Annotated in this window: 97 protein-coding genes and 4 pseudogenes (2 of these 101 running past the window's edge); 61 read left to right on the forward strand and 40 right to left on the reverse strand. The window is 71.2% G+C overall.

Translation table 11 applies throughout. The features are described from left to right. The 3 genes from DIZ27_RS00565 to DIZ27_RS00575 form a co-directional block, all read right to left on the reverse strand. Window positions 1–8: the 5' end (the start) of an aspartate aminotransferase family protein gene (locus tag DIZ27_RS00565; protein ID WP_109376263.1), read on the reverse strand. 1,321 nt of this gene lie to the left of the window's left edge; the window shows 8 of its 1,329 coding nt (coding positions 1–8); it begins with the start codon at window positions 6–8; the stop codon falls past the left edge of the window. Between the two features lie 12 nt (window positions 9–20). After that, a complete protein-coding gene (locus DIZ27_RS00570) occupies window positions 21–1,157 on the reverse strand; it encodes an acyl-CoA dehydrogenase family protein (protein WP_109376264.1) in 1,137 nt (378 codons plus the stop codon). Between the two features lie 127 nt (window positions 1,158–1,284). Then, window positions 1,285–2,994 (reverse strand): aldehyde dehydrogenase, encoded by a 1,710-nt coding sequence (locus DIZ27_RS00575; RefSeq protein WP_109376265.1) that lies wholly within the window; start codon window positions 2,992–2,994, stop codon window positions 1,285–1,287. Window positions 2,995–3,204: 210 nt separating this feature from the next. Here DIZ27_RS00575 and DIZ27_RS00580 point away from each other — a divergent pair, with 210 nt between their 5' ends. Continuing rightward, window positions 3,205–4,212, forward strand: coding sequence for a bifunctional lysylphosphatidylglycerol flippase/synthetase MprF (locus DIZ27_RS00580; protein WP_109376266.1), 1,008 nt, complete (start codon window positions 3,205–3,207; stop codon window positions 4,210–4,212). A 12-nt stretch (window positions 4,213–4,224) separates the two neighbouring features. On the opposite strand, the gene DIZ27_RS00585 is transcribed toward DIZ27_RS00580, so the two are convergent. Continuing rightward, a complete protein-coding gene (locus DIZ27_RS00585; protein ID WP_258308167.1) occupies window positions 4,225–4,971 on the reverse strand; it encodes an AfsR/SARP family transcriptional regulator in 747 nt (248 codons plus the stop codon). A 376-nt stretch (window positions 4,972–5,347) separates the two neighbouring features. On the opposite strand from DIZ27_RS00585, the pseudogene DIZ27_RS00590 reads away from it, so the two are divergent. The 3 genes and pseudogenes from DIZ27_RS00590 to DIZ27_RS00600 form a co-directional block, all read left to right on the forward strand. After that, window positions 5,348–5,711 (forward strand): annotated as a pseudogene (locus tag DIZ27_RS00590) (ISAzo13 family transposase); the annotation flags it as partial. Window positions 5,712–5,878: 167 nt separating this feature from the next. Then, the gene (locus DIZ27_RS00595; RefSeq protein ID WP_181383320.1) at window positions 5,879–6,433 is read left to right on the forward strand and encodes a transposase; all 555 of its coding nucleotides are present in this window, start codon (window positions 5,879–5,881) and stop codon (window positions 6,431–6,433) included. Continuing rightward, on the forward strand, window positions 6,409–6,885 hold the full coding sequence (locus tag DIZ27_RS00600) for a transposase (protein WP_109376269.1): 477 nt from the start codon (window positions 6,409–6,411) through the stop codon (window positions 6,883–6,885). Before DIZ27_RS00595 ends, DIZ27_RS00600 begins: the two co-directional genes overlap by 25 nt. A gap of 545 nt (window positions 6,886–7,430) precedes the next feature. On the opposite strand, the gene DIZ27_RS00605 is transcribed toward DIZ27_RS00600, so the two are convergent. Beyond that, window positions 7,431–8,897, reverse strand: a complete 1,467-nt coding sequence (locus tag DIZ27_RS00605) for a non-reducing end alpha-L-arabinofuranosidase family hydrolase (protein ID WP_109376270.1) — start codon at window positions 8,895–8,897, stop codon at window positions 7,431–7,433. A gap of 726 nt (window positions 8,898–9,623) precedes the next feature. On the opposite strand from DIZ27_RS00605, the gene DIZ27_RS00610 reads away from it, so the two are divergent. Beyond that, entirely contained in the window at window positions 9,624–11,054 is a 1,431-nt protein-coding gene (locus DIZ27_RS00610; RefSeq protein WP_109376271.1) for an endo-1,4-beta-xylanase, read from the forward strand. 259 nt (window positions 11,055–11,313) lie between these two features. Then, window positions 11,314–12,112 (forward strand): annotated as a pseudogene (locus DIZ27_RS00620) (transposase family protein). A 162-nt stretch (window positions 12,113–12,274) separates the two neighbouring features. Here the strand turns inward: DIZ27_RS00620 and DIZ27_RS00630 are convergent. After that, window positions 12,275–14,008 (reverse strand): acetolactate synthase large subunit, encoded by a 1,734-nt coding sequence (locus DIZ27_RS00630; RefSeq protein ID WP_258308168.1) that lies wholly within the window; start codon window positions 14,006–14,008, stop codon window positions 12,275–12,277. A 284-nt stretch (window positions 14,009–14,292) separates the two neighbouring features. On the opposite strand from DIZ27_RS00630, the gene DIZ27_RS00635 reads away from it, so the two are divergent. Together DIZ27_RS00635 and DIZ27_RS45505 are read left to right on the forward strand one after the other, a co-directional pair. Continuing rightward, window positions 14,293–15,030 (forward strand): flavodoxin family protein, encoded by a 738-nt coding sequence (locus DIZ27_RS00635; RefSeq protein WP_181383321.1) that lies wholly within the window; start codon window positions 14,293–14,295, stop codon window positions 15,028–15,030. Window positions 15,031–15,788: 758 nt separating this feature from the next. Then, window positions 15,789–16,610: a class I SAM-dependent methyltransferase gene (locus tag DIZ27_RS45505; protein WP_181383322.1), complete on the forward strand. Its 822-nt coding sequence runs from the start codon at window positions 15,789–15,791 to the stop codon at window positions 16,608–16,610. Window positions 16,611–17,224: 614 nt separating this feature from the next. Here the strand turns inward: DIZ27_RS45505 and DIZ27_RS00650 are convergent. Continuing rightward, window positions 17,225–18,223, reverse strand: a complete 999-nt coding sequence (locus tag DIZ27_RS00650; protein WP_181383323.1) for an IS110 family transposase — start codon at window positions 18,221–18,223, stop codon at window positions 17,225–17,227. Window positions 18,224–18,372: 149 nt separating this feature from the next. On the opposite strand from DIZ27_RS00650, the gene DIZ27_RS00655 reads away from it, so the two are divergent. The 3 genes from DIZ27_RS00655 (at window position 18,373) to DIZ27_RS00665 (ending at window position 24,840) form a co-directional block, all read left to right on the forward strand. After that, window positions 18,373–19,908: a cytosine permease gene (locus DIZ27_RS00655; protein ID WP_109376274.1), complete on the forward strand. Its 1,536-nt coding sequence runs from the start codon at window positions 18,373–18,375 to the stop codon at window positions 19,906–19,908. 179 nt (window positions 19,909–20,087) lie between these two features. Continuing rightward, window positions 20,088–20,546 (forward strand): SRPBCC domain-containing protein, encoded by a 459-nt coding sequence (locus tag DIZ27_RS00660; RefSeq protein WP_109376275.1) that lies wholly within the window; start codon window positions 20,088–20,090, stop codon window positions 20,544–20,546. 355 nt (window positions 20,547–20,901) lie between these two features. Beyond that, window positions 20,902–24,840 carry a glycoside hydrolase family 2 TIM barrel-domain containing protein gene (locus DIZ27_RS00665; protein ID WP_109376276.1) on the forward strand — a complete coding sequence of 1,313 codons (3,939 nt, stop codon included), beginning with the start codon at window positions 20,902–20,904 and terminating at the stop codon, window positions 24,838–24,840. A 49-nt stretch (window positions 24,841–24,889) separates the two neighbouring features. On the opposite strand, the gene DIZ27_RS48650 is transcribed toward DIZ27_RS00665, so the two are convergent. Next, a complete protein-coding gene (locus DIZ27_RS48650; protein WP_375231918.1) occupies window positions 24,890–25,045 on the reverse strand; it encodes a hypothetical protein in 156 nt (51 codons plus the stop codon). A 213-nt stretch (window positions 25,046–25,258) separates the two neighbouring features. On the opposite strand from DIZ27_RS48650, the gene DIZ27_RS00675 reads away from it, so the two are divergent. Then, on the forward strand, window positions 25,259–26,767 hold the full coding sequence (locus DIZ27_RS00675) for an AlkA N-terminal domain-containing protein (protein WP_309074830.1): 1,509 nt from the start codon (window positions 25,259–25,261) through the stop codon (window positions 26,765–26,767). 21 nt (window positions 26,768–26,788) lie between these two features. Next, on the forward strand, window positions 26,789–27,271 hold the full coding sequence (locus tag DIZ27_RS00680; protein WP_109376277.1) for a methylated-DNA--[protein]-cysteine S-methyltransferase: 483 nt from the start codon (window positions 26,789–26,791) through the stop codon (window positions 27,269–27,271). A gap of 13 nt (window positions 27,272–27,284) precedes the next feature. On the opposite strand, the gene DIZ27_RS00685 is transcribed toward DIZ27_RS00680, so the two are convergent. The 3 genes from DIZ27_RS00685 to DIZ27_RS00695 all read right to left on the reverse strand — a co-directional run bounded on the left by DIZ27_RS00685 (window position 27,285) and on the right by DIZ27_RS00695 (window position 29,844). Then, a complete protein-coding gene (locus DIZ27_RS00685; protein WP_109376278.1) occupies window positions 27,285–28,010 on the reverse strand; it encodes a Sir2 family NAD-dependent protein deacetylase in 726 nt (241 codons plus the stop codon). A gap of 74 nt (window positions 28,011–28,084) precedes the next feature. Then, on the reverse strand, window positions 28,085–28,588 hold the full coding sequence (locus tag DIZ27_RS00690; protein WP_109376279.1) for an NUDIX hydrolase: 504 nt from the start codon (window positions 28,586–28,588) through the stop codon (window positions 28,085–28,087). Between the two features lie 182 nt (window positions 28,589–28,770). Then, entirely contained in the window at window positions 28,771–29,844 is a 1,074-nt protein-coding gene (locus DIZ27_RS00695) for an ADP-ribosylglycohydrolase family protein (protein ID WP_109376280.1), read from the reverse strand. Window positions 29,845–30,003: 159 nt separating this feature from the next. Here DIZ27_RS00695 and DIZ27_RS00700 point away from each other — a divergent pair, with 159 nt between their 5' ends. Further along, window positions 30,004–31,185: a glycerate kinase gene (locus DIZ27_RS00700; RefSeq protein WP_375231919.1), complete on the forward strand. Its 1,182-nt coding sequence runs from the start codon at window positions 30,004–30,006 to the stop codon at window positions 31,183–31,185. Between the two features lie 61 nt (window positions 31,186–31,246). Here the strand turns inward: DIZ27_RS00700 and pssA are convergent, their stop codons facing one another. The 9 genes from pssA to DIZ27_RS00745 all read right to left on the reverse strand — a co-directional run bounded on the left by pssA (window position 31,247) and on the right by DIZ27_RS00745 (window position 42,245). Further along, window positions 31,247–32,062: a CDP-diacylglycerol--serine O-phosphatidyltransferase gene (pssA, locus tag DIZ27_RS00705; protein WP_109376282.1), complete on the reverse strand. Its 816-nt coding sequence runs from the start codon at window positions 32,060–32,062 to the stop codon at window positions 31,247–31,249. A gap of 22 nt (window positions 32,063–32,084) precedes the next feature. Continuing rightward, a complete protein-coding gene (locus DIZ27_RS00710; RefSeq protein WP_109376283.1) occupies window positions 32,085–32,741 on the reverse strand; it encodes a phosphatidylserine decarboxylase in 657 nt (218 codons plus the stop codon). A 170-nt stretch (window positions 32,742–32,911) separates the two neighbouring features. Then, window positions 32,912–34,117 (reverse strand): acyl-CoA dehydrogenase family protein, encoded by a 1,206-nt coding sequence (locus DIZ27_RS00715; RefSeq protein ID WP_109376284.1) that lies wholly within the window; start codon window positions 34,115–34,117, stop codon window positions 32,912–32,914. Next, entirely contained in the window at window positions 34,118–34,630 is a 513-nt protein-coding gene (locus DIZ27_RS00720) for a MaoC family dehydratase (protein WP_109376285.1), read from the reverse strand. It abuts the gene before it with no gap. A gap of 5 nt (window positions 34,631–34,635) precedes the next feature. Then, entirely contained in the window at window positions 34,636–35,598 is a 963-nt protein-coding gene (locus tag DIZ27_RS00725) for a CoA ester lyase (RefSeq protein ID WP_109376286.1), read from the reverse strand. Beyond that, window positions 35,595–37,646 (reverse strand): protein meaA, encoded by a 2,052-nt coding sequence (locus tag DIZ27_RS00730; RefSeq protein WP_109376287.1) that lies wholly within the window; start codon window positions 37,644–37,646, stop codon window positions 35,595–35,597. The genes DIZ27_RS00725 and DIZ27_RS00730 overlap by 4 nt, the downstream gene beginning before the upstream one ends. A 10-nt stretch (window positions 37,647–37,656) precedes the next feature. Then, on the reverse strand, window positions 37,657–39,000 hold the full coding sequence (ccrA, locus tag DIZ27_RS00735; protein WP_109376288.1) for a crotonyl-CoA carboxylase/reductase: 1,344 nt from the start codon (window positions 38,998–39,000) through the stop codon (window positions 37,657–37,659). A gap of 451 nt (window positions 39,001–39,451) precedes the next feature. Then, a complete protein-coding gene (locus tag DIZ27_RS00740; protein ID WP_109376645.1) occupies window positions 39,452–40,264 on the reverse strand; it encodes a TetR family transcriptional regulator in 813 nt (270 codons plus the stop codon). A gap of 166 nt (window positions 40,265–40,430) precedes the next feature. Then, window positions 40,431–42,245, reverse strand: a complete 1,815-nt coding sequence (locus tag DIZ27_RS00745) for a 3-hydroxyacyl-CoA dehydrogenase family protein (RefSeq protein WP_109376289.1) — start codon at window positions 42,243–42,245, stop codon at window positions 40,431–40,433. Between the two features lie 372 nt (window positions 42,246–42,617). Between DIZ27_RS00745 and DIZ27_RS00750 the strand changes: the two genes are divergently transcribed. Next, window positions 42,618–43,226, forward strand: coding sequence for an adenylosuccinate lyase (locus DIZ27_RS00750; RefSeq protein WP_109376290.1), 609 nt, complete (start codon window positions 42,618–42,620; stop codon window positions 43,224–43,226). A 58-nt stretch (window positions 43,227–43,284) separates the two neighbouring features. Here the strand turns inward: DIZ27_RS00750 and DIZ27_RS00755 are convergent, their stop codons facing one another. After that, on the reverse strand, window positions 43,285–44,862 hold the full coding sequence (locus DIZ27_RS00755; protein ID WP_109376291.1) for an alpha/beta hydrolase: 1,578 nt from the start codon (window positions 44,860–44,862) through the stop codon (window positions 43,285–43,287). Window positions 44,863–44,997: 135 nt separating this feature from the next. Then, window positions 44,998–46,050, reverse strand: coding sequence for an Rv2578c family radical SAM protein (locus DIZ27_RS00760; protein ID WP_109376292.1), 1,053 nt, complete (start codon window positions 46,048–46,050; stop codon window positions 44,998–45,000). A 182-nt stretch (window positions 46,051–46,232) separates the two neighbouring features. On the opposite strand from DIZ27_RS00760, the gene DIZ27_RS00765 reads away from it, so the two are divergent. From DIZ27_RS00765 to DIZ27_RS00810, 10 genes are all read left to right on the forward strand, one after another. After that, window positions 46,233–46,676, forward strand: a complete 444-nt coding sequence (locus DIZ27_RS00765) for an SRPBCC family protein (protein WP_109376293.1) — start codon at window positions 46,233–46,235, stop codon at window positions 46,674–46,676. A 170-nt stretch (window positions 46,677–46,846) separates the two neighbouring features. After that, entirely contained in the window at window positions 46,847–49,354 is a 2,508-nt protein-coding gene (locus DIZ27_RS00770) for an MFS transporter (protein WP_258308169.1), read from the forward strand. Between the two features lie 129 nt (window positions 49,355–49,483). Continuing rightward, the gene (locus DIZ27_RS00775; protein ID WP_109376294.1) at window positions 49,484–52,012 is read left to right on the forward strand and encodes a SpoIIE family protein phosphatase; all 2,529 of its coding nucleotides are present in this window, start codon (window positions 49,484–49,486) and stop codon (window positions 52,010–52,012) included. A 136-nt stretch (window positions 52,013–52,148) separates the two neighbouring features. Further along, window positions 52,149–52,874, forward strand: a complete 726-nt coding sequence (locus DIZ27_RS00780; RefSeq protein ID WP_109376295.1) for a class I SAM-dependent methyltransferase — start codon at window positions 52,149–52,151, stop codon at window positions 52,872–52,874. A 112-nt stretch (window positions 52,875–52,986) separates the two neighbouring features. Next, window positions 52,987–53,820 carry a M55 family metallopeptidase gene (locus DIZ27_RS00785; protein ID WP_109376296.1) on the forward strand — a complete coding sequence of 278 codons (834 nt, stop codon included), beginning with the start codon at window positions 52,987–52,989 and terminating at the stop codon, window positions 53,818–53,820. Then, complete coding sequence (locus DIZ27_RS00790; protein WP_109376297.1) at window positions 53,813–55,117, forward strand: M20/M25/M40 family metallo-hydrolase; 1,305 nt, start codon at window positions 53,813–53,815, stop codon at window positions 55,115–55,117. Before DIZ27_RS00785 ends, DIZ27_RS00790 begins: the two co-directional genes overlap by 8 nt. A 4-nt stretch (window positions 55,118–55,121) precedes the next feature. Next, on the forward strand, window positions 55,122–57,086 hold the full coding sequence (locus tag DIZ27_RS00795; protein WP_109376298.1) for a prolyl oligopeptidase family serine peptidase: 1,965 nt from the start codon (window positions 55,122–55,124) through the stop codon (window positions 57,084–57,086). After that, window positions 57,083–58,018, forward strand: a complete 936-nt coding sequence (locus DIZ27_RS00800) for an LD-carboxypeptidase (protein WP_109376299.1) — start codon at window positions 57,083–57,085, stop codon at window positions 58,016–58,018. Before DIZ27_RS00795 ends, DIZ27_RS00800 begins: the two co-directional genes overlap by 4 nt. Window positions 58,019–58,098: 80 nt before the next feature. Then, window positions 58,099–58,650 (forward strand): GNAT family N-acetyltransferase, encoded by a 552-nt coding sequence (locus DIZ27_RS00805; RefSeq protein ID WP_109376300.1) that lies wholly within the window; start codon window positions 58,099–58,101, stop codon window positions 58,648–58,650. Between the two features lie 77 nt (window positions 58,651–58,727). Then, a complete protein-coding gene (locus DIZ27_RS00810; protein ID WP_109376301.1) occupies window positions 58,728–60,710 on the forward strand; it encodes a DUF5107 domain-containing protein in 1,983 nt (660 codons plus the stop codon). 9 nt (window positions 60,711–60,719) lie between these two features. Here the strand turns inward: DIZ27_RS00810 and DIZ27_RS00815 are convergent, their stop codons facing one another. Further along, a complete protein-coding gene (locus DIZ27_RS00815) occupies window positions 60,720–61,073 on the reverse strand; it encodes a VOC family protein (protein WP_109376302.1) in 354 nt (117 codons plus the stop codon). A 158-nt stretch (window positions 61,074–61,231) separates the two neighbouring features. Between DIZ27_RS00815 and DIZ27_RS00820 the strand changes: the two genes are divergently transcribed. From DIZ27_RS00820 to DIZ27_RS00880, 13 genes and pseudogenes are all read left to right on the forward strand, one after another. After that, on the forward strand, window positions 61,232–62,743 hold the full coding sequence (locus tag DIZ27_RS00820; protein WP_109376303.1) for an NAD(P)/FAD-dependent oxidoreductase: 1,512 nt from the start codon (window positions 61,232–61,234) through the stop codon (window positions 62,741–62,743). Further along, the gene (locus DIZ27_RS00825; protein WP_109376304.1) at window positions 62,740–64,587 is read left to right on the forward strand and encodes a transketolase; all 1,848 of its coding nucleotides are present in this window, start codon (window positions 62,740–62,742) and stop codon (window positions 64,585–64,587) included. Before DIZ27_RS00820 ends, DIZ27_RS00825 begins: the two co-directional genes overlap by 4 nt. A 29-nt stretch (window positions 64,588–64,616) precedes the next feature. Next, window positions 64,617–65,555, forward strand: coding sequence for a non-homologous end-joining DNA ligase (gene ligD / locus DIZ27_RS00830; RefSeq protein ID WP_109376647.1), 939 nt, complete (start codon window positions 64,617–64,619; stop codon window positions 65,553–65,555). A 104-nt stretch (window positions 65,556–65,659) separates the two neighbouring features. Then, window positions 65,660–66,031: a gas vesicle protein gene (locus DIZ27_RS00835; protein WP_109376305.1), complete on the forward strand. Its 372-nt coding sequence runs from the start codon at window positions 65,660–65,662 to the stop codon at window positions 66,029–66,031. A 49-nt stretch (window positions 66,032–66,080) separates the two neighbouring features. Beyond that, entirely contained in the window at window positions 66,081–66,515 is a 435-nt protein-coding gene (locus DIZ27_RS00840; RefSeq protein WP_109376306.1) for a gas vesicle structural protein GvpA, read from the forward strand. Next, entirely contained in the window at window positions 66,512–67,285 is a 774-nt protein-coding gene (locus DIZ27_RS00845; RefSeq protein ID WP_109376307.1) for a GvpL/GvpF family gas vesicle protein, read from the forward strand. Before DIZ27_RS00840 ends, DIZ27_RS00845 begins: the two co-directional genes overlap by 4 nt. Window positions 67,286–67,289: 4 nt before the next feature. After that, a complete protein-coding gene (locus DIZ27_RS00850; protein WP_109376308.1) occupies window positions 67,290–67,553 on the forward strand; it encodes a gas vesicle protein GvpG in 264 nt (87 codons plus the stop codon). Beyond that, window positions 67,550–68,122 carry a DNA primase gene (locus DIZ27_RS00855; RefSeq protein WP_109376309.1) on the forward strand — a complete coding sequence of 191 codons (573 nt, stop codon included), beginning with the start codon at window positions 67,550–67,552 and terminating at the stop codon, window positions 68,120–68,122. Before DIZ27_RS00850 ends, DIZ27_RS00855 begins: the two co-directional genes overlap by 4 nt. After that, window positions 68,119–69,243, forward strand: coding sequence for an SRPBCC family protein (locus DIZ27_RS00860; protein WP_109376310.1), 1,125 nt, complete (start codon window positions 68,119–68,121; stop codon window positions 69,241–69,243). The genes DIZ27_RS00855 and DIZ27_RS00860 overlap by 4 nt, the downstream gene beginning before the upstream one ends. Continuing rightward, window positions 69,240–69,566: pseudogene (locus DIZ27_RS46710) on the forward strand (gas vesicle protein); the annotation flags it as partial. The gene DIZ27_RS00860 and the pseudogene DIZ27_RS46710, both read left to right, overlap by 4 nt. 158 nt (window positions 69,567–69,724) lie before the next feature. Then, window positions 69,725–70,534, forward strand: coding sequence for a GvpL/GvpF family gas vesicle protein (locus tag DIZ27_RS00870; RefSeq protein ID WP_109376311.1), 810 nt, complete (start codon window positions 69,725–69,727; stop codon window positions 70,532–70,534). Then, window positions 70,531–70,719: a gas vesicle protein gene (locus DIZ27_RS00875; RefSeq protein WP_055570463.1), complete on the forward strand. Its 189-nt coding sequence runs from the start codon at window positions 70,531–70,533 to the stop codon at window positions 70,717–70,719. The genes DIZ27_RS00870 and DIZ27_RS00875 overlap by 4 nt, the downstream gene beginning before the upstream one ends. Next, complete coding sequence (locus tag DIZ27_RS00880; protein ID WP_258308172.1) at window positions 70,716–71,054, forward strand: gas vesicle protein K; 339 nt, start codon at window positions 70,716–70,718, stop codon at window positions 71,052–71,054. The genes DIZ27_RS00875 and DIZ27_RS00880 overlap by 4 nt, the downstream gene beginning before the upstream one ends. A gap of 51 nt (window positions 71,055–71,105) precedes the next feature. Here the strand turns inward: DIZ27_RS00880 and DIZ27_RS00885 are convergent, their stop codons facing one another. Both DIZ27_RS00885 and DIZ27_RS00890 read right to left on the reverse strand, forming a co-directional pair. Then, complete coding sequence (locus tag DIZ27_RS00885; RefSeq protein WP_109376312.1) at window positions 71,106–71,276, reverse strand: hydrophobic protein; 171 nt, start codon at window positions 71,274–71,276, stop codon at window positions 71,106–71,108. Between the two features lie 42 nt (window positions 71,277–71,318). Continuing rightward, on the reverse strand, window positions 71,319–72,140 hold the full coding sequence (locus DIZ27_RS00890; RefSeq protein WP_109376313.1) for a methyltransferase domain-containing protein: 822 nt from the start codon (window positions 72,138–72,140) through the stop codon (window positions 71,319–71,321). Window positions 72,141–72,335: 195 nt separating this feature from the next. On the opposite strand from DIZ27_RS00890, the gene DIZ27_RS00895 reads away from it, so the two are divergent. Both DIZ27_RS00895 and DIZ27_RS00900 read left to right on the forward strand, forming a co-directional pair. Beyond that, window positions 72,336–73,955 carry an ABC-F family ATP-binding cassette domain-containing protein gene (locus DIZ27_RS00895; RefSeq protein WP_109376314.1) on the forward strand — a complete coding sequence of 540 codons (1,620 nt, stop codon included), beginning with the start codon at window positions 72,336–72,338 and terminating at the stop codon, window positions 73,953–73,955. Between the two features lie 145 nt (window positions 73,956–74,100). Continuing rightward, the gene (locus DIZ27_RS00900; protein WP_109376649.1) at window positions 74,101–74,358 is read left to right on the forward strand and encodes a DUF6158 family protein; all 258 of its coding nucleotides are present in this window, start codon (window positions 74,101–74,103) and stop codon (window positions 74,356–74,358) included. A 65-nt stretch (window positions 74,359–74,423) separates the two neighbouring features. Here DIZ27_RS00900 and DIZ27_RS00905 read toward each other — a convergent pair whose 3' ends face one another. Both DIZ27_RS00905 and DIZ27_RS00910 read right to left on the reverse strand, forming a co-directional pair. Beyond that, entirely contained in the window at window positions 74,424–74,966 is a 543-nt protein-coding gene (locus DIZ27_RS00905) for a type 1 glutamine amidotransferase domain-containing protein (protein ID WP_109376315.1), read from the reverse strand. A gap of 82 nt (window positions 74,967–75,048) precedes the next feature. Next, the gene (locus DIZ27_RS00910) at window positions 75,049–75,441 is read right to left on the reverse strand and encodes a DUF2795 domain-containing protein (protein WP_109376316.1); all 393 of its coding nucleotides are present in this window, start codon (window positions 75,439–75,441) and stop codon (window positions 75,049–75,051) included. Window positions 75,442–75,613: 172 nt separating this feature from the next. Between DIZ27_RS00910 and DIZ27_RS45510 the strand changes: the two genes are divergently transcribed. The 3 genes from DIZ27_RS45510 (at window position 75,614) to DIZ27_RS00920 (ending at window position 78,093) form a co-directional block, all read left to right on the forward strand. Beyond that, a complete protein-coding gene (locus tag DIZ27_RS45510) occupies window positions 75,614–75,766 on the forward strand; it encodes a hypothetical protein (RefSeq protein WP_181383325.1) in 153 nt (50 codons plus the stop codon). Window positions 75,767–75,954: 188 nt separating this feature from the next. After that, window positions 75,955–76,740, forward strand: a complete 786-nt coding sequence (locus tag DIZ27_RS00915) for a hypothetical protein (RefSeq protein ID WP_109376317.1) — start codon at window positions 75,955–75,957, stop codon at window positions 76,738–76,740. Window positions 76,741–76,860: 120 nt separating this feature from the next. Further along, a complete protein-coding gene (locus DIZ27_RS00920) occupies window positions 76,861–78,093 on the forward strand; it encodes an aminotransferase class I/II-fold pyridoxal phosphate-dependent enzyme (protein WP_109376318.1) in 1,233 nt (410 codons plus the stop codon). Window positions 78,094–78,135: 42 nt separating this feature from the next. Here the strand turns inward: DIZ27_RS00920 and DIZ27_RS00925 are convergent, their stop codons facing one another. Both DIZ27_RS00925 and DIZ27_RS00930 read right to left on the reverse strand, forming a co-directional pair. Then, window positions 78,136–78,741: a DedA family protein gene (locus DIZ27_RS00925; RefSeq protein ID WP_258308201.1), complete on the reverse strand. Its 606-nt coding sequence runs from the start codon at window positions 78,739–78,741 to the stop codon at window positions 78,136–78,138. A gap of 92 nt (window positions 78,742–78,833) precedes the next feature. Continuing rightward, entirely contained in the window at window positions 78,834–79,607 is a 774-nt protein-coding gene (locus tag DIZ27_RS00930) for an MBL fold metallo-hydrolase (protein ID WP_109376319.1), read from the reverse strand. Between the two features lie 81 nt (window positions 79,608–79,688). Between DIZ27_RS00930 and DIZ27_RS00935 the strand changes: the two genes are divergently transcribed. The 4 genes from DIZ27_RS00935 (at window position 79,689) to dnaK (ending at window position 84,954) form a co-directional block, all read left to right on the forward strand. Next, the gene (locus DIZ27_RS00935) at window positions 79,689–80,090 is read left to right on the forward strand and encodes a hypothetical protein (protein WP_109376320.1); all 402 of its coding nucleotides are present in this window, start codon (window positions 79,689–79,691) and stop codon (window positions 80,088–80,090) included. Between the two features lie 197 nt (window positions 80,091–80,287). Further along, entirely contained in the window at window positions 80,288–82,306 is a 2,019-nt protein-coding gene (locus tag DIZ27_RS00940; protein WP_181383347.1) for a phage holin family protein, read from the forward strand. 154 nt (window positions 82,307–82,460) lie between these two features. Continuing rightward, window positions 82,461–82,889, forward strand: coding sequence for an OsmC family protein (locus tag DIZ27_RS00945; RefSeq protein WP_109376322.1), 429 nt, complete (start codon window positions 82,461–82,463; stop codon window positions 82,887–82,889). A 178-nt stretch (window positions 82,890–83,067) separates the two neighbouring features. Continuing rightward, window positions 83,068–84,954, forward strand: coding sequence for a molecular chaperone DnaK (dnaK, locus tag DIZ27_RS00950; protein WP_109376323.1), 1,887 nt, complete (start codon window positions 83,068–83,070; stop codon window positions 84,952–84,954). Here the strand turns inward: dnaK and DIZ27_RS00955 are convergent. Next, entirely contained in the window at window positions 84,948–85,811 is an 864-nt protein-coding gene (locus DIZ27_RS00955; RefSeq protein WP_109376324.1) for a helix-turn-helix transcriptional regulator, read from the reverse strand. The two genes, dnaK and DIZ27_RS00955, sit on opposite strands and share 7 nt — an antisense overlap. A 237-nt stretch (window positions 85,812–86,048) precedes the next feature. On the opposite strand from DIZ27_RS00955, the gene DIZ27_RS00960 reads away from it, so the two are divergent. The 4 genes and pseudogenes from DIZ27_RS00960 (at window position 86,049) to DIZ27_RS48660 (ending at window position 87,785) form a co-directional block, all read left to right on the forward strand. After that, the gene (locus DIZ27_RS00960; RefSeq protein ID WP_109376325.1) at window positions 86,049–86,354 is read left to right on the forward strand and encodes a 4a-hydroxytetrahydrobiopterin dehydratase; all 306 of its coding nucleotides are present in this window, start codon (window positions 86,049–86,051) and stop codon (window positions 86,352–86,354) included. 5 nt (window positions 86,355–86,359) lie between these two features. Continuing rightward, entirely contained in the window at window positions 86,360–87,118 is a 759-nt protein-coding gene (locus DIZ27_RS00965; protein WP_109376326.1) for a class I SAM-dependent methyltransferase, read from the forward strand. 85 nt (window positions 87,119–87,203) lie between these two features. Continuing rightward, window positions 87,204–87,570: pseudogene (locus DIZ27_RS48655) on the forward strand (rhamnogalacturonan lyase); the annotation flags it as partial. A gap of 41 nt (window positions 87,571–87,611) precedes the next feature. After that, the gene (locus DIZ27_RS48660; protein WP_375231923.1) at window positions 87,612–87,785 is read left to right on the forward strand and encodes a hypothetical protein; all 174 of its coding nucleotides are present in this window, start codon (window positions 87,612–87,614) and stop codon (window positions 87,783–87,785) included. Window positions 87,786–87,857: 72 nt separating this feature from the next. On the opposite strand, the gene DIZ27_RS00975 is transcribed toward DIZ27_RS48660, so the two are convergent. Together DIZ27_RS00975 and DIZ27_RS00980 are read right to left on the reverse strand one after the other, a co-directional pair. Continuing rightward, window positions 87,858–90,533, reverse strand: coding sequence for a cellulose binding domain-containing protein (locus DIZ27_RS00975; protein ID WP_109376327.1), 2,676 nt, complete (start codon window positions 90,531–90,533; stop codon window positions 87,858–87,860). Between the two features lie 146 nt (window positions 90,534–90,679). After that, on the reverse strand, window positions 90,680–93,598 hold the full coding sequence (locus tag DIZ27_RS00980; RefSeq protein WP_109376328.1) for a glycoside hydrolase family 48 protein: 2,919 nt from the start codon (window positions 93,596–93,598) through the stop codon (window positions 90,680–90,682). Between the two features lie 585 nt (window positions 93,599–94,183). Between DIZ27_RS00980 and DIZ27_RS00985 the strand changes: the two genes are divergently transcribed. Both DIZ27_RS00985 and DIZ27_RS00990 read left to right on the forward strand, forming a co-directional pair. Beyond that, on the forward strand, window positions 94,184–95,905 hold the full coding sequence (locus DIZ27_RS00985) for a glycoside hydrolase family 6 protein (RefSeq protein ID WP_109376329.1): 1,722 nt from the start codon (window positions 94,184–94,186) through the stop codon (window positions 95,903–95,905). A gap of 170 nt (window positions 95,906–96,075) precedes the next feature. Next, window positions 96,076–96,969, forward strand: a complete 894-nt coding sequence (locus tag DIZ27_RS00990; RefSeq protein WP_109376330.1) for a trans-aconitate 2-methyltransferase — start codon at window positions 96,076–96,078, stop codon at window positions 96,967–96,969. A gap of 92 nt (window positions 96,970–97,061) precedes the next feature. Here DIZ27_RS00990 and DIZ27_RS00995 read toward each other — a convergent pair whose 3' ends face one another. Next, window positions 97,062–97,889: an aldo/keto reductase gene (locus DIZ27_RS00995; protein WP_307825007.1), complete on the reverse strand. Its 828-nt coding sequence runs from the start codon at window positions 97,887–97,889 to the stop codon at window positions 97,062–97,064. Between the two features lie 84 nt (window positions 97,890–97,973). Beyond that, a complete protein-coding gene (locus DIZ27_RS01000) occupies window positions 97,974–98,888 on the reverse strand; it encodes a LysR family transcriptional regulator (RefSeq protein ID WP_109376651.1) in 915 nt (304 codons plus the stop codon). A 258-nt stretch (window positions 98,889–99,146) separates the two neighbouring features. On the opposite strand from DIZ27_RS01000, the gene DIZ27_RS01005 reads away from it, so the two are divergent. After that, entirely contained in the window at window positions 99,147–100,187 is a 1,041-nt protein-coding gene (locus DIZ27_RS01005; protein ID WP_109376332.1) for a bile acid:sodium symporter family protein, read from the forward strand. Here the strand turns inward: DIZ27_RS01005 and DIZ27_RS01010 are convergent. The 6 genes from DIZ27_RS01010 to DIZ27_RS01035 all read right to left on the reverse strand — a co-directional run bounded on the left by DIZ27_RS01010 (window position 100,123) and on the right by DIZ27_RS01035 (window position 108,030). Next, window positions 100,123–101,316 carry a DUF4185 domain-containing protein gene (locus DIZ27_RS01010; RefSeq protein WP_258308174.1) on the reverse strand — a complete coding sequence of 398 codons (1,194 nt, stop codon included), beginning with the start codon at window positions 101,314–101,316 and terminating at the stop codon, window positions 100,123–100,125. The two genes, DIZ27_RS01005 and DIZ27_RS01010, sit on opposite strands and share 65 nt — an antisense overlap. A gap of 232 nt (window positions 101,317–101,548) precedes the next feature. After that, the gene (gene fdhD / locus DIZ27_RS01015) at window positions 101,549–102,397 is read right to left on the reverse strand and encodes a formate dehydrogenase accessory sulfurtransferase FdhD (protein WP_109376333.1); all 849 of its coding nucleotides are present in this window, start codon (window positions 102,395–102,397) and stop codon (window positions 101,549–101,551) included. A 28-nt stretch (window positions 102,398–102,425) separates the two neighbouring features. Then, window positions 102,426–103,286 (reverse strand): 2Fe-2S iron-sulfur cluster-binding protein, encoded by an 861-nt coding sequence (locus DIZ27_RS01020; RefSeq protein ID WP_109376334.1) that lies wholly within the window; start codon window positions 103,284–103,286, stop codon window positions 102,426–102,428. Beyond that, entirely contained in the window at window positions 103,283–105,115 is a 1,833-nt protein-coding gene (locus tag DIZ27_RS01025) for an NAD(P)H-dependent oxidoreductase subunit E (protein ID WP_109376335.1), read from the reverse strand. Before DIZ27_RS01025 ends, DIZ27_RS01020 begins: the two co-directional genes overlap by 4 nt. Window positions 105,116–105,124: 9 nt before the next feature. Then, a complete protein-coding gene (locus DIZ27_RS01030) occupies window positions 105,125–107,062 on the reverse strand; it encodes a molybdopterin oxidoreductase family protein (RefSeq protein ID WP_109376336.1) in 1,938 nt (645 codons plus the stop codon). Then, on the reverse strand, window positions 107,059–108,030 hold the full coding sequence (locus tag DIZ27_RS01035) for a 2-dehydropantoate 2-reductase (protein WP_109376337.1): 972 nt from the start codon (window positions 108,028–108,030) through the stop codon (window positions 107,059–107,061). The genes DIZ27_RS01030 and DIZ27_RS01035 overlap by 4 nt, the downstream gene beginning before the upstream one ends. Before the next feature lie 240 nt (window positions 108,031–108,270). On the opposite strand from DIZ27_RS01035, the gene DIZ27_RS01040 reads away from it, so the two are divergent. The 7 genes from DIZ27_RS01040 to DIZ27_RS01065 form a co-directional block, all read left to right on the forward strand. Further along, window positions 108,271–109,632, forward strand: coding sequence for an OFA family MFS transporter (locus DIZ27_RS01040; protein ID WP_109376338.1), 1,362 nt, complete (start codon window positions 108,271–108,273; stop codon window positions 109,630–109,632). Continuing rightward, window positions 109,601–109,756 carry a hypothetical protein gene (locus DIZ27_RS45515; RefSeq protein ID WP_181383326.1) on the forward strand — a complete coding sequence of 52 codons (156 nt, stop codon included), beginning with the start codon at window positions 109,601–109,603 and terminating at the stop codon, window positions 109,754–109,756. The genes DIZ27_RS01040 and DIZ27_RS45515 overlap by 32 nt, the downstream gene beginning before the upstream one ends. A 164-nt stretch (window positions 109,757–109,920) precedes the next feature. Next, entirely contained in the window at window positions 109,921–110,868 is a 948-nt protein-coding gene (locus DIZ27_RS01045; RefSeq protein ID WP_109376339.1) for a beta-ketoacyl-ACP synthase III, read from the forward strand. 147 nt (window positions 110,869–111,015) lie between these two features. After that, a complete protein-coding gene (locus DIZ27_RS01050; protein ID WP_109376340.1) occupies window positions 111,016–111,693 on the forward strand; it encodes a GntR family transcriptional regulator in 678 nt (225 codons plus the stop codon). A gap of 279 nt (window positions 111,694–111,972) precedes the next feature. Beyond that, a complete protein-coding gene (locus DIZ27_RS01055; protein ID WP_109376341.1) occupies window positions 111,973–113,154 on the forward strand; it encodes an ROK family protein in 1,182 nt (393 codons plus the stop codon). A 182-nt stretch (window positions 113,155–113,336) separates the two neighbouring features. Then, window positions 113,337–114,854 carry a sugar ABC transporter ATP-binding protein gene (locus DIZ27_RS01060; RefSeq protein WP_109376342.1) on the forward strand — a complete coding sequence of 506 codons (1,518 nt, stop codon included), beginning with the start codon at window positions 113,337–113,339 and terminating at the stop codon, window positions 114,852–114,854. Continuing rightward, on the forward strand, window positions 114,851–115,343 hold the start of the coding sequence (locus DIZ27_RS01065; protein WP_109376343.1) for an ABC transporter permease. Its footprint extends 527 nt past the window's final position; 493 of the gene's 1,020 nt are visible here — the first part of the coding sequence; the start codon lies at window positions 114,851–114,853; the stop codon falls past the right edge of the window. The genes DIZ27_RS01060 and DIZ27_RS01065 overlap by 4 nt, the downstream gene beginning before the upstream one ends.

The raw sequence follows: 115,343 nt of genomic DNA on the forward strand, positions 1-115,343 counted from the left end.
GTTGTCATGACGCTCCCTCGTCAGGTCAGACGCAGCGGGTCGCCCGCGACGTGGTCGAGGAACGGCCGGGTGAAGCTCGCCCGCGACGGCGGGTGGAAGGAGAGACCGTGGGCGGCGCCGGCCAGGTAGGACACGTCGGAGTCGGACATGAAGGCCGTACCGCCGAGCAGTTCGACGGCCTGGCACAGCGAGTCGCCCAGCGCGTCCTGGACGGCGTAGCGGGCGACGAGCGTGTCGGCTAGGTCCTTGTTGCCGGTGTCGCCGTCCCTGATCATGCGCGCGGTGCCCGCCAGCAGCAGGGCGGCCGTCTCCAGCCGGATGAGCACCCGGGCACGGTCGGAGTCGCTGCCCCGGCCGCCGTCGACGACCCGTTCGACCAGTCCGCTGACGATACCGAGGTAGCAGGCGGAGATGAGCAGTTCGAACCAGATCAGCCCGACGGTCTGGAGGCTGTCCAGGTTCCCGGCGTCGCCCGGCTCGGTGCGCATGACGAGCTGCTCGTCGACGAAGACGTCCGTGAGCCTCACCTCGTCGCTCTCGGCGCCCGCGAGGGTGCGGCTTCCCCAGAACGGGTGGACGGTGATCCCCTCGGTGTTCCGGGGGATCAGGAGCACCGCCGTCCTCGGCTCACCGCCGTCGGTGGGCAGCACCACGCTCGCGGTGAGCAGGTCCATCGAGTGCGACAGGCTGCACGGCTTCTTGGCACCGTTGATCACATAGCCGCCGTCGGCCTTCGTCGCCGTCATCATCGGCGAGAGGATGCCCCGGCCCGGTCGGCCCTCGGCGAAGCCGGAGGCCACCAGCAGGCGCTGCTCGGCGATCCCCTCGAGCAGCGCCCACTCCATGCCGCTGCTCTGGATGGACTCGGCGAGGGTGAACAGGGTCGCGACCGAGAAGTGGTGCATCGTCGTGGCGATCGCCAGGGACGGCGCCTTGGAGGCCAGGGCCTGTACGACGGCGAGGGCCTGGACCGGGTCGGCACCGGCCCCGCCGTAGGTCTTGGGGATCACGAGGCCGGGGCCGCCGGTCTCGCGGAAGTGGTCGAGGGCCGGGTTCCTCGGTGCTTCCAGCGCTTCCAGTGGCATGCCGGAGAGCAGGTCGAGCAGACCGGGCAGGAATGAATCACATGTCGCGCGTGCGGCTTCCAACGAGCGCATGGAGCCTCCTCAGTTCCGTGCGTGGTGGCTTCTGGGGCGCGCGGACGTGCGCGCGAGGGGCCTTCCCGTACGGGGGGCCGGTGGTACCCGGGTGTGCCGTACGGGGGCGGCCCGGTACGGGGTGTCGTCAGCGTCCGGTGGCGGCCTTCAGGGCCTTCCAGGCGCCGAACACCGCTTCGGAGGGCCGGACGCCGGTGGCGACGCTCACACCCTGGACGTGGGAGGTACGCAGGATCGGGTAGTTGGCCTCGCCGAACACACCCCCGGTGAGTCCGGTCCCGCCGTGGGTCGGCAGGTAGGGCAGGAACCCGATGTGGGAGTCGTTCACCTTGAGCAGTCCGCCCTGGGTGATCCTGGTGACGATCCGGTCGACCACCTCGGGGTCCCGGGCCCACGCGGAGTTCCGCAGTCCGTAGGCGTTGCCGTTGACGAAGTCGATGAACCGGTCCAGCAGGACCTCGTCGGGGGCGGGCTCGGCCACGATCACCGGAAGCAGTGGGAAGAAGGTCTCCTCGCGGACGGCCTGGACCTCATGGGCCTTCGCCAGGCCCTGGACCCGCACGACGGTGGGCTCGAGGAAGATGCCGGCCGTGTCGCGGGTCCCGTCCTCCTGGATCGCGTGTCCGCCGCACACCAGCTCCGCGCCGTGGTCGACGGCGTCGCGCAGGCACGAGAAGAACTTCTCGTTGCGCAGCACCGGGGTGAGCAGGACGCCCTCCTGCGAAGACGGGCCGGGCCTGATCCGCGAGGCCTTCTCCGCCAGCAGGGCGACCAGGTCGTCGGCGATGTCCGGGTGGGCCACGACCTGGTTGGGGATCATGCAGAGCTGGCCGGAGCCGTAGAAGCTCTCCGTGATGGCCTCGGCAGCCAGGTCCAGGTCGGCGTCCTTCCACACCAGCACGATGTCGTTGCCGGCCAGTTCGAGGATCGGCTTCTTGCCCGCCGCGATGCAGCGCTCCTGGAAGCGCATCCCGTTCTCGCTGCTGCCGAAGTACATGATGTCGTCGACGAGCGGGCTCTCCAGCCAGGCATCCAGCATCGGCGCCGGGTCGCCGCACACCACGCCGAGGGTGCCGGGGGGAGCGTCCAGCTCCGCCAGGACCGGGGCCACGACCTCCTGGAGCACGTACATCGCTCCCAGCGGGGCGCTGCGGGGCGCCCGTACGACGAGGGCGTTGCCCGCCATGATCGAGGTCACGCCGAGCAGCGCGCTGGAGAGCGGCGCGTTCTGCGGGGGGTTGAGGCAGACCACACCGTCGGGACGACGGCGAACGGAGATCTGCCGCTCCCCTTGTCGGAACTCCTGGAGCATCTGGCTCCGGTAGAAGCCCAGCGACTCGGGTCCGAAGACCTCCAGGGCCCCGGACACCTGCCAGCGGGCCAGTGCCAGCGGGTGCCCCTCCCGTACGAGAACCTCGGTGATCCGGTCGGCCTGCTCGACGAGCCGGCGGTACACCAGGGTGCCGAACTGCTCGATCCGGGTCTCCGGGGGGAACGCGGCCCAGACCGGGGCGGCCGCTGCCGCCGCTTCCAAGGCCAGGTCCGTGGTCCGGCGGTCGGCCCGCGCGACCCGGGCGACGATGGTGGCCGGCAGATTGTCGGGGGGAATGGTTCCGCTCTCCAGCTTCCGCTTCAGGGCGAGCGTGGAAAACGCGTCGTCGAGCAGGGCGTCCGAGTCGACCACGTATACCCAGGACCCGCTCGGGACGTTCTTTCCCTCGATGAGGGAAAGGTAGGTGGGGACTTCCGAACGAGACGCTCCGGAATCTTCTTCTCCTGACACTGAAGGCGTTGTGATATCGCTGCTCACGAAGCCCCTCCGCTCTCCATTTCCCATCCACTGACGGGAAAGTTCGCATTTCCAAGTGCTGCTACGACCATTACACGCCTCCCTGAGAATCCCCGGAGACGGCGCTGAGACGGCGCTGAGACAGGCGTTTCAGAGAAATGGAAGAGGGATGGCGGAGAGTGCAGGGGAGCACGCCGCCGGGCACTCTGCCCCGTAACTCGGCACATCGGACGACGGGCATCAGGCAACGGGAGTGAGATGACGACGCGCAGCGGAGAGATATCCGACGAAGAAGTGCTCGAAGTCCTGGAAAGGCTCCGCAAGGACTGTGACAATCCCAGCGGCTTCCTCGCGCTCAACTCCGGTAACGCGTACTTCACCGATCCGGCGACGAACGGGGTCATCGCCTATCGCGAGGCGGGCTCGTACCTGCTCCAGTTCGGCGGTGTCCACGCCCCGCCGGACCAGCAGGAGACGCTGCTGCGGTCCTTCCTCGGCGACGCGTGCCGGCGGCGCCGCAAGGTGGTCGCCGTACAGGTCCTCACCCCGGACGTCGACCTCTATGTCCGGTGCGGTTTCACGGTCAACCAGGTCGGCTCGTCGTATTCGGTGCACCTGCCGGACTTCACCCTGCGCGGCACTCGCTTCATGAAGCTCCGCAACAAGATCTCACGGGCGCGGCGCAGCGGTCTGGAGGTGACGGAGGTCCCGTACGAGGAGTGCGCGGCGGAGGTCGCCGCCATCGACGGCGCCTGGTTGCGGAGCAAGGGCCGGCATGCCAAGGAGATCGAGTTCTTGGTCGGCGAACTGGGCGGGCCGGTGCAGCACGCGCGCCGGCTGATGCTGGGCCGGCTGGGGGGCAAGGCCATCGCCTACATCTCGTACTCGCCCGCGTACGGTTCGCGTTCCGGGTGGTTGCACGACCTCAGCCGCCGGCTCCCGGAGGCGCCCCCCGGCGTGATGGAGGCCATCAACCTCACCGCGCTGGAGACGTTCCGCAAGGAAGAGGCGGAGTGGCTGCACTTCGGCTTCACCCCGTTCACCGGGCTGTCCGCCGAGCACGATCCGGCCGGGGCCAGCGCGCTCACCCGTAAGGTCATCGGGCTGCTGGCCGACCACGGGGACAAGGTCTATCCCGCGGCCAGCCAGCTCGCCTACAAGGAGAAGTGGGGCCCACAGCTCGTGCATCCCGAGTACATGGCCTTCCACGGTCGGGCGAGGCTGGGAGCCATCTGGCAGATCCTGCGGGTCACGAAATCGGTGTGACCCTTCCGCCTCTCAGTACTGTTTCGTCAGGTGGGGAGCCTGACGCAGGATGTCCTGGAACGTGTCGCGCAGCCCGTTTCCGGGCTGCAGTCCCAGGTGCTGCGACAGGTATTCGCGGGTGCGGTGATAGGTGTTGAGCGCGTCGGCCTGGCGGCCCGCAAGGTAGAGCGCGGTGATGAGTTGTTCGCAGAAGCGCTCGTGCAGCGGGTACCTGGCGTGCAGCTGGTCCAGCCCGGGGATGACGGCCCGGGGGTGCTCCAGTCGGAGACGCAGGTCGAAAAGCCTTTCGTACGCCCCCAACCTGACCTCTTCCAGCTGGGTGTAGGCCACCTGGCAGATCATTCCGTTCCCGGCGTCGATCAATGCCGGGCCGCACCACAGGGAAACCGCCTCGTTCAGCAGATCGACGGCTTCCTGGGGACTGCTGGCGCTGGTCGCGTCGGCGCGGAAGACCAGCTGGAACAGCCGGGAGGCGTCGATGTTCTCCTCGGGCAGATCCAGGATGTATCCGGTCGGTGAAGTCTGGATGACATTCCGCAGTGTGGCCTTTCCCCCGTGCGCGACCAATACCCGCCGTAGCCGGGCAATGTGACCGTGCAGTGAATTTTTGGCGCTGTTCGGAGGCTCTTCGCCCCACAATTCGTCGATGAGCTCATCCCGTGAAACGGAGCGTCCCACCGACAGGGAGAGAGCCGCCAGGATCGAGCGTAACTTCTCCCCGGGTACCCGGATCCGAACCCCGTCGTCGATGACTTCCATCGGTCCGAGAAGGTTAATCTTCAATTTCCCCCGTTGCCTTCCTGATGCGACCGCAGAGTGGGCACACGGAACGCCTCCCCGCCGGGGTCGGCGCCTATGTACAGGTGCTGTCTCGCCCGCTGGGGTGGGACACGCCGGAAAACCACTGGCGGCCCGGATTCACGATCAGGTCGCCATGCTACCCAGCGGGCATCTTTCTACTCGTGGGTAGGGCGTCAGAAAGGGAAAAATTCGATCCTCTGACTGCGCATTTGGCTCATTCTCGACCCTCGGCGGTGTGGGCTATCGAGCCGCCGACGGGTGCAGGGAGCTGGCGAAAAATAACTCCTCGGTTTGGAAGTGCTGTTGGCTCGTAGGATGCGGGGCGACGGAGGGGATCGAGGCGGGGGTGGCGGAGGCGTTCGGGCTGTTGTTGCCGCATCTGGATGAGCGGCAGCGGCGGCTGGAGCTGGGGGCTGCGGCCCGGGCGCGGGGGACGGGGTGGAGTTCGCGCGGTGGCCGAGGCTGCGGGAGTGACGGCGTCCACGGTGTCGCGCGGGCTGCGTGAGCTGGAGCGGGGCAAGGAGCCTGATGGCCGGATCGGGCGCAGGCCGCAAGCGGCTGCGGGATGTCGATTCTGGCTGGTTCCGGCCCTGCTGGAGCTGGTCGAGTCGGACCAGCGGGGAGATCCGGAGTCGCCGCTCAGGTGGACGGTGAAGTCCACCCGGGCCCTGGCCGCGGAGTTGTGCCGGCAGGGGCACCGGCGCTGTCACGTTGTTGGGTGTGTGAGTGAACCGTTCCGGGTTCGGTAGAGATCTCAGAGGTTGGCTGTGACCTGACCTGACTCTATGAGGGCCGGGCCCCTTCTCTGCTCAGCCCGGCGATGCCTACCGTCCGGGTATGTACGGGCTCGGGAAGGAGGCCCTCGATGTCTGTCTACGTCGGTATCGACGTGCACCGCAAGCGGTCGCAGATCGCCGTGGTGGATCGCGATGGTGCGGTGCAGGTCAACCGGAATGTGCCCAACGGGGTCAAGACGGTGCTGTCGGTGATCGGGGATCTGCCGATCGGCGCCCCGGTCGCGTTCGAGGCCGCCTACGGCTGGGGCCGGCTGGTTCAGCTGCTGGAGGACTACGGCTTCGAGCCGCACCTGGTGCATCCGCTGCGCTGCAAGGCGATCGCCTCCGCACGGCTGAAGAACGACAAGGTCGACGCCGCGACCCTGGCCCAGCTGCTGCGGGCCGACCTGCTGCCGGAGGCCTGGATCGCCCCGCTGGACGTGCGGCAGCGGCGGGCCCTGCTGCGGCATTGCTGCCGGCTGGTGCGGCTGCGGACCCGGCTGCGCAACCGGGTCCACGCCGTCCTGGCGGACCACGGCCGCGACCGGCCGGACGGCTGCTTCACCGCCCCGGGCCGGCCTGGCTGGAGGGCCTGGATCTGCCGGACGCCTCCCGCCGCGTGGTCGAGGACCTGCTGGTCCTGATGGACGCCCTCAAGGAGCCGATCGACGCGCTCGACCGGCAGCTGCTCGCGCAGGCGCGGGGCGATCCGCGCATCCAGGCGCTCACCCGGCTGACGGGGGTCGGCGCGCTCACCGCCCTGGTCATCGTGGCCGAGGTCGGGGACGCCACCCGCTTCCCCTCCGCGCGCAAGCTCACCGCCTGGGCCGGGCTGACGCCCACCGTCCACGGGTCGGATCGGACCGTGCGGCACGGGCACATCTCCAAGCAGGGCTCGCCCTGGCTGCGGTGGATCTTGTGCGAGGCCGCGCAGAGCGCGAAGCGTTCCCCGGAATTCGCCCCCGCCTACCAGCGCCTCGCCCACCGCCGCGGCAAGAAGATCGCCACCACCGCCATCGCCCGCCGTCTGCTGGCTCGCGCCCACCACCTGCTGCGCGCCGTCCAGGAACAACTGGACCAGCAGGGGGCCCGATGACAGCAGCCGACAACCGCCACCGGCGGTCGCAGACCCCGGGTGAGCTCGCAACACCCCATGAGACGGCCTCACGGCCGCGCTCGATGACCTGACTGAGCAGCCCGGATCCCCGCACCACGGTCATGACGCCGGCCTGTGCGGCCAGACGTCGAATGGGTGGATGTGAGACCACTCCGCCGACCAGCCGGTACCGGGGATGCCAACGGCGGTATCCGCGGACATCCATGACGCTTCCTCGGCCTCCATGGCCGACCGCCGCTCGTCGGCCTCCAGCTCGTTCGTCCTCGCCCGGCTCGTTCCTCGCGGGGCTCCGGGCGCTCCAACTGGACCCCTCCCACGCGGCGGTCCCGCAGACAGATCACGAGGAAGAGCCACGAGGGAAACGCCCCGGCATCCAACCGAAAAGCCGCAGGCGGGGGTCGTTTACGCCCCTTGAGAGGCCCGGCCCTCATGGGTGGGCTGTTCAGATCACGGCGTGGCGGGCTCGGCCTTCCGCCGAGCCCGCCACGCCGGCTCCCCCTCGGAGCCGGACCCCCGTCGTGCCGTCAGCGCCGCAGGGTCAGCAGACCCGGGCGGTAGGGCAGGAGGCCGTAGTCGCCGCCGGAGTTGGGGCTGCGTCCCTGGTAGAGCAACTGCAGATTGCAGGGATCGACGGTCATGGTCTGATCGGGGCTGGTGCGGATCAGTTCGCCGTGACTGATGTCGTTGGTCCAGGTGGCGCCACTGTTGGCCTTGCCGGCGAAGGGGTTGCTCTCGGTCGCGGCCTGGGGTGTCCATGAGCCGTTCAGACTGGTGGCCGTGAACGAGCGGAAGTAGCGGCCCTGCGAGCCGATCGCCTCGACGATCATGAGGTAGCGGTTCTGGCCCTGCAGCTTGTAGACCTGCGGGGCTTCGAACAAGTTGTTCGTCGTGTCGCTCATGATCACTGTCGAGGTCGAGCCGAAGCTGCCCGGGAAGTTCCCGATCGGCATACTGGCCCGGTAGATCTTGCCGTTGTCGCCGGCGAAGAACAGGTGCATGTTCGTGCCGTCACCGATGAGTGTCTGGTCGATGGGCCCTGTTCCGGAGCCGGAGATGCTTCCGGAGAAGAGCACCTGCTCGGACGACCAGCCATTCGGGTTGGTGGGGTCGCTCGACGTCCGGTAGGAGAAGGCGGTCCCGCCCCACTGGTAGGCGAGCACCCAGATGTTCTTCGGCGCGAAGTAGAAGAGCGTGGGTGCGACGGTGGAATTGGACATCGTGTTCTGGCTGGCCGAGGCCATCTCCGACCAGTTGGTGAACAGGCCGAAGTTCATCGAACCCCACCTCGTCCCCGTGTCGTGCGTGGTCGCGTAGACGAGTTGTCTGCCGTTGTAGGGGGCGACGGTGAAGTCCTTGAGCGAGACCCACCCCTGCTTGGGCTGCGCCAGCGCGCCCGTCGATGTCCAGCGGTAGCTCGACGGAAGATCGCACGAGCCGGGGGTGTCGGCGCCGACCTTGACGAGCCGCCACTGCTGGTTGGTGCCGCCCCAGTCGTCGTACTGGACGATGTTCGCGTTGTCGGCGGTGGAGGCGCCTTGTACTTCGAGGGCCTTGTTGCTGTGGCGCGAGATGAGCCTCACGTAGCCGTCCGAGCTGTCGGCCAGCCGCCACTGCTGGTTGGTGCCGTTCAGGTCGGCCCACTGGACGATCGAGCCGCCGTTCGCGGTGGACCAGTTGTGGACGTCCAGCACCTTGCCCGAGTGACGGGACTTGATGCGGTAGTAGCCGTCCCCGGAATCGACGAACTGCCACTGCTGCTGGTTCTGGTCGTTCCTGGTCCACTGGGTGATGCGGGCGCCGTCGCCGGTCGCCATGTTGTAGACGTCCAGGGCTTTGCCGCTGTTGCGGTTGACCAGCACGTACGAGGCATTGGGGTCCACGGTCGCGGCCTCGGCGGGCTGGGCACCGAGGAAGGTGGCCACCAGCAGCAAGGGCGCAAGGAGGCCGAGTAAGCGTCTTGGACGGACCGGGGACGGGTGGCGAAACCACATCAGAGGGCCTCCTTGGGGGCGGGGTGAGGTGCCGCCGATGAACCGCGGAGCGGCAGCCGCGCCGGGGGCAGGGACGGATTCGAAAGTTTCGAAGTGATTCCGATTCTGTGACGCCACAAGCTAGGAAGGTGGGGCCCTCCGGTCAAGGTCTGTCACCGATCTGTCCGTAAACAGTTCCTCCCTTTGGGCGTGGCAAGCCCTTACGTCGACCGTAAATCCGCAGGTGGTGTGCGATACGGCTCACCGGTCCAGGGGTCCACCCGCCTCGACACAGCATCGAAAGTTTCGAAATGAAAGTGGAAACTTTTTCTGCCGCGAGGGTTGACTAGTCACTGTCAACCTCTCAATCATCCTGTCTGGTAAACCGACCGTAGGACGAGATTTCGAACCACGCTGGTACCGGGCAGACCGTGCCGCGCTGCAGAGCCGCACAGCTGCACGACAGATCCGCGCCCCAAAGCACCTGCGCCACCCCGTTTTTTCGTCCCGGTGAGGCTCGCACCGACGCATCCCGACCCTCCGTGCAGTAGGAGAGGTGTGCGACGCCGCGTGACGGCCTCCCGGCTGAGCCGCGAGGGAGTCCACCGTGCCTGTGTCGAAGACCGTTGCCGCCCGGCCTGCGTGACTCGGCGGCCGGCCGGGCCCGTCCGTGCCGGTTGAGATCCTCCCGGGTCCCATGACCGCGGTGTCCGGTGATCCCGTTATTCCTACCTTGGAGGCACAGCCATGGGCTTGTATGCCCTTCCCAGACCCGTTGTCCGGTGGAAGATCCGCGCTCTGCTGTTGGCGCTGGTCGCCGGCGTCCTCGGTGTGGTCGCCGCACTGGTCGCGCCGCCGCCCGCTCAGGCCGCCGAGAGCACGCTCGGCGCCGCGGCGGCGCAGAGCGGCCGCTACTTCGGCGTCGCCATCGCCGCGAACAGGCTGAGCGACTCGACATACGCGACGATCGCGGCTCGTGAGTTCAACTCGGTGACGGCCGAGAACGAGATGAAGATCGACGCCACCCAACCGCAGCGGGGCCAGTTCAACTTCACCGCCGCCGACCGCGTCTACAACTGGGCGGTGCAGAACGGCAAGCAGGTGCGCGGCCACACCCTGGCCTGGCACTCCCAGCAGCCCGGCTGGATGCAGAGCCTCAACGGCAGCGCGCTGCGCCAGGCGATGATCGACCACATCAACGGCGTGATGAGCCACTACAAGGGCAAGATCGCGCAGTGGGACGTCGTGAACGAGGCCTTCGCCGACGGAAGTTCGGGAGCCCGGCGCGACTCCAACCTGCAGCGTACTGGCAACGACTGGATCGAGGTCGCCTTCCGCACCGCGCGCGCCGCCGACCCGTCCGCCAAGCTCTGCTACAACGACTACAACGTCGAGGACTGGACCTGGGCCAAGACCCAGGCCATGTACGCCATGGTGCGGGACTTCAAGCAGCGCGGCGTGCCGATCGACTGCGTCGGCTTCCAGTCGCACTTCAACAGCGGCAGCCCCTACAACAGCAACTTCCGTACCACCCTGCAGAACTTCGCCGCCCTCGGCGTCGACGTGGCCATCACCGAACTCGATATCCAGGGTGCCTCGGCCTCGACCTACGCCAACGTGGTGAACGACTGCCTGACCGTCTCGCGCTGCCTCGGCATCACCGTCTGGGGTGTGCGCGACAGCGACTCCTGGCGATCGGAGCACACGCCGCTGCTGTTCAACAACGACGGCAGCAAGAAGCCCGCCTACACCGCCGTCCTCAACGCACTCAACGGCGGTTCCACCACACCGCCCGCGGACGGCGGAACGATCAAGGGCGTCGGTTCGGGCCGCTGCCTGGACGTGCCTGGCACCAGCACCGCCGACGGCACCCAGCTCCACCTGTGGGACTGCCACAACGGCACCAACCAGCAGTGGACGTACACCGACGCCGGCGAGCTCAGGGTCTACGGCAACAAGTGCCTGGACGCCGCCGGCACCGGCAACGGCGCCAAGGTCCAGATCTACAGCTGCTGGGGCGGCGACAACCAGAAGTGGCGCCTCAACTCCAACGGATCCATCGTCGGCGTCCAGTCCGGCCTCTGCCTCGACGCCGTCGGGGGCGGCACCGCCAACGGCACCCTGATCCAGCTCTACTCCTGCTCGAACGGAAACAACCAACGGTGGACCCGCGCCTGACAAGGCCTGCACGAAGACATCGCTGATGATCGCGAGGGCCGCCGCCGTGGTGGCGGCGACCCTCGCGATCGGCACGGCCCGGTGGGCGGCGTCATCACGGTCCGGTCCCCGCGGAAGCGCAGGAAGGTGACCTTCTCCTCGGAGTGATCTTCTTCGAGCTGGGCCCCGATCAGGTGACGCCCACCAAGCGCAACGAGCGAGGCCCCCGGGCAGTTGATCGAGATGTCTGACGTCTCAACCACGCTGCTCAGGGGCCTCGTTGGTCATCTATCCTGCCGCACTCGACCTGCCCCACGCGCTCGTGGAGTGGGTCACCATGCTCATCGTCACCCGTGAGGACGACCGGCGCTGTAAGCTCCGCCCGTCTCAGCGCGCGATGGTGGCACTGGTGTACCTGCGCGAGCACACCACCCTGGCGAAGATCGCTGCCGGGTTCGGAATCAGCGAGTCCACCGCCCACGCCTACACCAGCGCGGTCATCCACCTGCTCGCCCAGCGCGCGCCGGGTCTGCTGAAGGTCCTGCGCGAGGCCGACCCCGACTTCGTCCTGCTGGACGGCACCCTCGCCGAGTGCGACCGGGTCGGCGACTCACGCGCGGACTACTCCCACAAGCACCGTCGGCACGGAGTGAACGTGCAGGTGGTCACCGATCCGGACGGCCGACTGCTGTGGCTCTCACCCCCGCTGCCGGGCCGGGCTCACGACCTGACCTCCCCCAGCCTTCGGCCGGGGGTACCCCCCAGCCCGCACCCACCGCATCATCCGCATCTGCGAGCGCCAGGGCGTCCCCATCCTGGCCGATCTCGCCCACCAGGGCGGCGGCCCCTGGCTGACCACGGGCATCAAACGCAGGCCCCTGCCGGAACTCACCCCCACCGAGAAGACCGTCAACCGGGCCCTGGCCGCGGCACGGGCACCGGTCGAATGCGGCGTCGCCCGCCTGAAGTCCTGGCGGATCTTCCGCAGATCCCGATGCAGCCCCAACCCGTGCGGGACGCGGTCGTGCGGTGAGTGTTCGGCCGAACACCCACCGCGTACAGAGGAGTTGCGCGAATGATCGGCGTTCGCCGGATCCGTTCGATCCGTGCAGGTCAGAGCGGTGAAGAGGGCCAGAGTCGAGGCATGTCCACTCCACCTGGCACCTTCCTGTCCCTGCACACCGCCGTCGTCCTCCTGGCCGCCGTCGTCATCGGCATGGTCATCGGCTGCCTGACGGTCCTCACCGGGGCCCGGTCGCGGCGGCTGTCATCGCGGGTGTGTCCAGCGCCGGCGGCAGCGTTCCGGTCCTGCGCACCCTCATCGGATGACCACCGGCACCACCGCTCCAGCTGTGAGCCGCTCCGCGCGGGGCGGGCGCGCGGTGGGCGGGGGAGCGACGGGCCAGTGCCGGTCGCGAGTTCCTGGATGAGGTTGCGGGCCGGCGAGATGCCGACGGGTGCGTCGAGTTTGGGCGGGGAGACCGGCGTCCCTGGAGCGACGTGCGAAGCCCTTGGTGTTCGGCGGGCTCTTGCGGGACACGAGTTGTGCGCTGCTGCCAAGCCGATCGTGGCGCTACATGCTGCTCAACGGAGTTGTAGTCGAGGAAGGTGGATCTGTCGCATCTGATAAAGACGACTAGCGGGACGCGCTCGCGGACTGCGGTCTCCAGTTCCTGGGAGTTCATCAGGAAGGAGCCGTCGCCCATCATCGCCAGCACGCGTCGATCCGGTCTTGCCAGTTTGGCGGCGATGGCGCCCGGTAGCGCGAAGCCCGTGGTGGACAGGCCGTTGGAGACCAGGCAGGTGTCCGGTTCGTAGGTCGGGTAGAGGCGGGACATCCACATCTTTCCGGCGCCGGTGTCCGCGAGCACGATGTCCTGGCGGTCCAGGGCCGTGCGGACATCGTGCACCACACGCTGCGGCACCAGGGGGAAGGCGTCGTTGTCGCGTCCGTACCGGAGTTCCTCGTCGAGCAGTGTGCGGATCTTCGCGCTGCTTCCCGAGTCGAAGGTGAGTCCCTCGGGCAGTGCTGCCGCGAGTGCGTCCAGCGCCTGGGAGGGGTCGCCTTCGACGCCCACGGTGACGGGGTAGTGGGCGTCCACCTCGGCGGGGAACCGGTGCACGTGCAGGATGCGCTTGTCGCTGTTCGGATTGATTTTGGCGGGGTCGAACTCCTGGATCTCGTAGCCCACGCAGATCAGCACGTCGGCTGCGTCGAAGCCGAAGTTGCCGTAGTCGTGGCGCATGAAGCCGACGGCGCCGAGCGCGTTCGGATGGTCGTCGGGGAAGACGCCCTTGCCGTGGAAGGTGGTCGCCACCGGAACTTTCAGCTGTTCGGCGAAGCGTGCAAGAGCGGCTGACGCGCCGGCTCTGGCGGCGCCGTGGCCTGCCGGCACGATGGGGTGCCGGGCATCGGTGAGGACCTCCGTCGCCCGCGCGATCTGGGTGAGCGAGGGGGGGTCGGCACGCACCGTGTCGATCTGCAGGGGTGCCAACGGCTCCGCGGGGCGATCGGCTTCGATGTCCTCCGGCACGGCCAGGAACACGGCGCCGGGGCGTTCACTCTGTGCGATCTTGAACGCCTTGCGTGTCATCTCCGGCACCGCGTCCGGACACTCGATACGAGCCGACCACTGAGTGACGGGAGCGAACATTGACACCAGGTCGATGACCTGGTGCGACTCCTTGTGGATACGGCGAAGCGACCCCTGGGCGGCCAGAGCCACCATCGGCGCGCTGTTGGTCATGGCGTCCGCGGTACCGAGCAGCAGATTGATCGCACCGGGCCCCAACGTGGCCGAACACACCCCCGCCCGACCAGTGAGCCGCCCGTAGATCTCCGCCATGAACGAGGCAGCCTGCTCGTGGCGCACGAGGATGTACCGGATCCCGGAGCCGTTCAGCGCGTCGACGAACCGGATGTTCTCCTCACCGGGAACCCGAAGACGTACTCCACACCCTCGGCCCGCAGACAACGCACCAGCAGATGCGCGACGTCCTCCACCGCTGCCGAGTTCCGCGACCCGGTGGCACCTTCGATACCCATAGGACGAACGAAGGCACGCCTTGGCTCCGCCGACCAATCATCGGCAGCCAGTCGGGGCAGCCCGTGGCGGGCGTGCGAGCCACGTATGAGCTCGAGTACTGCCGGGTCCGTTCGGAGGTGCTGCGGTAGCGCCTACCGACGCTTGCCCGGACGCTGGATCCGGATGTGAACTCTCCGCCGCCCTTCGTGCGGCAGCAAGTCTGGGAGGCCTGTGTGACCGCTTCGTCGCCCGCCACCGACGCACCGCCGGCCCGGTACGACGACCTGCGTGCCCTGATGATCAACTGCACCCTCAAACGCTCGCCGGGGACGAGTAACACGCAAGGTCTGATCGACCGCAGCACCAACATCATGGACGCGCAGGGAGTCCATGTCGATGTCGTACGGGCCGTGGACCACGACATCGCGACCGGCGTGTGGCCCGACATGCGTGAGCACGGTTGGGAGACGGACGCCTGGCCCGATCTGTACCAGGAGGTCCTGGCGGCCGACATCCTCGTACTGGCCGGCCCTATCTGGCTCGGCGACAACAGCTCCGTGATGAAGCAGGTCATCGAACGCCTCTACGCCTGCTCCAGTCTGCTCAACGAAGCCGGGCAGTACGCCTATTACGGCCGTGTCGGTGGCTGCCTGATCACCGGCAACGAGGACGGCGTCAAGCACTGCGCCATGAACGTGCTCTACAGCCTGCAGCATCTGGGGTACACCATCCCTCCGCAGGCCGACGCCGGATGGATCGGCGAGGCGGGCCCTGGTCCCTCCTACCTCGATCCCGGCTCGGGCGGCCCGGAGAACGACTTCACCCATCGCAACACCACCTTCATGACCTGGAACCTGCTGCACCTGGCCCGGGCGCTGAAGGACCTGGGTGGCGTCCCCGCCTACGGCAACCAACGCACCGCCTGGGACGCGGGCTGCCGCCGCGACTACGAGAACCCCGAACACCGGTAGGAGAACAACGGCTGGGGCAGCGCGCCCGTCCGGGAGACAGCGTCTGCCGCTGAGCCCACCGCCTCGATCCGCGCCAGGGCGGGTTGAGCCGCGTCACTTCCCGCACGAGAGACTGGCTGCCGACCGGGCCCCGGCTTCGCGCGGTGATGACAGCCCAGCGCGACGACAGGACGTGGCCATGCCACGATTCGCCCGCTGGTACGGATCCGGCCACCTGCACCTTCTGGTTCTGACAGCCTCGTTCGCCCTCACCGGCTACGCCGTGGTGCGCCTGTTCGCCGTCCGGCCACTGGGAGGGGGAGATCTGGCTCGTCGGTGCGGCGATCCTGCACGACCTGATCCTGCTGCCCCTGTACTCGCTGGCCGACCTGTCGGCCCTCTCCGTACTGCGGCATCGCGCCACCGACGCGCCGACGGCGCCGTGGATCAACTACCTCTGCGTCCCCGCCTTCCTGCCAAGTCTGCTCCTGATGGTCTGGTTTCCCCCCATCCTTCGGTTTGCGGTGCCCTACCCCGGTGATACTGGACTGTCCGACGGCGGCTACCTCGGCCGATGGCCGGCGATCACGGGCGTGCTCTTCGCTGCCTCCGCGCTGGCCTTCGCCCTCAGGCTTCGCCGCGTCCGGCGGCCCGGCCGCGGCGACGAGAACCGGGCCGCCACAGGTCATGGCGCCGCACCGTGATCGTCGACGAAGACGAGCCGTACGGGCGCCGACGGGACTCCCCACGCGCTGGCCCTTGGTCCGCCCCGCGGGCCGGTGCATCTGCGGCTGGCGGACGGGCGCCGGATCCGGGTGCCAGTGCACCGCCGACACGCGCGGCCCACGGCGGCCGACAAGACCGTGCTGGAGCGCTGCGTCGGCCCCGTCCTCGACGTCGGCTGCGGACCGGGCCGGTTGTGCAGAGAACTCCTGAGCCAGGGAGTCTTCGCCCTCAGGGTCGACATCGCTCCTCTCGCGGTTGCCTTGACCAGTGCCCTGGGCGGGCTCGCGCTCTGTCGATCGGTCTTCGACCGGCTGCCGGCCGAGAGAGGCTGGCAGACCCTTCTGCTCATCGACGGCAACATCGGCATCGGAGGGGGCCCTCGCAGCCTGCTGCACCGCTGCCGCGACCTCATCGCTCCGACAGGGCGCCTCGTCATCGAGGTCGACCCCGACGACGTCGAAGAGCTGTGCACCGCCCGGTTCGAGAACCTCCAAGGCAGGAGCGGACCACCCTTTCCCTGGGCGCAACCGCGGCAAGCGGATGCCGTCGATGGCATTGGCTGGACCGTGTCGGTCGATTACACCGTCGCGCCGGACACTTCGGCGCTGCAACTGGCCCGGAAGCAGAGAGTGCAGCCCGCCCCCAAGGGCGGCCAGCTACTTGATCACGACGAGGAAGCCTTGGGTGCTCCCAGGGAAAACGAGTCGTCCTGTGCCCCCCTCATACACCTGATGTGTCGTCAGGCAAGTCAGCATCTGATCAGCATCAATCCCCGGCCTTTCCGAAATGGCTGCCCGAACAGGCGCCAGATCGGCGGCGTCACAACAGCCAGGTTCGCACGGAAGCGCAGGCAGAGAGCCTTCTTGCCAGAGTGAGTCGATGTTCCTCACAATCTTCGAGTCCGACGCGTGCCGGGGTACAGTGAAGAACGCCCTTGACCTGCAAAAAGCTGGCAGGGAGCCGTCTTCCAGGAGTCCAAAATGCTGCGTACTCTGTTCAAGTCCAAGATCTAGCATCTGGGCATTTATGCACCCATGAGGGCCGGGCCTGTCAAGGGGCGCAGACGGTCCCCGCCTGCGGCTTTCGGTGGGATGCCGGGGCGTTTTCCTCGTGGCTCTTCCTCGTGTCTGTCTGCGGGGCCGCCGCGTGGGAGGGGTCCAGTTGGAGCGCCCGGAGCCCCGCGAGGAACGAGCGGGGCGAGGACGAACGAGCTGGAGGCCGACGAGCGGCGGCCGACAATGGGGGCCGAGGAAGCGTCACGGATGTTCGCGGATACGGTCGTTGCGATCCCCGGAGTCCGTGCTGGTCGGCGGAGTGGTCTCACAAACACCCATTCGGCATCCGGCCGCACAGGCCGGCGCCATGACCATGGTGCGGGGATCCGGGCTGCTCAGTCAGGTCATCGAGCGCGGCCATCGGGCCGTCTCATGCAGCTTTGCGAGCTCACCCGGGGTCTGCGACCGCCCCTGGCGGTTGTCATCGGCTGCTGTCATCGCACCCCCTGTTGATCCTGCACGGCGCGCAGTAGGTGATAGGCACGCGTGAGCAGTCGGCGAGCCACCGCCGTTGTGGCGATCTTCTTGCCGCGGCGGTGGGCGAGGCTCTGGTAGGCGGCGGCGAATTCCGGCGACCGCTTCGCACTCTGCGCGGCCTCGCACAAGATCCACCGCAGCCAGGGCGMGCCCTGCTTGGAGATGTGGCCGTGCCGCACGGTTCGATCGGATCCGCGGACGGTGGGCGTCAGCCCGGCCCAGGCGGCGAGCTTGCGCGCGGAGGGGAAGCGGGTGATGTCCCCGACCTCGGCCACGATCATCAAGGCGGTGAGCGTGCCGACCCCCGGCAGCCGGGTGAGCGCCTTGMCCTGGGGGTCGCCCCGCGCCTGCGCGAGCAGCTGCCGGTCGAGGGCGTCGATCGGCTCTTTGAGGACGTCCATCAGGCCCAGCAGATCGTCGATCACGCGACGGGAAACGTCCGGCAGTTCCAGGCCGCCCAGCCAGGCCCGCCCCGGGGCGGTGAAGCAGCTGCCGGGCCGGTCGCAGCCGTGGTCCGCCAGAACGGCGTGGACGCGGTTGCGCAGCCGGGTCCGCAGCCGCACCAGCCGGCAGCGGTGCCGCAACAACGCGCGTTGCTGCCGTACGTCCAGCGGCGCGATCCATGCCTCCGGCAGCAGATCCGCCCGCAGCAGCTGAGCTAGGGTCGCGGCGTCCACCTTGTCGTTCTTCAACCGCGCCAAGGCGATCGCCTTGCACCGCAGCGGATGCACCAGGTGCGGCTCAAAGCCGTAGTCCTCCAGCAGCTCCACCAGCCACCCCCACCCGTAGGCGGCCTCGAAGGCCACCGGCGCACCGATCGGCAGATCYCCGATCACCGACAGCACCGTCTTGACCCCGTTCGGCACATTCCGGTTGACCTGCACCGCACCGTCGTCCTCGACCACGGCGATCTGCGAACGCTTGCGGTGCACGTCGATACCGACGTAGACAGACATTGAGGGCCTCCTTCCCGAGCCCGTACATACCCGGACAGTAGGTACCGCCGGGCTGAGCAGGGAAGGGGGCCCGGCCCTCATAGGGTCAGGTCAGTAAGGGGCTCAGACTGTGGAGCCGTCCCCCGGTACGAACGGCAGGTGAAGAGCCCATGGCGACCTCGGTCACCGAAATCGAGACTCATGGTGTCGAGCAGATTCCGGACGAGGAGCGCACGGCCCGTCCGCTCGACCTGTTCCGGCTCGCCTTCGGCGGCGCCAACACCTTCGCGACGTGTGTGCTGGGTTCCTTCCCCATCCTGTTCGGCCTCTCCTTCTGGCAGGGGCTCGCGGCGACCCTGCTCGGCCTGGTCGCGGGCGCCCTGCTGCTCGCGCCGATGGCGCTCTTCGGCCCCACGAACGGCACCAGCAACTCGGTCTCCTCCTCCGCCCACCTGGGAGTGCACGGAAGAGTCGTCGGCTCCTTCCTCGCGCTGCTCACCGCGGTCGCCTTCTTCTCGATCTCGGTGTGGTCCTCCGGGGACGCCCTGGTCGGCGGCGCGCACCGGTTGCTGGGGGTGCCCGAGTCGACGATGACGTACGCCCTGGCGTACGCGGTCTTCGCCGGCCTGGTGCTGGTGGTCTGCATCTACGGCTTCCGCTTCATGCTGCTGGTCAACAAGATCGCGGTGGTGGCGGCCTCGGCCCTGTTCGTGCTGGGCGCCTTCGCCTTCGCCGGCGACTTCGACCCCGGCTACGCGGGCGCCTTCGCCTCGACCGCGGACCCGCTGTTCTGGCCCTCCTTCATCGGCTCCGCGCTGATCGTGCTCTCCAACCCGGTCTCCTTCGGCGCGTTCCTCGGCGACTGGTCCCGCTACATCCCGGCCGCGACGCCCCGCCGCCGGGTGATGGGCGCCGCGTTCCTGGCCCAGATCGCCACCCTGCTGCCGTTCGTCTTCGGTCTGGCCACCGCGTCGGTCATCGCCACCCAGGCCGGGAAGTACTTCGACCCGGCCGCGCCCAACTACGTCGGCGGCCTGCTCGCGGTCTCGCCCGGCTGGTACTTCCTGCCGCTCTGCCTCATCGCGCTGATCGGCGGTCTGTCCACCGGCACGACCGCGCTGTACGGCACCGGACTGGACTTCTGCAGCGTCTTCACCCGCTTCAGCCGCGTCCAGGCGACGATCCTCATCGGCGCCCTGTCCATCGTGTTCATCTTCGTCGGCCGGTTCTGGCTGAACCTCACGCAGTCGATCTCCACCTTCGCCACCCTGATCATCACCTGCACCGCACCGTGGATGATCGTGATGGCCCTCGGCTACGTCACCCGCCGGGGCTGGTACGACCCGGAGGCGCTCCAGGTCTTCAACCAGCGCCGCATGGGCGGGCGCTACTGGTTCAGCCACGGCTGGAACTGGCGCGGCCTGGCCACCTGGCTGGTCTCCGCCGCCGTGGCCCTGCTCTTCACCAACCTGCCCGGCCAGTTCGTCGGACCGCTCGGCAACCTGGCCGACGGCATGGACATCTCGCTGCCGGTCGGCCTCGTCCTCGCGGCGGTGCTCTACCTCGTCCTCCTCGCCCTGTTCCCCGAGCCGCGCGGGGTGTACGGACCGGCGGGACCCCGCCTCGTGCGGGCCTCCGACGCCGAGGTCCTGCCGATCAGCGGCGGCCCGCAGGAGGCGCCGGCGGCGCCGGCACCGGTCGGCTGACACATCCGGCCCGGTCGCGTTCAGGTGGTGGCGCGCAGGGGTGATCCGGGCGCCCGGACTCCGGGCGCCCGGGGAGCGATGAGTTTCGGTGTGATGGCGTGTCTCCTTCCATGACAGTTCCGAACCCGGACGACTCCGGCAGGCCGGTCACGACCCGGGACGAGACGAGGAGACATGGGATGAGCGCCGAGCAGGGCACCACCACCGCCACCGAGGACTTCTCCTACACGCTGAACCGGACGCTGGACGCTCCCGCGGCGGCGGTGTGGCGGGCATGGACCACCCCCGAGCAGTACGCACAGTGGGCCGGGGCCGCCGCCGGGTCCGTCGAGATGGACGTACGGCCCGGCGGCCTGTGGAAGGCCACGATGGTCACCCCGGACGGAGGACAGTTCCCCCTGACCGGCTCCTACCTCGAGGTCGCCGAGAACCGCCGCCTGGTGATCGGCATGGATGTCCCCGGCAGGCCCGAGCCGGCCGCCATGACCCTGGAACTCGACGAACAGGAGGGACACCGCACAGGGATCGTGGTGCGTCAGACCTGTGTCAGCGTCGAGGAACGCGACATGGCCGAGCAGGGCAGCACCATGCTCCTCGAGAGCCTCACCGCCTTCCTGGCCGGTCGGCCGACGGACTGAGCCCCTGCAGGGGGTTCACGGGGCAGGCCCGCGTCTGCGCGGGCCTGCCCCGTCGGTGTTCCTGGACAGATCCCCGTGCCGCCCCGCCGTCCCGCGGGGCGTATGCGGCGTTCACCGGGCAATCCGGCCGAAGGTGCCCCATTGAACCACCAGGACCGCACAGACTCCGACGAGAGCATTGCTTCGGTTGTGTTCGAGTCCTAGGGTGTCCGTGGCTCAGCACTTGGCTCCGTCACCATTCGTAGTGATCCGTCCCGACAGCAACGCATCCTCAGTCACGGTGTGTTGACGGCCGGCCCTGGCATGCCCTCAGTCCGTGCAGCGGTGCCCTGTCGAACAGAGGAAGGCCACGGTCATGCCGCACCCGCACGTGTCTCCCACCGACCGGCCCGCCCACCCCGAGCGGCCGGTCGTCAGTCGCCGCCGGCTGCTGGAGGGAGGTGCCGCCCTCCTCGGCGCGTTGGCGCTGTCCGCGTCGCCCACCGCCGCGTACGGCGCCGGCCGGCGGGCCGCAGCGGACCCCGCCCCGGAGTGGAACGGCAACATCGCCGTCTTCCGGATCGGTACCGAGCCCCCGCACACCACCCTGATGCCGTACGCGGACCTGAAACAGGCCCTCGCCGCCGACCGCACCCGCTCGCCGTACCGTCTCAGCCTCGACGGCACCTGGAAGTTCGCCCACGCCGACCGCCCCGGCGACCGCGACACCGACTTCCACCGCACCGACCTCGACGACAGCTCCTGGGACACCATCCCCGTCCCCTCCTGCTGGCAGCTCCACGGCCACGACGCCCCCGTCTACGTCAACATCACCTACCCCTGGTGGGGCCCCAACGGCCTGGGCGAGGACGCACAGCCACCCGCGGCCCCGACCCGCTACAACCCCGTCGGCCAGTACCGGCGCACCTTCACCGTGCCCCGAGGATGGACGGGACGGCGTACCTTCCTGCACTTCGAGGGCGTCAAGTCCGCCCACTACGTGTGGATCAACGGCACGCTCGTGGGCTACCACGAGGACTCCTACACCCCCGCCGAGTACGACATCACCGAGCATCTGAAGCCCGGCACCAACCAGATCGCCGTGGAGGTCTACCGCTACTCCGACGGCGACTGGCTGGAGGACCAGGACATGATCCGGCTGAGCGGCATCTTCCGCTCGGTCCACCTGTACTCCACCCCGGCCGTCCACCTGCGCGACTTCAAGCTGGAGACCCCGCTCGGCGACGGCTACAGGACCGCCGCGCTGAAGGTCACCGCCCAGGTGCGGGACTACTCGGGCGGAGCGGACGCCGGGCGGTACACCGTCGAGACCCAGCTCTACGACGCCCGCGGGCACGCCGTGTGGCCCCGGCCGCTGCAGCGCGGCGCCGACCTGGGTTCCGTACCGGCCGGCGAGGACGTGACCGTCGAGGCGTCCGCGGCCGTGCCCGCGCCGCAGCTGTGGTCGGCCGAGCACCCGTACCTCTACACCGCCGTGCTGCGGCTGCGCGACCCGTCCGGCACCGTGACCGAGACCCTCTCGCACCGGATCGGCCTGCGTGAGTTCGCCCTCAAGGACGGCCTGATGCGCATCAACGGCCGCCCCGTCTCCTTCTGCGGCACCAACCGGCACGAGATGCACCCGGACCGCGGCATGGCCCTCACCCGCGCGGACATGGTGAAGGACATCGAGATCGTCAAGCGGCTGAACATCAACACCGTCCGCACCTCCCACTACCCCAACAACCCGCTCTGGCTGGAACTCGCCGACGCCTACGGCCTGTACCTGGTCGACGAGACCAACCTCGAGACCCACGGCATCCGCGGCGAGTACCCCGGAAACCACGCCGACTGGACCGAGGCGTGCGTGGCCCGCGCGCAGAACATGGTGCACCGCGACAAGAACCACCCCTCGGTGGTCATCTGGTCCCTGGGCAACGAGGCGGGCGGCGGCACCACCTTCAACGCCATGCACGACTGGATCCGCTCCTACGACCCCACCCGGGTCATCCAGTACGAGGGCGACGACCGCCCCGGGATCAGCGACATCCGCTCCAGGATGTACGAGAGCCCCGCCCGCGTCGAGGCGAGAGCCGAGGACACCGGCGACACCCGGCCGTACGTGATGATCGAGTACTCGCACGCGATGGGGAACTCGTGCGGCAACTTCAAGAAGTACTGGGACGCCGTCCGCCGCCACGACGTGCTCCAGGGCGGCTGGATCTGGGACTTCGCCGACCAGGCCCTGCGCTGGCCCGCTCCCGCCCGTACGCTGCTCACCGAGTCCGGCCCCGCTGGGCTGCGCGGCGAGATCGTCAACCCCAGCGGCACCTTCAGCCGCATCGAGGGGATCTCCGGTGGCACCGTCTTCGCCCGCGACGACCGACTCGACCTCACCGGGTCGCTGACCCTGGAAGCCTGGATCACCCCCAGGGCGACCGGCTATCACCAGCCGGTCATCGCCAAGGGCGACACTCAGTACGCGCTCAAGCAGACCAACCGCAGCCTCGAGTTCTTCATCCACAGCGGCGGCCAGTGGATCACGGCGAGCTGGGGTCTGCCGGGCGACTGGACCGGACGCGAGCACCACGTCGCCGGCGTCTTCGACGCGGACGCCGGAACGCTGACCCTCTACGTCGACGGCGCGGTGAAGGCCACCCGGAGCACCACCCGCCGCCCCGACGTCATCACCGCACCGCTCGCCCTCGCCACCGATGTCGACAACCCGACCCGGGAGTTCAGTGGCACCATCCGGCGCGCCCGGGTGTACGCGCGCGCCCTGAGCGCCGCCGAGCTCGCCTCCGACGGCCGCGAACCCGGTGACGACGGAGTGCGGTTCTGGTTCGACGCGGCCGACGTGGGCGTCACCGAGAAGAAGCCCCGGGAGAAGACCTTCCTCGCCTACGGCGGCGACTGGGGCGACAACCCCAACGACGGTGCCTTCTCCGGGGACGGCATCGTCACCGCCGACCGCGCACACACCGGAAAGGCCGCGGAGATCAAGCGGATCCACCAGGCCATCCACGTCGCCCCCGCCTCCGGCGACACGCTCACCTCGGGGCGCGTCACCCTCACCAACGAGTACCTGTTCACCGACCTCCGTGAGTTCGACGGCCGTTGGTCCCTGGTCGTCGACGGCAAGGCCGTACAAAGAGGGAGGCTCACCAGCGACCAGCTGAACGTGCCCGCGCTGTCCGGCAAGGACATCACCCTCCCCGTGCGGCTCCCGCGCAACCCGACGCCCGGCAGCGAGTACTTCCTGCACCTCTCCTTCACCACCAAGGAACGCACGAAGTGGGCCGGGGCCGGCTTCGAGGTGGCCGCGCAGCAACTCCCCGTCGACGTCGGCAGCCCGGCCGTGACCCCCGTCCCGTTGGAACGCGTCCCGGCGCTGCTGCGTCACGACGACGGCGAAAGGGCCGTGACCGTCAGGGGCAAGGGCTTCTCGGTCACCATCGACAAGGACAGCGGCACCCTCACCTCCTACGAGGCCGGCGGCCTGCGCCTGATCACCTCCGGCCCCGTACCGAACTTCTGGCGGGCACCCACCGACAACGACCGGGGCAACGGCCAGCACACCCGCAACCAGACCTGGCGCGACGCCGGTGCCCGGCGCACGGTGACCGACGTACGGGTGCGCGCCCTGCGGGACCGTGCCGTCGAGATCACCGTCACCGGCACGCTGCCGACCACCACCGAGTCCACGTACAGCACCACGTACACCGTCTTCGGCAACGGCGAGATCAAGGTCGGTAACACCCTGCGCCCGGGTGCGCCGAACCTGCCGTACCTTCCGGAGGTGGGCACCCTGCTGTTCCTGCCGCGCCGCCTGGACCGGCTGCACTACTACGGCCGGGGTCCCGAGGAGAACCAGTGGGACCGCAACAACGGCACCGACGTGGGCCGGTACACCGGGACCGTCTCCGGTCAGTGGAGCGGCTACCTGCGCCCGCAGGAGAACGGCAACAAGACGGACGTGCGCTGGGTCGCCCTGACCGACGGCAGCGGGCGCGGCCTGCTCGCCTGCGGTGAACCGCTCCTGGAGGTGAACGCCTCGCACTTCACCCCCGAGGACCTGTCGGCCGGGGTACGGCACGACTACCAGCTCACTCCGCGCGACGCGGTCGTACTGCGGCTGAGCCGCCGGCAGATGGGCGTGGGCGGCGACGACAGCTGGGGCGCGCACACCCACAACGAGTTCAAGCTCCCCGCCGACCGCGACTACGCGTACACCTACCGGCTGCGCCCGCTGACCGACGTGGACGAGGCGACGGTGCTGTTGCGACGGCCGACGGCGGGGGAGTTCACCGAGTAGTCCCGGGCAGCCGCGACGGGACGGAGTGGTCCGCACGGGGCCGACGTGGTCACTCGGCCGCGCCGGCGGTCCCGAGCCGCAGATGCCCCACGTGGTGGACGGCCCGGTCGAGCAGCCCGGCGACACGGTGGCCGTGCAGCGCGCACACGACGGAACGGCCCCGGCGCTCGCCCGGCACCAGGTCCAGGTCGCGCAGCAGCCGCAACCGGTGCGAGCAGGCCGGCTGCTCCAGGCCCGCCTCCTCCGCCGCCTCCGTGGGCGACGGCGGTGGGCCTGGAACGTGAGGGCGACGTCCGCGAGGTCGTCTGTGTCCTGGCGGACGGGTCCGGCGCCGTCCTGGACGGCGCCGGCGAGGCCGACCGAGGTTCATGTCGGATTCCTGCGAGACCCCGCCCGCCCCGTCCCCGATGCTGGACCCATGCAGAAGGGGATGCACACCGACACCGAACGCTGCGTGCGGGCCGTCCAGTCCAAGGACGCGCGGTTCGACGGCTGGTTCTTCACCGCCGTGCTGACCACCGGCATCTACTGCCGGCCCAGCTGCCCGGCGGTACCGCCCAAGCCCGAGAACATGGTCTTCCAGCCGAGTGCGGCGGCCTGCCAGCAGGCGGGGTTCCGGGCCTGCAAGCGGTGCCGTCCCGACACCAGCCCCGGATCCCCGGAGTGGAACCAGCGCGCCGATGCCGTGGCCCGCGCCATGCGGCTGATCGCCGACGGGACCGTGGACCGGGAGGGCGTGCCCGGCCTCGCCGCCCGGCTCGGCTACAGCACCCGGCAGGTGGAACGCCAACTGCTCGCCGAGCTGGGCGCGGGGCCCCTCGCCCTCGCCCGGGCGCAGCGCGCCCAGACCGCGCGGCTGCTCATCGAGACGACGGCCCTGCCGATGACGGAGATCGCCTTCGCCGCCGGGTTCTCCTCTGTCCGCTCCTTCAACGACACGGTGCGCGAGGTCTTCGCCCTCGCCCCGAGCGACCTGCGCGCCCGCGCGCCGCAGCGGACTTCCGGCAGCCCCACGGGCGCTCCCGGCAGCACGTCCGGCGCGCTGTCCCTGCGCCTGCCGTTCCGCGCCCCGCTCAATCCCGACAACCTCTTCGGCCACCTCGCCGCGACCGCCGTACCCGGCGTGGAGGAGTGGAAGGACGGCGCCTACCGGCGCACGCTGCGGCTGCCGTACGGGCACGGCGTCGTGGCCCTGACCCCGCGGCCCGACCACATCGCCTGCCGCCTCACCCTCACCGACCCGCGCGATCTCACCGTCGCCATCAGCCGCTGCCGCCGGCTGCTCGACCTGGACGCCGACCCGGTGGCCGTCGACGACCGGCTGCGCACCGACCCGGTGCTCGCACCACTGGTCGACAAGGCACCCGGCCGCCGGGTCCCGCGTACGGTCGACGAGGCGGAGTTCGCCGTCCGGGCCGTGCTCGGCCAGCAGGTCTCCACGGCCGCCGCCCGTACCCACGCGGCCCGCCTGGTCACCGCATACGGCGAGCCGGTGGACGACCCGGACCCCGAGGGCGGCCTCACCCACCTCTTCCCGTCGCCCGAGGCACTCGCCGACCTGGACCCCGAGACCCTGGCCATGCCTCGCACCCGCCGGACCACCTTCACCACCCTGGTCCGCCGACTCGCCGACGGCGACCTCCGACTGGGCGTCGGGAGCGACTGGCCCGAGACCCGCGAGAAGCTCCTCGCCCTCCCCGGCTTCGGCCCCTGGACGGCCGACGTCATCGCCATGCGCGCCCTGGGCGACCCCGACGCCTTCCTCCCCACCGACCTCGGCATCCGCCGCGCCGCCCGCGAACTCGGCCTGCCGTCCACCCCGGCCGCGCTCACCGCACGCGCGGCGGCCTGGCGGCCCTGGCGGGCGTACGCGGTCCAGTATCTGTGGGCGACGGACGACCACCCGATCAACTTCCTGCCGGTGTAAGGAAACAGAGAGACACAGCCGATGAAACAGCACACCGTGATCGACAGCCCCTACGGCCCGCTGACGCTCGTCGCCGACGACGGTGTCCTGTGCGGCCTCTACATGACCGACCAGCGCCACCGCCCCCAGGAGGAGACCTTCGGCAACCGCGACGACACCGTCTGCCCCGCGGCGAAGGAACAGCTGAAGGCCTACTTCGCGGGCGAGTTGAAGGAGTTCACCCTCGAACTTCGCCTGCACGGCACCCCGTTCCAGCGCCGCGTCTGGGACCAGCTGACGCGCATCCCGTACGGCGAGACCCGCTCCTACGGCCAACTCGCCGATGTCCTCGGCAACCCCAAGGCTTCCCGCGCGGTCGGCCTCGCCAACGGCCGCAACCCGATCGGCATCATCGTCCCCTGCCACCGCGTCATCGGCGCGAGCGGCGGCCTCACCGGCTACGGCGGCGGCCTGGCCCGCAAGCAGCGCCTGCTGGACTTCGAGCGGGGGACGGCCCTGTTCTGAGCGGCGATCCGGGCTAGGCCGCGATCCGGCCGAGCAGCGCGGGCAGGGCCGTGCCGATCGGCTCCCGGATGATCTCGTCGGCGCGGTCGTCGTACGGTGTCGGCTCGGCGTTGACGATGACGAGCCGGGCGCCGTGGTCGGCGGCGACGCCCGCGAGGCCGGCGGCGGGCTGGACCTGGAGGCTGGTGCCGACGGCGATGAAGACGGTGCAGGCCTTGCTGATCGCGAGTGCGTCGCCGAGCACCACGGGGTCGAGCCGCTCGCCGAACATCACCGTCGCCGACTTGAGGATCCCGCCGCACGCCCGGCACGGCGGATCCTCCTCGCCGGCCTCGACCCGGGCGAGCGCGTCCTCCATGGGGCTTCGGGCGTGGCAGCCCGTGCACACCACGCTGCGTACCGTGCCGTGCAGCTCGAGCACCTTGCGGGCGGGCATCCCGGCGAGCTGGTGCAGCCCGTCCACGTTCTGCGTGATCACCCGCACCGGCACCCCGGACCGCTCCAGCTCGGCCACGGCGCGGTGCGCGGCGTTCGGCTCGGCCGTGAGCGCGCGGTTCTTGCGCCGCATCTGCCAGGACCGGCGGCGGATCTCGGGATCGCCCATGTAGTACTCGTACGTCACGAGCTTCTCGGCCTCCGGATCCCGCCGCCACAGCCCGTTCGGGCCTCGGTAGTCGGGGATCCCGGAGTCGGTGCTGACGCCGGCACCGCTGAGGAGGGCGACGAGGGGCTTGCTCATGCAGCCGAGGGTAGGCGGCCGCCGACCGTCGTGGCGAGCCGATATCGGCGGGCGGGGCATCGGGCGGGCACAGGTCAGTGCACCCGGTGCCCGTTCTCCAGTTCCGCGGTGTCCGAGCCGTCGGCGAGGACGTCCAGGGCGGCCAGCACCCGGCGCCCCAGGGAGCCCTGGAGGTACCCGGCCAGCTCCTCGCGCGGCACGAGCCGCCAGGACAGCAGCTCCTCCTCCTGCAACCGGATCGCCGCGAGGTCGTCCGCGCCGAGCACCCCGCCGTCGTACAGGTACGCCACCATCGGGGGCCGTCCGGGCCACCGCACCCAGTCCACCGCGAGCAGCCGCCCGAGCGGCCGGTCGAGCCCGATCTCCTCGGCCGTCTCGCGCCGCGCGCCCTGCCGCGGGGTCTCCCCGTCGTCCGACTCGATCGTGCCGCCGGGCAGCGTCCACCCCTCCCGGTAGTTCGGCTCGACGAGCAGCACCCGGCCCTCACCGTCCCGGAAGAGGGCGGCCGCGCCGGCGAAGATCCGGGGGAGCGAGGCGAGGTAGGCGGCGAAGTCCTGAACGTCCTGCGTGGTGGTCATACAGGCAGGGTAGTGGCGCCGGGGGACGCCACCGTGGCGGCGGAGCGGCCCGACCAGGGCGCACGGCAGCACACCCCGGTCCCATGATCGACACCGAACGGCGCACACGCCGGGGCGCACGAGCCACAGGAGCCGCCGGCCGCACCGCCCGTACACCGGGTCCCGCTCTTCCGGAGCCGGGATCAGGCCGCCGTCCGTGCCAGCCGCAGGGTGCGCTCCGCCAGCTCGCTGATGCGCACCCCGTCGAAGCCGAGGACCGCGCTGCGCACCGTGTCCTGGAGCGGGTCGCTCCACTGCTCCGGGACAGCCGACGCGCCGCACAGGACGCCGGCCACCGAGCCCGCCGTCGCCCCGTTGGAGTCGGTGTCCAGGCCGCCGCGCACCGTCAGGGCGATGGTGCGGGTGAAGTCGCCGTCGCCGTACAGCAGACCGGCGGTGAGGACGGCGGCGTTCGGGACGGTGTGGATCCAGCCGAGGCCCGCCGTCTCCTCCTCGACCGTGGCGAGCGTGTCCTCCCAGGCCAGCCCGGTCTCGTGCAGGGCGCACACCCTGCGCACGGTGCGGGCCAGGCGGCAGCCCGCCGGGATCACCGTCAGCGCCTCGTCCACGGCGCGGCGCACCGTGGACGCCGTGAACGCCGCCGAGATCAGCGCCGCCGCCCACATCGCGCCGTAGACCCCGTTGCCGGTGTGCGACAGCACCGCGTCACGGCGGGCCAGCGAGGCCGCGCGGCGCGGGGCGCCGGGGGACGTCCAGCCGTGGATGTCGGCGCGGATCAGGGCGCCGATCCATTCCTGGTACGGGTTGTCGTAGGTGGCCGTCAGCGGTGGCTTGCGGCCGTTCGCGAGGTTCCGGTACGCCGCGCGTTCCGCGGTGAACGTCTGCAGGTACGGCAGCCGCAGCAGCCACAGGTCGCCCACCTGCTCGGTGCTGAAGCCGAAGCCGTGGGTCTCCAGCAGGTGCAGGCCGAGGATCGCGTAGTCGACGTCGTCGTCCCGGCAGCTGCCGTGGACGCGGCCGCGGACGCAGGAGCGCCACTCGGGGCGCAGGTCGCGGCGGTCGCTCTCGGTGAGCGGTTCGGGCAGGTAGTCGTCGAGGGGGAGGGCCGCCGCCCGGCGCAGGTAGCGGTCGATGCGCTCACGGGTCCACACCTCGCCCTGCTCGACCGGCTTGCCCAGCATGTTGCCCGCGATCCGGCCCAGCCAGCCCCCGAGGACGCGGTCGGCGAGCCCCGGTTCCGTCTCCACAGCGGTCATGGGTCCGGTCTACCCGATTCCGGCCGCGACCGCGCCTTCCCGGCCGGGTGTCCGCCGGTCCGGGGGGCGACGCCGCGGGTGCCCGCCGGTTAGGGTCGCAGGGGCGCGCGACCGGCCTCGACACGCGTAAGGGACCCGGAGAGCAAGGGGATTGCGAAAGTGGCGGACGCTGCAGTGAGCGGTACTCGGTCAGCGCGGTCAGCACGGTCGGCGCGGCGGGTGCTCGTCGCCGCGGACAAGTTCAAGGGGTCGCTGACGGCCGTGCAGGTCGCCGAGCGGGTGACGGCCGGGCTGCGTCGGGTGGTGCCGGGCCTCGAGGTCGAGGCGCTGCCCGTGGCCGACGGCGGTGACGGCACGGTGGCGGCGGCGATCGCGGCCGGCTTCGACCGGCGGGAGGCACGGGTCACCGGCCCCGTCGGCGACGAGGTGACGGCGGTGTTCGCGCTGCGCGGCGACACCGCCGTGGTGGAGATGGCGGAGGCCAGCGGGCTCCAGCGGCTTCCGGACGGCGTACCGGCGCCGCTGACGGCGTCCACGTACGGTTCCGGCGAGCTGTTGCGGGCCGCGCTGGACGCGGGCGCGCGCACCCTGGTGTTCGGGGTCGGCGGCAGCGCCACCACGGACGGCGGCGCCGGCATGCTGGCCGCGCTGGGCGCCCGCTTCCTGAAGGCCGACGGCGAGCCGGTGGCGCCGGGCGGCGGCGGCCTCGCCGAGCTGGCCTCGGCCGATCTGTCGGGCCTGGACCCGCGTCTGGGCCGGGTCGAGTTCGTGCTCGCCAGCGACGTCGACAACCCGCTGACCGGCCCGAAGGGCGCCCCGGCGGTCTACGGGCCGCAGAAGGGTGCCTCGCCGCAGGACGTGGAGCGGCTGGACGCGGCGCTCGGGCACTTCGTGCGGGTGCTGGAGGAGTCGGCCGGGGTGAAGACCGCCGCGGAGTTCGCCGGTTCGGCGGGCGCGGGTGCGGCCGGCGGCATCGGGTTCGGCGCGCTGCTCCTCGGGGCCGGGTTCCGGCCCGGTATCGAGGTGATGCTGGACGTCCTCGGTTTCGCGCCCGCACTGGAGCGGGCCGACCTCGTGATCACCGGTGAGGGCTCGCTGGACGAGCAGACCCTGCACGGCAAGGCCCCGGCGGGGGTCGCCGCCGCGGCACGCGCCGCCGGCAAGGAGGTCGTCGCGGTGTGCGGGCGGCTCACCCTGTCGCCGGAGGCGCTGGGGCGGGCGGGGATCCGGCGGGCGTACGCGCTGACGGATCTCGAGCCGGACGTGGCGACGTGCATCGCGGAGGCGGGGCCGATCCTGGAGCGGACCGCGGAGCGGATCGCCCGGGACTTCCTGGGCTGAGGCCGCCGAAAGGCGAAGGGCCCCGAACCCAACCCTGGGTCCGGGGCCCTTCGCACTGCCGTTACGACTGTGCCGCCCGCGCCTCGCGGCGGTTGTCGCGGAAGTTGTTCACCCGGCGGGCCGTGGCGAACAGCGGGATCACCGCGCCCATCACCAGCTGCAGCGCGCACCCCGTCTGCAGCAGCAGCTGGCCGCTGGGGGCGTCGAAGGCCCACGCCGTCAGCATCCCCATGCTCAGCACGATCCAGGTCAGCATCGCCACCGCGAGGGGGCCCCGCGGCTTCGGGTACTCGACCCGGCTCACCATCAGCCAGGCGGTGCCCAGGATCGCCAGCACCGTCGCCACGAACGGCAGCTCCAGCAGCACGATCGAGACGACGGTCAGCGCGCCGAACGGTGACGGCATGCCCTGGAAGGTGCCGTCCTTGACCGTGACGCAGGAGAACCTCGCCAGTCTCAGCACCACCGCCAGCAGCACCACGATCGCGCCGACCGCGGCCACTCTCTGGTGCGCGTCGTCCGCGACCATGCCGTACACGAGGACGAAGTACGCCGGCGCCAGACCGAAGCTGATCAGGTCCGAGAGGTTGTCCAGCTCCGCGCCCATCGGGGAGGAGCGCAGCTTGCGGGCCACCAGGCCGTCGAACAGGTCGAAGACGGCCGCGCACAGCATCAGGATCACGGCGGTGGCCGCGCTGTGGCGGGCCATGCCGGACTCCTGGCTGCCCGTGAGGTGCGGGATCAGGATGCCGGTGGTGGTGAAGTACACGGCCATGAAGCCGCAGGTGGCGTTGCCGAGGGTGAGGGTGTCCGCTATCGACAGGCGGAGCGAGAGAGGCATCTCCTCCTCGTCGTCCTCCTCGTCGGCGTCGGGCACCCAGCCTGCCTGTGTCTCAGGATCAATCACGGTCAATTCGAGTCACCCCTGCCACGGTCTTCTGCCCCACCTCGACGTCGATCTCGACGCCCTCGGGCAGGTAGAGATCCACCCGGGAGCCGAACCGGATGAGACCGATCCGGTCGCCCTGCTCGACCTTGGTGCCCTGGGGCACGTAGGGGACGATGCGGCGGGCCACCGCGCCGGCGATCTGGATCATCTCGATGTCACCGAGCTCGGTGTCGAAGTGCCAGACCACACGCTCGTTGTTCTCGCTCTCCTTGTTGAAGGCGGGAACGAAGCCACCGGGGACGTGCTCGACCGACGTCACCGTGCCGGCCAGCGGCGCCCGGTTGACGTGGACGTTGAGCGGGCTCATGAAGATCGCGACACGGGTCCGGCCGTCCTTCCACGGCATGATGCTCTGCACCACACCGTCGGCGGGCGAGATGACCCGGCCCCGGGCGATCTCGCGCTCGGGGTCGCGGAAGAACCACAGCATCCCCGCCGCGAGAGCGGTGGCGGGAACGGCTACGGCCTTGGCGGCACCCGAGCGGCGGGCACGGACCAGGCTGACGGCTGCGGTGGCGACGGTCGGCAGAAGCCACGGCGATGCTCCGCGCGCGAGGCGTACACCGGCGAGGCTGTCGCGAGATGCAGAGGTTTTGCTGTGGGGCATGGATGACCTTCGTAGCGGATAGTGCCGCGCACTGACGGGGGACGGCGGCTTTCCGGCGATCGTAGCGGCTCCAGGTGACAACTGGGTAAGCCAGGCAGTCGAGTCGAAGGCCGGAGAGTGTTGACGGGGTGTGATCCACTATTCCAAGAAAACACCCCGTATCCGGACATTCAGCCCTGGAATCGATACTCTTCGAGCAGTCGACGGCCGATGATCATTTTCTGGATCTCGGCGGTGCCCTCTCCGATCAGCAGCATCGGGGCCTCCCGGTAGAGGCGCTCGATCTCGTACTCCTTGGAGAAGCCGTACCCGCCGTGGATCCGGAAGGCGTCCTCGACGACCTCCTTGCAGTACTCGGACGCGAGGTACTTGGCCATCCCCGCTTCCAGGTCGTTTCGTTCGCCGGAGTCCTTTTTGCGTGCGGCGTTCACCATCATCGCATGCGCGGCCTCCACCTTGGTGGCCATCTCCGCGAGCTTGAACTGAATGGCCTGGTGGTGGGCGATCTGCTTGCCGAAAGTGTGACGCTGCTGGGCGTACCGGACACCGAGTTCGAAGGCACGCTGGGCGACGCCGCAGCCACGCGCGGCCACATTGACGCGGCCGACCTCCACGCCGTCCATCATTTGGTAAAAACCGCGGCCGGTGACCCCGCCGAGCACCCGGTCCGCCGGAATCCGCAGGCCGTCCATGATGAGCTCGGTGGTGTCGACCCCCTTGTAGCCCATCTTGTCGATCTTGCCGGGGATGGTGAGACCGGGGCGGACCTCGCCGAAGCCGGGCTCCTTCTCCACCAGGAAGGTCGTCATCGACTTGTGGGGCGCCGTGCCCTCGGGGTGTCCTTCGTCACTGCGGACCAGAACGGCCACCAGGGACGACGTACCGCCGTTGGTCAGCCACATCTTCTGGCCGGTCAGGACGTACTCCTCGCCGTCCTTGACCGCCTTCGAGGTGATCGCCGACACGTCCGAGCCCAGGGCCGGCTCCGACATGGAGAACGCGCCGCGGATGTCGCCGGCCGCCATGCGCGGCAGGAAGTGGTCCCTCTGCTCCTGCGTGCCGTGCTGCTTGAGCATGTACGCCACGATGAAGTGCGTGTTGATGATGCCGGACACCGACATCCAGCCGCGGGCGATCTCCTCCACGCACAGCGCGTAGGTCAGCAGCGACTCGCCCAGACCCCCGTACTCCTCGGGGATCATCAGTCCGAACAGGCCGAGTTCCTTCAGGCCGTCGACGATCTGCTGCGGGTACTCGTCGCGGTGTTCCAGCTCGGTCGCGACCGGGATGATCTCCTTGTCCACGAAGTCGCGGACGGTGGAGAGGATCTCCTGCTGGATGTCCGTGAGGCCGTGGGTCTGGGCGAGACGGCTCATCTACTTCCCCTGTTCCTTCAGCTCGGGGCGACCGGGCTGCTCGCCGCCGCGCTCCTTGATGTACGTCTCGGTCGGCACCATCACCTTGCGGCGGAAGACGCAGACGAGGGTGCCGTCCTGCTTGTAACCCCTGGTCTCGACGTGCACGATGCCCCGGTCGTTCTTCGACTTCGACGGCCACTTGTCGAGCACGGTCGTCTCGCCGTAGATCGTGTCGCCGTGGAAGGTCGGCGCCACGTGCTTGAGCGACTCGATCTCCAGGTTGGCGATCGCCTTGCCGGAGACGTCCGGGACGGACATGCCGAGCAGCAGCGAGTAGATGTAGTTGCCCACCACCACGTTCTTGCCGAAGTCCGTGGTCTGCTCGGCGTAGTGGCTGTCCAGGTGGAGCGGGTGGTGGTTCATGGTGAGCAGGCAGAACAGGTGGTCGTCGTACTCGGTGACCGTCTTGCCCGGCCAGTGCTTGTACACCGCCCCGACCTCGAACTCCTCAAAGGTGCGTCCGAACTGCATGCCGCTCAGCCCTCCGGGATCTCGAACTTGCTGGTGCGCCGCATGCCGGCGGCACGGCCCTTGCCGGAGATGACCAGGGCCATCTTGCGGCTGGCCTCGTCGATCATCTCGTCGCCGAGCATCGCGGAGCCCTTCTTGCCGCCCGCCTCGGACGTGTAGTAGTCGTACGCGTCCAGGATCAGCTCGGCGTGGTCGTAGTCCTCCTGGGAGGGCGAGAAGATCTCGTTCGAGGCCTCGACCTGCCCCGGGTGCAGCACCCACTTGCCGTCGAAGCCGAGGGCGGCGGCGCGCCGGGCGACCTCGCGGTAGCCGTCCACGTTGCGGATCTGCAGGTAGGGGCCGTCGATCGCCTGGAGGTTGTTGGCGCGGGCGGCCATCAGGATCTTCATCAGGATGTAGTGGTAGGCGTCCGCCGGGTAGCCGGGCGGCTGCTCGCCCACGACCAGCGACTTCATGTTGATCGACGCCATGAAGTCGGCCGGGCCGAAGATGATCGTCTCCACGCGCGGGGACGCCTGCGCGATCTCGTTGACGTTGTTCAGGCCCTGGGCGTTCTCGATCTGCGCCTCGATGCCGATGCGGCCGACCTCGAAGCCCATCGTCTTCTCGATCTGGGTCAGCAGCAGGTCCAGGGCCACGACCTGCTGCGCGTCCTGGACCTTCGGCAGCATGATGCAGTCCAGGTTCGCCCCGGCGCCCTCGACGACCGTCACGACGTCGCGGTAGGTCCACTCGGTCGTCCAGTCGTTGACGCGCACGACGCGGGTCTTGCCGGTCCAGTCGCCCTCGTTGAGGAACTTGACGATGGTGTGCCGCGCCTCGGGCTTGGCCAGCGGCGCGCAGGCGTCCTCCAGGTCCAGGAAGACCTGGTCGGCGGCCAGGCCCTGGGCCTTCTCCAGGAAGCGCGGGTTCGAGCCCGGTACCGCGAGACACGAGCGGCGGGGACGAAGGCGATCGACAGTCGTCATGCGGGGACCTCCAGGGGGTCGAGCTTGTTCGCGTTCCGGATCTCGTCGACGATCCGGCCGATGATGCCGGTGATGTCGAAGTCCTTCGGGGTGAAGACCGCGGCGACTCCCGCGGCCCGCAGTTCTTCGGCGTCACCGTTCGGGATGATGCCACCAGCGATCACCGGTATATCTGTGGCACCGGCCACACGGAGGCGTTCCAGCACGTCCGGCACCAGCTGGGCGTGCGAGCCGGACAGGATGGACAGGCCCACCGCGTGCACGTCCTCGGCGAGGGCGGCGTCCACGATCTGCTCCGGGGTGAGCCGGATGCCCTGGTAGACCACCTCGAACCCGGCGTCGCGGGCCCGCACGGCGATCTGCTCGGCGCCGTTGGAGTGGCCGTCCAGGCCGGGCTTGCCGACCAGGAACCGCAGCTTGCCGACGCCCAGGTCCTCGGCCGTCAGGTCCACCTTGCGGCGCACCTCGGACAGGGCCGAGCCCTCCTCGGCGGCGACCGCGACCGGCGCCGACGAGACGCCGGTCGGCGCGCGGAACTCGCCGAACACCTCGCGCAGGGCCCCGGCCCACTCGCCGGTCGTGGCGCCGGCGCGGGCGCACTCCAGGGTGGCCTCCATGAGGTTCTCGGTGCCGCGTGCGGCCTCCTTCAGCCTCTCCAGCGCCTTGCAGGGGCGCGGGTGGTTGAAGGGCGGCTGGTAGCGGGTGTCGCGCCAGTTCTGCAGCGCGGCGATGACGCGCGCCTCCACCGCCGGGTCGACCGTCTGGATCGCGGTGTCCAGGTCGGCGGTCAGCGGGTTCGGCTCGGTTCCCTCGAAGGCGTTGACACCGATGATCTTCTCCTGGCCCGACTCGATCCGGGCCCGGCGCTCGGCGTGCGAGGCGACCAGCTGCGACTTCAGGTAGCCGGACTCGACGGCGGCCATCGCGCCGCCCATCTCCTGGATGCGCTCTATCTCCGCGAACGCCGACTGGACCAGCTCGTCGACCTTCGCCTCGATCACCTTCGAGCCCTCGAAGATGTCCTCGTACTCCAGCAGGTCGCTCTCGTGCGCCAGCACCTGCTGGATGCGCAGCGACCACTGCTGGTCCCAGGGCCGGGGCAGGCCCAGCGCCTCGTTCCAGGCCGGCAGCTGCACGGCACGCGCGCGGGCGTCCTTGGAGAGGGTGACCGCCAGCATCTCCAGCACGATCCGCTGGACGTTGTTCTCCGGCTGGGCCTCGGTCAGGCCCAGGGAGTTGACCTGGACGCCGTAGCGGAAGCGGCGGTGCTTGGGGTTCTCGATGCCGTACCGCTCGCGGGTGATGCGGTCCCAGATCCGGCCGAAGGCGCGCATCTTGCACATCTCCTCGACGAAGCGGACGCCCGCGTTCACGAAGAAGGAGATGCGGCCGACGACGTCGCCCATGCGTTCCTGCGGCACCTGGCCGCTGTCGCGCACCGCGTCCAGCACGGCGATCGCGGTGGACATCGCGTACGCGATCTCCTGCACCGGCGTGGCGCCCGCCTCCTGCAGGTGGTAGCTGCAGATGTTGATCGGGTTCCACTTGGGGAGGTGGGAGACCGTGTACGCGATCATGTCCGTCGTCAGGCGGAGCGACGGCCCCGGAGGGAAGACGTGTGTCCCCCGGGACAGGTACTCCTTGACGATGTCGTTCTGGGTCGTGCCCTGGAGCTCGGTGACGTCCGCACCCTGCTCCTCCGCGACGACCTGGTAGAGCGCCAGCAGCCACATGGCCGTGGCGTTGATCGTCATCGAGGTGTTCATCTGCTCCAGGGGGATGTCCTGGAACAGCCTGCGCATGTCACCGAGGTGCGCGACCGGCACGCCGACCCGGCCGACCTCGCCGCGGGCGAGGACGTGGTCGGAGTCGTACCCGGTCTGGGTCGGCAGGTCGAAGGCGACCGACAGACCCGTCTGGCCCTTGGCGAGGTTGCGCCGGTACAGCTCGTTGGACGCCTCGGCCGTGGAGTGACCGGCGTACGTGCGCATGAGCCACGGCCGGTCCCGTTCCCTTCGCGCCTGCGGCGCGGTCTGACGCTCAGTCATCCGGCAGCCCTCAGATGTTCCGGAAGCGGTTGATGGCGTCGACGTGCTGCGCGCGCATCTCCTCGTCGCGCACGCCCAGGCCCTCCTGGGGGGCCAGGCACAGCACGCCGACCTTGCCCTGGTGGAGGTTGCGGTGGACGTCGTACGCGGCCTGGCCGGTGTCCTCGAGGGAGTACACCTTGGAGAGCGTCGGGTGGATCTTGCCCTTGGCGATGAGGCGGTTGGCCTCCCAGGCCTCGCGGTAGTTGGCGAAGTGGGAGCCGATGATCCGCTTCAGCGACATCCACAGGTAGCGGTTGTCGTACTGGTGGTCGTACCCGGAGGTCGACGCGCAGGTGACGATGGTGCCGCCCTTGCGCGTGACGTACACGGAGGCGCCGAAGGTCTCGCGGCCCGGGTGCTCGAAGACGATGTCGACGTCCTCGCCGCCGGTGAGTTCGCGGATACGCTTGCCGAGGCGCTTCCACTCGCGCGGGTCCTGGGTGTGCTCGTCCGCCCAGAACTTGTAGTCCTCGGCGCTGCGGTCGATGATCAGCTCGGCGCCCATCCTCCGGCAGATCTCGGCCTTCTGCTCGCTGGAGACCACGCAGATCGGGGTGGCGCCGCCGGCCAGTGCGAACTGGGTGGCGTACGAGCCCAGGCCGCCGCTCGCGCCCCAGATCAGCACGTTGTCGCCCTGCTTCATCTGGGCGCCGTTGCGGGAGACCAGCTGGCGGTAGGCGGTGGAGTTGACCAGGCCCGGGGCGGCGGCCTCCTCCCAGCTGAGGTGGCCCGGCTTGGGCATCAGCTGGTTGGACTTGACCAGGGCGATCTCCGCGAGGCCGCCGAAGTTGGTCTCGAAGCCCCAGATGCGCTGCTCGGGGTCGAGCATCGTGTCGTTGTGCCCGTCGGAGGACTCCAGCTCGACGGAGAGGCAGTGCGCGACGACCTCGTCGCCGGGCTGCCAGGCGTTGACGCCGGGCCCGGTGCGCAGGACGACGCCCGCGAGGTCGGAGCCGATGACGTGGTACGGCAGGTCGTGACGCTTGGTGAGCTCGCTGACCTTGCCGTAGCGCTCCAGGAAGCCGAACGTCGACAGCGGCTCGAAGATCGAGGTCCACACCGAGTTGTAGTTGACCGAGGAGGCCATGACGGCCACCAGGGCCTCGCCCGGGCCGAGTTCGGGCACGGGCACGTCGTCGAGGTGGATCGACTTGCGGGGGTCCTTGTCGCGGGTGGCGAGTCCGGAGAACATCTCCGTCTCGTCCTTGTGCACGGTGATCGCACGGTACGACTCGGGCAGCGGCAGGGCGGCGAAGTCCTCCGACGTGGAGTCGGGCGACTGGATCGCGGCCAGGATGTCCTTGACGGTCACGGTGTTGCCTCCGGCGATGAGCGGCCCTGAGGAGGGAGGGGCGCTGAGGGTTACGTCGGTGCTGCTGAGGGTTTGAGGGGATGCCGTCGGTTCGGCGGGGGTGGTGCTTCTGCAGCGCTTTGTGGCGCGGGAGGTGCCTGTGACGCAGGCGTCCGGGCAGGCAGGCCGGAGAGGCTTGCTGGGACAGCCGGCGCACGAATGGTCTCTGCGCGCCGGCCGCCCGGACTCCTTCAACGTATGGCACGGCGTGACAGTCCGCAAGGCACTGGGTGCCAGGAATTGGTCTCAGATGAAATCTTTACGTGACAAATGAGCGATGATCGATCGAACGGTGTCTGGAGGGGGCGCCAAAAGGGACTCTGACATGGCAAAACGGCCACCCCGGGGGGTGGCCGTCGTCACAGTGGTGAGAGGGGCGCTCAGCGTGCGCCAGGGTTCTCTCAGCGCTCTTTCAGCGCTCTTTGAGGGCTTGTTCGATGGTCCGCATCACCTCGTCGAGCGGGGCGTCGGTGCGGGCGACCGTCACCAGCACCTCACCCCGGTCGGACACCGACGCGGCGGGCGGCCTCGGGGGCGCGGCGCGGCGGCCCGCCATGATCCCGCTCCCGAAGGTCCTGCGGACGATCGAGAAGGCGTGGTCGAGCTCCGCCTCCACATCGCCCTGGCCGTCCGCCCTGAGCCAGCGCCGGAGCACGTGGTTGTGCGCGGTGACCACGGCGGACGCCGCGACCTCCGCCAGCAGCGGCTCGTCGCCCGTGTCCTCGTCGTTCGCGTGCTCGTCGAAGTGGCCGAGCAGATAACGGGTGAAGAGGCGCTCGTAGCGGGCCACCGAGGCGATCTCCGCCTCACGCAGCGTGGGCACCTCGCGCGTCAACCGGTAGCGGGCGACCGAGATCTCCGGCCGCGCCGCGTACATCCGCATGACCTCCTTGATGCCGCGGCACACCGTGTCGAGCGGATGCTCGTGCGGCGGCGCGGCGTTGAGCACCGCCTCGGCGCGCACCAGGGTGTCGTCGTGATCCGGGAAGATCGCCTCTTCCTTGGAGCGGAAGTGCCGGAAGAAGGTGCGGCGGGCGACCCCGGCCGCGGCCGCGATCTCGTCGACGGTGGTGGCCTCGTACCCCTTGGTCGCGAACAGTTCCATCGCGGCGGCCGCCAGTTCCCGGCGCATCTTGAGCCGCTGGGCGGCTGCGCGACTGCCGGTGGAACGCTCCGGCGGCTCGGTCGTGGCTGGTGTACGGGCGGACTTGGCGGGCTGGGACATGCCCCGAACGTACTGCATGCGCGCGGCTCGGCGCGCGGGACCGGCGGCTCCCCCGCCTTCCGGGGGCGGGGAAGCCGTGCGGCCCGTGGGCTGCGCGAACCGGCCGGGATCCAGCAGCCCGCCCCACTGGGCGGCGCCGCGGAACCAGTCGTCCAGGCGGTGCTGCTCAGCGCTTGACATATTCGCGGAAGCCACGGCCGGTCTTGCGGCCGAGGCAGCCCGCGGCCACCAGGTGCTCCAGCAGCGGTGCCGGGGCGAGCCCCGGGTCGCGGAACTCGCGGTGCAGGACCTTCTCGATCGCGAGCGAGACGTCCAGCCCGACGACGTCCAGCAGCTCGAAGGGGCCCATCGGGTAGCCGCCACCCAGCTTCATCGCGGCGTCGATGTCGTCGAGGGAGGCGTAGTGCTCCTGCACCATCTTGACCGCGTTGTTGAGGTACGGGAACAGCAGCGCGTTGACGATGAACCCGGCCCGGTCACCGCAGTCCACGGCGTGCTTGCGGATCGCCCGGCAGACCTCGCGCACCGTCGCGTGGACGTCGTCGGCGGTCAGCACCGTGCGGACCACCTCGACCAGCTTCATGGCCGGCGCCGGGTTGAAGAAGTGCATGCCGATCACGTCCTGCGGACGCGAGGTGGCACGGGCGCAGGCGATCACGGGCAGGGACGAGGTGGTGGTGGCGAGCACCGCGCCCGGCTTGCAGACCTTGTCCAGCGCGGCGAACAGCTGCTGCTTGACCTCCAGTTCCTCGGCGACCGCCTCGACCGCCAGGTCCACGTCGGCGAAGTCGTCGTAGGTGCCCGTCGGCCGGACGCGCTCGAGGGTCCGGGCGGCGGCCTCGGCGGTCATCCGCCCCTTGTCGACGGAGCGCGCCAGGGACTTGCCGATACGCGCCTTGGCAGCCTGTGCCTTCTCGTCGCTGCGGGCGGCCAGGACCACCTCGTAGCCGGCCTTCGCGAACACCTCGGCGATACCGGAGGCCATGGTGCCCGAACCCGCCACCCCCACCGAGCGGACCGGCCGGCCCGCGACGGGGGAACCGCCCGCCAAGGGGGTCAGCGCGTCCCGCACGACGACGGCGCTGCCCGGTTCCTCGTACGTGTAGAAACCACGCCCGGCCTTGCGGCCCGTCAGCCCCGCCTCGCTCAGCTGCTTGAGGATCGGGGCCGGTGCGTGCAGCCGGTCGTGGGACTCCGCGTACATGGCCTCCAGGACCGTACGCGCGGTGTCCACACCGATCAGGTCGAGCAGCGCCAGCGGACCCATGGGCAGACCGCAGCCCAGCCGCATCGCCGCGTCGATGTCCTCGCGGGAGGCGTAGTGCGCCTCGTACATCGTGGCGGCCTGGTTGAGGTAGCCGAACAGCAGCCCGTCGGCGAGGAATCCGGGCCGGTCGCCCACCGCGACGGGCTCCTTGCCCAGGTCCAGGGCGAGGTCGGTGACCGCGGTGACGGCCTCCGGCGCGGTCAGCACCGAGGAGACGACCTCCACCAGCTTCATCGCCGGGGCGGGGTTGAAGAAGTGCAGACCCAGCACGCGCTCGGGGCGGGCCGATTCGGCGGCGAGGCGGGTGACCGACAGGGCGTTGGTGCCGGTCGCCAGGATCGTCTCCGGTCGCACGACGGCGTCGAGTTCACGGAAGATCTGCTGCTTGATCCCGTACGACTCCGGCGCCACCTCGATCACCAGGTCGGCGTCGGCCGCCGCCGTGAGATCGGTCGAGGTGGTCACGCGGGCGAGGAGGTCCGTGCGCTCCTGCGCGGTAAGTCGTCCGCGCTCCACGGCGCGGGCGGTCGAGGACTCCAGGGTGGCGACGCACCGCGCGGCCTGGGCCGCACTGATGTCGACGCCGACGACCTCGCGGCCGGCCTTGGCCAGGACCTCGGCGATGCCGGTGCCCATGGTGCCGAGGCCGACGACGGCGATGGTCCTGAACGGGGACGCGGGAGCGCCGGACTGGGGGGACAGGGGAGTGGCCATCGAGGGACTCCAGGAATGAGGGTGACGACGGAAACCGCGCCCGGATGCGCCGAGGGCGCACGGGGTGCGAGCGGAGTGCGGGTGATGCCGGGCTGCGAGCGCACACGCCCGGTGCCGTCGCGGCGGGCGCGTGCACGCCCGGAAACGGCGGTCCGACCGGCCCTGTCCCGGGGCCGAGCCGTACTGCGGTACACGAGTACCGAACCGACTGCACTCACCGTGGCCGCGTCACCAGACCACCGTGAGGAGAAACAGATAACACGAGTGGGTCACTCGCTCCTCTGAGCTTAACTTGCGGGTAATGAGCGCGCCAGCCCCCGGTGTTTGTGATGTACGTCCCGATCAACTCCCCGGGCCCCTAACCTCTGGTGCATGGACGAAGAGTTGCGTTCGCTCACGGAGCGCTTACGGGCCGAGGCATCCGGCCCGGCGGCCCTCGACCGGCTCCTGGCGATCGAGGACCCCGATGCCCTGGCCGCCGTGCTCACCGAACCCGGGCAGCCGCTGTGGGCCAGGGAACTGGCCGCCTTCCGGCTGGGGCTGGCGGGGGACCGGCGGGCCTTCGAGTCCCTGGTGCTCCTCCTCAACCACCGCGACCCCCCGCGCTGCGCCGGCGCCGCGTACGCGCTGGCCCGGCTCGGCGACCCGCGCACCGCCCGCGCCGCCGCCGCGCTCGCCACCAACGAACTCCGTGTCGCCTACGCCCTGCACCCGGTACGCCTGCTGGTCGAACTGCGCGCCCCGGAGGCGGTGCCCGCCCTGATCACCACCCTGCGGCGCAGGCTGCGCCCCCACGACCCGTACCGCCGGGTCGCCCTCGCGTGTGTGGAGGGGCTGGGCGAACTCGGCGACGCCCGCGCCGAACCCGTCCTGAACGAGGCGCTCGCCCACCCGGCGCTGGCCGAGGCGGCGGTCCACGCCCTGGCCCGGATCCCCCGGCAGCGCCGGGCACCCGGCCCGCGCGTTCCCGGCCAGAGGTAGCGGGGCCGACCGAGGGCGCCGACGTCGGCACGGCCCGGTCGGTCGGCCCGTCGGATGCTCAGCTGCGGAAGCCGAGCAGGCCGTGCAGGGTCGATCCGCGTGCCGTGCCCGGCGTCGCCTTCGACGTCCGCGGCGTCGGATCGGGCAGGGCGTCGCACACCGCGTCGGCCCGACCGTGACCGCGTGGCACGGTCCCGTCGGCCAGATACGCCGCCAGATGCCCGTCGAGGCAGGCGTTGCCGCTCAGCGTGATGCCGTGGTTGCCGCCGCCCTCCTCGACCACCAGGCTGGAGCGGGCGAGCAGCCGGTGGACCGTCACACCGCCCCGGTACGGGGTGGCCGCGTCGTCGGTGGCCTGGAACAGCAGCGCCGGCGGCAGCTTCCCGTTGGCGATGTTCACCGGCCGCAGCGACCGGGTCGGCCAGAACGCGCACGGTGCGTTGTACCAGGCGTTGTTCCAGGCCATGAACGGCGCCTCCTCGTGCACCTCCCAGTTGTCCTTGCGCCACTGCCGCCAGTCCCGTGGCCAGGACGCGTCCCGGCACTCGACCGCCGTGTAGACGCTGTAGCCGTTGTCGCCGGCGGCGTCGACCGCGCCGAAGTCCTCGTACGCCTGGATCAGCGGCCCGGCGTCGGCGTCGTTCACATACGCCGCGAACGCCTCCGCCAGGTAGGGCCAGTAGCCGTTGTAGTAGCCGCCCGGGAGGAAGGTGTCCTCCAGCTCCGCGGCGCCCACCTTGCCGTCGGCGGGCTTCTCGGCCAGGGCCGCGCGCATCGCGTACCACTTGGCCTCGATCTTCTTCGCGTCGGTGCCGAGTCCGTACGTGGCGTCGTGCTCGGCGATCCAGCCCATGAGGGCGCGGTGGCGCTCGTCGAAGGCGCGGTCCTGGTCCAGGTTGGAGTCGTACCACACCTCGGTGGGGTCGACGATCGAGTCCAGGACCAGGCGCCGCACCCGCTCCGGGAACAGCTTGGCGTACACGGCGCCCAGATAGGTGCCGTAGGAGTAGCCGAGGTAACTGAGCTTCTTCGCGCCCAGCGCCTGACGGACCACGTCCATGTCGCGGACCGCGCTGGTCGTGTTCACGTGCGGCAGCAGGTCCGCGTACTTCTTGCCGCAGGCGTCGGCGAACGACTTCACGCGCTCGAGGTTGGCCAGCTCCACCGCGGGTGTGCTCGGCACCGGGTCCGGCCGCACCGGGGCGAACTGGCCCGGCGCGCAGTCCAGTGCGGGCTTGCTCGCGCCCACACCGCGCGGGTCGAAGCCGATCACGTCGTACTGGGCGGCCACCTCCTTCGGCAGCGAGGCCGCGACGAACCCGGCGAGCGTCAGCCCGCTGCCGCCGGGGCCGCCCGGGTTCACCAGGAGAGGACCCTGGTACGTCTTCGCGGTGTGCGGTACGCGGGACAACGCGAGCGTGATCCTTCGCCCGTCGGGACGGGCGTGGTCGAGCGGCACCTCGACGGACGCGCACTGCAGCGTCGGATGGCTCTTGGTGCCGCACTCCTTCCACACCGGCTTCGCCGCGCGGAACGCGTCGGCGCCGCTCGGTGCGACCGCTTCGGCGGGCAGGGCCGTCAGACTCCCGGCCATGACGGCGGCGGCACTGCACAGCACTGCTGCGCGTTTCCTCATGGGGCCTCCCAGGGCGGAGGGTCGGTGAACCGCGGGACTCACGGTCCACGCGGCATCGTCCCGGAACGCGCTCCCGGATGAACGCGTTCTACCGACTCTTGACCCGATCGGGTTGCCCGATGCCCTCGAACGCTCCTAAAGGAGCGAGAGTTGGGTCGGGCCGGACCCGGGAGACCCGGAGAGCGGCGGCCCGGCCGCCCCGGTGGGACCGACGCGGTGGGGCAGCTCCGCGCGCGTGGGGCCGATGCCGTACTCCCGGGCCAGGTCGTGCACCTGACGGGTGACCCGGCGCTGGTACCACTTCGGGGCGTAGGCGCCCTCCGCGTACAGCCGCTCGTACCGGCTCACCAGGTACGGGTGGTGCCGCCCGAGCCAGGACATGAACCACTCGCGGGCGCCCGGCCGCAGATGCAGCACCAGCGGCGTGACGGAGGTGGCGCCCGCCGCGGCGATCGCCCGCACGGTGGCCCGCAGTTGCTCCGGGCGGTCGCCCAGGAACGGGATCACCGGCGCCATCAGGACCCCGCAGCCGATGCCGTGCGCGGCGAGCGTCCGCACGACCTCCAGCCTGCGTTCCGGTGCAGGCGTGCCCGGCTCCACCGTGCGCCACAGCCCGGTGTCGGTGAAGCCCACGGAGACCGAGACGCCGATGTCGGTGACCCGGGCCGCCTGTCGCAGCAGCTCCAGGTCGCGCAGGATCAGCGTGCCCTTGGTGAGGATCGAGAAGGGGTTCGCGTGGTCCCGCAGCGCGGCGAGGATGCCCGGCATCAGCCGGTAACGGCCCTCCGCGCGCTGGTAACAGTCGACGTTCGTGCCCATCGCTATGTGCTCGCCCTGCCAGCGCCGGGCGGCGAGCTGACGGCGCAGCACGTCGGGCGCGTTCACCTTCACCACGATCTGGCTGTCGAAGCCGATGCCCGTGTCGAGGTCCAGATAGCTGTGCGACTTGCGCGCGAAGCAGTACACGCAGGCGTGTGTGCAGCCCCGGTAGGGATTCACGGTCCACTCGAAGGGCATGCGGGAGGCCCCGGGCACCCGGTTGAGGACCGAGCGGGCGCGGATCTCGTGGAACGTGATTCCGGCGAACTCCGGTGTGTCGAAGGTACGGGTGGTCACCGCCTCCGCGCCGAACAGCGCGGCGTCGGCCCGGCTGTGTTCGGAGCCCGGTGTGAGGTTCTCCCAGCGCATGACACCTCCTCGGTAGCACTGGTCCACAGAATAGAACAAGTGTTCCCTTGATCGTGTGAACGACATCTTCGGTCACCCTCCCGATCAGTTCCGGACTCCCGATTTGAGGGGCCGGGTGAGGGGGTGATTGGCTTGTGCCGACCCCTTGAGCACCCTGAGAACTCATGTCCTGGAGGAAATCGATGGCGCAGGTCGAGGCCACTACGGAGCGGATCGTCGCGGCGGACGCGGAGACGGTGTTCGACGCCATCGCCGACTACAGCGGCACGCGCGCGAGGCTGCTGCCCGAGCAGTTCAGCGAGTACGAGGTCCGGGAGGGTGGCGACGGGGAGGGCAGCCTCGTCCACTGGAAGCTCCAGGCCACCAGCAAGCGCGTCCGTGACTGCCTCCTGGAGGTCACCGAGCCGAGCGACGGCGAACTGGTCGAGAAGGACCGCAACTCCTCCATGGTCACCGTCTGGCGCGTCACCCCGGCCGGGGAGGGCAGGTCCCGGGTCGTCGTGACCACCACCTGGACGGGCGCGGGCGGCATCGGCGGCTTCTTCGAGAGGACCTTCGCGCCCAAGGGGCTCGGACGCATCTACGACGCACTGCTCGCCAAGCTGGCCGCCGAGGTCGAGAAGTAGCCGTCACTTCAAGAGGTCGGTGACGAGGGGAGGTTGGCCCCTGGGCGGCTCTCCTCACCGGTTCGAGTGATCTCCGCACCGGCCTTCCGTATGCCGTAACTCGTCGCGCTTGCTCGTAGTTGTCGCTTTTACGCGGGAATCGTGTGGCAGCGCGACGAGGGGAGCGGCACGTGGGCGGCACCGGCGGGATCACTCTGACGCAGGACGAACCGGTCGCGGCGGCGGCCCCGTCGGCCGAGCGTCCGCCTCCGGAACGGGCCCACGGACCGGGTCCGGAGGCGGTCCCGGAGCACGGCGCGGATTACGGCCCGGAGTACGAAGCGGAACTCGGGGCGGAGCCCCATCAGGGGCCGGCGGGCCCGGCGTTGAGCCGGCGCAGGGTGCGGCTGGTGTTCTTCGCACTGATGCTGGCGTTGCTGCTCGCCGCCCTCGAGCAGATGATCGTCGCCACCGCCCTGCCGAAGATCGTCGGCGAACTGCACGGCCTGGACCGGATGTCCTGGGCGATCACCGCCTATCTGCTCACCGCCACCATCGGACTGCCGATCTACGGCAAACTCGGCGACCTGTTCGGCCGCAAGGGCGTCTTCCAGTTCGCGATCGTCGTCTTCGTCGTCGGCTCCGCGCTCGCGGGCCGGGCGCAGACCATGGACCAGCTGATCGCCTACCGCGCGGTGCAGGGCGTCGGCGCGGGCGGACTGGTGATCGGCGTCCAGACGATCATCGCGGACATCGTGCCCGCACGGGAACGCGGCCGGTTCATGGGCCTGATCGGTGCCGCCTTCGGCCTCGCCTCGGTCGCCGGGCCGCTGCTCGGCGGCTACTTCACCGACCGTCTGTCATGGCGCTGGTGTTTCTACTTCAACGTGCCCTTCGGCCTCCTGACCCTGGTCGTCGTCGCCCTGGTGCTGAAACTCCCCAAGCCCTCCGCCAGACCCCGTCTGGACGTCCTCGGCGCCCTGCTGCTGGCCGCGGCCTCCACCTGCCTGGTGCTGCTGACCAGTTGGGGCGGAACCGAGTACGCCTGGGACTCGCGCGTCGTCCTCGGCCTCGGTGCGGGCGGCGCTGCGGCCACCGTGCTCTTCCTCGTCGTCGAGCGCTTCGCCGCCGAACCCCTCATCCCGCTCCGGCTGTTCAGGGACTCCGTCTTCAACGTCACCGCCCTGGTGGGGCTGGTGATCGGCGTCGCACTGTTCGGCGCGGCCAGCTACCTGCCGACGTACCTGCAGATGGTCGACGGTGCCACGGCCACCGAGTCGGGCCTGCTGATGCTGCCCATGATGGCCGGCATCGTCGGCGCCTCCATCGTCTCGGGGCAGCTCATCAGCCGCACCGGCCGCTACCGGCGTCACCCCCTGCTCGGCGCCGTCCTCGCCATCGCCGGCATGTGGCTGCTGTCCCGCCTCGAACCCGGCACGCCCCGGTTGCACTACAGCATCTGGATGGCCGTCCTCGGCGCCGGAATCGGCATGGTGATGCCCGTACTGGTCCTCGCCGTGCAGAACTCCGTGCGCCCCGGCGACCTCGGCACCGCCACCAGCGCCAACAACTACTTCCGGCAGATCGGCGGCAGCGTCGGCGCCGCGGTCTTCGGTACCCTCTTCGCCGGCCGGCTCACCGACGCGCTCGCCGAACGGCTCCCGGCGGGGGAGGGCGCGGGGCTGCCCGACGCAGGGTCGATCACCCCGCAGCTCGTGCACGCGCTGCCGCCCGCACTGCGCGACCTCTACATCCAGGCCTACGCCGACGCCATGCCGCGCATCTTCCTCTACCTGGTGCCGGTGCTCGTCCTCGGCCTGCTCATCACCTTCTTCCTCAAGGAGAAACCCCTGGTGTCCCACTACGCCCCCACCGCCGACCCGACAGCGGAAACACCGCACATGACGGCGCCCGTGCCGCAAGCCCGGTCGCCGCACACCGCGGGCATCGCCGTCTGCGGCACCGTCCAGCATCCGGACGGGACCGTGGTACCGCGCGCCGCGCTCACCCTCATCGACGTCGCCGGGCAGCAGATCGGGCGGGGCGCGAGCGGCGCCGACGGACGGTACGCGCTGGCCACCCCCGGTTCGGGGTCGTACGTCCTGATCGCCGCCGCGGGCGGGCACCAGCCGCAGGCGGTCTCGGTGACCGTCGGCGAGCGGCCCGTCGAGCTCGACGTCGTCCTCGGGGGCGCGGGCCGCCTCGCCGGCTGTGTGCTCACCGCCGACGGCTCGCCCGTACGGGACGCCATCGTGACCCTGACCAACGTCCACGGCGAGGTCGTCGCCACCACCCGCAGCGGCCGGGAGGGCGGCTACGAGATCACCGAGCTGGTGGCCGGTGAGTACACCCTCGCCGCGAGTGCGCCCGCGTTCCGCCCGGCCGCGCTCCCCGTCACCGTCCAGGCCGCCCGGGAGACCCGTCAGGACGTCGAACTGGCCGGCGGCGCCGTGCTGCGCGGCACCGTGCGGGCCGGTGGCGGGCGGGCCGTGGAGGACGCGCGCGTGACCCTGCTGGACGCGGCGGGCAACGTGGTCGACACCCTCACCACCGGGCCGGACGGGACCTTCCGGTTCGTCGACCTGTCGTCCGGCGAGTACACCGTCATCGCCGCCGGCTATCCGCCGGTCGCCACCGTGCTCCAGGTCGCCGGGGGCGGCCGCACCGAACGGGACCTGCAACTGGGCCACGAAGACTGACCACGGGCCGAACCCGGATGCGTACCCGGCGGGCAATTCCCGTATTGCCGCACATCGCCACCGGCCATGGCCGTACGGTGGTGACAGCGGTACAGATCTTGGGAGCCGTGGGGAGAGAGGGCCTGGGCCATGGACCGTGGCACCAAGCGGGACGCACCGGCCGACCAGGGAGCCGAGGACGGCGAGTCGGCCGAGGGCCTCGGCGTCGGCCGCATCCCGCTGGCCGTCGTCGTGGTGGACCGCGACGGGCTCGTCTCGCACTGGAGCACGGGAGCGCGACGTCTGTTCGGGCTCGCCAAGGATGATGTCCTCGGCCGCTCCGCCGCCGATCTGCTGCCCGTCTCCGGGGCCCTCCCCGACGGCGGCGAGGAGGAGGGCGGGTCGGCCGCCCGGCACGATGCACACGGCTCGTACGGTTCACACCGTTCATACGCGGCCCATGACGGTCTCGGCCCTGGTCTCGAGTTCTCCCTCGACCAGGGCCTTTCCTATCCGGCCGCGGGCCGTGCCCGCCTCGCTGCCGCCACCGCCGCCGTGTCCCGGTCCGGCCGGGTCGACGTGCTGTGGTGGGCCTATCCGCTGGTCGGCCCCGGGCGCGAGCGGCTGCTGGTGCTCGCCGCCGACGCGGAGGCGCTGCACGGCGAGGAGACGGAGGTGTTCGAGCGGATCGCCCCCGGATTCGCCCTGCACACCGACTTCCCCGGCTCCGCGGACCTGGCCCGCCGGCTCCCCGAGATCCTGCCCAGCATGAGCGTCGAAGAGAGCGCCCGCATCGTCGCCCAGATCCTCGAACTGGGCTATCCCGTCCTTGAGTTCAGCCAGAACGACCGGGTGCCCGTCACCCCCGACTGGGGGGTGCCCCGGCGTGCCGGGCGCAAGGCGCGCAGGGAGCGGGCGGCACGGGCCCGCGCGGCCGGCCGACCGGTGCCCGAGGAACTGCGCGAGGAGGGCGAGGACCTCGAGTACGCCGCCGTCCGCGAGCACCTGGAGTTCCTCAACGAGGTCAGCTCCCGGATCGGCACCTCCCTCGACCTGTCGCGGACCATCGTCGAGGTCAGCAAGGCCGTGGTGCCCCGCTTCACCGATGTCGCGGGCACCTATCTGCGCGAACAGGTCGTCGCCGGCGAGGGGTTCGACGAGGGCGTGCCCGACACCACCACCATGTGGCACCGGGTCGCCCTCGAGCACACCGACGAACCCGGCCGCTGGGACGACGTCGTGCCCGTCGGCGAGGCCATGCCCTTTCCGGCCCACACGCCGTTCTTCCAGTGCATGACCACGGGCGAGCCCGTTCTCGTGCCGCGCATCACCGAGGAGATGGGCCACGCCATCGCCTCGCAGTTCGAGAAGCGCGACATCCGCCCGCTGATCACCGGCCGCTCCATGCTGGTCGTGCCGTTGAAGGCGCGCAATGCCGTGCTCGGCTTCATGATCCTGCTGCGCCACCCGGAGCGGCAGGACTTCAACGACATGGACCGGGTCACCGGCGCCGAACTCGCCGCCCGCGCGGGCCTGGTGCTCGACAACGCGCGCATGTACACGTACCAGGAGAACGTCGCCGAGACGCTCCAGGAGAGCATGCTCCCGCACATCCCGCCGCGCATGGCGGGCTGCGACATCGCCACCCGCTATCTGCCGGGCACCCTGCTCGGCCGGGTCGGCGGCGACTGGTTCGACTCGGTGAAACTGCCCGGCGCCCGCACCGCGTTCGTCGTCGGCGACGTCATGGGCCACGGCCTGAACTCGGCCGCCATGATGGGCCAGTTGCGTACGGCCGTGCAGACCATGGCGGCGCTGGACCTGCCGCCCGCGCAGCTGCTGCGCAATCTCGACGACCTCGCGCAGCGGCTCGGCGACACCTACCTGGCGACCTGCCTGTATGCCGTCTACGACCCCATCGCGAGCGAGCTCCACCTCGCCAACGCCGGACACATCCCGCCGGTCCTGGTCCGCGCGGCGGACGGCCGCAGCGAACTGCTCGACCTGCCCACCGGCGCCCCGATCGGCGTCGGCGGAGTGCCCTTCGAGGCGGTACGCGTACGGGTGGAGCCCGGCGACCGGCTGGTGATGTGCACGGACGGGCTGGTCGAGGTGCGCGGCGAGGACATCGGTGTCGGCCTCGCCGCGCTGTGCGAATCCGCCGCCCACCCGGCCGCGTCCATGGACGACGCCTGCGACACCATCATCCGCGCCCTCGCCGTGACGTTCTCGGAAGCGGGGCGCGGAGGCCGCAAGGACGACGTGGCCCTGCTGATGGCACGCCTGAGCGGCATCGAGCCCGACCACGTCGCCGAGTGGCGGCTCGTCCCCGACCCGTCGGAGGTCGCCCGGGCCCGCGCCATGGTCCGCGAGCAGCTGCACGAGTGGGGTGTGGGCAAGCCGGCCGACCATGCCGAGTTGCTGGTCAGCGAACTCGTCACCAACGCCGTACGGCACGCCCACGCCCGGCCCGTCGCTCTGCGCCTGGTCCGTGGTGACACCCTGCTGTGCGAGGTCGAGGACGACGACCACGAACTGCCGACGCTGCTCGACGCCGAGCCGACGGACGAAGCCGGACGCGGACTGCGGGTGGTCAGCACGCTCGCGCGGGAGTGGGGCACCAGCCGGACCACCTCCGGCAAGACCGTGTGGTTCGAACTGACCCTGCCGCGCCGCTGACCCTGCCGCGCCGCCGAGCCGGCGCGAACGAGGCGTGAAGGAATGCGCCGTGTGCTTGTCCGCGCGCCCCGGCGCGCGATACACCGTACTGGCCCGTCGCACAGGCGGGTTCGCTTCACACTCCTGGGAGTTGGGCATGAGCGTGACCGGTCGGTACCGGGAGGCGTGGGAGGGTTTCTGGCGTGAGGCGCCGGACGAGCAGGGTGCCGTGTTCTGGGACGCGGAACCCGCCCTGACCGTCGCCCGCCATCTGACCCTGTTCGAACCGCATCTGTCCGACCCCGGTCTGCCCCTGGTGGACCTGGGCTGCGGCAACGGCACCCAGACCCGCTTCCTCGCCGACCGTTTCCCGTACGTACTCGGTGTCGACCTGTCCGCCGCCGCCCTGGAGCACGCCCGTGCGGCCGATCCGGCCGGCCGGGCCGGGTACCGACAGCTGGACGCCGCCGAGAAGGACGAGCCGCAGGGGCTGCACACGGAATTCGGCGACGTCAACGTCTACGTGCGGGGCGTGTTGCACCAGTGCGAGGCCGACGACCGGCAGCCCGTGGTGGACGGCATCGCCACCCTGGTCGGCGAGCGCGGCCGTGCCTTCCTCGTCGAACCCTCCGAGGCCGCCGGGCTCGTGCTGCGCGACCTGGCGGCCTCGCCGGCCGGGCCGCCGCCCAAGCTGGCGTCGATCCTCCGGCACGGCATAGCGCCCGGCAAGGTGGCGGACGAGGCGGTACCGGAGTTCCTGACGGCGGCCGGGCTGACCCTCCTGGCGACCGGCACCCTGCCCCTCACCACGACCGAGTACACGCCCGAGGGCACCCGCGTGGAACTGCCGTCCGCCTGGTACGTGGCGGGGCGCGCCGCATGACATAGAGGTCGGCGGGGGTGCGGGCCGAGTTCCCGTCCCGTCATTGGTCTGGGCCGGTGAGAGTTTTCCACAGGCCTGGCCGCGCTTCGGCACCACAACGTAGCGTGAGCGCATGAAGATCCTCATCAGTGCGGACATGGAGGGCGCCACCGGCGTCACCTGGCCCGCCGACGTGCTGCCGGGCACACCGCAGTGGGAGCGCTGCCGGTCGATGTTCACCTCCGACGTCGACGCCGCCGTGCGGGGCTTCTTCGACGGCGGCGCCGACGAGGTGCTGATCAACGAGGCGCACTGGAGCATGCGCAATCTGCTCCTGGAACGACTCGACGAGCGGGCCGAGATGCTCACCGGGCGGCACAAGTCGCTGTCCATGGTGGAGGGCGTGCAGCACGGCGACGTGGACGGCATCGCGTTCATCGGCTATCACGCGGGAGCCGGCATGGAGGGCGTCCTCGCGCACACCTACCTCGCCAACTCCATCACCGGAGTGTGGCTGAACGGCGAACGGGCCAGCGAGGGCCTGCTCAACGCGGCCGTCGTCGCCGAGTACGGGGTACCGGTCGTCCTGGTCACCGGCGACGACGTGGCCTGCGAGGACGCCCTCGGCTACGCGCCGGGGGCGCTGAAGGTCGCGGTCAAGGACCATGTGTCGCGGTACGCGGCCGTGTGCCGCACGCCCACCAGGACGGCCGCCGACATCCGGGCCGCGGCGAAGGAGGCCGCCGTGCTGGCGGTCCGTCAGGAGCCGGTGGCGGCCGGCCCGTTCACCGTCGAGGTGGAGTTCGACGCGGAGCACCTGGCCATGGCCGTCACCGTGGTGCCGGGCGTGGCCCGCGTCGGCGAGCGGAAGGTGGCGTACACGAGCGGGACCATGCACGACGGGATCCGCACCTTCAAGGCGGTCACCACGATCGCCTCGGCCGCGGTGGAGGAGCAGTATGGCTGACGAACGTGCCCTGGACGAGGTCGTGACGTTCACCTCCGAACTCATCCGGATCGACACCACCAACAGGGGCGGGGGCGACTGCCGGGAGCGGCCCGCCGCCGAGTACGCGGCGGAGCGGCTCGCCGGGGCGGGCCTGGAGCCGGTGCTGCTGGAGCGCACCCCCGGCCGGACCAACGTCGTCGCGCGCCTCGCGGGCACCGATCCGACGGCCGACGCGCTCCTCGTCCACGGCCACCTCGACGTCGTACCTGCCGAGGCCGCCGACTGGAGCGTGCACCCGTTCTCCGGCGAGGTGCGCGACGGGGTGGTCTGGGGTCGCGGCGCCGTCGACATGAAGAACATGGACGCGATGATCCTCGCCGTGGTGCGGGCCTGGGCGCGGCAGGGCGTGCGGCCCCGGCGCGACATCGTGATCGCGTTCACCGCGGACGAGGAGGCCAGCGCCGAGGACGGCTCCGGGTTCCTCGCAGACCGGCACGCGGCGCTCTTCGAGGGCTGCACCGAGGGGATCAGCGAATCGGGTGCCTTCACCGTCCACGACGGCTCCGGCCGGCAGCTCTACCCGATCGCGGCGGGGGAGCGCGGCACGGCCTGGCTGAAGCTGACCGCGCGCGGGCGGGCCGGGCACGGCTCCAAGGTCAACCAGGACAACGCGGTGACCCGTCTCGCCGCCGCCGTCGCCCGCATAGGCGAGCACGAGTGGCCGCTGCGGCTCACCCCGACCGTCCGTGCGGCGCTCACCGAACTCGCCGCCCTGTACGGTGTCGACCCCGACCTGTCCGACGTGGACACGCTGCTCGCCAAGCTGGGCCCGGCCGCGAAACTCGTCGAGCACACCCTCCGCAACAGCAGCAACCCGACGATGCTGGACGCCGGTTACAAGGTCAATGTGATTCCCGGGCAGGCCGTGGCCCACATCGACGGGCGGTATCTGCCCGGCGGGGAGGACGAGTTCCGCGCCACCATGGACCGGCTCACCGGGCCGGACGTGGACTGGGAGTTCGAGCACCGGGAGCCGGCCCTCGAGGCGCCGGTGGATTCGAGGACGTTCGCGCGGATGCGGGCCGCCGTTCAGGAGTTCGCGCCCGAGGGGCACACCGTGCCGTACTGCATGTCCGGCGGCACGGACGCCAAGCAGTTCTCCCGCCTCGGTATCACCGGCTACGGGTTCGCCCCGCTGAAACTGCCGGAGGGCTTCGACTACCAGGCCCTCTTCCACGGAGTCGACGAGCGCGTCCCGGTCGAGGCGCTCCACTTCGGTGTCCGCGTCCTCGACCGGTTCCTGCGGACGGCCTGAGCGAATGGGGGAAACGGTGCAGATCCTGCCCTACGGCGAGTGGCCCTCGCCCATCGACGCGGCCACGGCCGCGGCACACGACGGAAAGCCCGAGTTCGTGGGGTTCGTCGGGGACGAGGTGTGGTGGACCGAGCCCCGGCCCGCCGAGGGCGGCCGGCGCACCCTGGTGCGCCGGCACTCCGACGGCACGGAGGTGTCCGTGCTGTCGGCGCCGTGGAACGTGCGCAGCCGGGTCGTCGAGTACGGCGGACGGCCCTGGGCCGGGTTCGTCCGGGACGACGACCCGCTCGTGGTGTTCGTGAACTTCGCCGACCAGCGCCTCCACCGCTATGAACCCGGCGGCGAGCCGCGTCCGCTGACCCCTCTCTCCCCGGTGGGGCAGGGGCTGCGCTGGGCCGAGCCGACGCTGCTGCCGGACCGCGGCGAGGTGTGGTGCGTCCTGGAGGAGTTCACCGGCGACGGGCCGAGCGAGGTGCGCCGCGTCCTGGCCGCCGTACCGCTGGACGGCTCGGCCGCCGAGGACCGCGGCGCTGTCCGTGAACTCACCGACGACCGGAACCGGTTCGTCACCGGTCCGCGCCTGTCACCCGACGGGCGGCGCGTCGCCTGGCTGGCCTGGGACCATCCGCGCATGCCGTGGGACGGCACCGAACTGCGTCTCGCCGAGGTCGCACCCGACGGCACCCTGCACGACGCCCGCACCGTGGCCGGCGGCCCCGGCGAGTCCATCGCCCAGGCCGACTGGACGCACGACGGCCGGCTGCTTCACACGAGTGACCGCACCGGCTGGTGGAACCTCTACCTCGACGGCGAACCGGTCTGCCCGCGCGAGGAGGAGTTCGGCGGACCGCTGTGGCAGCCGGGATCGCGCTGGTTCGCCCCGCTGGACAGCGGCCTGATCGCCGTCGTGCACGGCCGGGGCGCCACCGCGCTCGGCATACTCGACCCCGAGACGGGCGAGGTCGTCGACGCCGCCGGGCCCTGGACCGAGTTCGCGCCCACGCTCACGGCGCACGGCGAGCGGGTCGTCGCCGTCGGAGCCGGACCCCGCAGCGCCCCCGAGGTGGTGGAACTGGACACCCGCACCGGCAGGACCCGGGTGATCGGAGCCCCGCACAAGGACGCCGTGGACCCCGCCCACTACCCCGACCCGCAGGTCCGCACCTTCACCGGTCCGGGCGGCCGGGAGATCCACGCCCATGTGTACCCGCCGCACCACCCCGACTGCGTCGCGCCCGACGGCCAACTGCCGCCGTACGTGGTCTGGGCACACGGCGGGCCCACCGGCCGGGCCCCCCTCGTGCTCGACCTGGGGATCGCCTACTTCACCTCACGCGGCATCGGCGTCGTGGAGGTCAACTACAGCGGCTCCACCGGATACGGACGCGCCTACCGCGACCGGCTGCGCGAGCAGTGGGGCGTGGTCGACGTCGAGGACTGCGCGGCCGTCGCGCTCGCCCTCGCCGACGAGGGCACCGCCGACCGCGACCGGCTCGCCATCCGCGGCGGCAGCGCCGGCGGCTGGACCACGGCCGCCTCCCTCACCACGACCGACGTCTACGCCTGCGGCACCATCCTCTACCCGGTGCTCGACCTGACCGGCTGGGGCCCGGGGGAGACCCACGACCTCGAGTCCGAGTACCTCGAGAGCCTCATCGGCCCGCGCGCCGAGGTCCCCGAGCGGTACGCCGAACGCTCGCCCGCCGCGCACGCCGACCGGCTCACCGCCCCCTTCCTGCTGCTCCAGGGCCTGGACGACGTCATCTGCCCTCCCGTGCAGTGCGAGCGGTTCCTGGCCCGGCTGAAGGGAAGGAAGGTGCCGCACGCGTATCTCACCTTCGAGGGCGAGGGGCACGGCTTCCGGCGCACGGACACCATGGTGCGGGCCCTGGAGGCGGAACTGTCGCTGTACGCCCAGGTGTTCGGCCTGACGGTGCGGGGAGTGCCGGTACTGGAGCTCACCGAATGAGCAGGGTCGAGCCATTGCTGCGGCCGCCCCGGCCCGGTCCCGGTGCCCGGGTGGCCGTCGTCGCGCCCAGCGGGCCCGTGCCGGAGGAGCGGCTCCAGAGCGGGCTGGACGTGCTGCGCGGCTGGGACCTCGACCCGGTGGTCGCCCCCCACGTCCTGGACCGGCACCAAGACTTCGACTACCTCGCCGGCACGGACGCCGACCGGGCCGCCGACCTGCAGTCCGCCTGGTGCGACCCCGCCGTGGACGTGGTGATGTGCGCCCGGGGCGGCTACGGCGCACAGCGCATGGTCGACCTGCTCGACTGGACGGCGATGCGGGCCGCCGGGCCGAAGGTGTTCGTCGGGTTCAGCGACATCACCGCCCTGCACGAGGCGTTCGCCACCCGGCTCGGCCTGGTCACCCTGCACGGGCCGATGGCGGCGGGCATCGACTTCGTCAAGAACGCACGCGCGCAGGAGCACTTGAAGGCGACCCTCCTCGCCCCGGAGACCGTCCGCACCATCACCTCCCCCGACGGCACCGCGCTGGTCCCCGGGCGGGCGCGGGGCGTCACCCTCGGCGGCTGCCTCGCCCTGCTCGCCGCCGACCTCGGCACCCCGCACGCCAGAGGCTCCGCGCGCGGCGGGCTGCTGTGCCTGGAGGACGTGGGGGAGGAGCCGTACCGGCTCGACCGGTACCTCACCCAACTCCTGCGGGCCGGATGGTTCGACGGGGTGTCGGGGCTGCTGCTCGGCTCCTGGGCGCAGTGCGAGCCGTACGAGACGGTGCGGGCCCTGCTCGCCGACCGGCTCGGCGGCCTGGGCGTGCCCGTGGCCGAGCGGTTCGGCTTCGGTCACTGCGACGGGGCGCTCACCCTCCCCTTCGGAGTCCCGGCCGAACTCGACGCGGAGGCGGGCACCCTGACACTCGACGAACCGGCACTGAGCTGATCCCGTCCGGCACCGGCACGGGCACGCCCGGCGCGCGGGCACGTCCGGCGGCCCCGGGGTGCCCGGGGTAGGGTCGCACCGTGCCGCACACCGCCTCCCGCCACCTCGCCGAGGGCCCCCGCGTGGGGATACGGCACTTCACCCACGCGGACAGCGCGGAGTTCACCGCCCGCGCCCGGGAGAGCAAGGACCTGCACCGCCCCTGGCTGTTCCCGCCGGACCACGCCGCGGCGTACTCCGCGTACGCGGAGCAACTGATCCGGGACCCCGCCAAGGCCGGCTTCCTGGTCTGTGAGAAGGCCGACGGCTCCATCGCCGGGTTCATCAACATCAACAACATCGTCCACGGCGCGTTCCAGAGCGGTGCCCTCGGCTACGGCGCGTTCGCGCACGCGGCGGGTCGCGGCCTGATGCGCGAAGGACTGGAGCTCGTCGTACGGCACGCGTTCGGGCCGATGCGGCTGCACCGGCTGGAGATCAACGTGCAGCCCGCCAACGCCGCCTCCATCGCCCTGGCCCGCAGTTGCGGATTCCGCCTGGAGGGCTTCTCACCGGACATGCTCTTCATCGACGGGGCCTGGCGCGACCACGAACGCTGGGCGCTCACCCAGGAGATGCGCAACCCCCGCTGACCCCCTGCCCGCCGCCGTCCCGGTCGGCGCGTCCCGCCCCTGTTCAGACGGGCGGCCGACGGCTTCCATGGGTAACCGTGACGACGATCCGACGTGACACGACGACCCTGCCCGCCGCACACCTGGGCCCGGACAACCCCCTGCCCGCCCTGCGGCCCCTCGACGAGGCACACCGCATCGAGGACCGCGACAAGGAGGACCTGCCGCGCGACATGGCCCGGCAGGTCGGCTACGCCCCCCTGCACAGCCTGCTGCCCGTACGGGTCCGTGACGGCTACGACCGGCACCGCCGGCCCCGCCCGCTGGACACCCTGGTGATCGAGAACGACCGGCTGCGGGCCACCGTGCTGCCCGGCCTCGGCGGCCGGGTCTCCTCCCTGCTCCACAAACCGACCGGCCGTGAACTCCTGTACCGCAACCCGGTGTTCCAGCCCGCCAACTTCGCCCTCAACGGTGCCTGGTTCTCCGGCGGCATCGAATGGAACATCGGCGCCACCGGCCACACCACCCTCTCCTGCGCACCCGTGCACGCCGCCCGCGTGCCCGCTCCCGACGGCGGGGAGATGCTGCGCCTGTGGGAGTGGGAACGGCTGCGCGACCTGCCCTTCCAGGTAGACCTGTGGCTGCCCGACGGCTCCGACTTTTTGTACGTCGGCGTCCGCGTCCGCAACCCGCACGAGCGGCCGGTGCCGACCTACTGGTGGTCCAACATCGCCGTCCCCGAGGAGTGCAGGGTCCTCGCCCCCGCCGAGGAGGCCTGGCAGTTCGGCTACGAGCGGCGACTGCGCCGGGTGCCGGTGCCCGAGTACGACGGCGTCGACCGCACGTACCCGCCGAACAGCACCTACGCCGCCGACTACTTCTACGAGGTGCCGGACGACCGCAGGCGCTGGATCGCCGCCCTGGACGCCGACGGCCACGGGCTGGTGCAGACGTCCACCGACGCGCTGCGCGGCCGGAAGCTGTTCGTGTGGGGCCGGGGGCCCGGCGGGCGGCGCTGGCAGGAGTGGCTCACCGAGCCGGGCACCGGCGGTTACTGCGAGATCCAGGCCGGGCTCGCCCGCACCCAGCTCGAACACGTCCGGCTGGAGGCCGGCAGCGAGGTGACCTGGCTGGAGGCGTACGGACCGCTCGACGCACCGTCGTGGTCAGGACGGTGGCCCGATGTACTGAGTGAGACGGAGACCCGGCTGGAGGCGGCCCTGCCGCGCGCCGAGGTCGACGCGGCCCACGCGGCCTGGCTGCCGCACGCCGACGCCGAACCCGGCGAGAAGCTGGCCATCGGCTCCGGCTGGGGCGCGCTGGAAGTACTGCGTGCCGGCTGGAAGCTGCCCGGTACACCGTTCGACGCGAGCACGCTGACCGCGGACCAGGAACCCTGGCTGCACCTGCTGCGAGCCGGCTCCCTCCCCGAGCCGCCCGGCAGCCGGCCGCCCGGCGGGACGCTGGTCGCCACCCACTGGCGGGACATGCTCGAGACGGCCCCCGCGACCCCCCTCACCGAATACCACCTCGGCATCGCCCAGTGGCACGCCGGTGACCGGGCACAGGCGGTGCGCAGTTGGGAACGGGGCCTGCGGGACGCCCGGCCGACGCGCCGCTGGGCGACCCTGCGCTGCCTCGCCGTGGCCGACCAGGAGGACCGCAACCCCGAGCGCGCCGCCGACCGCTACAGGCAGGCCTTCGACGATCTGTGGAGCGCGGCCGGGGAGGCACCACGCCTCGCCGGCGGCGGTGACGCCGAGCCGTGGGCTCCGGTCGTCGCCGCACTCGGGCGGGAGGCGACCGAGGCGCTGCTCGCAGTGGGGCGTACCGCGGACGCGCGGTCCGTGTGGCGGAGGCTGGACCCCGCGGTCCGGGCGGGCGGACGGCTGCGCCTGGTGGAGGCGGCGCTGCTGCTCGCCGAGGGCCTGCGCGACGAGGCCCGCGCCGTGTTCGACGCGGGCTTCGAGGTCGCCGACCTGCGGGAGGGGGACGAGGTGATCGGACGGATGTGGCAGCGGCTCACCACGGAGCCGCTGCCCCAGCGGTACGACTTCCGGATGCGGCCCGCACCGTGACCGCGTGACTCAGACGGTGGCGCGGCGGTCCGCGTACTCGTAGACCGCCCCGTCCGGGTGCCGTGCGATGAGGTTGCGGCCCACCGGGGTGGGGAGCGGGCCCGCGACGATGTCCGCGCCCATCTCCGCGAGTACCCGACCGGCCTCCTCGACGTCCTGCACCGCGATGGTCGCCGCCACCTTGCGCAGCACGTCCAGTTCGGCCGCGGGACCGCTCATCAGCAGGAAACAGCCGACCGCGGCCACGTGGACACCGGCCCGCTCGAAGCGGAGCGCCTTGCCTCCCGCCAGCCGCTCGTAGAAGGGGATCGCGGTCTCGATGTCGTCGACGCAGACGCGCAGCGTGGCACCCAGTATCTCCATGCGGCGAGCCTAGGGCCTGTCCTTCGGATCACGCCGGACTTCCGGGGGCCGGAAAGCGCCGGAGGCGCGGGGGCGCGGGCCGGTGCACGTTTGGCGGCCGCGGCGAGGGAAACGCGGAAGTCTCCCGAGCCATGCGACGACAGCGCTGGAGGCGAACCGTGAGTCGACCCCGCATCGTGATCATCGGTGCCGGCTTCGCCGGATACCGCACGGCCCGCACCCTGTCCCGGCTCGCCCGGGGAAGGGCCGAGATCACCCTGCTGAATCCGACCGACTACTTTCTGTACCTGCCCCTGCTGCCCCAGGTCGCCGCCGGCATCCTGGAACCGCGCCGCGTCACCGTCTCCCTCTCCGGCACGCTGCCGTACGTGCGACTGGTGCTGGGCGAGGCCGACGGCATCGACCTCGACGAGCGGACCGTGCGCTACACCGACCCCGAGGGGGACCGCGGCACCCTCTCCTACGACCGGCTGGTGCTGGCCGCCGGCAGCGTCAACAAGCTGCTGCCGATCCCCGGCGTCGCCGAGCACGCCCACGGCTTCCGCGGTCTGCCCGAGGCGCTGTATCTGCGCGACCACGTGACCCGGCAGATGGAACTCGCGGCCGCCACCGACGACCCCGCGAGCTGCGCCGCCCGGTGCACCTTCGTCGTGGTCGGAGCCGGTTACACCGGAACCGAAGTCGCCACGCACGGAAAGCTGTTCAGCGACGCGCAGGTGCACAGGCATCCCCTGCGGACGGGCATGCGACCGCGCTGGCTGCTGCTGGACATCGCCGACCGCGTCCTGCCCGAACTCGACGAACGGCTCTCCTCCACCGCCGACCGGGTGCTGCGCGAACGGGGTGTGGAGGTACGGATGGGGACCTCCGTGAAGGAGGCCACGCACGACGGAGTGCTGCTGACCGACGGCGAGTTCGTCGACACGAGGACGCTGGTGTGGTGCGTGGGCGTGCGGCCCGATCCGCTCGCCGAGTCGCTGGGCCTGTCCATGGAACGCGGGCGGCTGCTGGTGGACCCGCACCTGCGGGTGCCGGGGCGGCCCGAGGTGTTCGCCTGCGGTGACGCGGCGGCGGTGCCCGATCTGGAGAAGCCCGGCCAGTACACCCCGATGACCGCGCAGCACGCCTGGCGGCAGGGCAAGCTCTGCGCGCACAACATCGCCGCCTCCCTCGGTGACGGCCAGCCGCGCGCCTACCGTCACCGCGAGCTGGGGTTCGTGGTGGACCTGGGTGGCGTCAAGGGGGCGGCCAACCCGTTCGGCGTCAATCTGTCCGGCCCGGTGGCCGGAGCGGTCGCCCGCGGCTACCACCTCGCGGCGATGCCCGGTAACCGGGTGCGCGTCGCCGCCGACTGGCTGCTGGACGCCGTACTGCCGCGTCAGGCGGTGCAGTTGGGGCTCGTACGGTCCTGGTCGGTGCCGTTGGACACGGCGTCCCCGGAACTCGCCCGGGTGCCGTCCGGCCCGGAGCGGAAGCGGTCCGGCGACGAGACCGCCGAGCCGGCCGGGAACCGACCGGGCGGGGAGGCGGCGAAGAGCCGGCCCGGAGGCGAGCCCGCGAAGAGCCGGCCCGGCCCCCGGCCGCCCACCGGCTCCCACGCCTCCCCCGGCCCCGTCAAGCGCACCGACTGCCCCGCCGATCCCCGCGATCAGGCCGAAGGAGACTCATGAAAACCGGTGAACTCGCCGAGCTCGGACAGCAGTTGCGAGTGGACAGTGTCCGCGCGGCCGCCGCCGCGGGCTCCGGGCACCCCACGTCCTCGATGTCCGCGGCCGACCTGATGGCCGTCCTGCTGGCGCGCCACTTCCGCTACGACTTCGACCACCCCGACCACCCGGGCAACGACCGTTTCGTCCTCTCCAAGGGACATGCCTCGCCCCTGCTGTACGCCGCCTTCAAGGCGGCCGGGGCCATCGACGACGAGGAACTGCTCACCTTCCGCAAGCTCGGCAGCCGCCTCGAAGGACATCCCACGCCCAGGCGGCTGCCCTGGGTCGAGACGGCCACCGGGTCGCTCGGCCAGGGACTGCCGGTCGGCGTCGGCATCGCGCTGGCCGGGAAGCGGCTCGACCGGTCCGGCTACCGGGTGTGGGTGCTGTGCGGGGACAGCGAACTGGCGGAGGGCTCCGTGTGGGAGGCAGCCGAGCACGCCGGGTACGAGAACCTCGACAACCTCACCGCCGTCGTGGACGTCAACCGGCTCGGCCAGCGCGGCCCCACCCGGCACGGTCACGACCTCGACGCCTACGCCCGCCGTTTCGCGGCCTTCGGCTGGCACACGGTGGAGGTGGACGGCCACGACGTCGACGCCGTCGACCGCGCCTACGGCGAGGCGGCCTCCACCAAGGGGCAGCCGACCGTGATCCTCGCCCGCACCCTCAAGGGCAAGGGCGTCGCGGCCGTCCAGGACCGCGAGGGCCTGCACGGCAAACCGCTGCCCGAGGCCGACGAGGCGATCGCAGAACTCGGCGGCCCGCGCGACCTGCGCCTGAGGGTGCGGGAGCCGGCCGACGCCCGCGCGCTGCACGCCGTGCACACCGGGCAGGCCGAACCGCCCCGGTGGGACGAGGGCGAGGAGGTGGCGACGCGCAACGCCTTCGGTGAGGCGCTGGCCGCCCTCGGTACCGTGCGCAGCGACGTCGTGGCCCTGGACGGTGAGGTCGGCGACTCCACCCGTGCGGAGTTCTTCGCCAAGGAGCACCCCGAACGCTACGTCGAGTGCTACATCGCCGAGCAGCAGATGGTCGCCGCGGCGGTCGGCGTGGCGACACGCGGCTGGGTGCCGTACGCGACCACGTTCGCCGCCTTCCTCACCCGCGCCCACGACTTCATCCGCATGGCGTCGATCAGCGGTTCCGGCATCAACCTGGTCGGCTCGCACGCCGGCGTCGCCATCGGCCAGGACGGGCCCAGCCAGATGGGTCTGGAGGACCTGGCGATGATGCGGGCGGTGCACGGTTCGACCGTGCTGTACCCCTGCGACGCCAACCAGACCGCACGCCTGGTCACCGCCATGGCGGACCTCGACGGCATCCGCTACCTGCGCACCTCGCGCGGCGAGGGCCCCGTCCTCTACGGCCCCGACGAGGAGTTCCCCGTCGGTGGCAGCAAGGTGCTGCGCTCCTCGGCCGGGGACCGGCTGACCCTGCTCGCGGCGGGCGTCACGGTGCCCGAGGCCCTGGCCGCCGCGGACGCCCTGGCGGGCGAGGGCATCGCGGTACGGGTGATCGACCTGTACTCGGTCAAGCCCGTCGACCGGGACACGCTGCGCCGGGCGGCGGAGGAGACCGGCTGTCTGGTGACGGTGGAGGACCACCGCCCGGAGGGCGGGCTGGGGGACGCGGTCCTCGACGCCTTCGCCGACGGGCGGCCCGTCCCGCGCCTGGTGCGGCTCGCCGTCCGCGACATGCCGGGGTCGGCCTCCCCGGAGGAGCAGTTGCACGCTGCCGGCATCGACGCCGAGTCGATCGCGGCGGCCGGGCGGCTGCTGGTGGAGGAGGCGATCGTGCCGTGAACGACGGGGGTGAAGGAGACGATCACGCCGTGAGCGACGACGGCGGGGTGCGACCGGTACGGGCCGGCCGCCGCACCGTGCGGATCCGCCGGCCGGGGAAGGTGCTCTTCCCCGGCGGCGAGGGCGCCGAGGAGTACACCAAGGGCGACCTCGTCGACTACCACCGGGCCGTCGCCCCGTTCATGCTGCCGCACCTGCGGGGCCGCCCGCTGATGCTGGACCGGCGCCCGGACGGCCTCGACGGGCCCACGTTCATGCAGAAGAACACCCCCGAGAGCTACCCGGAATGGATCACCCGAGTCGAGGTCGCCAAGGAGGGCGGCACGGTGTGCCACACCGTGTGCGACGACACGGCGACCCTGCTGTACCTCGTCGACCAGGCGAGCATCACCTTCCACCGCTGGCTCTCCCGCGCCGCCCCGATCGACCGGATCGACCGTCCGGACCGGATGGTCTTCGACCTCGACCCCGCCGAGGACGACTTCGAGACGGTGCGGGAGGCGGCGCGGCTGCTGGGGGAACTGCTGGGCGAGCTGAGGCTGCCCACGGCGCTGATGACCACCGGCTCCCGGGGACTGCATGTGATCGTGCCGCTGAACGGTGACGACGCATTCGACGACGTGCGCGCCTTCGCCCGCGAGGTCGCCGACACCCTCGCCGACGCCCACCCCGACCGGCTCACCACCGCCGCACGCAAGAAGGAGCGCGGCGACCGGCTCTACCTGGACGTGCAGCGCAACGCCTACGCGCAGACCGCGGTCGCGCCCGGCACCGTCCGGGCCCTGCCCGGCGCCCCCGTGGCGGCCCCCGTCTCCTGGGACCAGCTGGACGACCCGGAGCTGCACGCCCGCCGTTGGACCGTCGCCGACGCCGTCGAACAGCTGCGGACCGACCCCTGGGCCGGACTGCCGCGCCGGGGCCGCGCCCTGGGACCGGCCCGCCGACGGCTGGACGCGCTGCGGGGCTGACCGGTCCGGCCGGACGACCAGGCACGGAGCGTGACCGCGGCAATCGGGTGAGCCCCTGGAGGTTTGGCTGAGGGACTTGCGGCCACACGGAGGAGGAGGTGCCCATGACGAACGCAAGAAACACCGGAGACTCCAAGCGTTCACAGGAAGCACAGGACGCTCACGAATCCCGCAAGCCCACGGAAAACACCAGAGCGGCCAAACGGCCGAGCCCCATGGAGGTGCTGCGCCAGGCGCGTGGGCAGCTCGCCGAGCTCACCGGTATGGAAGCCGAGTCCGTCTCGTCCTTCGAGCAGACGGAGGAGGGCTGGGCACTGGAAGTAGAGGTTCTCGAACTCGAGCGTGTGCCCGACACGATGAGCCTGATGGCGAGTTACCAGGTGGAGCTGGGGCCCGACGGAGAGCTCACCGGTTACCGGCGGGTCCGCCGCTACGAGCGAGGGCGGGCCGACGGGCGCAGGTCCGGCGGCCGGTAGGCCGCCCGGCCGGACCTCCCCGACCCACAGACAAGGAGGAAGAATCGGCATGACAGTCGTACCGGCACAACAGTCCGGTGGTGGAGGCGGCAGCAGCGGTCTCTACGACGTGCTCGAGCTCGTCCTGGACAGGGGGCTCGTCATCGACGCGTTCGTGCGCGTGTCCCTGGTCGGCATCGAGATCCTCAAGATCGATGTCCGCGTCGTCGTCGCCAGCGTCGACACCTACCTGCGCTTCGCCGAGGCGTGCAACCGGCTAGACCTGGAGGCCGGGCCCCGCAAGAGCCCGGGCCTGCCCGACGTGGTCGGCCAGGTCACCGAGTCCGGCGCCCGCGGCAAGTCCAAGGGAGCGCTGTCCGGAGCCGCCGAGACCATCTCCAACGCCTTCCAGCAGGCCCGCGACGAGAGCTCCGAGGGTGAGACCCAGTCCCGTCCGCGGGCCCGCAAGAGCACCTCGGCACGCCGGAGGGAGGAGCAGGAGTGAGTACCTACGTCTACGGCATCACGGCGAGTTCGTACCCCGCCCTCCCCGAGCACACGAGCGGCGTGGGCGACCCGGCGAGTCCGGTGCGCATCCTGAAGGAGGGCGAGCTGGCGGCCGTCGTCAGTGACGCCCCCGAGGACCTGCGTCCCAAACGCAGGGAACTGCTCGCCCACCAGAACGTGCTCGCCGAGGTCGGCGCGGTCGGCTGTGTGCTGCCGATGCGGTTCGGCAGCGTCGCCCCCGACGACGACTCCGTCACCGCCGTGCTCGCCGAGCGCGCCGAGCACTACAAGGAGCGCCTGCGGGCGCTGGACGGCCGGGTCGAGTACAACGTCAAGGCCAATCATGGCGAGGAAGCCGTACTCCACCACGTGATGGCCGGCAACCCGGAGATCCGCGCTCTCGCGGAAGCCAACCGGCAGGCCGGCGGCGGAAGTTACGACGACAAGATCCGCCTCGGCGAGATGGTCGCCGAGGCGGTCAGGGCCCAGGAGGCCGAGGACGGCGTCGCCGTGCAGCGTGCCCTGGAAGCGGCGGCCGACGCCGTGAGCGTGGGTCCCGAGTCCACGGGCTGGCTCGCCAACGTCTCCTTCCTGGTGCCGCGCGACGCGGCCGGGGACTTCATGGCCGCCGTGGACCGCGTCCGCGAGGACATGCCGCACCTGGAGGTGCGGCTCAACGGCCCGCTGCCCCCGTACAGCTTCGTGGAGCCCGGCCCGGCCGAACCGGCGGGCGCCACGGCGGGTGGGGCGGACGCCGGAATGGGGTGACGACATGGGGCTGATCTCGGAAGTGCTGCTGCTGCCGCTGGCCCCGGCGCGCGGCAGCGGATGGGTCATCCAGCAAGTGCTGCGCGAGGCGGAGCGCATCTACTACGACCCCGCCGCGATCCGTGCCGAACTGGCGCGGCTCGAAGAGCAGTTGGAGGCCGGAGAGATCACCGAGGAGGAGTTCGACCGGCAGGAGGACGAACTCCTCGACCGATTGGAGACCGCGATGCGCACCAGCGCCACAGGGGACGGGACGGCACCACGATGAATCGGACAGCGCTCGGCCTCGCGATAGGGGCCGGATACCTTCTCGGACGGACGAAGAAGCTGAAGACGGCGGTCGCCGTCGGCGGGCTGGTGGCCGGCAAGAAGCTGAACCTCGGGCCGCGGATGATCACGGACCTGGTCTCCTCGCAGCTGCAGAAAAACCCGCAGTTCAAGGAGCTCGGGGATCAGCTGCGCGGTGATCTGCGCGGCGCCGGCAAGGCGGCCTCCGGGGCGCTCGTCGAGCGGCAGCTCGACTCCCTCGCCGACAGGCTGCACGGCCGTACCGCCGAGATGCGCGAGCAACTGGCCGGTTCGGGCCGCCCGGACCGCGAGGCCGGGGACGACATGGATGCCACGGACGCCACGGACGCCACGGACGAGGAGCCGGAACCCGAGCGGTCGGCGAAGAAGACCTCGTCGAAGAGGGCTCCGTCGAAGGAGGCCGCCAAGAAGACCGCCAAGAAGGCACCACCCGCAAAGAAGGCCGCTGCCGAGAAGACCGCGGCCGCGCGGACGGCCACGTCCCGAGGGGCCCGTTCGCGCACGTCGAAGGGAGGCGGTGAGCGATGACCGAGACACTCGGATCGGCCACCTCCGCCGCGCGCGACAAAGTGGGCGAGGCGGCGAAGAACCCGCTTGCCGACATGGCCCACAGCGAGGCCGCCGACCGCCTCAAGGCGGAACTGCAGGACTACCTCGCGGCCCAGGCCACCCGCCTGCTGACCGGTGTCGGCCGCAAGCTGGGCGAGACGACCGGCAAACTCACCGACATCGCCGAGGGCAACAGTCCGGGTTTCGCCAAGCTCGCACTCGACGGCGGACGCAAACTCGCCGAGGGCAAGGGCCCGCTGCGCAGTGCCGTCGAACTGGGTGCCTCGCGCGTCAAGGACAACGTGATGGGTGCGCTGAAGGGCCTGGGCGGCGGCGGTGGCGAGGGCAAGGCCAAGCGCAAGCGCTCCGCGGGCAAGAAGCCCACCGTCATCATCGAGCACATCGATGTCGGCGTCCCGCTGCGCACGGCCTACGACCAGTGGACCCAGTACCAGGACTTCAGCACCTTCGCCAAGGGCGTCAAGAGCGCCAACAAGTCCGACGACACCACCTCGGACTGGCACGTCAAGGTTCTGTGGTCCAACCGCAGCTGGAAGGCGCAGACCACCGAGCAGATCGCCGACGACCGCATCGCCTGGTCCTCCGAGGGGGCCAAGGGCACGACGAAGGGCGTCGTCTCCTTCCACAGCCTCGGCGACAACCTCACCCGGGTCCTGCTGATCATCGAGTACTACCCCACGGGCTTCTTCGAGAAGACCGGCAACATCTGGCGCGCCCAGGGCCGCCGGGCCCGGCTCGACCTGAAGAACTTCGCCCGCTTCATCACGTTCAAGGGCGAGGCAGAGGAAGGCTGGCGCGGCGAGATCCAGGACGGTGAGGTCGTCCGCAGCCATGAGGACGCCGTCGCCGAGGAGGAGGAACAGGCGCCGCCCGGGGACGAGGAGCCGGAGGACGAGTACGACGGCGAGGGTGACGAGTACGACGAAACGGAGGAAGCGGAGGAAGCCGGGGACGGGGAACCGGCCGAGGACGGCTACGAGGACGAGGGCGAGGACGCCTACGAGGAAGAGGAAGAAGGCGAGGACGAGTACGAGCCTGAGGACGAGCCCGAGTACGCCGAGGGCGGGAGCCGTCGATGACGACACCCCGTCGGCTCCCCGAGCCCTACGGGCAGGGTGGCGGCGCCAATCTCGCCGACATCCTCGAGCGGGTGCTCGACAAGGGCATCGTCATCGCGGGCGACATCCGCATCAACCTGCTCGACATCGAACTGCTCACCATCAAGCTGCGGCTCATCGTCGCCTCCGTCGACAAGGCGAAGGAGATGGGGATCGACTGGTGGGAGACCGACCCGGCGCTGTCCTCCCGCGCCCGTCGCTCCGAACTGGCCAGGGAGAACGCCGAGCTGCGTGAGCGGCTGGCCGCACTGGAGGGCGACCGTCCGCTGGAGACCGGTCGTTCGCTGGACACAGGTCGTCAGCGGGAGACAGACCGTCCGCTGGAGGCCGGCCGTCAGCGGGAGACCGACCGTCCGCTGGAGGCCGGCCGTCAGCGGGAGACCGACCGGCCGCAGGAGACCGGCCGTCACCGGGAGACCGACCGGCCACAGGAGGAGGCCCCGTGACCGGACTGCGGTACGTCTACGCCATATGCCGTCCCTTCGGCACACCGCTCCAGGCACAGCTGACCGGAGTGGCGGGTGATCCGCCCCGGCTGCTGACCCATCACGACCTGGTGGCCGTCGTCAGCCATGTGCCGGAGGCGGACTTCGCCGAGGAGCCCTTCCACGAGCATCTGGAGGACCTCGACTGGCTGACCACGGTCGCCCGCGCCCACCAGGGCGTCATCGACGCGCTCACCACCGTCACCACGCCGCTGCCGCTGCGGCTCGGCACCGTGTTCCGTGACGACAGCGGCGTACGGACGATGATGGAGGCGCGCGAGGAGGGCTTCCTGCGGACACTGGGACGGTTGGACGGCCGGGTGGAGTGGGGCGTGAAGGTCTTCATCGAGGCGGAACGGCCGGCGGACACCGCCGCCCCGCCGGCGCAAAAACCCACGTCGGGCCGGGACTACCTGCGTCAACGGCGCATGGCGACGAAATCGCACGACGACCTGTGGCAACAGGCCGAGGCCTTTTCGACCCGGCTGCACGAGACGCTTTCCGGCTGCGCCGAGGATTCCCGGCTGCACGCCCCGCAGAATCCCACGCTCTCCGGCGCGTCGGGCCGCAACGTACTGAATGCGGCTTATCTCGTACCGCGGGCGGAATCCGAGAAGTTCGTGGAACGGGTGGAACGGACGAAGAACGGGACGCCCGGGATACGCGTCGAACTCACCGGCCCCTGGGCGGCCTATTCATTCGCCGGGGAAGAACCTGCCGGAGAGGAATCAGCCGGAGAGGAATCAGCCGCGGGGGAGGAGGCATGACCGTAGTCGAGCGCCGGGAGATAGCCCTGGTGGATCTGCTCGACCGGCTCCTGGCCGGCGGAGTCGTCATCACCGGCGACATCACGCTGCGCATCGCGGACGTCGACCTGGTCCGTATCGACCTCAACGCGCTCATCAGCTCGGTGAACGCGAACGTCCCGTCGCCCTTCGAGGAGTCGCGTTGACGGCCACCCCCGACGACCGTCACGGCGAGCCGCACGAAAGTCGGCGCGAGGGGCGCGGCCGGCGCAACCGGCTCGACCTGGAGCCGGACACGGTCGAACGCGATCTGGTCAAACTGGTGCTCACCGTCGTGGAACTGCTGCGCCAGCTCATGGAGCGCCAGGCGGTGCGCCGGTTCGACGAGGGGGACCTGACGGAGGAGCAGGAGGAGCGCATCGGACTCACCCTGATGCTGCTCGAGGAGCGGATGACGGAACTGCGTGACCGATACGGACTGCGGCCCGAGGACCTGAATCTGGACCTCGGGCCGCTCGGACCGCTGCTGCCGCGGGACTGAGTCCCCGGCCGCCCGGTGACGGAGGTTTCCGTCACCGGGCCGTCCGCCGTCTCACCACTTGTACCAGCGGCCCCTGCCGCCGCTCGCCGATGTGCTGCGCATGAAGAATCCCAGCAGCCACACGACGAGAACCGCCAACGCGATCCACCAGAGCACCTTCACCGCGAAACCGGCGCCGAAAAGAATCAAGGCCAGAAGCAGAACGAGCAGAATGGGAACCATAGTGTCAACCTCCTGCCGTTCTGGTTGCCCGGAATTCTCGTTTCAGGCTTCCTTGCGGCAGAGAATTTCTCCGTGCAGCACACTGAACCATCCGTCCTCCCGCGTGCCCCACTCCCGCCATGCCGCCGCCACGGCCCGCAGTTGTCCGCCGGTGGCGTGGCCCTGCCCGGTGGCCCGCTCGGCGTAGCCCGACGCCACCGTGCGGTCCGCCCACAGGGCGCTCCACCAGGCCCGCTCCTCGGCGGTCGAGTAGGTCCAGGTGGCCGAGGTCGCGGTGATGTCCGTGAACCCGGCCGCCAGCGCCCAGGACTTCAGCCGCCGGCCGGCATCCGGTTCGCCGCCGTTGGCCCGAGCCACCCGCCGGTACAGGTCCAGCCAGTCGTCCATGCCCGGGGAGAGGGGGTACCAGGTCATCGCCGCGTAGTCCGCGTCCCGGACGGCGACGAACCCGCCGGGCCTGGTCACCCGCTTCATCTCGCGCAGTGCCCGCACCGGGTCCCCCACGTGCTGGAGCACCTGGTGGGCGTGCACCACGCCGAACGTGTCGTCCGGAAAGTCCAGCGCGTGCACGTCGCCCACCGTGAAGGCCGTGTTCGTCAGACCGCGCTCGGCCGCCGTGGCACCGGCCTGCTCCAGGATGCCCGGCGCCCGGTCGAGGCCGGTGACGTGTCCGTCGGGGACGAGTCCGGCCAGGTCGGCGGTGATGGTGCCGGGCCCGCATCCGATGTCCAGGATCCGCATACCGGGCGTCAGCACCCCGAGGAGGTACGCCGCCGAGTTGGCCGCGGTCCGCCAGGTGTGCGACCGCAGTACCGACTCGTGGTGCCCGTGGGTGTAGACGGCGGTCTCCCGCGATGGCGGCATGGTGAGCCCGTCCCTTCTCGTCGTGGTCTCGTCGTGGTGTACCTGTCTTGGGATGACCGTCACGGTACGCACTTCGGCCGCATCGTGAGACCCGTGTTTCATATGCCGGACGATTCGGTGTCGGGCGGGCACCCCGCCCACCCGACCGGCAAAACCGTTTGCCACCTGCGCCGACGCCCCGGACAATCGCCTCCCATGGGTCACCTCGAAGCCGCGCATCTGGAGTACTTCCTTCCCGACGGGAGGGCGCTCCTGGGCGATGTGTCCTTCCGGGTGGGCGAAGGGGCCGTCATGGCTCTCGTGGGACCCAACGGCGCGGGCAAGACGACCCTCCTGCGTCTCCTCGCCGGCGAGCTCAAGCCGCACGGCGGCTCCGTCACGGTCAGCGGCGGCCTCGGCGTCATGCGTCAGTTCGTGGGCTCCGTACGGGACGAGACGACCGTGCGCGACCTCCTCGTCTCCGTCGCCACGCCCCGGATCCGCGAAGCGGCCCGCGCCGTCGACAAGGCCGAGCACGCCCTTCTCACCGTCGACGACGAGGCTGCCCAGCTGGGCTACGCACAGGCCCTCGCGGACTGGGGCGAGGCACGCGGCTACGAGGCCGAGACACTGTGGGACGTGTGTACGACGGCCGCGCTCGGCGTCCCGTACGACAAGGCGCAGTGGCGCCAGGTACGCACCCTTTCCGGCGGCGAGCAGAAACGCCTGGTCCTCGAAGCGCTGCTGCGCGGCACCGAGGAGGTCCTGCTCCTCGACGAGCCCGACAACTACCTCGACGTGCCCGGCAAGCGCTGGCTGGAGGAACGGCTCGCACAGACCCGCAAGACCGTGCTGTTCGTCTCCCACGACCGCGAACTCCTCGCCCGCGTCGCCCAGCGCATCGTCTCCCTCGAACCGAGCCCCACCGGCGCCGACGCCTGGGTGCACGGAGGGGGCTTCGCCACGTACCACGACGCCCGACGTGAACGCTTCGCCCGCTTCGAGGAACTGCGCAGACGCTGGGACGAGAAGCACGCCCAGCTGAAGAAGCTGGTGCTGAACCTCCGGCAGGCCGCCTCCGTCAGTCCCGACATGGCGTCCCGGTACCAGGCGGCCCAGACCCGGCTGCGCAAGTTCGAGGAGGCCGGACCGCCGCCGGAGCCGCCGCGCGAGCAGAACATCAGGATGCGCCTGAAGGGCGGCCGGACCGGAGTGCGCGCGGTCACCTGCGAGCGGCTCGAACTCACCGGCCTGATGAAACCGTTCGACCTGGAGGTCTTCTACGGCGAGCGGGTCGCCGTCCTCGGCTCCAACGGCTCCGGGAAGTCGCACTTCCTGCGTCTGCTCGCCGGGGACGACGTGACGCACACGGGCGACTGGCGGCTCGGCGCCCGCGTCGTCCCCGGACACTTCGCGCAGACCCACGCGCACCCCGAGCTGGAGGGCCGCACGCTCCTGGACATCCTGTGGAAGGAGCACGCCCAGGACCGGGGCGCCGCCATGTCCCGGCTGCGCCGCTACGAACTGACCGGACAGGCCGAGCAGACCTTCGAGCGGCTCTCCGGCGGCCAGCAGGCCCGGTTCCAGATCCTGCTGCTGGAACTCCAGGGCGTCACGGCGCTGCTGCTCGACGAGCCGACCGACAACCTGGACCTGGAGTCGGCGGAGGCGCTGCAGGAGGGCCTGGAGGCGTTCGAGGGCACGGTGCTGGCCGTCACGCACGACCGCTGGTTCGCCCGCTCCTTCGACCGCTACCTGGTCTTCGGCAGCGACGGCAGAGTCCGGGAGACCCCGGAACCCGTGTGGGACGAGCGCCGCGTGGAACGGGCCCGGTAGCGGCCCGCCGCCGTACCCGGAGGCCTTGGGCCGGGATGTTCGTGGACCGGGATGTTCGTAGAGTGGGTGCAGGGACGCGGGACCCGTGGCCTCCCCGGGCGGGTATCCGGACCGCAGGTACGCCTACGACGAGCGGGGCATCACGATGACCGGAGTCGAGCCGAACCGCCTGGACGATCAGCAGCTCATGAAGGAGCTGGAGAACATCCACCGCACGCGTCACGACACGCTGCTGTACGGCTCCAACGACGCACTGCGGGTCCACAACGACCGTATGGCGCAGCTGGAGGGCGAGTACCTCCGCCGCAATCCGCGCCGCCCGGTGGCGGCGGGCCGCACCCGCGAAGGGGCCCGGGGGCGGAGCAGCGCGGACAGGGCGACACCCGCGAACCCGGGCACCTGACGGACCGATGAAGAGCCGGGACCCACGGGGCGCGGGTCCCGGCTCGTTCGGGTCGTGCGGGTCGTTCAAGCCGCTTCCGCGGCGAACACCTCCAGATACGTCTCACAGAACGCCTTGAGGTCGTCCGGCTTGCGGCTGGTGACCAGCTTGGCGGACTCGTGGTCGCAGACCTTCACCTGCTCGTCGACCCAGGTGGCGCCGGCGTTGCGGAGGTCGGTCCGCAGGCTCGGCCAGCTGGTCAGCTCCCTTCCGCGGACCACGTCCGCCTCGATGAGGGTCCAGGGCGCGTGACAGATCGCGGCGACGGGCCGCCCCTGTTCGAAGAAGTCGCGGACGAACGCGACGGCCTTCTCGTCCGTGCGCAGCAGGTCCGGGTTGGCCACCCCGCCCGGCAGCACCAGCCCGCCGAAGGAGTCGGCGGACGTGTCGCCGACGACCTCCTGCACCGGGAAGGTGTCCGCCTTGTCGAGATGGTTGAACGCCTGGACCTCGCCCGGGCGGGTCGACACGAGCACGGGTTCGTGACCGGCGCCGACGGCCGCCTTCCACGGCTCGGTCAGCTCGACCTGCTCGACGCCCTCGGGTGCGACGAGGAATGCGATACGCATGGGGGGCTGTGTCCTTTCGTGTAATTCGTGTAATTCGTGCAAGACGTTCGGGTTCGTGGTCGGGTTCGTCCGGACCGACCGGCTACGGGTTGACCGCTTCCCGGGAGCGCGTCAGCGCCTCGGCCAGCTCCTGGACGTTGTTGTAGCGCGCCTGTCGCGGCAGCCGGCCCAGTGCCTCGACGAGGGTGTCGGGCGCGTACCGCCGGTCCAGGGTGCGCATCAGTTCGCGCGGGCCCGCGGGGAACGCTCCCCGGCTCAGGAGCCTGGCCAGTTCCAGCCTCACCGACTCCAGTGACGTCGGCCCGCGGTTCGGCGTCACCGGGCCGTGCGCGACCGCGGGGTCGTCCTCGGCGAACGGCTCCGGGTCGTTCCACTCCTCGGTCCGGGTGGGGTGCCCTGACCTGAGCAGACCCTGCAGTTCGTGCTTCATCTCGTCGTCGCGGTGAACGCTCAGCCGGTCACTGCCTCGCTGCATGTCTCTCTCCAGATGGCTCGGGGTGTGCACCGCGTACCCGGCCGGCGGACACCGACACGGGGTTCGGCGGGCGGATCGTCACCGTCGGGTGCCGGGCACCGCCGGGTTTGGCCCGTGAACGACGGGAGACCCGGTTCCCCCACCTCCCGCGCCTCCTGCGAAAGGACCGGCCATGGCGGTGCTTGCCGTGCTCATTCCGATACTCATGCTCGGCGTACTGCTGATGCTGGGCCGCTACGAGGACCTCGTGCTGCCCGGCATGCAGGAACAGGATCCCGACGGTCTCCCCGCGCCTCACGACAGGGGCGTTGCCGGCAGTCGCTGATCGGCCGACCGACCGACCGGGCCGGGGCGCGCCGGGTGCCCGGCCTTTCACCCACTCGGGTGTGCCCGCCCCACCAACGGCGGCCGGCCGCGCGCGGTGCCGCGGCCGACGGGCTGGGATGGATGCGGGGCGCGACTTCTGCGAACGGGACCACCGTGCCCCGTCCGTCGCCCGAAGGAGCCCGCACCATGCGCCGCACCGCCCGCGCCCTGTCTCTCGCCGCCGTCGCCGGCACCGTGCTCGGCGCGCTCGCACCGACCGCGTTCGCGGCTGTGTTCGCGGATCCGTCCGCCGAGGTCAGTCCGGGCAGGCCGGCCCCGGGCGGCACCGTCACCGTCTCGGTCCTCTGTGATCCGGTCGACGGCCGCCCGCCGGAGACCATCGAGGCGACCTCGGAGGCCTTCGACAAGGGCGTCGTCGAACTGAAGAAGGTGGCCGGCTCCGACGAGGAGGAGTCCGGCCCGGCCTACCGGGGCACCGCGAACATCCGGGGTGCCGGGGGTGCCGGGGGCCCGGGCGGCGACCCGTTCGACGAACCCGATCCGCCGGGGAAGACCGAACCCCCGGAGGAGACCGACCCCCCGGACGAGGCCGACCCGCTCTACGACATCGATCCGCTCTCCGCGGTTACCGAGGCCGACCCCGCCGGCGAGGACTCCGCGCGGACCGTCGAGGGCACATGTCCTGCCGCGCCCGGGAAGAAGGGCAAGCCGTGGAGTGCTTCCTTCACCGTCGCCCGCCACCCCGGCGGTTCCGGCGCGACCTCTCCCTCGCCCCCGTCTTCGCACTGCCCCGAACGCGAGCGCGCCGACTGCGACGGCACGGCGGTCCCGGGCGGTGTCCACGCCGGCACGGGCGGCGGGTTCGACGACTCCGTTCCCGCCCTGGCCGCGGGCGGCCTGCTGATCGCGGGCGCGTTCGGCGCCGCAGCCCACCGGCTGTACCGCGACAGGACCGCGCGTACGGGCCGCTGATGTTCCCCGAGCGGCCCGCGGCCGTCCGCGCGGAGTGGCACCGTGGGTACTGACCAGGGTGACCGACTCGGGTGACCCCCGTGGGCGCGCCGGGGCACCAGACACTGCGCGGAGGTGCGTATGCGGCGGACGGACCCCGGAGGGCACGGCCCTGTCCGCTTCGGACCGGCACTGCCCGAGGACGGGCTGCCCGTCCTGCCCGAACTCTCCGCCGCCCTCGCCGCCGCCGCGTCCTGCGCGCAGGCCGAGCCGGTCGGCGGCGGCCCCGCCCTGCTGGACGCCGCGTGCGGCCACGGCGACCGGCGCGGTCTGCCCGCCGCCCCCGACCGGGTGGCCGTCGCCCCTGGCGCGCCCGCCCTCCTCATGGCGCTCACCGCGGCCGTCGGCGGGGACGTACTGGTGCCCCGGCCCTGCGCCGCCTGGTGGGCCCCCGAGGCCCGGCTGCTCGGCCGCCCCGCCTTCCACGTGCCGACGCCCCCCGAGAGCGGCGGCGTCCCCGATCCGTACGCCCTGCTGGAGACCGTGCGGCGGGTGCGCGCCGAGGGCGGTGACCCGCGTCTGCTGGTGCTCTCCGTCGCCGACGACCCCACCGCCACCGTCGCCCCGCCCGAACTGCTGCACGAGACCGTCGAGGCCGCCGTCGCCGAGGGGCTGCACCTGGTCAGCGACGAGACCTGGCGGGACACCCTGCACGCACCGCGCGAGACCGTGCTGCTCAGCCCCGCCGAGATGCTGCCCGAACACGTCACCGTGGTCACCGACCTGGCGGGCGCCCTGCTCCCGTCCGGCTGGCCCGCCGCGATCGGCCGCTTCCCGGCGGGCGCGGACGGTGGCGCGCTCCACGCGCGCGTGCTCGACGTACTGACCGCGCTCGACGCGCGGGTGGCCGCCCCGGTCTCCGTCGCGGTGGCCTACGCGCTGGCCGAGCCGGAACCGGTCACCGCGCGGACGGCCGCCACCGTACGCCTGCACGCCCGCGTGGCCGCCGCCGCGCGGGATGCGGTCGTCGCCGCGGGAGCCCTGGCCCGCCCCCCGCAGGCCGGACGGCACCTCTACGTCGACCTCACGCCGCTGGCCCCCGCACTCACCGCGCACGGCGTCGGCGACGCCCAGGAACTGGAGGACTTCCTCACCGGGCGGCTCGGCATGCCCGCGCCGGGCGGCCACCGCTTCGGCGACGACCTCGAGGCGCCGCGCGTACGGCTGTCCACCGCGCCCCTGCTCGGCGACACCGTCGAGCGGCGAGCGGAATGCCTCGCCTCGCCCGAGCCGCTGGAACTTCCGCACGTGCGAAGTGCGTTGGACCACCTGAGGACGGTCTTCGACGACCTCCGCGACGAAGCTCAGCGATAAGAGCCCCTCCCGCGGGCCCCGGGAGGCTCCGGCCGGTGGTGGTCAGCCCCGCAGGCGCCGCCCCAGGCTCGGGGCCGCGCTGATCAGGACGGTCAGGACGATCGCCGCGAGCACGCCCTGCCAGGGCTCCTCGAACAGCGAGCCTCCGAGGACACCGATCAACTGGTACGTAAACGCCCAGGCCAGGCAGGCCGGCAGGTTGCCGCGGACGAAGCGGCGCAAGGGCCACTCGGCGATCAGGCAGGCCAGCATCACCGGAAGGCGCCCCGCCGGAATCAGCCGGGACAGCACCAGCACCGTCACGTCGTGCTCGGCGAGCTTGGTCTGTGCCTGTGCCAGCCGGTCCTCCGGCGCCCGCGCCCGGATCGCCTCCAGCCAGCGCGAACCGTTCCGCGACCGCATCCCGCGCTGCCCCAGCCAGTACAGGGCGACGTCCCCGAGGAACGCGGCCAGGGACGCCGTCGCGAACACCAGCACCATCGAGAGCGGCGCCATCCGGTGGAAGGCGACCACCGTCGCCGAACTCACGAGCGCCCCCGTCGGCACCACCGGCACCAGCGCCCCGATCAGCACCAACAGGAACAGCGAGGGATACCCGATCGCCTGCTGGGTGGACTCCGGAACCACGGTCACCGGCACGGCGAATATCGAGACAGGGGCGGCAGGGGCGGCCAGGGCGGCCAACGAGGCCAGGGCCGACACGGGCGCACCGGCCGCCTGTATCAGGGCGGCGGGCAGAATCACCGCGGGCCTCCCAGACGCACCCTCTCCCCGTGCCCCAGCCGGTGCACCGGCACCCCGGGTGCCTGCTGGGCCGCCCGCCGTACGAATTCGTCGCCCGGCGAGTGGAACTCGTGCGGACGCACGGCGTCCATGCCGATCGGCCAGTACGTGCCGTAGTGCACCGGCACCGCGCTGCGCGCCTCGAGCCGGGCCAGCGCCTCGGCCGCGCGCGCCGCGTCCAGGTGCCCCTCACCGAGGTACGGGCCCCAGCCGCCCACCGGCAGCAGTGCCACGTCGACCGGCCCGACCTCCTTGGCCATCGTGTCGAACAGGCCGGTGTCGCCCGCGAAGTACGTGCGCGCCTCGCCCTCCACGACGTAGCCGAGCGCGGGGGAGCGGTGCGGTCCGAGCGGCAGCCGCCGCCCGTCGTGCCGGGCGGTCACGGCCCGTACGGCCAGGCCGCCGACCGTCAGCACGTCGCCGGGTGCCACCTCGCTCACCTCGAGGTGCGTGAGCCGGCGCAGCCCCGGCACCGCGCGGCGTGCGCCCCGGGGCACGAGCAGGCGCGTGCCCGGGGCGAGCAGCGCCAGCGAGGGCAGATGCAGATGATCGGCGTGCAGATGGGAGACCAGCGCCACGTCCGCGTGCCGGGCGCCCGGCGGTGGCACGGCACCGCGCCGCCGCCGCAGATGCGCGAGGCGGCGGGCGAACAGGGGATCGGTGAGCACGCGGGTGTGCGAGTCCTCGACCGTGCAGGTGGCGTGCCCCCACCAGGTGATCTCCACCGGCACCTCTCCGCCTCCCTCCGCGACTCCCCGAAGCCTACGCGCAGGAGTAGGGTCGGCGGCGCAGTCCGGAGGTGAGGGGGCGCCATGGGGGCGGTGCGGGTGACGGCGATCGCGAGTCTGACACCGCTGGCGGAACTGGACGCCGACCCCTTCCTCGTGGACTCCCGCAGTCAGCACGAGATGTGCGCCCACTGGGCCCGCGAACGCGGCTACGTGGTGACCCGGGAGCTGCTGGTGCGGGGACTGCGCTGCGACCACGGTCTTCTGTGGGACGGCGTACGGCCGGGCGCCGATCTGTTCGTGGCGCCCAGCCGCCGGGTGCTGGAGAGCGCCCTGGCCTCCGTCGAGGAGTTCACCGCCGAGTGCGCGCGGCGCGGGGTACGGGTGGAGACCGTCGGCCGCGCCGAACCGTCGTACGACGCCGCGATGAAGGCCCGGGTGCACCGCCGCCTGTCCATGCCGACGGCCGGCTACGACGGCCGCTGAGCCGCCCCCGGCCCTTTTCCCGGGCCCTTCGGGGACGAATCGGCACTTCCGGGCGTTGTGGCAGGGTGGGTACGGGCAGGGGCCGGTTCGCGGGCCGTTCTGGCTGGTGGCGGCGACGAGCCGGGACGTGAGGTGGACTGGGCGTGGGTGGCGTGCGGTGGCGACGGGTCGCCAGTCAGATCGGGCGGAGCGTCACCGTGTGGGCGGTCGCCACCCTCACCATGCTGGTGCTCGCCGGCATCCTCCCCGACTTCCGGCTGCGCTCCGCCGACGGTGACAGCGCCACCGACATCGCGGTCACCGCCGCGCTCGGCGCCGGTGCCTTCGGTCTGCTGTCGGCGCTGGTGTGGCCGCTGCTGGTGCGGCTGCTGCTGCTCGTACCGGCACTCGTCCTCGGCCTGCTGGTGTTCTTCCTCAACGGCGCGCTGCTGCTGCTGGCGCTGCGGCTCAACCCGATCGAACGCGGGACCGCCGCGTGGGAGACCGCGGTCGTGGTCGCCGCCGTGATGTCCGCCGTCGCCTCCGCCACCGGAGCCGCCCTCGCCGTGCGCGACGACGACGCCTACCGCCGCCGCCTCTACCGGCTCGCCTACCGCCGCCGCGGCTCCGCACCGCCCGTCCCGGCCACCCACGGCACCGTCTTCCTGCAACTGGACGGTGTCGGCCACGACGTCCTGCTGCAGGCGGTCGACCGGGGCCTGATGCCGACCGTCGCCCGCTGGCTCGGCGCCGACGACACCCGTCCCCCCTCCCACCGCCTCACCTCCTGGCACACCGACTGGTCCAGCCAGACCGGCGCCAGTCAGCTCGCCATCCTGCACGGCAGCAACCACGACGTCCCCGCCTTCCGCTGGTACGAGAAGGACCGCCGGGAGGTGATGGTCTGCAACCGGCCCACCAGCGCCGTGGAGCTGCAGCGGCGGGCCGCCCGCCACGCCGGCCATGCCGGGCTGCTGGCCGCCGACGGCGCCAGCCGCGGCAACCTGTTCAGCGGCGGCGCCGGCGAACAGGCCCTGGTGCTGTCCATCACCGCACGCCGCCGCACCCGGGAGAACCGCTCCCGCTCGGGCTACTTCGCCTACTTCTCCGACCCGGCCAACGCCGTGCGCACCGCCCTGTCCTTCGGTGCCGAGGTGGTCCGCGAGATCGCCCAGTCCACCCGGGCCCGGTGGACCAAGCAGCTCCCCCGCGTGTCCCGCGGCGGGCTCTACCCGTTCGTGCGGGCCTTCGCGACCGTCGTCCAGCGGGACGTGGTCGTCGCCGCCGTCATGGGCGACCTGCTGGCCGGCCGCACCTCCGTCTACGCCGACCTGGTCGCCTACGACGAGGTGGCCCACCACTCCGGCCCCGCGAGCCGGGACGCCGAGAAGGTCCTGAAACGCCTCGACCGCTCCCTCGCCCTGATCGAGCACGTCGCCGGGCACGCCCCCCGTCCGTACCGGATCGTCGTCCTCTCCGACCACGGCCAGAGCCCCGGCGAGACCTTCCGCGCCCGCTACGGCCTCACCCTCGGCGACCTGGTCCGGGCCGGCTGCGGACTGCCCGTACCGCGCCGCGCGCGGCGCACCCACAGCGGCGCCGAGGCCCGCGCGGCGGTCCGGGCGGCACTGCACCGGCCGGTCGAGGAGGGCGTCGAGCAGTACCGTTCCCCGCGCGGCTCCGAGCCCGTCGTGCTGGCCTCCGGCAACCTCGGCCTGGTCTCCTTCCCGGACGTGCCGCACCGGATGAGCAAGGAGGAGATCGACGCCCGCCATCCGGCACTGCTGCCGACCCTCGCCAACCACCCCGGCATCGGCTTCCTGCTGGTGCGCAGCGAACGGCACGGCGGTGTCGTCCTCGGCGCGCACGGCGCGGAGATCCCCCTCGACGCACTCGGCGACGATCCCGGCCCCCTGGCCGCGTTCGGGCCGGGCGCCGCCGACGTCATACGCCGCACCCACTCCTTCCCGCACACCGCCGACATCATGGTCAACTCCTCCCACGACCCCGCCACCGGGGAGGTCCACGCCTTCGAGGAGCAGATCGGCTCCCACGGAGGCCTCGGCGGCGCCCAGTCCCACCCCTTCCTGCTGTCCCCGGTCGCGCTGTCCCCGCCGGTCGCCGACGGAACCGAACTCGTCGGTGCCGAACACGTCCACCGGGTACTGCGCCGCTGGCTGGCCGAGTCCGGTGACTTCGCCCGGCCGACCCGTCCCGGCCAGGAACGCGCGGCTTGACCCCGGGCGAGCCGGTCTTCCGGGTGAGGGGCCGGTCCTGCGGGTGAGTCGAGCCGTAGTGTGATCGGATGGGGTCGGGAATCCCGGTGGCCCGGGCGGCCCCGGACAGAGCACGGACCGGACACACGGCCGGACATTTTCGAAAGGATGCGTCATGGCAGCCACGCGCTCCGCACACACCGTTTGGGAAGGCAACCTCTTCAAGGGCAGCGGGGTCGTCACCTTCGACTCCTCCGGCAGCATCGGTGAGCAGCCGGTCACCTGGGCGTCGCGAGCGGAGGAGGCGAACGGCAGGACCAGCCCCGAGGAGCTGATCGCCGCCGCGCACTCCAGCTGCTACTCGATGGCCTTCTCCAACATCCTCGACAAGGCCGGCAACCCGCCGACCCGCCTGGTGACCTCCGCCGACGTCACCTTCGTGCCCGGTGAGGGCATCACCGGGATCCACCTCACCGTCGAGGCCACCGTCCCCGGCCTGGACGAGGCGGCCTTCCAGTCCGCGGCCGAGGACGCCAAGGTCAACTGCCCGGTCAGCCAGGCGCTGAAGGGCACCGAGATCACGCTGACGGCGAAGCTCTCCTGACCCGTCGGCCCCTCCGCAGTACACCGCAGGCCGCCCCGACGGGGCGGCCTGCGCCGTGTGGCCGCCTGAACGAGCGGTTGACAAACGGCCCACGTAAACTGTTGACAACAGCCCACTCAAGTTTTGTGCTGGAAACCTTGAGGTCCGAAGAGGTGTGCCCTGGCGGAAGGGGACAGCGATGGGACGTGCGGTCGGAATCGACCTGGGAACCACGAACTCGGTGGTGGCCGTGCTGGAGGGCGGTGAGCCGACCGTCGTCGCCAACGCGGAGGGCTCGCGGACCACCCCCTCGGTGGTGGCCTTCGCCAAGAACGGCGAGGTGCTCGTCGGCGAGGTCGCCAAACGGCAGGCCGTGACGAACGTCGACCGCACCGCCCGCTCGGTCAAGCGGCACATGGGCGACAGCCAGTGGCACTTCCCCGAGCAGGGCTCGGTGGACGGCACCCGCTACCGGGCGCAGGAACTGTCCGCCCGGGTGCTGCAGAAGCTGAAGCGGGACGCGGAGTCCTACCTGGGCGAAGACATCACGGACGCCGTGATCACCGTCCCGGCGTACTTCGACGACGCCCAGCGGCAGGCCACCAAGGAGGCCGGGGAGGTCGCCGGGCTGAAGGTCCTGCGGATCATCAACGAGCCCACGGCGGCGGCCCTCGCGTACGGCCTGGACAAGGAGAACGAGCAGACCGTCCTCGTCTTCGACCTGGGCGGCGGCACCTTCGACGTGTCGCTCCTGGAGATGGGCGACGGAGTCATCGAGGTGAAGGCCACCAACGGTGACACCCACCTCGGCGGCGACGACTGGGACCAGCGCCTCCTCGACCATCTCGCCCAGCGCTTCAAGAACCAGTACGGCATCGACCTGGCGCAGGACAAGATGGCCGTGCAACGGCTGCGGGAGGCCGCCGAGAAGGCCAAGATTGAGCTGTCCTCCTCCTCCGAGACCACGATCAACCTGCCCTACATCACGGCCTCCGCCGACGGCCCGCTGCACCTGGACGAGAAACTCACCCGGGCCCAGTTCCAGGAACTCACCGCCGACCTGCTGGAGCGCTGCAAGACGCCCTTCCACCAGGCCGTCAAGGACGCCGGCGTCAAGCTCTCCGCGGTCGACCACGTCATCCTCGTCGGCGGCTCCACCCGGATGCCCGCCGTGACCGACCTGGTCCGCGAACTCACCGGGAAGGACCCGCACAAGGGCGTCAACCCGGACGAGGTCGTCGCCGTAGGAGCGTCCCTCCAGGCGGGTGTCATCCGCGGCGACGTGAAGGACGTGCTGCTGCTCGACGTCACCCCGCTGTCCCTCGGCATCGAGACCAAGGGCGGCATCATGACCAAACTGATCGAACGCAACACCACCATCCCGACCCGGCGTTCGGAGACCTTCACCACGGCCACCGACAACCAGCCCTCGGTCGGTATCCAGGTCTACCAGGGCGAACGCGAGATCGCGGCGTACAACAAGAAGCTCGGCGTCTTCGACCTGACCGGTCTGCCCCCGGCGCCGCGCGGCGTCCCGCAGATCGAGGTGGCCTTCGACATCGACGCCAACGGCATCATGCACGTCTCCGCCAAGGACCTCGCCACCGGCCGGGAACAGAAGATGACCGTCACCGGCGGCTCGGCGCTGCCCAAGGACGACATCGACCGCATGATGCGCGAGGCCGAGCAGTACGCCGACGAGGACCGCAAGCGCCGCGAAGCCGCCGAAACCCGTAACCAGGCCGAGCAACTCGTCTACCAGACCGAGAAGTTCATCCGGGACAACGGTGACCGGATCCCCGCGGAAACCAAGTCCGAGGTCGAGGGCGCCGTCGCGGAGCTCAAGCCCCTGCTGGAGCAGTCCGCCGACACGGCCGCCCTGCGCGCCGGCGTCGAGAAACTCGCCGCGGTCAGCCAGAAGATGGGCCAGGCGATGTACGCCCAGGCCGACCAGACGTCCACCGGCGACGCCGGGCAGCACACCGCGCCGCAGGAGGAGGAGGGCGTCGTCGACGCGGAGATCGTCGACGACGAGAAGGACGGAGGTGACGGGGACCGCGGGAAGGAGGGGCGCGGTGCTCAGTAGCCGTCCCGGAACTCCCGCAGCAGCTTCTGGGTGTGCTGGGTGGTGGCGGCCCGCGCCACCATGTGGTCCAGGACCTCCAGGTGCGCCGAGACCTCCTTGCGGGAGTCCAGATACAGGGCACCGGTCAGATACTCGGTGAACACCATGTCCGGCAGCTCCGGCTCGGCGAAACGGAACAGCGAGAACGGCGCGTACGTCCCCGGGTGCGGGCCGTCGGCGAACTCGGCGACCTGGACGGTGATCCGGTCCCGCTCGGACCACTCCAGCAGCTTGTCGAACTGGTCGCGCATCACCCGGCCGTCCACGCTCACCGGCCTGCGCAGCACCGTCTCCTCGATGATCACCCACAGGTGGGGCGGATCCGGCCGTTCGAGGAGCCGCTGCCGCTCCAGACGCAGCGACACATGCCGCTCGACCGCCTCCGGCCCCTGGTTCCCGATCGTCCCGGCCTCCAGGACGGCACGTGCGTAGTCCTCCGTCTGCAGCAGCCCCGGCACGAAGTGCGGCTCGTAGGACCGGATGATGCGAGCGGCGCCCTCGAGGCTCACGTACAGGCTGAACCAGTCGGGCAGCACGTCGTGGAACCGCTGCCACCAGCCCGGACGGTTCGCGTCCTCCGCGAGCCCGATGAACGCGGCCGCCTCGCTCTGCCGCACCCCGTAGGCCGTCAGCAGGATCTGGACGTACGGGATCTTCAGCGCGACCTCGGCCGTCTCCATCCGCCGTACGGTCGCGGGGGCCACCCGCAGGACCCGGGCGGCCTCCTCACGGGTGAGGCCCGCCGTCTCCCGCAGTTCCTGCAGCCGCCTGCCGAGCACCACCTGGCCCACGGTGGGTGCGGCCCGCCGTTCACTCACGCCACGTCTCCCCAACGCCCCCGGACACCGGTTCAGTCTGCCATGCCGCACCGACCCTCTCACGGGTCGCGGACCGGCGCCCCCGCTCCGGACGATCCCGGTCCTCGGCCGGGAGGACACCGTACGGGGGAGCCGCACCGCCTTGACCAGGACCTCGCGGCTCCTCCTGTGGCACGCTGGGACAGAGCCCCGCCACCGCAGGAACCGGCCCGCAGGGGACCGAGGAGGAGCGCGCCCATGTCCGACGAACCGCTGTCGCCGAAGGAGATCGAGGAGCGGCTGGCCGACCTGCCGGGCTGGGCGCTCGACGGCGGCCGCCTCACCCGTTCCTACCGGCTCGGCTCCCACTTCGCGGCGACGGCGATGGTCGTCCACGTCGCCCAGGTGCAGGAGGAGCTGAACCACCACTCCGACCTCACCCTCGGCTACAACACCGTGTCCCTGGCCGTCCAGACGCACAGCGCGGGCGGCGCCGTCACCGAGAAGGACCTCGAACTGGCGCGTAGAGTACAGGACTTGGTGCCCTCTCACGGTGCACACTGAGGTGTGTGCTCGACTACGACGAGGAAGCGGAACGGTACGACGCCTCACGCGGCGGTGAGCCCCGGGCCGCCGCGGCCGCGGAGGCGGTACTGGACCTGATACCGGTCGGCGCGCGGGATCTGCTGGACATGGCCTGCGGCACCGGCATCGTGACCCGGCGCTTCCCCGCCGCCCGGGACGGCCTGCGCGTGACCGGTGTCGACCTCGCGTCGGCGATGGCCCGGAGGGCGGCGGCCCGACTGCCCGGCGCCGTGGTCCGCGCCGACGGCCGCCGGCTGCCGTTCGGCGACGCCCGGTTCGACGCCGTCGTCAGCGTGTGGCTGCTGCACCTGGTGTCCGGCCCGGAGGACGTGCGGGCCCTCATCGGCGAGTGCGCCAGGGTCCTGCGGCCCGGCGGGGTGTACGTCACCACCGTCGACAAGGGCGCCTCGCACCGTGTGGGCAGCGACATCGACGCCGTCCTCGCCGCCCGCCCGCGCAGCCCGGTGCACGACGCCGCCGCAGACGTGACGGCCCGCGCCGCCGAACACGGCCTGGTCCCGGCCGGACAGGCCGTGTTCCGGGGCCACGGTCAGGGCCGCAGCCCCCGCCGCACCATCGCCGACCTGCGCCGCGGCTGGTTCGTCACCCTGCCCCCGGGCGACCCCCGCGCCGACGGCTTCGCCACCGCCCTCGCCGCCCTCCCCGACCAGGACCGTCCCCGCCCGGACCCGGTCTTCCGACTACGGGCGTTCCGGAAGCCGCCGGTGCCCGGGGACGGGTGAACTCCCCTGCGGAGTACGGCAACCCGGGTGGGGCCGGTGGCGACTGAGAGACGGAATCCATTCGTCCTCTCTGGAGGTCCGTCTCGTGCAGCATCCCCACAGGCAACGCGGACGCCGGTTCGCCCTTCCCGCGGTCCTCACCGCCGCGGCCCTCGCCGGGGCCGGGCTCACCGGCCTCGGCACCGGTACCGCCGAGGCCGCCACCACACGGCAGGTCGAGAGGCTCGACCGGGGCGTCGTCAGCGTGTACAACGGCAGCGGCAATCTGGTCAGTTGGCGCTGGCTCGGCACCGACCCGGGCAACGTCTCCTTCAACGTCTACCGGGCCGGTACGAAGGTCAACTCCAGCCCGATCACCGGCTCCACCACGTTCTTCCACTCCGGCGCCCCCTCCCACGCCGACTACACCGTCCGCGCCGTCGTGAACGGCGTCGAGCAGGGCGACTGGCGCGAGGAGGTCGTCTGGCGCACCGGTGACAACACCGCGCTGCGCATCTACTCCACCCCGCACGACACCGACATCAGGATCACCACCCTGCTGCACGACACCCTGTACCGCACCGCGCTGGCCTGGCAGAACACGGCCTACAACCAGCCGCCGCACACCGGCTTCTTCATCGGCGCCAACATGCCGACCCCGCCCCGGCCGGCGGTCTACACACCCTGAGAACCGAGAGCCCGGATCACGGGGCACGTGCCGCGAGCGCGGCACGTGCCCCGTGTGGGTTGTCCCGCCGGATCACGTCACCGTGCAGGCCCGTCCGTCCAGTTCGAAGGCGGCCGGTTCCGTGTTCGTCGCCGAACGGCTCGCCGTGAAGCCGAAACCGACCGACGAGCCCGCCGCGGCGGTGCCGTTCCAGTCGGTGTTGCGCACCGTCACCGCCGAACCGGACTGTGTGTGGGCCCCGTTCCAGAGCTGGGACACCCGCTGACCGTCCGGGAACGACCAGGTCAGCGACCAGCCGTTCCAGGCGTTCGACCCGGTGTTGGTCACCTGGACCTGGGCATGGAAACCGTCGGGCCACTGGTTGGTGATCTCGTAGGACACGGCGCAGGCGCCCGTCGGCCCCGGATCCGGGCCGGGATCGGTGCCTCCGCCGCCGTCGTCCCCGCCCCCGGTGGCCGAGGTGTCGCCGTAGACGATGCCGCGGCCGTTGGTCGCCACGTACACCCTGCCGTACACCCGTGGGTCACCGGTGATCGCCGCACCCGTCCAACCCCACTGGTGGGCATCGTCGTTGATGCGGGTCCAGCTCTCGCCCCGGTCCGTGGAGCGGAAGATGCCGCGCACCCCGTCGATCTTCGCGCTGGTGAAGAGCGTCTGGTACGAGGCGCCCGGCGCCGCCTTGCCGAAGCCGATGGTGTCGGCCTCGTCGACGCCCCGCAGTGCGGTGAAGCTCTTCCCGCCGTCGGTGGAGTGCCACAGCCCGTACGCACCGTCGCTCGCCCCGCCGGCCAGCCAGATGTCGCCCTCGGCGCCCGGCAGCGCCTTGAACCGCACGCTGCCATCGCTCGGCAGCCCGGTCGCGGGGGACGCGGTGAAGGTGGCGCCGCCGTCCGTACTGACGTAGAACTTCCCGGACTTGAAGCCGTAGAACGTCTTCGGGTTCACCCGGTCGGACTCGACGACCGCTCCCTCGGGGATGCCGCTCGACGCCGACCACGACGTGCCGAAGCCGGTGGTGTGGTGCACCCCGGCGCCCTGCGGGCTCCACACGAAGCGGCTGCCGTCGGCGCCCGCCGCGACCGTGCCGCCGCCGCTGACGCCCGAAGGGTCCGTGCCCGCGAACCAGTTGGCGCCGTTGTCGGTCGAGAACGCGATGTGCGGGCCCGAGTCCAGATCCCCCGCCCGGACCACCGTGCCGGGGTTGCTCTCGGCGAAGTCCAGGCTGGTGGTGGAGGTGAAGTTGGGCTGGGTGAACATCATCGACGGAACCTTCGTCAGGTCCGTGTGCCGGAAGCCGCCGATGTCACCGAGCGCGCTGAGCAGCGGGGCGCCCGACGGGGGAGAGGCGAGGTCGTTGACCGCCGTCTCCTCCAGCCCGCGCACCATCGGGGTGATGGTGAACGTCGATCCGCTGTCCCAGCGGGTGAGGTCCTCGGTGCCGTAGATCGTCGCGCCCGTCCCGTACATCATGCGGTCCGAGTCGAACGGGTCGATCTCCAGCGCCTCGGTCATCCACCCCAGTTTCGGGGTCTGCTCGGGCGGTGACGGGTGGGCGCCCCAGGTCAGCCACGGTACGGACGAGACGTCCATGGTGTAGCGGTTCTCCCGGTTCGGGTACGAGGTGTAGTCCCATGCCCGGGTCCAGGTCGCACCGCTGTCCGTGGAGCGGAAGATCTGGGTGTCCGGCCACCAGGAGCTGTATGCCGTCGCCATGACCGTGCCCGGCCGCTGCCGGTCCACCGTCAGCCCGCTGAAGCCGTAGTAGGTGTCGGCCTCCGCCACCGGGCTGATGTCCGTCCAGGTGCCGGCCGCCGTGGCGTACCGGTACAGGCGGCCCTTGCCGCCGTCGTACGGGCCGCCGGTGTCGCTGTAGGCCAGGTACAGGTGGCCGTTCTCGGCGTCGAGGACGCCCTTGTGGGCCAGGTGGCCCGTCGGCTGGCCGGCAAGGCGCTGCCAGGTCGCGCCCGCGTCCGTCGAACGGTAGACGGCGTTCTCCTTGTCGGCGACCCCGACGTAGATCGTCCTGGTCGCACTTCCCGGCGTGCCCGTGGACTCGTCGTAGGTGACCCAGACGACGCCCTGGTTGTCACTGGCGTATCCGGAGGTGTCGCCCGGATCCTGCACGTAGTTGCCCGGGTTGGGGAAGGCCGTCACCTGCGACCAGCTCGCCCCCGAGTCGGTCGACCGCCACAGCCCTTTGCCGCTGGGCGCGCCCAGGTACAGCACGCTGTTGCGGTGGGGGTCGACCGCCAGGCGTTCCCCCATGCCCCGCCCCGGCATGTTCCCGCCCAGCTTGAACGGCAGGTCGGCCTTCCGCCAGCTCGCGCCCCGGTCGGTGGAACGCAGCACCGCGCCCTTCCCCGGGTCCCAGTCGTTGGTGTACGTGCCGACCGCCGCGTACACCCGGTCGGGGTCGGCGGAGTCGGAGGCGATGCTGACCACGCCCGTGTGGCCCCAGTCGTCCCAGCCGACCGAGTCCAGCAGCGGGGTCCAGGTCTTCGTCGACTCCTGCCACCGGTAGGCGCCGCCGATGTCGGTGCGGGCGTAGGCCAGGTTCTTCTCAGTGCGGTTGAAGACGATGCCGGGCACGAAGCCGCCGCCGTCGATGCGGGCGTTCTTCCAGGTGTAGGTGTCGGCGGCGAGGGCGGTGGCCGGCTCCGGGGCGCCGGCGGCCAGGGCGGGCGGGCCGCCCGTGAGCAGGCCGGCCGCCAGCGCGAGCACGGCCGTCAGGACGCGGGTTCTTCGCACGGTGAGGTCCTTCCTCAAAGTGGGGGGAGAGGGGAGAGAGGGAGCGTGCGAGGGCCGGGCGGGTCCCCCGTGCGCGAGGGGACCCGCCCGGCCGCCGTGGCCCCGGCGTCAGGTGCCGGGGCCGGCACACGGAGCGCCGGCGGGGGCTATTCGAGCAGCTCCGCGTACGAGCCCATGGCCAGGGCGATGTCGGCCTGGGCCCAGAACCGGTGGTACGTGAAGGTGGGCGCGGCCCCGCCCGCCAGATAGGACTCGATCTTCGACCAGGCCGGGTCGTCCCGGTAGAAGGAGCGGATCGAGTCGAACGTCGACGAGGCGTTGATCACGTCGCCGTTGGGCATGGTGCCGGTCCAGCCGCTGGGGACGTGGACCGGGTCGTCGAAGCGGTTGTAGTCGGTGCGGGTCTCCGGGACGGCGACGCCGAGGGCGTCCCGGTGGTGGGTCCACATGCCGTCGAGGAGCTTCTTCGCGGTGGCCGCGGCCTCGGTGTCACCGGAGCGGTCGGCGTAGTACGTCAGGGCCCTGGCGTACGCGCCCGCCACACCGACGTCGTTGGTGTAGTCGACGACGGTGACGTGCAGACCGTTGTTGGCACCGGGGCTCGTGGCGTTCCACGTGTCGGGCCTGCCCGACCAGCGGAGCGTCGACGGGATCCGGAAGGTGCCGTCCGGGTTGACCGTGGTCTCGGACAGCGTCCAGTCGACCCACTTGTCGAGGACCGACTTGGCGAGCGCGTTGCCGGTCTGCTGGTACAGCTCGGCGACCCGCTCCATCGACCAGGCCTGGAAGCCGAACCACTGGTTGGACGGCGGGTCGTGGTAGACCGGCTTCTCGTCGTAGTACATGCCGTAGAAGGTCGGCGTGCCGGCCGGCGGTGTGGCGTACCGGCCCGCCCAGCTGTTGGTCGCGCCGCCCGCGATGCCGCCCTCGGAGGACTGCAGCCAGCGGTAGAACTCCAGCTGCCGCTGCATCGACTTGGCCCAGTCGTCCGCGCCGGTCGCCGACTTCGGCCTCAGCGGCGCGTAGGTGCTCAGCGCGTACGCGGCGAACGGGTTCTGGTAGCCGCCGTGCGCGTGGCTGGAGCCGATGCGCCAGGCCCAGCCCGCCGAGGAGTCGGTGGCACCGCCCCACGCGTAGTACCAGGACAGCAGGTAGTGCGAGGAGTCCTTGCCGGTGCCGGCCGGGCAGGACGACGGCCCCACACAGTTGCCGATCTTCTTGAAGTACTTGTCGAACATGGCGTAGCGCAGGTAGTCGCCCATCTTCGCGGCCTTGGAGACGGTCGCGGAGACCTCGGAGCCCTTGCCCTGCTCCTTGGCCCACTTGTCCGCCCAGTACGCGGCCTGCACGGCGCGCGCGTCGGCGTCCGGGGCGTTGGTGAACTTCCACTGCTTGGCGTACGAGGCGTCCTTGGTGAACAGGTCCAGGTAGCCGTTCTTCCCGCCGTACTTGAAGGCGTCGCAGGTGGGCTGCGGGACGGTCTCCCACACCGACTCCTGCGGGCCGCGCTGGAAGGTGTTGATGTAGGACGGGCCGGTCGCCGTCGGGCCGGCCTCGCACTTGCCCGGCTCGTTGCCGTAGCCGTAGACGTTGTCGACGTCCTGCAGCCAGTGCATGCCGTAGACCTCGTCCGTGCCGTAGGCGGACCTCAGCTCGGCCGCGATCGGGTCGGGACCGACCGGAGCACCCGTGTCGAGCGCGGACGGGTACTCGTTCGGGGTGTCGTACTCGGGCGCGTAGGTCGCCGGCTTCGAGGCGTTGTAGAAGGAGTTGGTCGGCTGGTCGGCGCGGGTCGGGATCATGTACCGCTCCATGATGTCCCAGGCCCCGTTGAACTTCGACCAGTCACCGGTCACCTTGCCGTACATGGCCTGCAGCCACAGCAGGTAGCTGTACGCCTCCGAGGTGGTCTCGTGACCGTGGTCCGGCGCCTCGACGATCAGCGTCTCGACCGAGTGGTACGGGATGCCCTCGGGCGAGAAGTAGCCGTTCGCCGGGTCGGTGACCTTGCCGTATAGCTCCAGGAAGCGCGCGTCGTACGTCTTCGTCGCGCCCAGCTGCGTCACCGTGACCGAGGCCTTGCCGTGCCCCGGTGCGGTGGACTCGAAGACCGCCGAGCCGGTGCCGGAGCCGTTGGCGGCGATGGTCACCTTCTGCGCGGTGTTCCAGTTCGACGGCGTGAAGGTGAGCGAGGCGCCCCCGGTGACCGACAGCCCCGAGTTACCGCTCGCACGGGTCGTCGTGACGGTCACGTTCCCACTCGGCTGCTTCGACAGCTTCACCTCGTACGTGCCCGACTCACCCTGCCGGACGCCCAGTTGGGAGGGGGTGGCCACCACGGCGGGGCCCGAGGCGACCGTGATGCCGACCGGGGTCGAGCTCGCGGAGGCCCCCATGCTGTCGTAGGCCTTCGCGACCAGTGAATGACTGCCCACGGTCAAGCCGGCGATCGAGAGGGTGAACGGTGCGCTGCTGTCCGTGCCCAGCAGCACGGTGTCGTCGTAGAACTCCACCTTGGTGATCGTGGCGCCGTCGGCCGCCGCCGCGGTCGCCGCGAGCGGGACGGTCTCCCCCTGGGTGTGGACGGAGCCGGCCTCGGGGCTGGTCAGCACGGCGATCGGCGGCTGGTGGGCACCGGTGCAGGCGGTGCCGTTGATCGCGAAGGACGTGGGTGCGGCGTTGGTGCCGCTGTAGGAGAACTGGGCGCCGGTCGTGACAGCGCCGCCGGCGGCGATCCGGGCGTTGTACCCGGCGTCCTTCACGATCACGGTCCTCCCGGACTGCGACCAGCTGCCGTTCCAGCCGTTCGCGAGCTTCTGGTTGCCCGCGTAGTCGTACGTCAGCGTCCAGCCGTCGATGGGGTCCGTGCCGCGGTTGGTGAGCGTCAGATCCGCGGTGAAGCCGGAGCCCCAGTCGTTCGTCCGGTAGTCCACGCTGCACTGAACAGCCGCAGCCTGAGCGGGAGTTGATCCTGAGGACAGCATCGTCAGCGGAAGCGCGAGAGCGGCCGCCGCGGCGGTCCACAGTCGCCGCGCACCGCGACGTCTTCTGGGTGGGGGGCGCATGGTGCTGGTTCCTCCTGCGACTCGGAGATGTCAAGCCTTGAACCAGTGGGAGCGCTCCCATAGTGGGGACGGGGCCCGGAGCGGTCAAGGCTTGTGGAGAGTCGAAAAGATTCGACGGCCCGAGTGGGGCGAAAGTCAGCAACCCCTCTGTTCTTTGCCGTCACTTGGCGCTAGCTTCATGGACACCAGTGGGAGCGGTTCCATCAGTCGACGCGTCCGTCACGGCGCGTCCGAACTGCAAGGAGTCGCTCATGCGACACCCCCCCCGCGTTCAGTACTTTTAGCCCCGCCCCAGCCTTGCGCGGTGGAGCACTCCGCCACCGCCTCCCCGAGGGACGCCGGCACCGGATCCGCGGTGTCCCGGCTCGACGGCGCCACCCGTACCCCCGACGCGGGGACAGCGCACTCCCGTGGGACCCCTCATGGCCGGTCCGGCCCCGAACGTCCCGGACCGCGGACCGGACCCCGTCCTGATCCTGAGCCCGAGGTACCCCCACGCCGTACGGCACCGGGCCGCGCGAGTCACGCGCGCCCCGACGGACAGCCCTCTTCGGACAGCCCCCTACGGATAGGAAACCCGCACTCATGAGTCGTACCAGAACCGCGCTCCTCGCTGCCACGGCACTGGTCGCCGGTGCCGCCGGGACGGCCTACGCCGCCGTTCCCGGCGCCGCCGGCGCCGCCGCCGTCCCCTGCACCGTCGACTACCAGGTGCAGAACCAGTGGGACACCGGCTTCACCGCGTCCGTGACGGTCACCAACCACGGCGCCGCCAAGTCGTCGTGGGCGGTGAAGTGGTCGTACGCCGGCAACCAGAAGATCACCAGCGGCTGGAACGCCAAGCTCACCCAGTCCGGCGCCGCCGTCACCGCCGCCAACGAGTCCTACAACGGCACGCTGGCCACCGGGGGTTCGGCGAGCTTCGGCTTCCAGGGCACCTACAGCGGTACCAACGCGATCCCGGCCGCCTTCACCCTCGACGGCGTGACCTGCAACGTCGACTCCGGCGGGCCCACCGACCCGCCGGGCCCGACCGACCCGCCGCCCCAGGGCGCCCGGGTCGACAACCCCTACGTCGGCGCCAAGGTGTACGTGAACCCCGAGTGGTCCGCGAAGGCCGCCGCCGAGCCGGGCGGCAGCCGCATCGCGAACCAGCCCACCGGTGTCTGGATGGACCGCACCGCCGCCATCAACGGGGCCAACGGCAAGATGGGTCTGCGTGCCCACCTCGACGAGGCCCTGCGGCAGAAGGGCTCGGGCGAACTCGTCTTCCAGGTGGTCATCTACAACCTGCCCGGCCGCGACTGCGCCGCGCTCGCCTCCAACGGCGAATTCGGCGCCACGGAGATCGACAAGTACAAGACGCAGTACATCGACCCGATCGCCAAGATCCTCGCCGACCCGAAGTACGCCTCGCTGCGGATCGTCACCACGGTCGAGATCGACTCGCTGCCCAACCTGGTCACCAACGTCTCCCCGCGGGCCACCGCCACGCCCAACTGCGACGTGATGAAGGCCAACGGCAACTACGTCAAGGGCGTGGGCTACGCCCTGAACAAGCTCGGTGACGTGCCCAACGTCTACAACTACGTGGACGCCGGCCACCACGGCTGGCTGGGCTGGGACGACAACTTCGGGGCCTCCGCGGAGATGTTCAAGCAGGCCGCCACCGCCGAGGGCGCGACCGTGGCCGACGTCCACGGCTTCATCGCCAACACCGCCAACTACAGCGCGCTGAAGGAGAACAACTTCTCGGTCGACCAGACCGTGGCCGGCAAGTCGGTGCGCGAGTCCAAGTGGGTCAGCTGGAACCGCTACGTCGACGAACTGTCGTACGCCAAGGCCCTGCGCGAGAAGCTGGTCTCGCTCGGCTTCGACTCGAAGATCGGCATGCTGATCGACACCTCCCGCAACGGCTGGGGCGGCACCGCCCGGCCCACCGGGCCCGGCGCCACGACCAGCGTGGACACCTACGTCGACGGCGGCCGCTACGACCGCCGGTTCAACACGGGCAACTGGTGCAACCAGAAGGGCGCGGGCCTCGGGGAGCGGCCGAAGGCCGCACCGGAGCCCGGGATCGACGCCTACGTGTGGATGAAGCCCCCGGGCGAGTCCGATGGCGCGAGCAAGGTCATCGACAACGACGAGGGCAAGGGTTTCGACCGGATGTGCGACCCGACGTACACGGGCAACCCGAGGAACGACAACAACATGTCGGGCGCCCTGCCGGACGCCCCGGTCTCCGGGCACTGGTTCTCCGCCCAGTTCCAGGAGCTGATGAGGAACGCGTACCCGCCGCTGTCCTGACCGGCTGACCCCTGGTCCGCCGGGGCCGAGGGACCGGGCCGCGCGCCCGGCCCCGGTCCCGGCGGACCGACCCGTTTCGGGAAACCGTTTTGCGGAAGCGGCAACATCACTGGCCTCCGCCCGGTGCGTCGGCGCACTCTGTCCGCATCCGAGCGGAGAGGCTGACCACCATGGCGCACCACCATCACCACCAGCACGACCACACGGGCACGGGCACGGACACCGAGATCGACTGGGCGGAGATGGCCGCCCTGCTCGAATCGGAGGCCGAACTGTTCACGCCCCTGTACGAACGGGCCCTCGGCTGGCTCGCGAAGGAGGTAACGGAACCGGGACTGATCGTGGACGCGGGCAGCGGGCCGGGTGTCATCTCGTGTCTGTTCGCCGAGGTCTTCGAGGGCGCCCGCATCGTGGCCGTCGACGGCTCCGCCCCGCTGCTGGAGCGGGCGGCGGAGCGCGCCGCCCGGTACGGCGTCGGCGACCGCTTCGACACCCTCGCCGGTGAACTTCCCGGCGTGCTCGACGAACTGGACTACCCCGCCGACCTGTTGTGGGCCAGCCGCAGCGTCCACCACCTGGGCGACCAGCGCGCCGCACTCGCCGCCTACGCCGCCCGGCTCGCGCCCGGCGGCACGCTGGCCGTGATGGAGGGCGGCCTGCCCACCCGGTACCTGCCGCGCGACATCGGCATCGGCCGGCCGGGGCTCCAGGCCCGCCTCGACGCCGTGCAGGCCGACTGGTTCACCCACATGCGCACCGAACTGACCGGCGCCGTCGCACACACCGAGGACTGGCCGGCGCTGCTGACCGCGGCCGGTCTGCACCACGCCCGCTCCCGCACCTTCCTCCTCGACCTTCCCGCCCCGGTCACGGACCGTGCCCGCGCCTACGTCGTCGCCACTCTGGGCTACGTCCGCGAGAGGCTCGCCGACGGTGTGGACGCCGAGGACCGCGCCACCCTCGACCGTCTCCTCGACCCGGACGACGCGGCGAGCCTGCACCACCGCCCCGATCTCTTCGTCCTCTCCGCCCACACCGTGCACACGGCGGTCCGGCCGGTCTAGACACCGACCGGACCGGCCACACGCGCGGCGGCCTCCCGGGCCGTGCAGCAGTACCGGGGGCCGCCGCGTTCCGTGCCTCGGAGGCCGGCGGGTCAGTTCAGCGTCGCCGGGTCCGGGCCCAGCCTGCGGCCCTCGTCGAGGGCGCTGATCGCCGCGAGGTCCTCGGTGTCCAGACTGAACCCGAAGACGTCGATGTTCTCCTTGATGCGGGACGGCGTCACCGACTTGGGGATGACGACGTTGCCGAGCTGGATGTGCCAGCGCAGCACGACCTGGGCGGGAGTACGGCCGTGCTTCTGCGCGATGGCCACGATCGCCGGGACCTCCAGCAGGCCCTTGCCCTGGCCCAGCGGCGACCAGGCCTCGGTGGCGATGCCCTGCTGCGCGTGGTACTCGCGGGCGGCGCGCTGCTGAAGATGCGGGTGCAGCTCGATCTGGTCGACCGCCGGCACGACCGACGTCTCGGCGATCAGGTGCTCCAGGTGCTCGCGCTGGAAGTTCGACACGCCGATGGCACGGACCCGGCCCTCGGCATAGAGCTTCTCGAACGCCCGGTACGTGTCGACGTAGCGGCCCCGGGCCGGCGTCGGCCAGTGGATGAGGTACAGATCCACATGGTCCAGCCCGAGCTTCGACAGGGACGCGTCGAAGGCGCGCAGGGTGGAGTCGTACCCGTGGTCGGTGTTCCAGAGCTTGGTGGTGACGAAGAGGTCCTCGCGGGGGACCCCCGAGGCCGCGATCGCCCTGCCCGTGCCCTCCTCGTTGCCGTACGCCGCCGCGGTGTCGATGCTGCGGTAGCCCGCCTCCAGTGCCGCCGCGACGGCCGTCTCGGCCTCCGCGTCCGGCACCTGCCAGACGCCGAAGCCCAGTTGGGGCATCTCGACGCCGTTGTTCAGGGTGATCGGGGGGACCTTGCTCACGAGCTCTCGATCCTTCGGGTTGTGATCGGATGACACGCCCATCGTCAACGATCACGGCTCCCGATGCATTCCGGACGGCACGATTCACGTGCGGTACGGCGCCTCCACCTCCTCCTTCTCGTACGCCTTCTCGATCGCTCTGCGCTTCAACCGGTCCCCGCCCGCCAGGATCGCCGCCGCCAGCGCGTGCGCCGCACCCTGCGCCGAGGGGCGCCGCCGGCCGTGCACCACCACGAAGTCCACCCGGCCCGGCTCCGGCAGCCCCGCCCGGTCCGGCATCCGCACCAGTCCCGGCGGGATCAGTCCGCGCGAGTGCACCATCACGCCGAGCCCGGCACGGGCCGCCGCGAGCAGGCCGTTGAGGCTGCCGCTGGTGCACACGATCCGCCACTCACGGCCCTGCCGCTCCAGCGCCCGCAGCGCGAGCTCCCGGGTGATGCCCGGCGGTGGATAGACGATCAGCGGCACCGGGCGGTTCGGTTCGAGGCGCAGCCCCTGTGCGCCGATCCACACCAACTCGTCGCGCCACACCAGCTCGCCCCGGGGATCCTTCGGCCGGCGCTTGGCCAGCACCAGGTCCAGCTCGCCCGCGGCCAGCTTCTCGTGCAGCGTGCCCGACAGCTCGACCGTGAGCTCCAGATCGACCTCCGGGTGCTCGTACCGGAACCGCTCCAGGATCTCCGGCAGCCTGGTCAGGACGAAGTCCTCCGACGCGCCGAACCGCAGTCGGCCGCGCAGCCGGGTGCCGGCGAAGAACTGCGCCGCCTGCTCGTGCACGTCCAGGATCCGCCGTGCGAAGCCGAGCATCGCCTCGCCGTCCTCGGTGAGCTCCACGGAGTGGGTGTCCCGGGTGAACAGCTGTCGCCCGGTGGCGTCCTCCAGGCGCCGCACGTGCTGGCTGACCGTCGACTGCCGCAGCCCGAGGCGCCGAGCGGCCCGGGTGAAGGACAGCGTGTGCGCCACGGCCAGGAACGTCCGCAGCTGCGTGGGGTCGTACATCTCGGTCTCGGCCACCCCGGCAGGTTATCGCGAAACGCGATGGCAGTGAGAGCGGTATACGGGATTCCCGATCACGGCGGGAGGGAGCAGGATGGAGAGGGGCTTCCCGTGCCCGCGCGGCGGAGCCTCGAAGGATTTCCGAGTGACTCGAAGAACCGGCCGCGTCGACGCATCGCCGAGCGACCCGGAGAGTCCCGGAGTGCCCCGAGTGAATGGAGCAAGTGAAGCACCGTGAAACGCCCGCACCGGCCGAGCCGGATGCCGATCGACCCGTACATCCTGCTCCTGCTGGGGACGGTGGGCCTGGCCGCACTGCTCCCGGCGCGCGGCACCGGCGCCGATCTCGCCTCCGGTGCCTCCACCGCCGCCATCGCCCTCCTCTTCTTCCTCTACGGCGCCCGGCTCTCCACCCGTGAGGCACTGGACGGACTGAGGCACTGGCGGCTCCACGGCACTGTCCTGGCCTGCACCTTCGTCGTCTTCCCGCTGCTCGGTCTGGCCGCCCGCGGGTTCGTCCCGGTCCTGCTGACCGACCCCCTGTACCAGGGCCTGCTCTTCCTCACGCTCGTCCCGTCCACCATCCAGTCGTCCATCGCCTTCACCTCCATCGCCCGCGGCAACGTGCCCGCCGCGATCTGCGCCGGCTCCTTCTCCTCACTCGTCGGCATCGTGGCGACCCCCTTGCTCGCGGCGGCGCTGCTGGGCGGGGGCGCCGGCGGGTTCTCCGCCGACTCGGTGACGAAGATCGTGCTGCAACTGCTGGTGCCGTTCGTCGCCGGGCAGGTGCTGCGCCGCTGGATCGGGGGGTTCGTCACCCGCCACCGCAAGGCGCTCGGACTGGTCGACCGGGGCTCGATCCTGCTCGTCGTCTACACCGCGTTCAGCCAGGGGATGGTGCGGGGCGTCTGGAGCCAGGTGAGCCCGGCCCGGCTGGGCGGCCTGCTCGCCGTCGAGGTCCTACTGCTCGCCGTGATGCTGCTGCTGACCTGGTACGGCGCCAAGGCGCTGAAGTTCGGCCGGGCGGACCGGATCGCGATCCAGTTCGCGGGTTCGAAGAAGTCCCTGGCCGCCGGACTGCCCATGGCGAGCGTGCTGTTCGGTGCGCAGGCCTCGCTGGCCGTGCTGCCGCTGATGCTGTTCCACCAGATGCAGCTGATGGTCTGCGCGGTGATCGCCAAACGCCGCTCACACGATGCCGACCCCCTCGGCGCGGGGACCGCCGAAGCCGTGGACGTCACCGTCCGGACCCCAGTCGGATCGTCACGAACCGGGGCCGGTACAGGGACACGTTCCGGCTGAGCGGCACCGCGGCGCCGGACGGCTCGAGCAGGTTGACGTCGTAGCTGAGCACCAGCCGTCCGTCGTCGCCCAGTTCCGGGTGGGTCTGCGGGTTGTAGGCGGCGGTCCCGCCCTCAGGCAGCGCGGGAGCGAACTCCTTCGCCGGCCCGTGCCACGGGCCGGCGGGGGAGCAGGACCAGTACGACGCCACCGTGCTCAGCCCCCTGGCGCCCGCGGCCATCGTGAACAGGACGTACGTCCCGCCGTCCCGCACCACGGAGAAGGCGCTGCCCACGCCGGTGCGGTGCCCGTCGCCGAGCACCGGGCGCGGGCGGGCTCGGGTCTGCCACGCCGAGCCGTTCCAGTACTCCCAGGCAGCCGGATCGGCGAGCCCGCCCGCCACGACCCGTGCCACGTACGCGTGGGAGGCCCCGCGGGAGACGGCCCGGCCGTCGTCGCCGCCGAAGACGTACGTCCAGCCGTCCTCCTCGACCAGGGTGGTGCCGAACAGGACCCGGCGGGACGGATCGGGGACGTTCCGCTGGTCGAGCACCTCCACCACCGACTCCAGGCGCAGATCGGGCAGGGAGAGCGTGGCGACCTCGGTGGCGGTGGGCACGCCGTAGATCCACGGGGGCTGCCCGGCCGTACGCACCCACAGCACGACCCGGACGACCCGCTCCGCGGAGCCGGGGGAGCGGGGCTCGACCCGGGCGGCGACCGGCCAGCGCCACCGGTCCGGCGCGGGGTCGGGGAAGAGCGGGGCGGGGAGGGTGGTCTCGAGCCGGCCGTCGCGCATCAGGACGGCGGAGTTGCGCACCAGCGGCGTGGCGGGGTCCCGCCAGGCGTGGGACTCGCCGGCCGGATTGGGCGGGCCGTGCACGCGGCCCAGGTAGGTGTCGGAGAACAGCCACAGCAGCCGGCCGTCGGGCAGCCGCACCGAGTGGGTGCCGTCGCCGCCCGTCCAGTCGTCGGTGCGTGCGGCGTCGTCGCCGTAGCGGGCGAACTCGGCGGTGAGGGTGTCCTCCGCCGCCCAGGAGGCCACGGTGTGCGGCGCGCAGGCGCCGTCGTTCCGCCCCCGGTCGTCGTCCTCCGGCAGGACGGAGACCAGCACGGCGCCGAGGAGCAGCGCCGTCGCCGCCGCGAGCAACAGGCGCGTCCTTGCCGCCGTCCTCCTCGGTACGCGTACTCCTGCGCGTTCCTCTTCTCGTACTTCTTCTCGTATGCGTGCTCGTGCTGTGTCGTCGGGCACGCTCCGGGACGTTAGTGGCCGGCGTGGCCCGGGTCCATGGTGCGGTGGTCACGCATCGAGGCGGGGCCCCCACGGCGCAGGGGGCGCTCCCCGCCGGGAGGGACCCCGCCGCCGTGCCGCGGGGAACCGGTCAGCCCTGGGCGACCGCGGTCCGCAGGACGATACGGTCCTCACCCGCGTACACGTTCATGGAACTGCCCCGCAGGAACCCCACGAGGGTCAGCCCCGTCTCCGCCGCCAGGTCCACGGCCAGCGAGGACGGCGCCGAGACGGCCGCCAGCACCGGGACGCCCGCCATGACCGCCTTCTGCGCCAGCTCGAAGGAGGCCCGGCCGGAGACCATCAGGACGGTCCGGGACAGCGGCAGGTTCCCGTTCTGCAGCGCGCGGCCGACCAGCTTGTCGACCGCGTTGTGCCGGCCCACGTCCTCCCGCACGTCCAGCAGCTCGCCGTCCTCGTCGAACAGGGCCGCCGCGTGCAGGCCGCCCGTCCGGTCGAAGACCCGCTGGGAGGCGCGCAGCCGGTCGGGCAGAGCGGCCAGCAGCTCCGGCGTGAGGCGCAGGGGCGGGCTGTCGGCGATCGGGTGGCGGGTCGTGGTGCGCACCGCGTCCAGACTCGCCTTGCCGCACAGACCGCAGGAGGAGGTCGTGTACACGTTGCGCTCGAGCGTGATGTCCGGGATCGCCACGCCCGGCGCGGTCTGCACATCGACCACGTTGTACGTGTTCGACCCGTCCACCGTGGCCCCCGCGCAGTACACGACGTTCCGCAGGTCGGAGCCGGCCGCCAGGACGCCCTCGCTGACCAGGAAGCCGACGGCCAGCGCGAAGTCGTCACCCGGGGTGCGCATCGTGATCGCCAGCGGCTTCCCGTTCAGCCGGACCTCCAGGGGCTCCTCGGTGACGAGCGTGTCCGGGCGGGTGGACACCACCCCGTCGCGGATGCGGACCACCTTGCGTCGTTCTGTGACTCGTCCCATGTCCCCAGTCCCTGGTCGGTTCCTGGTGTCAGTCCCGGTTCTGTACGTGCTGGTAGCCGAAGCGGCCCTTGATGCACAGATTGCCGTGGGTCACCGGATTGTCGTGCGGTGAGCTGACCTTCACGATCTCATTGTCCTGCACGTGCAGCGTGAGGTTGCAGCCCACTCCGCAGTACGCGCACACCGTCGTCGTCCGCGTCTGCGCCGACTCGTTCCAGGTGCCCGCTGCCCGCATGTCGAACTCCGACTTGAACGACAGGGCGCCCGTCGGGCACACCTCGATGCAGTTCCCGCAGTACACGCACGCCGATTCGGTCAGCGGACCGTCGTGTTCGACCGCGATCCGCGCGTCGAAACCACGGCCCGCGACCGAGATCGCGAAGGAGTTCTGCCACTGGTCGCCGCAGGCGTCCACGCACTTGTAGCAGAGGATGCACTTGCCGTAGTCGCGCACGTACAGGTCGTTGTCGACCCTCGGCTCCTCGTCGATCCGGGCCGCGTCCGGGCCGAAGCGGTCCGGTTTCGCCTCGTACTCCTTGATCCACTCGGCGGCCCGCGGGGTCGTCGACAGGTCGACGGAGGACGCGAGCAGTTCGAGGACCACCTTCCGGCTGTGCCGGGTCCGCTCGGTGCCGGTGCGCACCTCCATGCCCGGCTCGGCCTTGCGCGAGCAGGCGGGGACCAGTGTGCGCGAGCCCTCGACCTCCACCACGCACACCCGGCACGCGTTCTTCGGCGTCAGCGTGTCGCCCTCGCACAGCGTCGGGACGTCCTTCCCGGCCGCCCGGCAGGCGTCCAGGATCGTCGATCCCTCGGGCGCCCTGACCGGCTCGCCGTCCAGGGTGAACTCCAGCAGGCGGCGGGGAATCCCCAGCGGTGTCACGGTCATTCGTAGGCCCCCAGACGGTCGATGGCGGATTCCACGGCGTTCCACGCGGTCTGGCCCAGACCGCAGATCGAGGCGTCCCGCATCGCGCTGCCCACCTCGCGCAGCAGGGCGATGTCACCGGCGGCGTCGGAGCCGGTGCGTTCCACGATCCGGGTGAGCGCCTCCTCCTGGCGTACGGTCCCGACCCGGCACGGCACGCACTGCCCGCAGGACTCGTCGCGGAAGAACTGCGCGATGCGCAGCAGCAGCCGGGGCAGCGGCACGGTGTCGTCGAAGGCCATCACGACCCCCGAGCCGAGCGTCGTACCCGCCTGGCGGGTGCCCTCGAAGGTGAGCGGGATGTCCAGTTCGTCGGCGCGCACGAAGCCGCCGGCCGCCCCGCCGAGCAGTACCGCCCGCAGCCCGTCGCGCACCTCGGCCAGCTCCAGCAACTCGCCCAGCGTCGCGCCGAACGGCAGTTCGTAGATTCCGGGCCGGCCGACGCTGCCGGACACGCAGAACAGCTTGGGGCCGGTGGACCGCTCGGTGCCGATCGCCGCGTACGCCGGGGCGCCCATCGTCAGGACGGGCAGGACGTTGACGAGCGTCTCGACGTTGTTCTCCACCGTCGGCTTGCCGAACAGGCCCTTCTCCACCGGGAAGGGGGGCTTGGAGCGGGGCTCGCCCCGGTAGCCCTCGATGGAGTTGAACAGCGCGGTCTCCTCACCGCAGATGTACGCGCCCGCGCCGCGCCGGATCTCGATGTCGAAGGCGTACCCCTGGCCGAGGACGTCGTCGCCCAGCAGGCCGCGCGCCCGCGCCTGGTCGACGGCGTGCCGCATGCGGTGGAGCGCTCGCGGGTACTCACCGCGCAGATAGAGGTACCCCTTGTGCGCGCCGGTCGCGTAGGCGGCGATGGTCATCGCCTCCACCAGCGCGTACGGATCGCCCTCCATGATCACCCGGTCCTTGAAGGTCCCGGGCTCGGACTCGTCGGCGTTGCACACGAGATAGTGCGGCCGGTCCGGCTGGGACGCCGTGGCCTGCCACTTGCGGCCGGTGGGGAAGGCGGCGCCGCCCCGTCCGACCAGGCCCGAGTCGGTGACCTCCCGGATCACCCCGGCCGGCCCCAGCGCGAAGGCCCGGCGCAGGGCCGCGTAGCCGCCGTGGGCGCGGTAGTCGTCCAGCGACGCCGGGTCGACCGCGCCGACCCGGCGCAGCAGTGTCAGCGAGGGGTCCCCGGCCTGGGGCACCGCCATCGCCGCCGCCGGCTCCTCGGGGGCGGCGTCGGGCGCGCTCGCCGCGAGCACCGCCGAGTCCACCGTCGCCGGCGCCGACACCGCCGTACGCACCGGCTCCCCGGCCCTGATCGCCAGGGCCGCCGGGGCGCGTTCGCACAGGCCCAGACAGGGGCTGCGCTCGACGCTCACCCCGCTGCCGGGCCCGAGCCGCGACTCGATCCCGGCGCACAGCGCCCCGGCCCCGGCCGCCGCGCACGCCAGGTCCGTGCACACGTGCAGCACGGTCGCCGGGCGCGGCTTGACGGAGAACATCGCGTAGAACGTGGCCACCCCGTACGCCTCCGACGGCGGCACCGTCAGCCGCCGGCACAGGTAGTCCAGGGCGCCCTCGCTGATCCAGCCCACCCGGTCGTTGACCGCGTGCAGCCCCGGCAGCAGCTGGTCGCGGCGGTCCCGGGCCTCCCGCCCGCCGCGGGCCCACCTCAGATCGCCGGACCGCATCCCGTCGCGGTCGGCACCCTCCCACGAGGACTCGGGAGGACCGAGCAGCGCGTCGACCGCCGCCCGCTCCTCGTCCGTCGGTTTGCCGTCACCGAAGCGCAGGTCCACTACGTCACCTCACTGGATCACGGGGCTGGGAGCCGGGAGCTTCTCGATCCGGATCGCCGAGGCCTTGAACTCCGCGGTCCCGGCGATGGGACAGTTGGCCTCGATGGTCAGCACGTTGGTGTCCACCTCGTCGGGGAAGTGGAAGCTCATGAAGGCGAGCCCCGGCCGCAGCGCGGTGTCCACCCACACCGGCGCCAGCACCGATCCGCGCCGGGACGTCACCCGCACCTGCTCGCCGACCACCACGCCGTAGCGCTCGGCGTCCTCCGGGCACAGCTCGACGGCCTCGCCGCGCCGCAGGGGCGAGGAGTAACCGCCGCTCTGCACACCGGTGTTGTACGAGTCGAGCCGGCGTCCGGTGGTGAGCCGGATCGGGTACTCCTCGTCGGTGAGGTCGACCGGCGGGTCGTGCTGCACGATCCCGAACGGCGCGGGCCTGCCCCGCCGATCCGGATCCGGGTCCCACAACCTGCCGTGCAGATACGGCGGTTCGAGCGCGTCGGTGCTCGGGCACGGCCACTGGATGCCCTGGTGCTCGTCCAGCCGCCCGTAGGTCATGCCGTGGTGGTCGGGGGAGACGGACCGGAGCTCGTCCCAGACGGCCTCGGCGTCGGCGTACTTCCAGTCGTGGCCGAGGCGGGTGGCGAGATCGCAGATGATGTCGATGTCCTCGCGTGCCTCGCCGGGCGGCGTCACCGCCCGGCGGACGCGCTGCACCCTGCGCTCGCTGTTGGTGGTGGTGCCGTCGGTCTCCGCCCACCCCGCGGTGGCCGGCAGGACGACGTCCGCGAGTTCGGCGGTCTTCGTCAGGAAGATGTCCTGCACCACCAGGAAGTCCAGCCCGCTCAGCCGCCGTACCGCCTGATCGGCGTCCGCCTCGGACTGCGCCGGGTTCTCCCCGATGCAGTAGACGGCCCGCAGCGAACCGTCGTCCATGGCCTCGAACATCTCCGTGAGCGTCATCCCGTAGCGCGGCGGGAGGACGGTGCCCCAGGCGGACTCGAACTTCAGCCGGATCGCGGGGTCGAGGATGTCCTGGAAGCCGGGCAGCCGGTTGGGGATCGCCCCCATGTCGCCGCCGCCCTGCACGTTGTTCTGGCCGCGCAGCGGCTGCAGACCGGCGCCGTAACGGCCGACATGGCCGGTGAGCAACGAGAGGTTGACCAGGGCGCGGACGTTGTCGGTGCCGTTGTGGTGCTCGGTGATGCCGAGGGTCCAGCACAGCTGGGCGCGCTCGGCGCGGGCGTAGGCGTGCGCCAACTCCCTTATCGCGGCCGCCGGTACGCCCGTCACCTTCTCGGCGAGGGACAGCGTCCACGGCTCGACGAGCGCCCGGTACTCCTCGAAGCCGGTGGTCGCCCCCCGGACGAACGCCTCGTTGACCAGGCCGGAGTGGATGATCTCGCGGCCGATCGCGTGCGCCATCGGGATGTCCGTGCCGACGTTCAGCCCGAGCCAGCTCTCCGCCCATTCGGCGGTCGACGTCCGCCGCGGGTCGACCGCGTACATGCGGGCGCCGTTGTGGATGCCCTTCAGCACGTGCTGGAAGAAGATCGGGTGTGCGAAGCGGGCGTTGGAACCCCACATCACGATGACGTCGGTGTGCTCGATCTCCTCGTACGACGAGGTCCCGCCGCCGGAGCCGAACGCGGCCGACAGCCCGGCCACGGACGGGGCGTGACAGGTGCGGTTGCAGGAGTCCACGTTGTGGGTGCCCATGACGACCCGGGCGAACTTCTGCGCCACGTAGTTCATCTCATTGGTCGCGCGGGCACAGGAGAACATCCCGAACGCGCCGCGCGCGGCGCCGATCCCCCGGGCGGCCCGCTCCAGGGCCTCGTCCCAGGTGGCCCTCCGGAACGGCTCGTCACGCGAGTCGCGGACCAGGGGATGGGTGAGCCTGGTGTAGGTCTTCGGGCTCCGGTCGCGTTTCCTGGTGCTCTTCATGCGGCGCTCCTCAGCGCGAGCAGGTCCGAGATGGCGTGCACGGTGCGCAGGGTGGGCACATCCACGCCGGTGATGTCCGCCAACTCGACGACGGCGGCGAGCAGTACGTCGAGTTCGAGCGGTTTGCCGCGCTCCAGGTCCTGGAGCGTGGACGTGCGGTGGTCGCCGACGCGCTCGGCGCCGGCCAGCCGGCGCTCCACGGACACGCCGACCTCGCAGCCGAGGGCGCGGGCGACCGAGAGCGTCTCGTTCATCATGATCTCGATGACCCTGCGGGTACCGCCGTGCAGGCACATCTGCCGCATGGTCGCGCGGGCGAGGGCGCTGATCGGGTTGAAGGAGATGTTGCCGAGCAGCTTGACCCAGATGTCGCCGCGCAGTTCGGGCTCCACCGGGCACTTCAGCCCGCCGTCCACCATCGCCCCGCTGAACGCGAGGCAGCGCGCGGAGACACTGCGGTCGGGCTCCCCGATCGAGAACCGGGTGCCCTCCAAGTGCCGTACGACGCCGGGCCCTTCGAGCTCGGTGGCCGCGTAGACGACACAGCCGACCGCCCGCCGGGGCGCGAGCACCGCACTGACCGCGCCGCCGGGGTCCACGCTTTCCACGCGGTGGCCGTCGTGGGGGCCGCCGTGCCGGTGGAAGTACCACCAGGGAATGCCGTTCTGGGCGGCCACGACCGCCGTGGTGTCGTGCAGCAGGGGTGCGATCAGCGGCCCGCACGCCGCGTACGCGTTGGCCTTGAGGCCGAGGAAGACGTAGTCGACCGGGCCGATCTCGGCCGGGTCGTCGGTCGCGTGGGGGCGCGCCGTGAAGTCGCCGCGTGGGCTGAGCACCCGCACGCCGTGCTGCCTCATGGCCGCCAGATGCGGTCCACGGGCGACGAGGTGCACATCGGCACCCGCGCGATGGAGCGCGGCGCCGACGTAGGCGCCGATGGCCCCGGCGCCGAGAACTGCCACTTTCACTGGGGAACGCTCCGTTCGGTCGAGGGAGTACCGCGGAGGTGGAGGTCGACGGTCGGATTCGACTTATGTCGACGAAATATTGTCTACAGTATGGAGGTTGGCTCAGCAAGGGTTCGCGCACGCCCCGCCTTTCGGGTACCGGGCGGTCCGACCGTTCGCCGCAGACTGCATACCGCTCACCGCATACCGTCGACCCGACGGGTTTTCAACCACCCGGGCTCTGCCTACCGTCCGGGTTTCATGAGTCCACCCCTTGCACCCCAGGGCTGGAGCCGCTGGCTCGTTCCGCCCGCCGCCCTCTCGGTCCACCTCGCCATCGGCCAGGCCTACGCCTGGAGCGTGTTCAAACCTCCCCTCGAGTCCGCTCTCGGCCTCAGCGGCACCCAGAGCGCGCTGCCGTTCCAGCTCGGCATCGTCATGCTGGGCCTGTCCGCCGCGTTCGGCGGCACCCTCGTGGAGCGCAAGGGGCCGCGCTGGGCGATGACCGTCGCCCTCGTCTGCTTCTCCTCCGGCTTCCTGCTCTCCGCCCTCGGCGCGGCCACCGGGCAGTACTGGCTGATCGTCCTCGGCTACGGTTTCGTGGGCGGCGTCGGCCTCGGCATCGGCTACATCTCGCCCGTGTCGACCCTGATCAAGTGGTTCCCGGACCGGCCCGGCATGGCCACCGGAATCGCCATCATGGGCTTCGGCGGCGGCGCGCTGATCGCCTCGCCGTGGTCGGCGCAGATGCTCGAGTCCTTCGGCACCGACAACGCCGGCATCGCCCTCGCCTTCCTCGTGCACGGGCTGACGTACGCCCTGTTCATGCTGCTCGGCGTGGTGCTGGTGCGGGTGCCGCGCACCACGCGGCCGACGGGCCACGTTCCGGCGGGCCATGCTCCGGCGGCCGAGGCCCTCACCGGTCCGCAGGTCTCGGCCCGCGGTGCCCTGCGCACCCCGCAGTTCTGGCTGCTGTGGCTGGTGCTCTGCATGAACGTCACCGCCGGCATCGGGATCCTCGAGAAGGCGGCCCCTATGATCACCGACTTCTTCGCGGACACCTCCGCGCCGGTGTCGGCGACCGCGGCCGCCGGCTTCGTCGCCCTGCTGTCGGCGGCGAACATGGCGGGCCGCATCGGCTGGTCCTCCGCCTCCGACGTGATCGGTCGGAAGAACGTCTACCGCCTCTACCTGGGCGCCGGCGCGCTGATGTACACCCTGATCGCGATGTTCGGCGACACCTCCAAGCCGCTGTTCGTGCTGTGCGCGCTGGTCATCCTCTCCTTCTACGGAGGCGGTTTCGCGACCGTCCCGGCCTATCTGAAGGACCTCTTCGGCACCTACCAGGTCGGCGCCATCCACGGACGGCTGCTCACCGCCTGGTCCACGGCCGGCGTACTCGGGCCGCTGATCGTGAACTGGGTCGCCGACCGGCAGGAGGCGGCGGGGAGGCACGGCTCGTCGCTGTACGGGCTGTCGTTCCTCGTCATGATCGGCCTGCTCGTGGTCGGTTTCGTCGCCAACGAACTCGTCCGGCCCGTGCATCCCCGCCACCACGTCCCCAGCCCCGACCTGACGAAGGAGGCCGCCGATGACCGGCGACAGCAGCACGAGTCCGCCTGACGCGGGCGGAGCCGGCCCCGCCCGCCGCGGGCTGATCGCCTTCGCCTGGCTGTGGGTGGGGGTGCCGCTCGCCTACGGGCTGTACGAACTCGTACGGAAGGCCACACAACTGTTCACCGGATGACGGGCGGTGTCCGGGCACATCGGGACGCGTGTCCGGACGTCCGCGGGCCTGACCGAAGCCGACAAGCCCGGCGGCCGATTCCTGTCGCATCACCTGTCGGTGTACCCGTCGGTCACTGACCAGACTGGTGGATCCCGCAACCGCAACACGAGGGGGATCCACCCATGATCGGCTCGCGCATCGCCGCCGTCGGCCACTACCAGCCCGCCCGGGTGCTCACCAACGAGGAGCTGGCGGGCATGGTCGACACCAGCGACGAGTGGATCACGAGCCGGGTCGGCATCCGCACCCGTCACATCGCGGGCCCCGAGGAGCCCGTCGACGAACTGGCCGCCCACGCCGCGGCCAAGGCGCTGGCGGCGGCCGGCCGCACCCCCACGGAGATCGACCTGGTGCTGGTCGCCACGTCCACCGCGATCGACCGCTCGCCCAACATGGCGGCCCGGGTCGCCGCCCGCCTCGGCATTCCCGGGCCCGCCGCGATGGACGTCAACGTGGTGTGCGCCGGGTTCACCCATGCGCTGGCCACCGCCGACCACGCCGTGCGGGCCGGCGCCGCGAGCCGCGCGCTGGTCATCGGCGCCGACAAGATGTCCGAGGTGGCGGACTGGACCGACCGCTCCACCTGCGTGCTCGTCGGCGACGGGGCGGGGGCCGCGGTCGTCGAGGCGGCCGAGACCTCCGAGGAGGCCGGGATCGGGCCCGTGCTGTGGGGCTCGGTGCCGGAGATGGGCAACGCGGTGCGGATCGAGGGGACGCCGCCGCGGTTCGCGCAGGAGGGACAGAGCGTGTACCGCTGGGCGACCACGAAGCTGCCGGCCATCGCCCGCCAGGCCTGTGAGAAGGCGGGACTGGCGCCGGAGGAACTCGCCGGGGTGGTGCTGCACCAGGCCAACCTGCGGATCATCGAACCCCTCGCGCTCAGGATCGGCGCCGTCAACGCCGTCGTCGCCCGCGACGTCACCGAGTCGGGCAACACGTCGGCCGCGAGCATCCCGCTCGCCTTCGCCAAGCTCGTCGAGCGGGGCGCGGTGTCGTCCGGCGACCCGGTCCTGCTCTTCGGCTTCGGCGGGAACCTGTCGTACGCGGGGCAGGTCGTCCGCTGCCCCTGAAGATCCCTCGTACGGGTGTGACGCGATCGACTCCCCCTCTCCCTGGCATGTGGGCGCCGTAGACTGTAGACGAAAGACAATCACTACTGGCGGCGCCGAACGACCGGCCGTGCGGCCGGGCGAGGGCCGCCGAGGAGGGGGACCGCGATGCTGTCGGCCGGACTGCCCCAGGGGGCGGTGCCCAAGCTCGAACGACCGGGACCGCTACGGGACCGGGTCTACGAGGCACTGCTCGAGCTCATCACCACGCGCGCCCTCCAGCCCGGCCAGCATCTGGTCGAGAGCGAACTCGCCGGTCACCTCGGGGTCTCCCGGCAGCCGGTGCGCGAGGCGCTGCAGCGGCTGAACACCGAGGGCTGGGTCGATCTGCGCCCCGCGCAGGGCGCGTTCGTGCACGAGCCGACGGAGCAGGAGGCCGACCAACTCCTCACCGTGCGCACGCTGCTGGAGGCCGAGGCCGCCAGGCTCGCCGCGCTCAACGCCGACAGCGCGGGCATCGAGGCCCTGGAGGAGATCCTGGCGCTGGGCCTGGAGGCCGTGGCCTCCGACGACGTGGACGCCGCCGTCGTCCTCAACGCCCGCTTCCACGCCAAGATCATGGACCTGGCCGGCAACGCGGTCCTCGCCGAACTCGCCGCCCAGGTCGGCCGCCGCGTGCGCTGGTACCACGCCCCCGTCGCCCGGCAGCGCGGAGGGCAGTCCTGGGCCGAGCACCGCGACCTGATCGCCGCCGTCGCCGACCGCGACGAACAGCTGGCCGAGCGGCTCATGCGCGAACACACCGAGCACACCCGGCGTTCCTACCTCGCGCAGGCGAAGCCCTGACGGCACCGCCCCCTGACGGCACCGGCGTCCTGCCGACGGTGAAGCCCTGGAAGTCCTGACCGCACCCCCAGGGCGCGGTGACCCGACCGCGGGAAGGGGCCCGCGTGGCTCCGCGCGGGCCCCTTTGTCCTGTGAGTGGAAAAAGTAGGGGCCAATTCCTGCGCGACTTCTTCCCACCTCCGGCAGCCGCTGCTACGTTCCCTCCGAAAGCACGCCACGCACGTGGCCGGAATCCGGCGCGCACAGGCCGATCGAGGCGGGGAGGGGTTCGTGAGACGTATGACCGCACGACCCGCGAACGCGCATCAGGCCCGACTGCTCCGGCTGTTGCGCGACGGTGGCCCCAACTCCCGTGCCCAGTTGGGTGACCAGGTCGACCTCTCCCGGTCGAAGCTGGCCGTGGAGGTGGACCGGCTGCTGGAGACGGAACTCGTCGTGGCCGACGGACTCGCCGCCTCGCGCGGCGGCCGGCGCTCCCACAACATCCGCCTCAACCCGCATCTGCGCCTCCTCGGCGTGGACATCGGCGCGACCTCGGTCGACGTCGCCGTCACCAACGCCGAACTGGAGATCCTCGGGCACCTCAACCAGCCCATCGACGTCCGTGACGGACCGGTCGCGGTGTTCGAACAAGTCCTGGCCATGGCCGCGAAGTTGAAGGCCACCGGGCTCGCCGAGGGGTTCGACGGCGCCGGTATCGGCGTCCCGGGCCCGGTCCGCTTCCCCGAGGGCATCCCGGTGGCACCGCCGATCATGCCCGGCTGGGACGGCTTCCCCGTGCGGGAGGCGCTCAGCCAGGAACTCGGCTGCCCGGTCATGGTCGACAACGACGTGAACCTGATGGCCATGGGGGAGCAGCACGCGGGCGTCGCCCGCACCGTCGGCGACTTCCTCTGCGTCAAGATCGGTACCGGCATCGGCTGCGGCATCGTCGTCGGCGGTGAGGTCTACCGCGGTACGACGGGCAGCGCCGGCGACATCGGGCACATCCAGGCCGTACCCGACGGCCGCCCGTGCGCCTGCGGCAACCGGGGCTGTCTGGAGGCCCACTTCAGCGGCTCGGCCCTCGCCCGGGACGCCACGGAGGCCGCCGAACAGCGGCTCTCCGCCGAACTCGCGAGCCGCCTGGAGACGAACGGCACGCTCAGCGCCGTCGACGTCGCCGCCGCGGCCGCCGCGGGGGACGCCACCGCCCTCGATCTGATCCGCGAGGGCGGCAACCGCACCGGCCAGGTCATCGCCGGCCTGGTCAGTTTCTTCAACCCCGGCCTGGTGGTGATCGGCGGCGGGGTGACCGGTCTCGGCCACACCCTGCTCGCCGCCATCCGCACCCAGGTCTACCGCCAGTCGCTGCCCCTGGCGACCGGCAACCTGCCCATCGTCCTCGGGGAGTTGGGCCCCACCGCCGGAGTCATCGGCGCGGCCCGGCTCATCAGCGACCACCTGTTCTCACCCGCGTAAGCAGCCCACGGCTCCACCGCACCGTTCGCACCGCTTCCACCGTTCACGCCGTTCGAACCGTTCTCACCGCACAGAACAGCGCACCGGCACCACGTACGGCTCCGCCGCTCCACCCCTGCTCTGACAACGTTGGCCCGACCGCGCCCTGACACCGGCCCGCACGCCCGCCGAGGGGAATCCGCATGGCACCCGAACCACCGCTGCTCAGCATGTCCGGCATCACCAAGTCGTTCCCCGGCGTCCGGGCCCTGGACGGCGTCGACCTCGACGTCCAGGCCGGCGAGGTGCACTGCCTGCTCGGCCAGAACGGCGCCGGCAAGTCCACCCTGATCAAGGTGCTGGCCGGCGCCCACCAGCCCGACACGGGCACGATCCGCTGGCGCGGAGAAGCGGTCACCCTGCGCTCGCCGATCGCCGCCATGCGCCTCGGTATCGCCACCATCTACCAGGAACTCGACCTGGTGGAACACATGACGGTCGCCGAGAACGTCCACCTCGGCCAGGAGCCGACGACCGCCGGGTTCGTGGTCCGCCCGAGAACGTCCAGGGAGGCGACGAGCCGACTGCTGGCCCGCCTCGGACACCCGGAGATCGAACCGACCCGGCTGGTGGGGGAGTTGTCGGCGGCACAACAGCAGATCGTCTCGATGGCGCGGGCGCTCTCGCACGACGTGCGCCTCATCGTGATGGACGAACCGTCGGCGGCGCTCGACCCGGACGAGGTCGAGAACCTCTTCAGAATCGTCGCCGATCTCACCGCCGACGGAGTCGCCGTCGTCTACATCTCGCACCGCCTCGAGGAGATCCGGCGCATCGGGGACCGGGTGACCGTGCTGAAGGACGGCCGGGCCGTCGCGGGTGGACTGCCCGCGAAGTCCACCCCGACCCGCGAGGTGGTCTCCCTGATGACCGGCCGCGACGTCGAGTACGTCTTCCCCGAACGGCCCGCCTCCCCGCCGACCGGCGAACCGGTGCTGACCGTCGAAGGGCTGTCCCGCAAGGGCGAGTTCGCCCCCCTCGACCTCCAGCTGCGCCCCGGGGAGATCGTCGGGCTCGCCGGCCTGGTCGGCTCCGGGCGCTCCGAGATCCTGGAGACCGTCTACGGGGCCCGCAAACCGGACTCCGGCCGTGTCCTGGTCGACGGACGCCCGCTGCGGCCGGGCAGCGTCCGCGCCGCCGTGCGCGCCGGGATCGGGCTCGCCCCCGAGGAACGCAAGGCGCAGGCCCTGCTCATGCTGGAGTCCGTCACCCGCAATGTGTCGGTCTCCGCAATGTCCCGCTTCTCCCGCGCCGGTTGGATCGACCGGGGTGCGGAACTGGGCGCCGCCCGCGCCGCCACCCGTGAGCTGTCGCTCCGGCCGGACAACCCGGACGTGCCGGTGCGCACCCTGTCCGGCGGCAACCAGCAGAAGGCCGTGCTCGCCCGCTGGCTGCTGCGCGGCTGCCGGGTGCTGCTGCTGGACGAACCCACCCGCGGCGTCGACGTCGGCGCCCGCGCCGAACTGTACGCGGTCGTCCGCCGCCTGGCGGACGAAGGCCTCGCCGTACTGCTCGTCTCCAGCGAGGTGCCCGAGGTGCTCGGCCTCGCCGACCGCGTCCTGGTGCTCCGGGAAGGCGACGTCGTCCACACGGCGCCCGCCCGGGAGCTCGACGAACACCGTGTACTCGACCTCGTCATGGAAGGAAGCCCGGCGTCATGACGCAGCCCGTCTCCCCGCCGCGGGAACGCACCGACAAGGTGCCGGTCACCGGCGAAACGCCCGCCTGGCGCGCCGTGTTGTTCCGCGCCGACGTCCGTACGCTGTCGCTGCTCGGCGTGCTCGCCGCGCTCGTCCTCATCGGCGGCATCACCAGACCCGACGAGTTCCTGGACACCCGCAACCTCCAACTCGTCCTCACCCAGGCATCCGTCATCGGTGTCGTCACCGTCGGCATGACCTTCGTCATCACCTCCGGCGGCATCGACCTGTCGGTCGGCGCGATCGTCGCCCTGTCCTCGGTGTGGGCGACCACCGTCGCCACCCAGGAGTTCGGCTTCGCCGGCATCCTGTTCACCGCCGTCCTCGTCGGACTGGGCTGCGGCCTGGTCAACGGGGTGCTCATCGCCTACGGCGGGATGGTCCCGTTCATCGCGACGCTCGCCATGCTCGCCTCGGCCCGCGGCCTGGCCCTGCAGATCACCGACGGGC

It is taken from the genome of Streptomyces sp. NWU339, assembly GCF_003143855.1.
GTDB lineage: Bacteria > Actinomycetota > Actinomycetes > Streptomycetales > Streptomycetaceae > Streptomyces.

Excerpts from the sequence above, each read along its gene's own strand:
- DIZ27_RS00570 (WP_109376264.1), bottom strand. The coding sequence starts at position 1,157 with ATGCGCTCGTTGGAAGCCGCACGCGCGACATGTGATTCATTCCTGCCC.
- DIZ27_RS00575 (WP_109376265.1), bottom strand. The coding sequence starts at position 2,994 with ATGGGAAATGGAGAGCGGAGGGGCTTCGTGAGCAGCGATATCACAACG.
- DIZ27_RS00580 (WP_109376266.1), top strand. The coding sequence starts at position 3,205 with ATGACGACGCGCAGCGGAGAGATATCCGACGAAGAAGTGCTCGAAGTC.
- DIZ27_RS00585 (WP_258308167.1), bottom strand. The coding sequence starts at position 4,971 with ATGGAAGTCATCGACGACGGGGTTCGGATCCGGGTACCCGGGGAGAAG.
- DIZ27_RS00595 (WP_181383320.1), top strand. The coding sequence starts at position 5,879 with ATGTCTGTCTACGTCGGTATCGACGTGCACCGCAAGCGGTCGCAGATC.
- DIZ27_RS00605 (WP_109376270.1), bottom strand. The coding sequence starts at position 8,897 with ATGTGGTTTCGCCACCCGTCCCCGGTCCGTCCAAGACGCTTACTCGGC.
- DIZ27_RS00610 (WP_109376271.1), top strand. The coding sequence starts at position 9,624 with ATGGGCTTGTATGCCCTTCCCAGACCCGTTGTCCGGTGGAAGATCCGC.
- DIZ27_RS00655 (WP_109376274.1), top strand. The coding sequence starts at position 18,373 with ATGGCGACCTCGGTCACCGAAATCGAGACTCATGGTGTCGAGCAGATT.
- DIZ27_RS00660 (WP_109376275.1), top strand. The coding sequence starts at position 20,088 with ATGAGCGCCGAGCAGGGCACCACCACCGCCACCGAGGACTTCTCCTAC.
- DIZ27_RS00665 (WP_109376276.1), top strand. The coding sequence starts at position 20,902 with ATGCCGCACCCGCACGTGTCTCCCACCGACCGGCCCGCCCACCCCGAG.
- DIZ27_RS00675 (WP_309074830.1), top strand. The coding sequence starts at position 25,259 with ATGCAGAAGGGGATGCACACCGACACCGAACGCTGCGTGCGGGCCGTC.
- DIZ27_RS00680 (WP_109376277.1), top strand. The coding sequence starts at position 26,789 with ATGAAACAGCACACCGTGATCGACAGCCCCTACGGCCCGCTGACGCTC.
- DIZ27_RS00685 (WP_109376278.1), bottom strand. The coding sequence starts at position 28,010 with ATGAGCAAGCCCCTCGTCGCCCTCCTCAGCGGTGCCGGCGTCAGCACC.
- DIZ27_RS00690 (WP_109376279.1), bottom strand. The coding sequence starts at position 28,588 with ATGACCACCACGCAGGACGTTCAGGACTTCGCCGCCTACCTCGCCTCG.
- DIZ27_RS00695 (WP_109376280.1), bottom strand. The coding sequence starts at position 29,844 with ATGACCGCTGTGGAGACGGAACCGGGGCTCGCCGACCGCGTCCTCGGG.
- DIZ27_RS00710 (WP_109376283.1), bottom strand. The coding sequence starts at position 32,741 with ATGCCCCACAGCAAAACCTCTGCATCTCGCGACAGCCTCGCCGGTGTA.
- DIZ27_RS00715 (WP_109376284.1), bottom strand. The coding sequence starts at position 34,117 with ATGAGCCGTCTCGCCCAGACCCACGGCCTCACGGACATCCAGCAGGAG.
- DIZ27_RS00720 (WP_109376285.1), bottom strand. The coding sequence starts at position 34,630 with ATGCAGTTCGGACGCACCTTTGAGGAGTTCGAGGTCGGGGCGGTGTAC.
- DIZ27_RS00725 (WP_109376286.1), bottom strand. The coding sequence starts at position 35,598 with ATGACGACTGTCGATCGCCTTCGTCCCCGCCGCTCGTGTCTCGCGGTA.
- DIZ27_RS00730 (WP_109376287.1), bottom strand. The coding sequence starts at position 37,646 with ATGACTGAGCGTCAGACCGCGCCGCAGGCGCGAAGGGAACGGGACCGG.
- DIZ27_RS00740 (WP_109376645.1), bottom strand. The coding sequence starts at position 40,264 with ATGTCCCAGCCCGCCAAGTCCGCCCGTACACCAGCCACGACCGAGCCG.
- DIZ27_RS00745 (WP_109376289.1), bottom strand. The coding sequence starts at position 42,245 with ATGGCCACTCCCCTGTCCCCCCAGTCCGGCGCTCCCGCGTCCCCGTTC.
- DIZ27_RS00750 (WP_109376290.1), top strand. The coding sequence starts at position 42,618 with ATGGACGAAGAGTTGCGTTCGCTCACGGAGCGCTTACGGGCCGAGGCA.
- DIZ27_RS00755 (WP_109376291.1), bottom strand. The coding sequence starts at position 44,862 with ATGAGGAAACGCGCAGCAGTGCTGTGCAGTGCCGCCGCCGTCATGGCC.
- DIZ27_RS00760 (WP_109376292.1), bottom strand. The coding sequence starts at position 46,050 with ATGCGCTGGGAGAACCTCACACCGGGCTCCGAACACAGCCGGGCCGAC.
- DIZ27_RS00765 (WP_109376293.1), top strand. The coding sequence starts at position 46,233 with ATGGCGCAGGTCGAGGCCACTACGGAGCGGATCGTCGCGGCGGACGCG.
- DIZ27_RS00775 (WP_109376294.1), top strand. The coding sequence starts at position 49,484 with ATGGACCGTGGCACCAAGCGGGACGCACCGGCCGACCAGGGAGCCGAG.
- DIZ27_RS00780 (WP_109376295.1), top strand. The coding sequence starts at position 52,149 with ATGAGCGTGACCGGTCGGTACCGGGAGGCGTGGGAGGGTTTCTGGCGT.
- DIZ27_RS00785 (WP_109376296.1), top strand. The coding sequence starts at position 52,987 with ATGAAGATCCTCATCAGTGCGGACATGGAGGGCGCCACCGGCGTCACC.
- DIZ27_RS00790 (WP_109376297.1), top strand. The coding sequence starts at position 53,813 with ATGGCTGACGAACGTGCCCTGGACGAGGTCGTGACGTTCACCTCCGAA.
- DIZ27_RS00795 (WP_109376298.1), top strand. The coding sequence starts at position 55,122 with ATGGGGGAAACGGTGCAGATCCTGCCCTACGGCGAGTGGCCCTCGCCC.
- DIZ27_RS00800 (WP_109376299.1), top strand. The coding sequence starts at position 57,083 with ATGAGCAGGGTCGAGCCATTGCTGCGGCCGCCCCGGCCCGGTCCCGGT.
- DIZ27_RS00815 (WP_109376302.1), bottom strand. The coding sequence starts at position 61,073 with ATGGAGATACTGGGTGCCACGCTGCGCGTCTGCGTCGACGACATCGAG.
- DIZ27_RS00825 (WP_109376304.1), top strand. The coding sequence starts at position 62,740 with ATGAAAACCGGTGAACTCGCCGAGCTCGGACAGCAGTTGCGAGTGGAC.
- DIZ27_RS00835 (WP_109376305.1), top strand. The coding sequence starts at position 65,660 with ATGACGAACGCAAGAAACACCGGAGACTCCAAGCGTTCACAGGAAGCA.
- DIZ27_RS00840 (WP_109376306.1), top strand. The coding sequence starts at position 66,081 with ATGACAGTCGTACCGGCACAACAGTCCGGTGGTGGAGGCGGCAGCAGC.
- DIZ27_RS00850 (WP_109376308.1), top strand. The coding sequence starts at position 67,290 with ATGGGGCTGATCTCGGAAGTGCTGCTGCTGCCGCTGGCCCCGGCGCGC.
- DIZ27_RS00855 (WP_109376309.1), top strand. The coding sequence starts at position 67,550 with ATGAATCGGACAGCGCTCGGCCTCGCGATAGGGGCCGGATACCTTCTC.
- DIZ27_RS00860 (WP_109376310.1), top strand. The coding sequence starts at position 68,119 with ATGACCGAGACACTCGGATCGGCCACCTCCGCCGCGCGCGACAAAGTG.
- DIZ27_RS00875 (WP_055570463.1), top strand. The coding sequence starts at position 70,531 with ATGACCGTAGTCGAGCGCCGGGAGATAGCCCTGGTGGATCTGCTCGAC.
- DIZ27_RS00885 (WP_109376312.1), bottom strand. The coding sequence starts at position 71,276 with ATGGTTCCCATTCTGCTCGTTCTGCTTCTGGCCTTGATTCTTTTCGGC.
- DIZ27_RS00890 (WP_109376313.1), bottom strand. The coding sequence starts at position 72,140 with ATGCCGCCATCGCGGGAGACCGCCGTCTACACCCACGGGCACCACGAG.
- DIZ27_RS00895 (WP_109376314.1), top strand. The coding sequence starts at position 72,336 with ATGGGTCACCTCGAAGCCGCGCATCTGGAGTACTTCCTTCCCGACGGG.
- DIZ27_RS00900 (WP_109376649.1), top strand. The coding sequence starts at position 74,101 with ATGACCGGAGTCGAGCCGAACCGCCTGGACGATCAGCAGCTCATGAAG.
- DIZ27_RS00905 (WP_109376315.1), bottom strand. The coding sequence starts at position 74,966 with ATGCGTATCGCATTCCTCGTCGCACCCGAGGGCGTCGAGCAGGTCGAG.
- DIZ27_RS00910 (WP_109376316.1), bottom strand. The coding sequence starts at position 75,441 with ATGCAGCGAGGCAGTGACCGGCTGAGCGTTCACCGCGACGACGAGATG.
- DIZ27_RS45510 (WP_181383325.1), top strand. The coding sequence starts at position 75,614 with ATGGCGGTGCTTGCCGTGCTCATTCCGATACTCATGCTCGGCGTACTG.
- DIZ27_RS00915 (WP_109376317.1), top strand. The coding sequence starts at position 75,955 with ATGCGCCGCACCGCCCGCGCCCTGTCTCTCGCCGCCGTCGCCGGCACC.
- DIZ27_RS00920 (WP_109376318.1), top strand. The coding sequence starts at position 76,861 with ATGCGGCGGACGGACCCCGGAGGGCACGGCCCTGTCCGCTTCGGACCG.
- DIZ27_RS00935 (WP_109376320.1), top strand. The coding sequence starts at position 79,689 with ATGGGGGCGGTGCGGGTGACGGCGATCGCGAGTCTGACACCGCTGGCG.
- DIZ27_RS00945 (WP_109376322.1), top strand. The coding sequence starts at position 82,461 with ATGGCAGCCACGCGCTCCGCACACACCGTTTGGGAAGGCAACCTCTTC.
- dnaK (WP_109376323.1), top strand. The coding sequence starts at position 83,068 with ATGGGACGTGCGGTCGGAATCGACCTGGGAACCACGAACTCGGTGGTG.
- DIZ27_RS00960 (WP_109376325.1), top strand. The coding sequence starts at position 86,049 with ATGTCCGACGAACCGCTGTCGCCGAAGGAGATCGAGGAGCGGCTGGCC.
- DIZ27_RS00980 (WP_109376328.1), bottom strand. The coding sequence starts at position 93,598 with ATGCGCCCCCCACCCAGAAGACGTCGCGGTGCGCGGCGACTGTGGACC.
- DIZ27_RS00985 (WP_109376329.1), top strand. The coding sequence starts at position 94,184 with ATGAGTCGTACCAGAACCGCGCTCCTCGCTGCCACGGCACTGGTCGCC.
- DIZ27_RS00990 (WP_109376330.1), top strand. The coding sequence starts at position 96,076 with ATGGCGCACCACCATCACCACCAGCACGACCACACGGGCACGGGCACG.
- DIZ27_RS01000 (WP_109376651.1), bottom strand. The coding sequence starts at position 98,888 with ATGTACGACCCCACGCAGCTGCGGACGTTCCTGGCCGTGGCGCACACG.
- DIZ27_RS01005 (WP_109376332.1), top strand. The coding sequence starts at position 99,147 with ATGCCGATCGACCCGTACATCCTGCTCCTGCTGGGGACGGTGGGCCTG.
- fdhD (WP_109376333.1), bottom strand. The coding sequence starts at position 102,397 with ATGGGACGAGTCACAGAACGACGCAAGGTGGTCCGCATCCGCGACGGG.
- DIZ27_RS01020 (WP_109376334.1), bottom strand. The coding sequence starts at position 103,286 with ATGACCGTGACACCGCTGGGGATTCCCCGCCGCCTGCTGGAGTTCACC.
- DIZ27_RS01030 (WP_109376336.1), bottom strand. The coding sequence starts at position 107,062 with ATGAAGAGCACCAGGAAACGCGACCGGAGCCCGAAGACCTACACCAGG.
- DIZ27_RS01040 (WP_109376338.1), top strand. The coding sequence starts at position 108,271 with ATGAGTCCACCCCTTGCACCCCAGGGCTGGAGCCGCTGGCTCGTTCCG.
- DIZ27_RS45515 (WP_181383326.1), top strand. The coding sequence starts at position 109,601 with ATGACCGGCGACAGCAGCACGAGTCCGCCTGACGCGGGCGGAGCCGGC.
- DIZ27_RS01045 (WP_109376339.1), top strand. The coding sequence starts at position 109,921 with ATGATCGGCTCGCGCATCGCCGCCGTCGGCCACTACCAGCCCGCCCGG.
- DIZ27_RS01050 (WP_109376340.1), top strand. The coding sequence starts at position 111,016 with ATGCTGTCGGCCGGACTGCCCCAGGGGGCGGTGCCCAAGCTCGAACGA.
- DIZ27_RS01055 (WP_109376341.1), top strand. The coding sequence starts at position 111,973 with ATGACCGCACGACCCGCGAACGCGCATCAGGCCCGACTGCTCCGGCTG.
- DIZ27_RS01060 (WP_109376342.1), top strand. The coding sequence starts at position 113,337 with ATGGCACCCGAACCACCGCTGCTCAGCATGTCCGGCATCACCAAGTCG.